The 83,153-nt window shown below is 63.3% G+C and carries 62 protein-coding genes, 1 tRNA gene and 5 pseudogenes; 30 read left to right on the top strand and 38 right to left on the bottom strand.

The features are described from left to right. Positions 1-78, bottom strand: a pseudogene (locus tag AWB67_RS21770) (succinate dehydrogenase, cytochrome b556 subunit); the annotation flags it as partial. 195 nt (positions 79-273) lie between these two features. Here AWB67_RS21770 and AWB67_RS21765 point away from each other — a divergent pair. Then, positions 274-1,170, top strand: a complete 897-nt coding sequence (locus AWB67_RS21765) for a LysR family transcriptional regulator (protein ID WP_087658297.1) — start codon at positions 274-276, stop codon at positions 1,168-1,170. Positions 1,171-1,178: 8 nt separating this feature from the next. On the opposite strand, the gene AWB67_RS21760 is transcribed toward AWB67_RS21765, so the two are convergent. From AWB67_RS21760 to AWB67_RS21725, 8 genes are all read right to left on the bottom strand, one after another. Beyond that, positions 1,179-1,577: a hypothetical protein gene (locus tag AWB67_RS21760; RefSeq protein WP_087658296.1), complete on the bottom strand. Its 399-nt coding sequence runs from the start codon at positions 1,575-1,577 to the stop codon at positions 1,179-1,181. Positions 1,578-1,602: 25 nt separating this feature from the next. Next, positions 1,603-2,553 carry a DUF2950 domain-containing protein gene (locus AWB67_RS21755; RefSeq protein ID WP_087658295.1) on the bottom strand — a complete coding sequence of 317 codons (951 nt, stop codon included), beginning with the start codon at positions 2,551-2,553 and terminating at the stop codon, positions 1,603-1,605. 64 nt (positions 2,554-2,617) lie between these two features. Beyond that, on the bottom strand, positions 2,618-4,162 hold the full coding sequence (locus AWB67_RS21750) for a DUF3300 domain-containing protein (protein ID WP_087658294.1): 1,545 nt from the start codon (positions 4,160-4,162) through the stop codon (positions 2,618-2,620). A gap of 106 nt (positions 4,163-4,268) precedes the next feature. Continuing rightward, on the bottom strand, positions 4,269-6,365 hold the full coding sequence (locus AWB67_RS21745) for an HlyD family efflux transporter periplasmic adaptor subunit (protein WP_087658293.1): 2,097 nt from the start codon (positions 6,363-6,365) through the stop codon (positions 4,269-4,271). Beyond that, complete coding sequence (locus AWB67_RS21740) at positions 6,365-7,705, bottom strand: efflux RND transporter periplasmic adaptor subunit (protein WP_087658292.1); 1,341 nt, start codon at positions 7,703-7,705, stop codon at positions 6,365-6,367. The genes AWB67_RS21745 and AWB67_RS21740 overlap by 1 nt, the downstream gene beginning before the upstream one ends. After that, complete coding sequence (locus tag AWB67_RS21735; protein WP_087658291.1) at positions 7,702-8,478, bottom strand: efflux RND transporter periplasmic adaptor subunit; 777 nt, start codon at positions 8,476-8,478, stop codon at positions 7,702-7,704. The genes AWB67_RS21740 and AWB67_RS21735 overlap by 4 nt, the downstream gene beginning before the upstream one ends. After that, positions 8,459-10,060 (bottom strand): TolC family protein, encoded by a 1,602-nt coding sequence (locus AWB67_RS21730; RefSeq protein WP_087658290.1) that lies wholly within the window; start codon positions 10,058-10,060, stop codon positions 8,459-8,461. The genes AWB67_RS21735 and AWB67_RS21730 overlap by 20 nt, the downstream gene beginning before the upstream one ends. A 20-nt stretch (positions 10,061-10,080) precedes the next feature. Then, positions 10,081-20,349, bottom strand: a complete 10,269-nt coding sequence (locus tag AWB67_RS21725) for a cadherin-like domain-containing protein (RefSeq protein ID WP_235025255.1) — start codon at positions 20,347-20,349, stop codon at positions 10,081-10,083. Positions 20,350-21,041: 692 nt separating this feature from the next. Here AWB67_RS21725 and AWB67_RS41910 point away from each other — a divergent pair. Next, positions 21,042-21,557: a sulfatase-like hydrolase/transferase gene (locus AWB67_RS41910; RefSeq protein ID WP_235025253.1), complete on the top strand. Its 516-nt coding sequence runs from the start codon at positions 21,042-21,044 to the stop codon at positions 21,555-21,557. Positions 21,558-21,595: 38 nt separating this feature from the next. Further along, the gene (locus tag AWB67_RS21720; RefSeq protein ID WP_235025252.1) at positions 21,596-22,717 is read left to right on the top strand and encodes a sulfatase-like hydrolase/transferase; all 1,122 of its coding nucleotides are present in this window, start codon (positions 21,596-21,598) and stop codon (positions 22,715-22,717) included. Positions 22,718-22,746: 29 nt separating this feature from the next. On the opposite strand, the gene catA is transcribed toward AWB67_RS21720, so the two are convergent. The 10 genes from catA to AWB67_RS21670 all read right to left on the bottom strand — a co-directional run bounded on the left by catA (position 22,747) and on the right by AWB67_RS21670 (position 31,635). After that, the gene (gene catA / locus AWB67_RS21715) at positions 22,747-23,655 is read right to left on the bottom strand and encodes a catechol 1,2-dioxygenase (protein ID WP_087658288.1); all 909 of its coding nucleotides are present in this window, start codon (positions 23,653-23,655) and stop codon (positions 22,747-22,749) included. A gap of 216 nt (positions 23,656-23,871) precedes the next feature. Continuing rightward, positions 23,872-25,086 (bottom strand): porin, encoded by a 1,215-nt coding sequence (locus AWB67_RS21710; RefSeq protein ID WP_087658287.1) that lies wholly within the window; start codon positions 25,084-25,086, stop codon positions 23,872-23,874. Positions 25,087-25,096: 10 nt separating this feature from the next. Continuing rightward, positions 25,097-26,605, bottom strand: a complete 1,509-nt coding sequence (locus AWB67_RS21705; RefSeq protein WP_087658286.1) for an aldehyde dehydrogenase family protein — start codon at positions 26,603-26,605, stop codon at positions 25,097-25,099. Between the two features lie 14 nt (positions 26,606-26,619). Further along, on the bottom strand, positions 26,620-27,081 hold the full coding sequence (locus tag AWB67_RS21700; protein ID WP_087658285.1) for a c-type cytochrome: 462 nt from the start codon (positions 27,079-27,081) through the stop codon (positions 26,620-26,622). Further along, positions 27,078-27,557: a c-type cytochrome gene (locus AWB67_RS21695; protein WP_087658284.1), complete on the bottom strand. Its 480-nt coding sequence runs from the start codon at positions 27,555-27,557 to the stop codon at positions 27,078-27,080. Before AWB67_RS21695 ends, AWB67_RS21700 begins: the two co-directional genes overlap by 4 nt. After that, positions 27,554-28,075 carry a methylamine dehydrogenase light chain gene (locus AWB67_RS21690; protein ID WP_087658283.1) on the bottom strand — a complete coding sequence of 174 codons (522 nt, stop codon included), beginning with the start codon at positions 28,073-28,075 and terminating at the stop codon, positions 27,554-27,556. The genes AWB67_RS21695 and AWB67_RS21690 overlap by 4 nt, the downstream gene beginning before the upstream one ends. Before the next feature lie 39 nt (positions 28,076-28,114). Further along, positions 28,115-28,771 (bottom strand): methylamine dehydrogenase accessory protein MauD, encoded by a 657-nt coding sequence (gene mauD / locus AWB67_RS21685; RefSeq protein WP_087658282.1) that lies wholly within the window; start codon positions 28,769-28,771, stop codon positions 28,115-28,117. Further along, on the bottom strand, positions 28,768-29,325 hold the full coding sequence (locus tag AWB67_RS21680; protein WP_087658281.1) for a MauE/DoxX family redox-associated membrane protein: 558 nt from the start codon (positions 29,323-29,325) through the stop codon (positions 28,768-28,770). The genes mauD and AWB67_RS21680 overlap by 4 nt, the downstream gene beginning before the upstream one ends. 9 nt (positions 29,326-29,334) lie before the next feature. Then, on the bottom strand, positions 29,335-30,504 hold the full coding sequence (locus tag AWB67_RS21675) for an amine dehydrogenase large subunit (RefSeq protein WP_087658280.1): 1,170 nt from the start codon (positions 30,502-30,504) through the stop codon (positions 29,335-29,337). 189 nt (positions 30,505-30,693) lie between these two features. After that, a complete protein-coding gene (locus AWB67_RS21670; RefSeq protein WP_087658302.1) occupies positions 30,694-31,635 on the bottom strand; it encodes a helix-turn-helix domain-containing protein in 942 nt (313 codons plus the stop codon). A gap of 349 nt (positions 31,636-31,984) precedes the next feature. Here AWB67_RS21670 and AWB67_RS21665 point away from each other — a divergent pair, with 349 nt between their 5' ends. Next, positions 31,985-33,397, top strand: a complete 1,413-nt coding sequence (locus AWB67_RS21665; RefSeq protein WP_087658279.1) for a spinster family MFS transporter — start codon at positions 31,985-31,987, stop codon at positions 33,395-33,397. Between the two features lie 104 nt (positions 33,398-33,501). After that, on the top strand, positions 33,502-34,470 hold the full coding sequence (locus tag AWB67_RS21660) for a PDR/VanB family oxidoreductase (protein ID WP_087658278.1): 969 nt from the start codon (positions 33,502-33,504) through the stop codon (positions 34,468-34,470). Between the two features lie 14 nt (positions 34,471-34,484). On the opposite strand, the gene AWB67_RS21655 is transcribed toward AWB67_RS21660, so the two are convergent. Next, a complete protein-coding gene (locus tag AWB67_RS21655) occupies positions 34,485-35,405 on the bottom strand; it encodes a LysR family transcriptional regulator (protein ID WP_087658277.1) in 921 nt (306 codons plus the stop codon). A gap of 155 nt (positions 35,406-35,560) precedes the next feature. Between AWB67_RS21655 and AWB67_RS21650 the strand changes: the two genes are divergently transcribed. Both AWB67_RS21650 and AWB67_RS21645 read left to right on the top strand, forming a co-directional pair. Continuing rightward, positions 35,561-36,844, top strand: coding sequence for an aromatic ring-hydroxylating oxygenase subunit alpha (locus AWB67_RS21650; protein ID WP_087658276.1), 1,284 nt, complete (start codon positions 35,561-35,563; stop codon positions 36,842-36,844). After that, on the top strand, positions 36,841-37,341 hold the full coding sequence (locus tag AWB67_RS21645) for an aromatic-ring-hydroxylating dioxygenase subunit beta (RefSeq protein WP_087658275.1): 501 nt from the start codon (positions 36,841-36,843) through the stop codon (positions 37,339-37,341). Before AWB67_RS21650 ends, AWB67_RS21645 begins: the two co-directional genes overlap by 4 nt. Before the next feature lie 13 nt (positions 37,342-37,354). Here the strand turns inward: AWB67_RS21645 and AWB67_RS21640 are convergent, their stop codons facing one another. Further along, a complete protein-coding gene (locus AWB67_RS21640; protein ID WP_087658274.1) occupies positions 37,355-38,830 on the bottom strand; it encodes a PAS domain-containing sensor histidine kinase in 1,476 nt (491 codons plus the stop codon). Positions 38,831-39,033: 203 nt separating this feature from the next. On the opposite strand from AWB67_RS21640, the gene AWB67_RS21635 reads away from it, so the two are divergent. The 5 genes from AWB67_RS21635 to AWB67_RS21615 are packed head-to-tail and all read left to right on the top strand — an operon-like array spanning position 39,034 to position 43,001. After that, positions 39,034-40,203: an acyl-CoA dehydrogenase family protein gene (locus tag AWB67_RS21635; RefSeq protein WP_087658273.1), complete on the top strand. Its 1,170-nt coding sequence runs from the start codon at positions 39,034-39,036 to the stop codon at positions 40,201-40,203. Positions 40,204-40,239: 36 nt separating this feature from the next. Then, positions 40,240-40,611: a hypothetical protein gene (locus AWB67_RS21630; RefSeq protein WP_087658272.1), complete on the top strand. Its 372-nt coding sequence runs from the start codon at positions 40,240-40,242 to the stop codon at positions 40,609-40,611. Beyond that, positions 40,608-41,117: a nuclear transport factor 2 family protein gene (locus tag AWB67_RS21625; protein ID WP_087658271.1), complete on the top strand. Its 510-nt coding sequence runs from the start codon at positions 40,608-40,610 to the stop codon at positions 41,115-41,117. The genes AWB67_RS21630 and AWB67_RS21625 overlap by 4 nt, the downstream gene beginning before the upstream one ends. Continuing rightward, positions 41,114-42,268 carry an amidase gene (locus AWB67_RS21620; RefSeq protein ID WP_087658270.1) on the top strand — a complete coding sequence of 385 codons (1,155 nt, stop codon included), beginning with the start codon at positions 41,114-41,116 and terminating at the stop codon, positions 42,266-42,268. Before AWB67_RS21625 ends, AWB67_RS21620 begins: the two co-directional genes overlap by 4 nt. Further along, positions 42,258-43,001 (top strand): SDR family NAD(P)-dependent oxidoreductase, encoded by a 744-nt coding sequence (locus AWB67_RS21615; protein WP_087658269.1) that lies wholly within the window; start codon positions 42,258-42,260, stop codon positions 42,999-43,001. The genes AWB67_RS21620 and AWB67_RS21615 overlap by 11 nt, the downstream gene beginning before the upstream one ends. A gap of 2 nt (positions 43,002-43,003) precedes the next feature. Here AWB67_RS21615 and AWB67_RS21610 read toward each other — a convergent pair whose 3' ends face one another. Then, a complete protein-coding gene (locus tag AWB67_RS21610) occupies positions 43,004-43,636 on the bottom strand; it encodes a response regulator transcription factor (protein WP_087658268.1) in 633 nt (210 codons plus the stop codon). Between the two features lie 286 nt (positions 43,637-43,922). Here AWB67_RS21610 and hpaC point away from each other — a divergent pair, with 286 nt between their 5' ends. Beyond that, positions 43,923-44,462, top strand: a complete 540-nt coding sequence (hpaC, locus tag AWB67_RS21605) for a 4-hydroxyphenylacetate 3-monooxygenase, reductase component (RefSeq protein WP_087658301.1) — start codon at positions 43,923-43,925, stop codon at positions 44,460-44,462. Here the strand turns inward: hpaC and AWB67_RS21600 are convergent. Beyond that, the gene (locus tag AWB67_RS21600) at positions 44,429-46,285 is read right to left on the bottom strand and encodes an FUSC family protein (protein ID WP_087658267.1); all 1,857 of its coding nucleotides are present in this window, start codon (positions 46,283-46,285) and stop codon (positions 44,429-44,431) included. The genes hpaC and AWB67_RS21600 overlap by 34 nt on opposite strands. A 64-nt stretch (positions 46,286-46,349) precedes the next feature. Then, the gene (locus tag AWB67_RS21595; protein WP_200822275.1) at positions 46,350-46,892 is read right to left on the bottom strand and encodes a hypothetical protein; all 543 of its coding nucleotides are present in this window, start codon (positions 46,890-46,892) and stop codon (positions 46,350-46,352) included. 703 nt (positions 46,893-47,595) lie between these two features. On the opposite strand from AWB67_RS21595, the gene AWB67_RS21590 reads away from it, so the two are divergent. Then, the gene (locus AWB67_RS21590) at positions 47,596-49,356 is read left to right on the top strand and encodes a tannase/feruloyl esterase family alpha/beta hydrolase (protein ID WP_087658266.1); all 1,761 of its coding nucleotides are present in this window, start codon (positions 47,596-47,598) and stop codon (positions 49,354-49,356) included. Positions 49,357-49,500: 144 nt separating this feature from the next. On the opposite strand, the gene AWB67_RS21585 is transcribed toward AWB67_RS21590, so the two are convergent. The 3 genes from AWB67_RS21585 to AWB67_RS21570 form a co-directional block, all read right to left on the bottom strand. Further along, entirely contained in the window at positions 49,501-49,818 is a 318-nt protein-coding gene (locus AWB67_RS21585; protein ID WP_087658265.1) for a hypothetical protein, read from the bottom strand. A 382-nt stretch (positions 49,819-50,200) separates the two neighbouring features. Beyond that, on the bottom strand, positions 50,201-51,406 hold the full coding sequence (locus AWB67_RS21575; protein WP_087658263.1) for a mechanosensitive ion channel family protein: 1,206 nt from the start codon (positions 51,404-51,406) through the stop codon (positions 50,201-50,203). 35 nt (positions 51,407-51,441) lie between these two features. After that, complete coding sequence (locus AWB67_RS21570; protein WP_087658262.1) at positions 51,442-52,350, bottom strand: LysR family transcriptional regulator; 909 nt, start codon at positions 52,348-52,350, stop codon at positions 51,442-51,444. Positions 52,351-52,613: 263 nt separating this feature from the next. On the opposite strand from AWB67_RS21570, the gene AWB67_RS21565 reads away from it, so the two are divergent. From AWB67_RS21565 to AWB67_RS21555, 3 genes are all read left to right on the top strand, one after another. Further along, the gene (locus AWB67_RS21565) at positions 52,614-53,486 is read left to right on the top strand and encodes an NmrA family NAD(P)-binding protein (protein WP_087658261.1); all 873 of its coding nucleotides are present in this window, start codon (positions 52,614-52,616) and stop codon (positions 53,484-53,486) included. Positions 53,487-53,645: 159 nt separating this feature from the next. Further along, entirely contained in the window at positions 53,646-54,392 is a 747-nt protein-coding gene (locus tag AWB67_RS21560; RefSeq protein WP_087658260.1) for an SDR family NAD(P)-dependent oxidoreductase, read from the top strand. Between the two features lie 23 nt (positions 54,393-54,415). Continuing rightward, entirely contained in the window at positions 54,416-54,961 is a 546-nt protein-coding gene (locus AWB67_RS21555) for a carbonic anhydrase (protein ID WP_087658259.1), read from the top strand. Positions 54,962-54,977: 16 nt separating this feature from the next. Here the strand turns inward: AWB67_RS21555 and AWB67_RS21550 are convergent, their stop codons facing one another. Continuing rightward, positions 54,978-55,604: a VOC family protein gene (locus AWB67_RS21550; RefSeq protein WP_087658258.1), complete on the bottom strand. Its 627-nt coding sequence runs from the start codon at positions 55,602-55,604 to the stop codon at positions 54,978-54,980. A 273-nt stretch (positions 55,605-55,877) separates the two neighbouring features. Here AWB67_RS21550 and AWB67_RS21545 point away from each other — a divergent pair, with 273 nt between their 5' ends. Next, positions 55,878-56,555 carry a type 1 glutamine amidotransferase domain-containing protein gene (locus AWB67_RS21545; RefSeq protein WP_087658257.1) on the top strand — a complete coding sequence of 226 codons (678 nt, stop codon included), beginning with the start codon at positions 55,878-55,880 and terminating at the stop codon, positions 56,553-56,555. Positions 56,556-56,665: 110 nt separating this feature from the next. Continuing rightward, positions 56,666-59,011 (top strand): two-partner secretion domain-containing protein, encoded by a 2,346-nt coding sequence (locus AWB67_RS21540; RefSeq protein ID WP_235025251.1) that lies wholly within the window; start codon positions 56,666-56,668, stop codon positions 59,009-59,011. Between the two features lie 7 nt (positions 59,012-59,018). On the opposite strand, the gene AWB67_RS21535 is transcribed toward AWB67_RS21540, so the two are convergent. Continuing rightward, positions 59,019-59,927, bottom strand: coding sequence for a LysR family transcriptional regulator (locus AWB67_RS21535; protein ID WP_087658256.1), 909 nt, complete (start codon positions 59,925-59,927; stop codon positions 59,019-59,021). Between the two features lie 120 nt (positions 59,928-60,047). On the opposite strand from AWB67_RS21535, the gene AWB67_RS21530 reads away from it, so the two are divergent. The 6 genes and pseudogenes from AWB67_RS21530 to AWB67_RS21505 all read left to right on the top strand — a co-directional run bounded on the left by AWB67_RS21530 (position 60,048) and on the right by AWB67_RS21505 (position 67,814). Further along, positions 60,048-60,737, top strand: a complete 690-nt coding sequence (locus AWB67_RS21530) for a glutathione S-transferase family protein (RefSeq protein WP_374729838.1) — start codon at positions 60,048-60,050, stop codon at positions 60,735-60,737. After that, on the top strand, positions 60,734-61,063 hold the full coding sequence (locus AWB67_RS21525; protein ID WP_087658255.1) for a DMT family transporter: 330 nt from the start codon (positions 60,734-60,736) through the stop codon (positions 61,061-61,063). Before AWB67_RS21530 ends, AWB67_RS21525 begins: the two co-directional genes overlap by 4 nt. Positions 61,064-61,148: 85 nt before the next feature. After that, on the top strand, positions 61,149-62,054 hold the full coding sequence (locus AWB67_RS21520) for a LysR family transcriptional regulator (RefSeq protein ID WP_087658254.1): 906 nt from the start codon (positions 61,149-61,151) through the stop codon (positions 62,052-62,054). A gap of 86 nt (positions 62,055-62,140) precedes the next feature. Beyond that, positions 62,141-62,542 carry a nuclear transport factor 2 family protein gene (locus AWB67_RS21515; protein WP_087658253.1) on the top strand — a complete coding sequence of 134 codons (402 nt, stop codon included), beginning with the start codon at positions 62,141-62,143 and terminating at the stop codon, positions 62,540-62,542. A 29-nt stretch (positions 62,543-62,571) separates the two neighbouring features. Then, a pseudogene (locus AWB67_RS21510) lies at positions 62,572-63,327 on the top strand (SDR family oxidoreductase). A 626-nt stretch (positions 63,328-63,953) separates the two neighbouring features. Beyond that, on the top strand, positions 63,954-67,814 hold the full coding sequence (locus AWB67_RS21505; protein ID WP_087658252.1) for a patatin-like phospholipase family protein: 3,861 nt from the start codon (positions 63,954-63,956) through the stop codon (positions 67,812-67,814). Between the two features lie 52 nt (positions 67,815-67,866). On the opposite strand, the pseudogene eutB reads toward AWB67_RS21505, so the two are convergent. Continuing rightward, a pseudogene (gene eutB / locus AWB67_RS21500) lies at positions 67,867-68,322 on the bottom strand (ethanolamine ammonia-lyase subunit EutB); the annotation flags it as partial. On the opposite strand from eutB, the pseudogene AWB67_RS41905 reads away from it, so the two are divergent. Continuing rightward, a pseudogene (locus tag AWB67_RS41905) lies at positions 68,321-68,515 on the top strand (aminotransferase-like domain-containing protein); the annotation flags it as partial. The pseudogenes eutB and AWB67_RS41905 sit on opposite strands and share 2 nt — an antisense overlap. A gap of 637 nt (positions 68,516-69,152) precedes the next feature. On the opposite strand, the pseudogene AWB67_RS43855 reads toward AWB67_RS41905, so the two are convergent. Next, positions 69,153-69,290, bottom strand: a pseudogene (locus AWB67_RS43855) (GntR family transcriptional regulator); the annotation flags it as partial. 215 nt (positions 69,291-69,505) lie between these two features. Here AWB67_RS43855 and AWB67_RS21485 point away from each other — a divergent pair. Beyond that, complete coding sequence (locus tag AWB67_RS21485; RefSeq protein WP_087658250.1) at positions 69,506-70,258, top strand: SDR family oxidoreductase; 753 nt, start codon at positions 69,506-69,508, stop codon at positions 70,256-70,258. Between the two features lie 106 nt (positions 70,259-70,364). Further along, entirely contained in the window at positions 70,365-71,075 is a 711-nt protein-coding gene (locus tag AWB67_RS21480; protein WP_087658249.1) for an SDR family NAD(P)-dependent oxidoreductase, read from the top strand. A 514-nt stretch (positions 71,076-71,589) separates the two neighbouring features. On the opposite strand, the gene AWB67_RS40840 is transcribed toward AWB67_RS21480, so the two are convergent. The 7 genes from AWB67_RS40840 to fdnG all read right to left on the bottom strand — a co-directional run bounded on the left by AWB67_RS40840 (position 71,590) and on the right by fdnG (position 81,012). Continuing rightward, positions 71,590-71,682 (bottom strand) — tRNA-Sec (locus AWB67_RS40840). Positions 71,683-71,715: 33 nt separating this feature from the next. Then, the gene (selB, locus tag AWB67_RS21475; protein ID WP_087658248.1) at positions 71,716-73,626 is read right to left on the bottom strand and encodes a selenocysteine-specific translation elongation factor; all 1,911 of its coding nucleotides are present in this window, start codon (positions 73,624-73,626) and stop codon (positions 71,716-71,718) included. Next, positions 73,623-75,026, bottom strand: a complete 1,404-nt coding sequence (selA, locus tag AWB67_RS21470) for an L-seryl-tRNA(Sec) selenium transferase (protein WP_374729839.1) — start codon at positions 75,024-75,026, stop codon at positions 73,623-73,625. The genes selB and selA overlap by 4 nt, the downstream gene beginning before the upstream one ends. 66 nt (positions 75,027-75,092) lie before the next feature. Beyond that, complete coding sequence (fdhE, locus tag AWB67_RS21465; RefSeq protein ID WP_087658246.1) at positions 75,093-76,076, bottom strand: formate dehydrogenase accessory protein FdhE; 984 nt, start codon at positions 76,074-76,076, stop codon at positions 75,093-75,095. A gap of 272 nt (positions 76,077-76,348) precedes the next feature. After that, positions 76,349-77,008, bottom strand: a complete 660-nt coding sequence (locus AWB67_RS21460; RefSeq protein ID WP_087658245.1) for a formate dehydrogenase subunit gamma — start codon at positions 77,006-77,008, stop codon at positions 76,349-76,351. Next, positions 76,995-77,933 (bottom strand): formate dehydrogenase subunit beta, encoded by a 939-nt coding sequence (fdxH, locus tag AWB67_RS21455; protein WP_087658244.1) that lies wholly within the window; start codon positions 77,931-77,933, stop codon positions 76,995-76,997. The genes AWB67_RS21460 and fdxH overlap by 14 nt, the downstream gene beginning before the upstream one ends. Positions 77,934-77,943: 10 nt before the next feature. After that, the gene (gene fdnG / locus AWB67_RS21450; RefSeq protein WP_143328414.1) at positions 77,944-81,012 is read right to left on the bottom strand and encodes a formate dehydrogenase-N subunit alpha; all 3,069 of its coding nucleotides are present in this window, start codon (positions 81,010-81,012) and stop codon (positions 77,944-77,946) included. A 271-nt stretch (positions 81,013-81,283) separates the two neighbouring features. Between fdnG and AWB67_RS21440 the strand changes: the two genes are divergently transcribed. Together AWB67_RS21440 and AWB67_RS21435 are read left to right on the top strand one after the other, a co-directional pair. Further along, positions 81,284-82,594 (top strand): YihY/virulence factor BrkB family protein, encoded by a 1,311-nt coding sequence (locus AWB67_RS21440; RefSeq protein ID WP_087658241.1) that lies wholly within the window; start codon positions 81,284-81,286, stop codon positions 82,592-82,594. Positions 82,595-82,886: 292 nt separating this feature from the next. Next, the coding region (locus AWB67_RS21435; RefSeq protein ID WP_143328413.1) for a porin at positions 82,887-83,153 on the top strand (267 nt) is incomplete at its 3' end.

The following is an 83,153-nucleotide window of genomic DNA, read 5'->3' as shown; positions in this document are numbered from 1 at the left end:
CGGCAAGCGATACTTCGCGAGTTGACCGATCCCGATGTTACGGAACTCGGGCCTTGGTTTTTTTACGGCTTCAGCCACGGCAGACCCCTTCTCTCTTCGATTGAGACGAACACGGCACCCCGCCGCCCCGCTCGTCGAGCGTGGCGCTACCAATCAATGTATTCGGGGCGTGTTATAGGCGCGCAGTCTGCGCGATAGCGGTATTTTGTCGCGTTGTTGATATACTGTCCAATATCTATCGTGTCTTTCTGAAATAGCTTTTACAGATATCGCATGGAATTGCGCCATATTCGCTATTTTCTGGCTGTCGCGGAGGAGCAGAACGTGACCCGCGCGGCCGAGCGGCTTGGCATCGGGCAGCCGCCGCTCAGCCAGCAGATTCATGCGCTCGAAGACGAGATCGGTGTGCGCCTCTTTCGCCGCACCGGGCATGGCGTCGTGCTGACAGAGGCCGGCGAGGTTTTCGTCGTCGAGGCGAAGCGCATATTGACCGACACGCGGCTCGCCGTCGAGAAGGCGCAGAGCGCGGGTCGCGGCGAGATCGGGCAGCTCAATATCGGCTTTACGGGCTCGGCCGCGTTCAATCCGGTCGTATCGAGGCTGATCCGCACGTATCGGCAGGCTTTTCCTAATGTCACGCTCACGCTCGCCGAAGGCAACACTGCGCAACTGCTCGCGTATCTCGACGACGGGCGCGTCGATGTCGCGTTCGTTCGGCTCGGCAGTCAATCGCCCGCTGGGGTGCAGTTTCATCACATCGCGATCGAGCCGATGAGAGTCGTGCTGCCCGCCACGCATCGGCTGGCCAAGAAGCGCAAGGTCGATCTGTCGGATCTCGCGGACGATCCGTTCGTCATGCTTCCGCGCGAGGCGAGCCCGACGCTGCATGACGTGATCGTCGGCGCGTGCAGCGATGCCGGATTCACGCCGATCGCCGGGCAGCAGGCGCCGCAGTTGTCCTCGGTCGTCAATCTCGTTGCAGCGGAGTTCGGCGTCTCGCTTGTTCCCGCGTCCGTGTGCCAGATTCAGGTAGAAGGCGTCATCTATCACGATGTGGCCGGCAAAGGGATTTCGATCCGGCTCGCGCTGGCATCGCGGATCGAAGCGACGCCAGCGAAGACAGCCAACTTTCTCGAAACGGCGCGTCAGTTCACTTCGTCGATGCAGTGAGCGCGCGTTCACTGCTCCAATCCTTCTCCGGCCGCCGACACCATCGTGTTGAACAGATTCACGCCGCTCTGCTCCAGATTCGTGCAGGGGAGCTGTGGCTCTCCACATTCGAACCGCGCGGAAAGTTCGTAGGAGCCGTCGGTCAATGGCCGCTTGAGGACGACGCCGTGCATCGTCGTTCTTTCGCCCTCGAGGCGAGGCGACGTGACGATCGAATCCGGCAGGACTTGCGCGACCTGCATTCGTCCGACGCGGGGCAACCACTCCTGCGCCGCCGTCCACATCACGTCGCATTGCTTCGCGTTGTGGCATACCGGCGCGGGAATCGAAACGACGGGTTCGGCGGGCGTGGTGAGGCATCCCGTCTGCAGAAAGACGCTGACGATGGCGAGAACGATTGCTTTCATGCCTGCTCTCCCAGGTTGAATTCCGCTACTGATTCGCGATCTGCGAATCCGGCACGCGCTGCCAGCCCGCGTCCGGGTCGTAGCGACGCACCCGCGCTGCCTCGCTCGCCGTCTGCGGCCCGAAGTTGCGTTGATAGACCTTCCCGTCGCTTCCTCCGATGAACGTCATCACGCCGGTCTGTCCGTACTTCGCCGGCCACGCGATCACCGCGTAGCCGCCGCGCATCGCATCGCCTTCGAGGTAACTGCGTGTGCCGCCAGGCGCGTCGGCGCCTTGCGCGGTCAGGATGCGGTATCGGTAGCCGTGATACGCCTCGTCGGGCGGTGCGTTCGGGTCCATCGTCGATGCCAGATCGCCCAGCGGGCTTTCGGGCTCGCCTTCGGCCGCCGGCCAGTACAGGCCGTCCTGCTTGCCGGGATGGCTGATGAAGCGCCGCGCGTAGACCGTCTCGCCTTTGGCCTTGGCGAAGTCGCGCTGCGCGTCGCCGATGGCGAGCACCGTCTGGATCGCCGCCAGTTCATTGCGGCCGATGCGTCGCAATGCCACTTCGTTGTGCGCCTGATGGATGTTGAAATGCCAGCCCGCCGCGGTCTGCTCGATGGGGACGGGCAGCGTCCAGCCTTCGTCGCCCGCTTGCAGATGCGCCGTGCCCTTGCCATCGTCGACGATCTCGTGATGCTTGGCGTACGCGGCGAGGAACGCGTAGACGTCGTCCATGTCGATCGTGCCGATCGGGATGAACTGTTTGTAGTCGGCGCCGAGGACTTTGCGCAGGCCGTCCTTGTCGTAAGTAGCCAGCGCCTGTTGCAGCGCGTCGGCAGCTGCGGCGGGGGTCGGATAGACGGCTTGCGCGCTGGCTTGAGCCGATGTCAGCAAGAGTCCTCCGATCAGGACGAGACTACCGACGACGGTCGATGCACGCGGGCGTGCCGACACCGTGCTTTCCTGCACTGACGATTGCGCGGACGGGTTCATGAGGCGCTCCTTAATGACCTGTAGGACGGGTTACGAACGGAGGACGACGGGGCGGTCGCCCGATTCAGTGGCGACGGTGACCGCCGCCGCCCCCTCCACCGCCGATGTGTCCACCTCCGCCTCCTCCGCCGATGTGTCCTCCTCCGCCTCCGCCGCCGCCACCGATGTGTCCACCGCCACCGCCGCCACCGCCACCGATGTGTCCACCGCCACCGCCACCGCCACCGCCTCCACCGCCGCCAATGTGTCCACCACCGCCGCCACCGCCTCCAGCACCACGCAGGCCGCCACCGCCCGCCCCAGCATTGTTCTGCCGTGCGGCATTCAGCCCGCCACCCTTCGCATGTTCCGCAGCGCGGCTTTGCTGGCCGCGTTCGATGCTCTGCTTGCTGAGCTTGCCATTTCCCGCATCGCGCAGTGCGTTGTCGCGATTGACGTTCTGTGCGCGATTCTTGATCTCGTCGCGATTCCCCGCGCCAACGCCACCGCCGCCGCGCGCACCGTCACGCTTGCCCGCGTCACCGCCCTTGCGAATGTTGCTGGCGCGATCGCTTGCCGATGCGTTCATGTTCTGCCCGGTGCGCTGGCTGAGCGTCTGCCGGGCCTGGTCGCGCTGAGCGTTGTCACGTCCGCGATACGCGCTGCGATCGGCAGCACCACCCGCACCGCCGCCTTTGAGCCTTCCGCTCGCCTGCATTTGATTGCGGTTGTTGATGGCATTGGTGCGGTTCCAGTTCGACGTCGTGCGGTTCGCATCGATCCGGTGATTGACGTTGATGTTGTTGTACCGGTTGACGTTCACGTTGACGTCATGGCCGCCCCAGTCGCACCCGCCCCACAGCGAATTGGTGATCGCGATGCCCGCGCCGAATGCGAGCCCCGTCGCGAGCGCACTGCCGACCGCGTATCCCGGCGGCGGCGGCAGATACGTCGGCGGATAGGTCGGATAGGGCCACGTCCCGTAAAAGGTCGTCGGGTTGTAGGCGGGCACGTAGACGACCTGCGGATTGGCCGGCTGGATGACGATCGTCTGGGTGGTCTGCTGAACCTCGACCTTTTGCTGCGGTGAAGTCTTGAGGTTGCCGGCCGCGTAAGCCTTCTGCCGCAGACGCTGCACCGAATCCATCACGTCGCCGGACTGGGCGAGGAACGCCTGCCCGATCGCCTCGACCCAGTTCGGGTTTTGCGCCATCGTCGCGAGCGCCTGCGGAAAGGCGACCAGGGACTGCACGCTCGGGTCCCACGGCATCGAAGCGACGGCTTTCACGGCATCATCGCCCTTGAGGTCGGGATGCGCCTTCGACCAGGCCGCCGCTGCGACGACGTCGTCGGGGAACGTCGCGGCCATCAGCAACTGCGCGAGCAGAGGGTCCGGATACGCCGCGATCGGCGCGGTCAAGGCATCGAGTTGCTGGGCATCGAGTTTCGGCGCGGCGGGTGCTGCATCTGCAGGAGCGGCCGGGGCGGCGGCCGGAGGCGGTGGAGTTTGCGCAAGCGTCAGCGAACCGGTGCTGGTAATCGCGTTCAGCGCGAGGATCGCGCAGGTCGAGATAGCGGTCGCAACCGCCCTCGAAGCAATCCTGCCGACATACACGGTGGCCCGTATCATGGTCTCATTCCTTTGCATGGATGCCGCCAGAACCAACGGTCGTGGAGGCGCTTGTCACGGGTGATGCAATCAAGTCAATCAACTGGTTTTCGCAAACCGTCACCGCTCAAAACCCGCTCTCGCGGACAAACGCCGCGATCAAATGCGTCCCGCCTTCGATCAGCCAGCTCCGCCGATTGCCATCGATCTGCAACTGCCCGCGCGTTTCCCACAGCCCCGGCGGAGCGCCGTCGAGCTGCACGAGCACATGGAACATCGGCGGGTTAGGCGTAAGCGTGTCGCGCTCCGTGGCCACGGCCACCGGCCCCTTGAAGCGCGACGCCAGCATCGGATGAGCGAGTTCCCGTGCCCGAGTCGTATCGATTGCGATAACGCGGCCGTGGATCGGCACCGCCTGCCCTGTCGGATAGAAACGCGCGCCATCGCCGGGAGCGAGACGCTGGACGTCGTCCTGTTTGACGTACGCATCCACTTGCCAGCGGCCCGGATCGACGAGCACGCCGATCTGATCCTTCGGATTGATCCACTGCCCGGCGCGCCATTGCGGATCGACGTCCATCCACTTGCCCGCGAACGGCGCGCGCAGAATCAGCCGCGCGATCTGACTCTGCGCCGCCCGCGCTTCCTCGTACTGCACTCGCAAACGCTCACGCGTGGCCGCTTGCTGATCGAGTCCGCCTGCATCCGCGATCAGCCCGGAGAGCCGCGCTTCGTAGCCGCGAATGCCCGCCTCGCTGCCGATCATGTGCGATGCGATGTCCGGCTCGTCCATGACCATCAGCGTGTCGTCGGCGCGCACGTCGCCGACTGGATGGATCGTCTGGATGCGTGCGGGAAACGGCACGAAGACACGCAACTGACGCTCGGTCCGCGCGACGCCTTCGGCGTGAATCTGCGTGCGCCACGGCACCGCGACGAGCAGCAGCAACACGCCCGCGACACCGCACAACAGCACCTTTCGATTCGCCCGGATGCGGCTGCGCTGGGTCCACCAGTGCTTCAGTTCGCGCGTGATGGGCATAGCGACGAACCACGTCACCTCGACGAAGAACAGAAACGCGCCAAGCAGCTTGAAGAAGAACAAATACACCGTGACAGCGATACCGAGAAACAGCACCAGCCGATAGATCCACGTCATAAATTCGAACGCGACGAGCATCCGCCGATGCGACGTGCTGAAGGCCTCAGGCCAGTCGTCATCGAGGCCAAGCAGCGTGCGCCGGATGCTCACGCGCGCGAGCGCCGAGGCGCGTTGATGCAGGTTCGGAAAATCGAGCAGGTCGGAAAGAATGAAGTAGCCGTCGAAACGCATGAACGGGCTCGCGTTCAGTGCAAGAGATAGCACCCAGCTCGTCGTCGCAAGATACAGCAGCGCGTTGCGCAATGGGCCGGGATCGCTCAGCGCCCAGCCGAGCGTCGCGAGCCCGGCGAGCGAGAGCTCACAAAGAATCGCCGCCGATGCGATCGCGAGCCGCTGGCGCGAACTGCGCAGCTTCCAGCTTTCGCCGGTATCCGTGTAGAGCATCGGCCACAGCACGACGAACGCGATCCCCATGTGCGCGACCCGCAAGCCGAGCCGCGTCGCGACGAGCGCATGCGCCAGCTCGTGCAGCGTCTTCGCGACCACGAGCGCGAGCGCGAAACTGAGCAGGCCTTCAGTCGAGAACGATTCGACGACGGCGCCCGTGAACGTGTCCCATTGCTGCAGGACGAGCACAATACCCGCGATACTCAGGAGCACGACGACGATCGCCGTGACCGGACTGAAAAGCCAGTCGAGCCGCCGCGCGACAAGCATCAGAAACCGTTGTGGACGCAGCAGCGGAATCCGGAAGAACAGGTAATGATGCAGCCACCAGCGCCACGTCAGCCAGCCGCCGCTTCGGTTGCGCTGCCGCAAGCGCGCGAGTGCATCGGGCGTCGGCCTCAGCAACTCGTGCTGTTCGAGAAAGCGCCGGAAGTCGAGGATCTGCGCGAGGTCCGGGCGCAGCGCGGTCTCCTCGTTGATCTCCTTGCAGATCTGCGCGGGCGGCTTCTCCCAGCGCACGAGGCATTCGAATTCCAGCCAGCCCACGCGATAGAAACGGTTGAGCACGGTGTCCTGGATCATCCACGACGGCTCGCCATCACGGCCGTTCGAAGCCTCGCCGAGACGAAGGTCGTCGCGCAGAGCGGGCGATGGCAGGTTCGGATCGACTGGCATCACAGCCCCGTCCAGGCGCGCAGTGTGGCAAGCGGCCGGCGCAGCAGGTAGTACGCGAGACTCACCTCCTTGCCGTACAGTTTCGCCGTGCCGTGCAGGCCGAGCCGCGCCTGCGAGCGCTCGCCGTCGACGCTCGCGAGCAGCCGGTACGCGACGATGCCGTCCTCGCTCGCCTTCGCCTGATAGCTGGTCTCGATAATCTTCCCGTGCAGCGGCGCGAGCGGGTAAGCGGTGAGATAAAGCGTCACGTCGGCGCCGGGCTCGAGCGCGATGGCATCCGCCACGGCGAGCTGGATCAGCATCGCGGGCTTCGCGGGATCGGCGAGCTGCAGGATGCGCTCGCCCGTCACGACGGGTTTGCCGATCCAGTCGTTCGGGTCGCTGAACACCGCGACGCCGGCCTCGGGCGAGAACACCTGCGTGCGGCCCAGTTGCGCCCTCACCGCCGCGAGTTCCGCGCGGCGCTGCTCGGCCACGCTGCCGAGCACGGTCAGTTCGTTCTTGCTTTGCGGATTGTCGAAGGCGCGCTGGCTCGCTGCCATCAGTTCTGCGTCCGCGACTGCGACCTGCTTGCTCAACACTTCGACGCGGCTTTTGAGCGACGTTTCATTGAGCGTGAACAGCAGCGTACCGACGCTCACCGCCTGATTGGGACGCACCGCCATCCGTTCGATCACGCCATCGATCGGCGAGCTGACGATGCGCGCATCCCGCGAGACGATTTCGGCGGGCGCCAGCACCGTCTGCCGGACCGGGACGAACAACAGCATCGCGACGAGTGCCAGCGCGCCGATCGTCTGACGGCGGGTCGGGCGCCACACGAGGCGCCGACGGCGGCGCTGGAGCGCGTCCCAGCAGTAGGCCCACGTCTCTATGACACCATGCATCATCGGGGGAAGCGTCTCGGCGGGACGTTCGTCGAGCAGGACGAGCAGCAGGCCGAGGCGCTTGCCGCCCGCGTCATGCATCGGCACGCACCAGACGCCCGCGGGCCACCATTCGGCCCAGCCGTCGGCAATATCCGGCGGCGGCTCCACTTCGCTGCGTGCGATCCATCGCGGCTCGTTGCCCGTCAGTTGCGATGCCACCCAACGGCACGCGCGCTGCAGCCACACCAGATAGGGCGAATCCTCCGTCGGCTTCGCGAGGCCGGAAATGCAGAGCAACTCGAAGCGCTTGCCGTGATCGGCGAAGACGAGCGCCTGCCGGAAGTTCAGCAGCGAGTGCGAGTCGTTCGCCATCGAGAACGCGAGCGCATTCAGTGAATCGGCGACGAGCGCCCGGTCTCGCAGTGCGTCGAGAAACAGCAGCAGTTGAGGATGAGGAAGCGGCTGATTCATGGCGACGCCGGAAACCGCGCGATTCCGCTCATGCCCGCGACCAGATCGGGATGCTCGCCATCGATCTGCGCTTCGAGTTCGACCGTTTGAGCGACGGCATCCACCCGCGCGTTGACGGCGCTGACGTGCGCGGGATACGTTTTTCCCGTCTCGTGGATCGTGATGTCGAGATGTGAGCCTTGTTTCAACCGCACCATCAGCGCGGACGGCACGTTCAGCCGCACCTTGAGCGCGCCGTCGCCGACGAGGTCAAGCATTGGCGTACCGGCGCTCACGGTCTGATAGTTCTTCACATACACCTTCGCGATGCGTCCGCTGAACGGCGCGATCACCCGGCAATAACCGAGTTGCGCGCTCGCGAGCGACAGCGCGCCCTGCGCCTTCTCGACTTCGGTGGCGGACATGGCCACTTCGATATCGCCCGCGGCCTTGAGATCGCGCAGGCTCTTCTTGCCGGTCAGGTTCTGCCGCGCCATGTTCAGCTCGGCCTTCGCGACGTTCGCGCGCGCCTGCACTTCCGCGCAGTTCATCTGAGCGAGGACCGCGTTCTTCGCGACCGGCTTGCCGAGCGTGGCGTGCAAGTCGGTGATCGTGCCGTTCATCTGGCTCGACAGTGTCGTTTCAACGTTGGGTGCGAGCAGCACGCGGATCGCGTTGGGGTCGTCGGGGCTATCGCCGGTAGAAGGCGGCTTAGCAGCGTACGCCACCGACGCCGCGACGATCAGCGTCAGCGCAACGCAAGCCGACGCGCGCTCATCGCAGGACCGGCGCATTGCCACCTCCGGGTGCGGCGATCTGCGAGGCGGATGCAGGCTGATCCGGCGTTTGCGACGTAGCAGGCGGCTCTTCGCTATCCAGTTGCCATTGCTTCTTTTGCTGCATCAAAACGGTTTTCTCGATCTCCTGCGCGAGTGTCTTGACGTCATCCTTCTGAATGGTGTCGGGCATCACGTCGAAGCCGATCGAGTTGAAGAGCCGTCCCCACGCGGCCTGCGCATCGGAGTACGCGGCTTCGCGTTCATAGCGCGACAGCAGATAACGCCCTTCCGCGCGGATCACCTCCAGCTCCGATCCGAACGACGTCTTGCGCGCGGCGCGGGCATAGTCAAGAAGGCTCGTATCGACGCGCAGGCTTTCGTCGGCGAATTCGACTTCCTGAAGCGACAGACGGTAACGCAGCACGCCGACGCGCACCTGCGTGAGAATCGCCATCGAAAGCGCGAGCCGCCGCAAGTCGTCGGTTTTCGTCTGCGATTCCTGCTGTGCATTGAGCGCCGGAAGCTGCAGCAGCCTGAACAGATTGACCGACACGCGCACTCCGGCAGCCGCCCAATAGTTGTTGTAGAGAAAATCGTTGGAATCGTAGTTCGTGCTCAAGTCGATACCGATGTTCGGCCAAAGTTGCGCCTTCGCGATCTTCAGGTCGTTCTCGCTCACGCGCTTGCGATACCACTCCTCCATCAATTCGGGGCGGTATTGGAGCGCCATTTGCTCCAGTTGCGGTTCGGGCGTCACGACCGTGGGCAGCGCGCCCTCCTGCGTATCCGCGAGCACGAGCGGCGTGCCGGGCGGCAGCGACATCAGCGCCGAAAGCTCCGACTGCGCGAATTCGAGATCCTGGCGACGGATCGTGAGAAGCGACACCGCATCGAGCAGCGCGCGCTGGTACGCGAGCACTTCCTGCTTCGGCAAAAGCCCTTTGTCCTCGGCTTCACGCGCCGCCTTGATCGCCGCGTTGGTGCGCTTGAGCAGCTCGTCGACCTGCGGCTTGAGGCGCTGCGCGGCAAGCGCGCGCCAGTACGCGTTGCGCACATCCTGCAACACGTTCTGCGCAACCTTGCGACGCCGCTCTTCGGCCATCAGGATCTGGTCGGAGCGCTGCTGCGTGCGAAAGTACGCGACGCCGAAATCGAGCAGGTTCCAGGTAAGCCCGAGGTTCGCGAGCTTGTGATAGCGCTGCTCGGACGTGGACGGCCGCAAGCTGACCTGCCGGTCCTCGATGCCGACCGACGTGCCGCCCGAATCGTTGCTGCGCGCCGTATATCCGGCCGATGCCACGAGCTGCGGCAGCATTTCGTTGGCCGTGACATCGCGCAGGTTGGCGGCGAGCGCGCTCTCCATCAGCTTGAGCCGATAGTCGAGGTTGTACTTGAGCGCGCGGGCTGCCGCCTCGTAGAACGTGATCGGCCCGGTGACGGGTTCCTGTGCGCTGTACATCGAGACCTGATCGTCGACTACGCGCTGGCGGACTTCTTCTCTCGTCGTAGGCTTGGGCTCAAGCGACGAGCATCCGGTGAGCGTGAGCATCGTGCAGGCGACCGCCGCGCTCAGGACCTGCGCCTCGCGTTTCTGCATAACGTGTCCTCGTCCGAAAGCTAGCGTTCGATGGAATCTTCCAGGCGCTCGAGCGCGGGCGGCCGTTTCGATGCAGCCTCGCGCAATTGGGTCGAAAAACCCTGCGCCGTGTTCTGTTCGACGAGGGGCTGCCATCCGTCAGTGAGGTTGTCGGGAAGCGGCGCGAAGACCGACGGGTCCGGGAGCAGCCCGTCCGCGCTCAGGCTCGTGCGCCCCGGCCGCCCGAAGATCCACGCGCGGTCGAAGGCGCTTTCCCGCTGACTCGCGCGCACCGCCCGGCCGACGAACTCGCCGGGCACGAAGCCCAAACCGACACCGACGGGCGCATCGACATGGCCAGGATCGAGCGGCCAGCCTATCTGGCTGCCATCGGCTTCACGGCTCGACGCCAGCGCTTGCGCCGCGTCCTGTTCCACTTCGGGCGTGACGAAGACGGCGGGGTCGAGCGCAGGGTTCAGCGGCCCGGCTTGCAACGGTGCAGTTTCAGTGCCGATGAAATACGCGCCGCCGGGCGGCGGAATATACGGCGTGGCGATGTCGAGCGTGACGACGAGTTGCGCCTGATCGGTCGCGCCCGCGTCGTCGCGCACGGTGTAGGTGAACGGGTCCTGCAGCACTTGGCCGAGCCCGGCCGCCGCCAGCACCTGCGGATTGGACAGGTCGATCTGGTAGGTGTAGCTGCCATCGGCGTTGAGCGTCAGCGTGCCGTAGCGACCGGCGAGCGCCAGTCCGGGCGTACCCGGTGTCCCTGTAGCTGCTTCCTCGCCCGTGCGCACGCCGGCCACGGTCAGATGATCGTTGGCATCGACGTCGGTATCGTTCGAGAGCACGTTGCCTGCGGCCTGCGGCGCAGGTGTCTGGTCGGTCGCGACGTTGCCGTCGTCGCGTGCGACGGGCGTGTCGTCCGCGCCGCGTATCAGGATCGTCAGCGATGCCGTCGCCTCGGCGCCCGCCGCATCGCGCATGCGATACACGAACACGTCGGTGAGCGTCTCGTCGCGCGTGCGCAGCGTCTGCACGGCGGCGTTGGCGTTATCGACCACGTAGTCGTAGGTGCCGTCCGCGTTGAGTGTGAGATGCCCGTAGTTCCCCGCGAGCCCGGCGCCCGCGCCCGCCGGTCCGCCCGCCTCGTTCGATACCTCGACCACCTGCTTCGTCTCGCCGTTCGCAACGCTATCGACATCGGTGTCGTTGGCGAGCACGTTGCCTCGCGCGTCCTGACCCGGTGTGCCGTTGTTCACGCCGCCCGCTTCGATCGCGGTCGCGGCGTCGTTGTTCGCAACGGGCGTGTCGTTCTGCCCTTCGATCGTGATGCGCAGTTCGGCCGTGCCGCGCGCATCGAAGACATCGGCGAGCGTGTACGTGAACACGTCCTGCAGCGTCTGGCCGTTCGTGCGCAGCGCCTGGACGGCCGGCAAAGCGTTGTCGACGACATAGTTCCAAGTACCGTCGGCGTTGAGCGTCAGGTCGCCGTAGGTGCCGCGCAGCACGCTCCCGACCGCGCCGACCGTATCGCCCGGAGCCGCCGCCGGGGCACCTGTGCGGATGGCCGCGACGTGAAGCGCATCGCCTTCGGCGTCGGTATCGTTGGCGAACACGTTTCCGGCCGGGTTCAGACCGGGCGCAGCGTTGTTAACGCCGCCTGTCTCGACGGCCGTCGCCGCGTCGGCGAATCCGGCAGGCGCATCGTTGCGACCGCGCACGACGACGGTGAGCGTCGCCGTGGTGCTCAGGCCGCCCTCGTCGGTCACCTGGTACGTGAACACGTCGTTCACCGTCTGCAAGGGGCCGAGCGCGATGAGCGTCGGGTTGGCCGCGTCAACGCGATAGATATAGCTGCCGTTGGCGCCGATCACGAGGTCACCGAACTGGCCTTGCAAGATCGTGCCATCGACGCTTGTGCTGCCGCGTACGACGGCAAGCAGCGGACCGCCCGCGCCCGCCGGGCCGGTACGGGCGCCGGTTCCATCCGGCAGGTCGCCGGCGTCGACGTCGCTGTCGTTCGCGAGCACGTTGCCGGTGGGGTTGACGCTGCCGCGCACGCCGTTGTTCGCGACCGCGATCGCGAAGTCGTCGCGCGCGACCGGCGTGTCCCACGCGCCCTGGATCTGCACGTTCAACTGCGCAACGTCGGTTGCGCCGGCCGCGTCGTGCATCCGGTAGCTGAACACGTCGACGAGGCTCTCGCCCGGCGTGAGCCGCTGCACGGCGGGCAGCGTGTTGTCGACGGTATAGGTGTAGCTGCCGTCGGGAGAAATCGTGAGCGTGCCGTAGACGCCTGCGATCGACGTCGTCGCGTTGATCGGCGCGAACGTCGTAGCCGTCGCCTCGCCGCCGTTCTGGATGCCGTCGATCGTTTTCGTGTCGCTGGCATCGACGTCGGTGTCGTTCGTCAGCAGGTTCGCGCTCGGGTTGACGCCCGGCGTGCCGTTGTTGACGCCGCCTGCTTCGACCGCCGTCGCCTGATCGTTTTGCGCGACCGGCGCATCGTTGCGGCCCGAAATGACGATGTCGAGCTCGGCCTGATCGGTGGCGCCGTGCGAATCGGCGATCGTGTAGGTGAAGCGTTCGACGAGTTGGTCGGTCGGCAGCCGCAACGCCTGCACGGCGGCGCTCGCGTTGTTCACGGCGTAGCTGTAGCTGCCGTTCGCGTTGAGCGTCAGCGTGCCGAACAGCCCCTGCAACGGCTGGCCGAGCGTGCCCGCCGTGCCGCTGCCTGCTTCGGCGCCCGTGCGGACGGCGTTGACCGTGAGCGCGTCGAGATCGATGTCGGTGTCGTTCGTCAGGACGTTGCCCACGGGATTGACGCCCGCCGTGGCGTTGTTCACGCCGCCCGCCTCGACCGCCAGCGCCGTGTCGTTCTGCGCCAGCGGCGGATCGTTCACGCCGGTGACGGTGATCACGAGTTGCGCGCGGTCCGTCAGGCCGCTGCTGTCGGTGATCTGGTACGTAAAGGTTTCGCTCAGCGTCGCGCCCGGCGCCAATGCGCGCACCGCCGCGTTGTTGCTGTTCACGTCGTAGGTATAGGTGCCGTTCGCGCCGATGTGCAGCGTGCCAAAGCTGCCCGCCAACGTCGTGCCGTTGAGCGAAGTCGTCCCGGCCGCGACCGCTCCGAGCACTCCGCCCGCGCTTTCGAGGCCCGTGCGCACGCCGTTCACCGTCAGCAGCGTATTGGGCTGGCCCGTATGATCGACGTCGGTATCGATCCCGTTGCCGCCCGGCTGCGTCCCCGTGCCGGGACGGCTCGCGTCGGTGATCACGTTGCCGCTCGGGTTGACCGGATTCACCCCGAGCGCCGCCGACCCGGCGACCGCAGCGGCCTGGTCATCGCTCGCGACAGGGTTGTCGTTGCTGCCGTGGATCTGGATCTGCACTTCGGCGAGATCGCTCAGGCCCCCGGCATCGGTAATGCGGTACGTGAAGGTGTCGATGAGCGGCGCATCGGTCGGAACCAGTTGCTGCACCGCCGCGTTGTTGTTGTCGACGACATAGCGGTAAGTACCGTCCGCGCCGATCGTGAGCGTGCCGAACGCACCCGCGACCGACGTGCCCGTGGCGCTCGTCGTGCCCGCCGCGACCTGCGCGAGCGGACTGTTCACGACGCTTTCCGGCTGGTTGATGATCCCCGTGACCTGTTTCGTTTCACCGTTGGCCACGCTGTCCACGTCGGTGTCGTTCGTGAGCACGCCGCCCGTGGCATTGCTGCCCGCCGTGCCATTGAGCACGCCGCCCGCTTCCGTTGCCGAGCCTACGTCGTTCACGCCGACCGGGGAATCGTTCGCGCCGTGGATCGTGAGCGTGAGCGTGCCGGTCGCGGCCGCGTTGGACGTATCGAAGACGCGATACGTGAACTGCTCCGTCAGCGTCTGGCCCGACAGGCGCAACGCCTGCACGGCGGCGTTGCTGTTGTCGACCGTGTACTGATACGCGCCGTTCGCGCCGATGGTGAGCGCGCCGTAGATGCCCGCGATCGTGTTCGAGCCGATGCCCGGCAGGTTGACCGTCGCGCCGTTCTGGTTGGCTGCCGATACGACGCGCAGCGCGTCGCCGTTGGTCGCGATATCGACGTCGGTGTCGTTCGCGAGCACGTTGCCGATCGGGTTCACGCCCGCCTGGCTGTTCGCGGTGCCACCGGCTTCGGTGGCGCTCGCCGCATCGCCGACGGCGACCGGCGGGTCGTTCACCGCGACGACGACGATCGGCAAAGTGCTCTGTACAGCGAGCGCATCGGTCAGTTCGCCGGGGATGCCGTTACCGTCGCGATCGCCGAAGTTGCCGCGGTCGTTCGTGTTGATCGTGAGGGTATCGGTGCCGTTGTAGTTCGCCTGGCCGAGATACAGCAGGTTCGCGAGCGCGGCATTGAGGCCCGTGAGGTTGCCGGTCAGCGTCAGGGCGGCGGTGTTCGCGCCCGACTCGGTGACGCCTGCGGGCAGCGCGGAGAGCGATAGCGTGCCGTGCAGCGCGGAGAGGGTCACCTGCATCGTGCCGCCACCGGCATCGACGTCGTTGATGGTGATGCCCGCAACGCTGAAAGCGGTATCTTCGAGTCCCGTCGGCGACGTGGCCGGCAACTGGTTGACCGGCGCGTCGTTCTGCTCGACGTAGCCAGCGTTCGCCGCCGCCGTGCCGCCATCCGCGAGCGTGATGCCGACCGTGCCGAGCGGCGTCGCCGTGTCGGTATCGATGCGTATCGCGAGCGCGCCAACCGGCTGCGGATAGCTCAACATGCCCGTCGGCGCCTGGATCTGGTACGTGCCGAGCGGCAGCACGCCGAAGTGATACTGGCCGTTTGCGTCCGTCGTCGTGGTGTAGGCGAGGTTGTCGGCGGTCGTGGCGAGGTTGCCATCCACGCCCGCCCATGTCAGCGTGACCGGCTGGCCGGCGAGGCCGGGGCCGTCCGGCACGGCCGACGCGCTCGCCGATGCCGTGTCGTCCCAGAGCGTGCCGGTTATCACGCCGAGACCCGCGCCCGCCTGACGCACGTATGTGTTCGGGCTCGCGCCGCTGCCGGTGCGCTCGCCGTCGGCGGCGCCCGACGCGCCGACGCCCGAGCCGCCCCACGTCGTGAAGTTGTCGGGAAGGCTCGTCCACGTCAGCGTCGCGTTGGTCGCGGCGATCGGCGCGCTGTCCGGCGCGTTGGCCGAATAGAAGACCGATATCTGGCTGCCCGCGTCGATTCTGTCGAACGTCATTTGCAGCCCGTTCGTCATGTTGACGTTCACGCCGATCCCGCCAAGCTGCGCCGCAGTGAACGATACGCCGTTGATCACGAGATGGTCGAACGCGTATCCGGACGCGGTTGGAAAGCTGTCGGTCAGCACGACGTTGTACGCGGGCGACGCCCCGCTCTGCGTGAAGCTGATATCGACATCGGCGGTGCCCAGGCCGGGCGTCCCGCTCGCCGGATCAAAGCTGTAGACCTGCTTCGCCATGCCCGTGAAGGACGGCTCGACCACGTCCTCGCGCACCGTCTCGGCGGTCGAAAGGTTCGTCGTGCCGGAACGGTCGACGACGGTGGCCGAGAGCACGGCTCCCGCCGCGTTCGACGCCTGGTTCAGCACGCGCGCGTTGAATTCCAGCGAGATGCCTTCGCGGTCGGTGTCGCTGTCCTGATTGACGAGGGTTCCCAGGCGGAATGTGACGACCTGATTACCGCCCGCATCGGTCGAAACCGTTATGTCCGCCGGATTGAACACGCCGGTGGGCGCAGCACCGGAGAGGTCGGGCGGGATCGACAGCGCCTCGGCGCTCGTCTGGTTGCCCGCCACGTTCAGCACACCGCCGGTGATGAGGCCGGTGATGTCGGTGGTGAGGCCGTTGTTCGAGATGAACACGATGCGCGTCGTGCCGTCGTTGGTGAACGCGAGGCCGTTCTGCAGTGTCACCTGCAAGCTGTAGTCGCTGGTCGTGCCCTCCGAAAGCAGCGCCACCACGCGATAGCGCACCAGTTCGCCGACCGTCACGTTCTCGTCGAGCCCATTGGTCGGCGACGCGGCCGCCGTATCGGGCAGCCCGCCGACGCGCGACACGAGCACCGCCTGCGCAACCGGCACGGTCAGCGTGGACGTCGCCCGATAGTCGTTCAGCACGCCGCTGTTGAGCGTGCCGTCGATGCCCGTGCGCTCGCCGGCCGGATCGGCGACGCCCGCAGCGGTGCCGTCGAGGCTCGTCCATTGCGCGGTCGCCGTGTTGTTGAACGAGATTTCGCTGGCGGCGGCGGGAAGGACCGTGCCGGAGACGCGCAGCGTGATGCTGCCGCCCTTCGCGATGTCGATATTGGCGCCGCTCGCGGTGCGCAACTGGCCGCCCGCCAGTTCGAAGTCCGCGCCGCCGTTGTTGGTCGCACCGCCCTGATACGTGACGCCGAGGAGCGCGACGTTGCCGAGTTCGGCGGGCAGCGCATCGAGGAAGCTAATGTCGAACGCGTTGAAATCCGTCGCCGCGTTGCCGTTGCTGATCGTGATGTCGTATTCGACCGTATCGCACTGATCGACGCCCAAGCCCGGGTTCGTCGCCGTGGTCTGCGAGACGACGAGCGTGGGTTCGCGGATCGTGACGGTAGGCGCCGCGCCGCTCTGCGCGACCGTGCGATCGACGGCGGCGGCGCCGTTCGGTGTGTCGGCGTCCGGGTCGCTGAAGACGAGCTGACCGCTGTTCGCCAGCGTCACGCCGGCCTGATTGCTCGCGACATCGCTCGCGACCAGTTGCACGCGGATCGCGAACGTGTTGTTCCCCGCGACGTTGTCCGCCGTCGCGCTCGATGCATTGAAAGTCCATCGCCCGCCGACCAGGCTCGCGACCCCGAGCGTGCCGTTGAAATCCGCGCCAAGCGCGGCGCTGCCCGCGGCGGTCGTGATGAGCTGGAAGCCCTGGCCGCCGTTGAAGCTCGTATCGAGTTGCAGGCCCGGCGGGATCAGATCGTCGAGACGCAGGTTCTGCGTGCTGCCTTCGGGCAAGGTCACGACGATGTCGTACTGCATGCTCTCGCCGATGACGAGATCGCTGCCCGTCGTGTGCACCGCGCTGGAGTCGCCGTTGTCAAGCGAACCGCCCGCGTACTGCACGCTGAGCGTCGGCGAGGCGACCTGCTCGTTCGCAGTGTCGGTGAGATCGGTCGGTGTGAAATCGGTGCCGTTATTCACGCTCGCGTAGTTGCTCAGCGTGGCTGCGGTCTGCAGCGTGCTGGCGGCGGGAATCGTCGCGCCGACGATCGTGTCGTACGTGATGACGACAAGGTTCGCGCCGCTCGTATCCGCCGCCGTGCCGGTGCGGCCGGGCAATAGCGTCGCGACGTTGCCGGCGTCGAGGAACGTGACGACATTGCCCGACACGCTGTAATCGATGCCTGCGACCAGTTGCGTGCCATCGCCCCGATAGACGCTCAGGTTCGATGCCGCGAGGCTTCCGCCTGCGAACTGCAGGCCGGCGGGCAGCGTGACGCTGGTTGCAACATCGAACGCGCCGCCGCCGCCCGTATTTTCGATCGCGGTCGCGAGCCGAAGCATATCGCCCCCGTCGATGCCGCTCACGTCGCCGTTCACCGCGCCGATATCCGTCACGGTACCCGCGAACGGCACGCCCGCGCTGCCTGGTGCGCTCCATGTGCCCGATGTGCCACTGATCGTCCCTTCGCTGCTCGCGACGACGCCTTGCCGCAACGCCAGCACCGGCTCGGCGACCGACGCGATCACTGCCACGTCGGACGAGACGAGCGGCTGGTGCGCGATCGTCGTGACCTGGCTCGATTGCGCGAGCACATCGAGCGAGCGCTGATCGGCGTAAGGCTGGTCGCCGACGCGCATCGTGAACTGCACCTGGATCGTGCTGCCGCTCGTTGCGTTGGTCGCGAAGCTGCCGAAGTCGAACACGAGCGAGTTGCCGGCGCCATCGGCGACGCTGACGGGCGCGGCCGGGTTCGTGTTGCCCGCCCCGAACGACCATTGCCCGACGCCGGTTCCCTGCGTCCATGTCGTGCCGGCCGCGTCGAGGAGCGGCAGCGGCAAGTAGGCGGCCAGCGACAACTGCTCGTAGTCGCCCGTCACGAGGTCGTAGCTCATGCTGAACGTGACGATATCGCCCGGATTCAGCTCGCCGCTCGCGGGCGGCGTGGCGCCGTTCACGCTGACGAGCTGGATATCGACGGCATCGGTCGGAATGGTGCTCACCGTCGCCGATTGATCCGAGACTGCGCCGCCCGTCAGGTTGAGCCGGTCGGCAAGCAGGCTGGCGGCGACCGTCGCATCGTTGCCGAGCGAATCGCCCTCGTTGATCTCGCTTTGCGCGTAGACCGTCGTATAACGCTGGGCGATTACCGCGTTGTAGCCGATCGCGGCTGAGGTCGCGCCTTGCAGCACGTCGTCGAACGCGAGGTCGCCGTTCAGGCCGCCGACCTGCTGCCCGCTCGCATTGCGGATCGACGTGCCGACGTCGAACGTGAGTGTCGTCGTACCGTCCGCGTTGGGCGTGCTCGTGCTCAAGAGCGCGATGGTCTGTGTGACGCCTCCTACCGTATAGCTGAAGGTCGGCGTGCCCGTCAGCGTCTGGCCGTCGCTCAGGCGGTCGGTGATCACGAACTGGCCCTGGCCGAGCACGGTCTGCCCGGCGGCGAAGTAATCCGAGATGGCGATGTCGAGCGTGTAGGCAAGCGTGTCGCCGGGGGAGAGACCCGCATGTCCGGTATCCGTTTGATCGACCACCTGCTTTTCCAGCGTGACCGATTTCGCGACGAACGTCGTGCCCGTGCCGTCACCGGTTCCGGAAAACGCGATCGACGTGGCGGGCGGCGTCAGGTCACGTGGATCGAGCGGCACCCAGTTGCCGCTTCCGCTCGCGGTGCCGAAAGCAATCGTGACCGGGCTGCCGGTGACCGGATCGATAACGGGCTGGCCGGTGGCGTCGGTCTCTGGCACGTAGAAACTGACCACCGTGCTTTGCGGCGCAGCGAGCGTGGCGTACGCAATCGAATAGGAGCGGATGAACGCGCTGTCGCTATTGATCGCGAGCGCGATCGCCGCGGGATTCGTGATGACGCTGCCGTCCCACAGCGTGAGCGATGTGAGCGTGCCACCCGCGCCCGGCGTGATCGCGGTGACCTGCACGTTGGCCGGAATGTCCTGCGAAACGACGACATTGGCAAGCGTCTGCCCCGGCGCGGGCGATGCAGTCACCGTTTCGGTGTGAACGAAGTTCGGCCCGCTGACCGTCTCGCCTTCGGTCATGTTGACGGACTGTTGCAGCGTGACCACCGTCGGATGCACGGCGAAACCGTGGAACGACGACTCGACGAGCGTCGGGTCGGTCGTCGGGTTGTCGAGTTCGTCGTTGCCGAACTGGAAGCCGCTGCGCGCCTCTATCGTGAGGTCGGGCGTGCCGTTGGAAAACGCGGTATCGGCGAGATTGCTGAGGCGCGCCGTGACCTGGACCGGGATAGCGGGTTGACCCTGAGACACACTCGCAAACGGCAGTTCCAGCACGACGAGCTGGTCGCCGGCGCGAAGGCCGAAGGTCGTTGCGTTGATGACGAGCGGATTGCCTGTCGCGTCCTTGGCGAGCGGGTGCGTAGCGTTGCCGTTGGCGTCGAAAGTCAGCGTGAAGGATGTCACGGCCTGGCCCAGATACGAGGCGGAGACGAACGACACGCCGTCGTTGCCGTCCTTGCCCGTGGCGGGCACAAGCAGGTCGATGTAAGGCGCATAGCCGACTTGCGACGATGCATTCGTCAGCGAGACGTCGAATGTGAACTGGTCGCCGAGCAGGACGTTGCTGGTCGCCGCCGAGAGGGTCGTCGTCGGGCTCGCGTCGGCGAGAAGGCCGTCGAAATGGGCCAGCGCCGACGCGCTCAGTGCGATGGGCTTGTCGAGTGTGCCGCTCGTCACTTCGAGCGTCCAGTCGCCGCCATGCGATGCGCTGCCGGTATTGTCGTTCGATGCTCCAACGCTCGCGCCCGTCACGCGCGCGAGCGTCTGAACGAGCGCCCTGCCCGCGGTGCCTGCGCCGACGTTGCATCCGTACAGCTCGATATCGGCGTCTTTATTCAGGCCGCTGCGCCAGCCTGCAAGCGTATCGGCCATCTGCGCGATGTTGCCGCTGGTGTAGGTCTGATTGCCGAGCGTGAATTGGCCAGATGCGCCGTGCGAAAAGATTTGAATCGAATCGGCCTTGCCCATTGTTGCAAGTGTCGCGCTAATCGCTGATAGGGCATTCTGATTTGAATCAATAACCAGGACTCGCGTGTTCGCGGGCAATTGCGCGAGCAACGCCTGACTGTTTTCGACACGGCTATCCAGCACGACGAGATTCTGCGCGGGAGCGGGAGGCGCGGGTGCTTTAGGAGGCGGAACGATAACGCGCGATTCGCCGGTAGCGGCATGCTCCGCTGCGTTAGCGACGTGCGCGCCATCGCTGTGATGCTGCTGATCAGCCGCGGTGGCGGCGGCGCCATCGAACAGGATTCGCGGCTCCAGCGCCAAAGCATGGCTTCGCGGCCGTAAGCAGGCAAGCGCATTCGCTAAAGGGTGCGTGGTAGACATTTAGTCGACAAACCCTGTAAAACCCCGATGCGACTTAATGGTTCGCGGTGCTCGCCTGCAGGTGGTGAGTTTCAACGCGCTAAGAGGCAAACCTTCCCAAACCAATCGCGGCAACCTATCCGAGTATAGCGAGCGTTTTCGTGAATCTGGTAGATCAACTTTGCTCGCCTAGTGCATAGAAAGATCAGCTTGCCATCGGTTAGCGAACGCTTTACTGCTCCCGGCTTTTAAGCAAGCGTTTTTGCTTCAGGCAATCGCATAGTCGGATGGGTGCTAAATGCTGCATCGCAATTCCACCTGAAAAGAAATGCGCGAAATATTTTCTCGTTCTTGATTCCAATGCAGCGCGAATTCTGATATCGGTTGTGAAATCACACTCGCTGTACACGAATCGCAACGACTAACAATCTTCACATCAGCCAGTCCTGAAGCATCCTCTTGGGAGCTCGAAGATGGAACACCAATTGCGGTACGGGCGGTCGATCAAATCGATCTCGTTACTGGCGATTTCCACGGCCATCCTCGCGCTTGCAACGCACGGACACGCGCAAACCGATACCCAGCAATCAGGCAAGCCCAACATCGTATTGATCGTCGCCGACGATGTCGGCTGGGGCGATCTCGGCGTCTATGGCGGCGGCGAAGGCCGGGGCATGCCGACGCCGAATCTAGACCGCATGGCGAACGAAGGCATGACCTTCTTTGATTTCTACGCGCAGCCGAGCTGCACACCCGGCCGCGCGGCGATGCAAACGGGCCGCAATCCGAATCGCAGCGGCATGACGACGGTGTCGTTCCAGGGCGAGGGCGGCGGACTTCCTGCGGCTGAATGGACGCTTGCGTCGGTGCTGAAGCTCGCGAACTACAAGACGTACTTCACCGGCAAGTGGCACCTCGGAGAATCCGATTACGCGCTGCCCAACGCGCAGGGCTACGACGACATGAAGTATGTCGGCCTGTATCACTGAACGCGTACACGTATGCCGATCCGAAGTGGTTCCCGGACATGGACCCGCAGCAACGCGAGATGTTCACGCGAGTCACCAAGGGCATGCTGTCGGGTAAAGCGGGTGAAAAGGCGCACGAGGATTTCAAGGTCAACGGGCAATACGAAAACGATCCGGCCAACAGAATCGTCGGCATTCCCTTCGTGGATCGATACATCGAGAAGGGATCGCTCGAGGACATCGACGAGGCGGCGCAAAGCGGCAAGCCGTTCTTTCTCAACGTCAACTTCATGAAGGTGCATCAGCCGAACCTGCCGGACCCGGACTACATCGGCAAGTCGCTTTCGAAGAGCAAATACGCCGACTCGATGGTCGAACTCGACGCTCGCGTCGGCCGCCTCATGGACAAGCTGCGCGAAAAGGGACTCGACAAGAACACGCTCGTCATCTTCACCACCGACAACGGCGCGTGGCAAGACGTCTATCCGGATGCAGGCTACACGCCGTTCCGCGGCACGAAGGGCACCGACCGTGAAGGCGGAACTCGCGCGCCAGCCATTGCGTGGTGGCCTGGAAAGATCGCGCCCAATACGCGGAATTTCGACATCGTGGGCGGACTTGATCTGATGGCGACGTTCGCCAAGGTGGCGGGCGTCGCATTGCCGAAGAACGATCGCGAAGGCAAGCCGATCATTTTCGACAGTTACGACATGACGCCGATCCTGTTCGGCACGGGCAAGTCCGAGCGCACGGCGTGGTTCTATTTCACGGAGAACGAGTTGACGCCGGGGGCCGTGCGTCTCGGACACTACAAGGCGGTTTTCAATCTTCGCGGCGATGGCGGCGCGCTGACCGGCGGCCTGGCGGCCGACACCAACCTGGGCTGGAAGGGCCCGGAAAAATACGTCGCAACGGTCCCGCAGATTTTCGATCTGTATCAGGATCCGCAGGAACGCTACGACCTCTTCATGAACAACTACACGGAACGCACCTGGACGATGCCGGCATTCTTGGGCGCGCTAAAGGATTTGATGAAGACCTACATCAAGTACCCGCCGCGCAAGTTGCAAAGCGCTTCGTACTCAGGTCCGATCACGATCACGCAATATCAGCAGCTCGAATACTTGCGCAAGTCGCTGGAGAAGGAAGGCTTCAACATCCCGATGCCGACGGGGAATTAGTCGCGTTGTGAGGGAAGCGGGGGCGTGAATCACGCTCCTGCCCGAACCCGCTCCACTTCGGTGGATGGCACATCGCCGCATTCGCCCAACAGCGTGAAGTCGAAGTCGATCAGCGCGAAGTTGCCTTGCACGCCATACGGCTGGCCCTCCGCGCCCTCCGCCCTCTTTACCTCCGGCACAAGCCCGTCGCGCGTCGCGAACGCGAAGTCGTCCCACAGATACGGATCGCCGTCGATATTGATCTGCGTCGTGAGCTTGCGATAGCCCGGCGCGGATACGAAGAAATGAATATGCGCCGGACGATGACCGTGACGCCCCAGTTGATCGAGCAACTGCTGCGTTTTGCCGCCGGGCGGAACGCTATAGCCCACCGGCACTACGCTCGTGAACGCATACTCGCCGTCAGCATCGGTGCGGATCGAGCGACGCAGATTGAACGCGGCCTGCGACTTGTCGAAGTGCGAGTAATTGCCGAGATGGTTCGCGTGCCACACTTCGACGAGCGCATTCGCGAGCGGCTTGCCGTTCTCACTCAGAACGCGGCCGCGCATCACGAGCGTTTCACCGGGACTCGTGCCGTCGTCCAGAAGCGCGTGACCCACTGACTCCGGCGCGCCCGCCACATAAAGCGGCCCTTCGATCGTGCGCGGCGTGCCGCCTTCGAGACCGGCCTTCGCTTCCCTCTCGTCGAGGCGTGCATCGAGGAAATGTTCGAAGCCAAGACCTGCCGCGAGCAGGCCGAACTCGCCACTCTGCCCCGTCTCGCCGAGATAATTCAGCGCCGCCCAGAACTCGCCGGGCGTCACGTCGAGGTCTTCGATCGTGTGGAAGAGATCGCACACGATGCGGTTCACGATCGTCTTCGTGCGCGCGTTGCCTTCGCTCGTGGCGCTGTCGTTGATTTTTTGCAGCAGCGCGTCGATGGTTTGCTTGTTCATGCAGGTGTCTCCGTTTCTTTTGCGGGGACGGTTTTAGCTTTAAGCCCTATACGTCCCTGAGTATCGACAAAATTAACGGACGAGTTCTTATCGGTCAAATCAATCATATATGGCGTCGTGCATTCATCGAATTGATCGATGCACGAGCTAAAGCACAAGCGAAAAAACCCTGCAAACGATGATCGTTTGCAGGGTTGCGGCCCTCGGTCCACAAGCTCAGAAGTTGTGCCGGATTCCGAGCGTCACGGACACTTGCCGGTCATTATTGGAATTGGGCAGATTGGGGATCTGCGCATAGTTGGCCGACGCACCCGTCACAGGATCGATGCCCAGTCCTGCGCCAGTCGCTTTCTGCAGGATCGCGACGCCGTACAACGCGGTGCGCTTGGACAACGCGTAGTTCGCGCCGAGGTTCACCTGATGAAAGCGCGTCGACGAACCGCCATCCACCTTGGCGACGTTGTAGATATACGCGAGTCCCAGTTGCAGGAACGGCGTCGCCGCATAGGTGAGGTTCGCTTCGCCGATATCGAACGCGACGTTGCGGCCCTGCGGGTTCGCGCTGTCGGCGAAATACTGACTGTGCTCGAGCTTCGTGTGCGTGTAGGTCAACGCGATCGTCGCGGGCCCGATGACATACGATGCGCCCGCGCCATACGCCTTCAACGCCTCGGCGTTCTGCAACTGGCAATAGAGCGCCGACGGGTTCGAACAGGCGAAGTCGCCGATATAGCCCGCCGAGCCGCCGAGTGCTGCATCGAGCGGGTTGTGCAGGTTCAGGTAACCCGCGCTGACCGAAAACGGCTCGCGCGCGTAGGTCGCCGCGAATGCGTAGCCGCGTCGTTGAGCGAAGTCGCCCGCAACGCCGCCGAGGCTATACGTGCCGCCTACGGAGAAGCCGTTCCAGTCGGGGCTCGTGTACTTGATCGCGTTGTTGAAGTTGAACGCTTCGTTCAGGTTGTCGACGTCGCCCAGGTGCGAGCCATAGAGTGTCGCCCAGTTGTTGCTCGACACATACGGCCCGAGGAAGTCCGAGTACGAATCGTATTGACGGCCCAGCGACAACGTGCCGAAGCCTTCTTGAGCCAGCCCGACCCATGCCTGACGATTGAACAGCGAGCCGCCTTGCACGAAGTTTCCGCTGCCCGTATAGAAGCTGTTCTCGAGCATGAACTTCGCCTGCAGGCCGCCGCCGAGATCTTCAATGCCTAGCAACCCGTATCGCGACGGCACGAGGTTGCCGCCCGAGAACGCGAAGTTGTGCCCCGAGCCGACGCTGCCATCTGCCTGCGTGATCTGCTGGTTGCTCGTGTACGTGATGCCTGCATCGACGGTGCCATAGAGCGTCACCGAGCTTTGCGCCCACGCGCTCGAACACGCGGCGAGCGCACCCGCCGCCGCCAGCGATCGCTTGAATGTCTTCCGGGTCATTCGTGCGCCCTCACGCATGATTGATGAGCACCGACTTCGTCTCGGTATACATGTCGATCACGGCGCGCCCCAGTTCGCGGCCGAAGCCTGATTGCTTGAAACCGCCGAAGGGCATCGCGTTGTCGAGCAGCGAATGGCAATTCACCCATACCGTGCCCGCCTTGATGCGGGGAATGAGGTTGTGGATCGCCGACAAGTCGTTCGACCAAATGCTCGCGCCGAGACCATACGGCGAATCGTTGGCTTGCGTGACCACGGTATCGATATCCCTGAACGGCATCGCGACCAGCACCGGCCCGAAGATTTCCTCGCGAACGACACGCATCGAATGATCGGTGTCGACGAGCACCGTCGGTTTGACGAAGAAGCCCTTGCCATCCTTGCGCGCTCCGCCCGCGATTGCACGCGCACCTTCGTCGCGGCCTGCTTCGATATAGCCGAGCACGCGATCCATCTGGCGCGCCGAGACGAGCGGCCCGATCTGCGTAGCGGCATCGAGGCCGGGGCCCATCGGCAGCGCATCGGCGATTGTCGCGACGCGCTCCATCACGCGGTCGAACACTTTCTCGTGCACGTAGACGCGCGAGCCCGCCGTGCACACCTGCCCCGAGTTGAAGAAGATCGCGTTGGCCACGCCTTCAGCGGCCTTGTCGATATCCACGTCCGGCAGCACGATCACCGGCGACTTGCCGCCCAGTTCGAGCGACATGCGCGTCATGTTGTCGAGCGCCGCGTGGCCGATGGCCTTGCCCGTTTGCGTCGAGCCCGTGAACGCGATCTTGTCGATGCCGGGATGCCGCGCAAGCGCAGCGCCCGCGCTACGGCCGAGCCCCGTCACGACGTTGACTACGCCCTTCGGCAAGCCGGCTTCGTCGAGCAGCATCGCGAGCCTCAACGCGGAGAGCGGCGTGTCCTCGGCGGGTTTTAGCACCACCGTGCAGCCCGTCGCAAGCGCGGGCGCGAGCTTCCACGATGCCATCAGCAGCGGGAAATTCCACGGAATGATCGCGCCCACTACGCCGACCGCTTCCTTGCGCGTGTAGCCGAAAAACGCGTTGGAGGGGCTGTACGGAATCGCGGGATCGAGCGTGCTGCCCTCGATCTTCGTCGCCCAGCCCGCCATGTAGCGGAAACACTGCGCGGCCATCGACACATCGAGCCCTTGAGCGACCGTGACGGGCTTGCCGTTGTCGAGCGATTCGATCTCTGCCAATTCGCGCGCATTCGCTTCGATGAGTTCGGCGGCGCGTAAGAGGATACGCTCGCGATCGGTCGGCTTCATGCGCGACCAGTCGGAATCGTCGAAAGCGCGGCGCGCAGCGCGCACGGCGAGGTCCACGTCGTCCTCGTCCGCGCTCGGCACGCGCGCGAGCAAACTGCCGTCGGCGGGATTGATCACGTCGAGCGTCGCGCCCTTCGCGTTATCGCGCCATTGTCCATCGATGAACATGCGCTTGTCCGCTGCAAGGAACGCGCGCGTCGAATCGAGCATCGCAAGATGCTCGCTGTTATCCGTCATGGTGTCTCCTGGTCCTAGTAGTGTTCGGGAACGGCGTTCACGCCGTTCTCTTGTAATTGCCTGATGAGCTTCGCGCGCACGCGTGCAACGTCGGTCAGCGCGGGCCGCCGGTGCGCGGCGACTTCATCGGCCGTATAGGGTGCGAGCGACGCGGGACGCGACTGCGGGTTCATCGTGCCGAGCACCCAGTTGAGGACGTTCGCGAGTTCCGCGTCGCTCAACGCGGAATTCGATGCGCCCGGCACGCGCATCACGAAGTCGCGCCCGTCTTTCAGCGACACGAAATGACCGAGCGAATCGCGCAAGGGCGGCACCTTGCCCGGAATGCCAGAACCGTCCGCCGTGTGACAACCCATGCAATTGAGCACCCACGCCTGGCGAGCGCGCGCTTCATCGTAGCTTTGCGCATGGCTCCCCGTTGCCGCGCACGAAAGCATCGCGGCGCTCACCGCGAGCCACAACGCACGCCGCTTCATAGCCCGAGACCTTTAATCACGGCATCGCGCTGCTTATGAACCGCGGACGCATCCAGCGTGCTCGCGCGCAATGCCTGGATTTCGTCGGCATCGAATGGCTTGGCCGCGCCGTGCTGCGCGTTCACGTCGAACACGACGTAGTTCAGCACGTCAGCGATTTCCGCATCGGTCAGCGCGGCGAAACCTGGCATCTTGAAGTTGTAGGTTTTGTCCTTGACCTTGATCGGACCGAACATGCCGTAGAGCACGGTGTGTCCCAATTGCGCGCGGCCTTCCTTCGAATCCGCATACTTGCCCGGATATTCGACGAGCGGCGGCGCGAGGCCGTCCATGCCCTTGCCGCCCGCCTGATGGCAGACCGCGCACTTGCCGTCGAAAGTGGCCTTGCCGCCGGGGAATTGGACGGTTTGCGGCAAGGCGAGTTGTGAGGCCGTCGCGAGCGCGACCGCCATCATCAATGGCCGAAGGTTCTTCATTGCGTCGCCGCTCCCAGCAAGACCGACACCGAGCAGTGATAGTTCGAGTTGCCGTTGGCCATGCACCAGTTGATGTCGTTGTCGAGCGAGAGCTTGTAGAGCGGCTTTTCGCGTTCGTTGCGGTTGCAGAAGCACCGGCCGCAACTCGTCTTGCCGCAGCAGTCGTTGTACGACACGATGTAATCCGAGCCATCGTGCGGATTGCGGCACGTACCGATCCACGTGATAGGCGACGGCGTCGTGCCCGGCGGGCAACTGCTCGACGTGCCACCGCAGCAGCTGCAAAGCCAGCCGTCGATCGCGCAGTACTTCCAGTAGTCGCAGCTCATTGGATCGTCGCTCAACGCGCTTGCCGGCTTTTTCGGCTCGGCTGCATTGGCCGTGCGATCGACCGGCAGGAGCGGCAGCATCGCGGAGCCGACCAATGCCTTGCCGAGCTTCGCCATTGCGCCGCGCCGCGAACTGCGTTGCGCGACGCCTCGCGCGGAATGCTCAAAGAATGAATCCAGCCATTTCATGGACGCTCACCTGTTCGATTGAATGATTGTTGTGCCGCTTCAGGCGTGCTGCCCGGCATGCGTTTCGTGGCCTTCGTGATGGTCATGATGTTCGTGATGATCATGCTTGCCGTGCACGAACTCCTGCAACGAGGCGACGCCGCGCTCCTTCGCTTCGAACAGGCTTTCCAGATGCTCACGCGTATTGACGAGACCCTTCGCACGCACTTTGCCTTCGTCGTCGAGCAGGACCGCGTAAGGCAGCTTGCCGATCTGATAGGCGAGACCCAGTTCCTGCGAGAGCACGTACGGATACTTGGAAAGACCCGTTTTACGATAGAACGCTGCGTGTTCGGTGATGTCGCCATCGCTTGCAAGCACGATATCGGTCGCGTTTTCGCGCGCCTGGATCGAAGGAAGCAGCGGCAGCAGCTTCTTGCAGACGGGGCATGTCGGCGAGAGGAAGAACACCAGCGTGTTGCGTTTTTTCGCGGACAGGCCGCCGACTTTCACCGGACGTTCCGCTATGTCCATCAGTTCGAATGTCGGAGCGATCGTGCCGACAGCCGGGCCTTTATCGATCATCAGCGCGCCCGCTGGCATCATGCGTTCATAGAGAATACCGACCTGGCGAACGAGGGCGAGACAGATCGCGCCGAGCGCGAGAAGTGCGGCCCACGAGAGCGCGGCCGAAATCATCAGGGTGGTTTGCATCATGAATTCCTCAGAGAATCGAGCTTGGGAAGATTGACAAGCAACACGTCGAGCGTGAACCACGCAGCAACGGCGAAGAGCGTGCAGGCACCTGCGCTCAGGTAGTCGAACCAGACGAGCGAGCGGCCCGTCGATGGCATCAAGGTGCTCGCCACGAGCAACGCGAGCATCGCCGCGCGGCCCGCGTGCCACCAGCCGATCGACTTGGGCGCAGCCTTGTCAGTCTGAGAGGCGAAGAGGCCCGAGCAACCGCAATCGATATCGGTGTGGCCGCGCCATACGTTGATCGCGAGCGCCGACGCAAAGCCGCTGAAGAGCGCGATCAACATGCAGGCGCTCGGCGTGCGTGTACTTGCGAACAAGAGGCCGATCGCGCCAGCCGCTTCGAGCACCGGCAATACGTAAGACAGCGGCGCGACTGCAAACGAAGGCAGCAGCGCAAACGCCTCCAGCGACTCGCGAAAGCGCGACGGCTCGCGCCATTTCGGCGCCGCGCTCGAAAGCGCGATGATCGCCGCGAGCGCGATGCACACCATGAGAACAACAGGATCGATCATGGCGTCACCTCAAGGATTGACGATGAGCGTGGACGTCGTGCCCAACTGCTTGCTCACGTGACGCAACTTGCCGGTGGCCGCGTCCATCACTACGAGATCGGACGTCGGCGTGAGGCCATAGAGCAAGGGCTTTTCGTCCGCGCTGACTTCGATGGAGAGAAACGGATCGATCTTCTGCTTCGCGAGCTTCCAACGCGCGACGCGCTTCTTGCTCTGGGTATCGAAGACCCAGATCTCGGTGGCGGGGTCCTTGTGCGAACCGTCCGCGCCCTGATGCATCGCTACAAACAGACGATGATTTTTTGCGTGCAGTGCCGTTTGCTGCAAGCCGCCCGGACGCCAGCCCGCCTTGCGATCGGCCGCGCCGACCAACGACCAGGATTCGCCGAAGACCGCCTTGTCGCCGGAGAAATCAGCGCTGCGAACGTTGCCGTTGAACGTGGTGAACACGTAGCCCTGGCCGTCGCGTACTCCGTTGACGAAGGCCGGATCGTGATCGACGTCGATGAAGGCGTCGGACAGTTGGCGGCTTGCTTCCTTGCCCACTGTATCGAGCTTCACGGTCAGCGCCTTGCCACTTTCGCAGAGCGACGTGAACCGGTCGTTGCCGCTCGGGTACGCGAGCACGCAGGCGTCCGTGTCGATTTCACCGAGGACTTCCTTCGTCGCCGTATCGATCACCGTGACCGAGGTCGAAGGCGTGATGTTCGATACGTAGAGGCGGCTGCCATCGGCGGAAAGCGTCGTGTTGTAGGGCGTCGGCACGGCTTGCGCGTGCTTGGGCGGAATCACGATTTCGCCGGTCACGTCGAGCGTCGCGTTGTCGATGATCTCGACCACGTCGGTGCGCTCGCCGTGTCCGCCGCGCGCGAAGTAGGTCGTCGCGACGTAGCTCGTCTTGTGATCCGGCGACACCGCGAAGCCCGGTGCGAAGCCCGCATCGATCTGGCCCATGAAACGCCCGGCGTCCGCATCGAACACATGAACGCGCGCATCGGTCATGCTGCCGAACGAAACGTCCGCCACGAAGACGCGATGCGGGCTGTACGCTGGCAGCTTCGCTATGGTGAGTTCTTCCGGCTTTTCCGCGGCGCTCGCTTGCGATTGGCCCGCGAGCAATCCGTACGTCAAGGCCAATATCGCGGCCGCCGTCGCAGCGGCCCTCCGTCGATGCTTCATGTGTGCTCCTCCTCGTTTATCGTCGAACCGACTCTAAAGAGGTCAATAAAAAAGAGCACTTCGGAACCGGCAACGCGTGCGTGCCGATTTGGAGTAGTCGAAAGCGCGCAGACAGGCGCTTTCAGAAGGCGTGCTAATACAGTCGCCGCGAAGCAGGAAAACGCTTGGTTTAAGGGGATTTAATACGGGTTAACGAGCGCGCAAGGTCTGCGAAGGAAGCTCGCCGAAATGGCTTTTGTAATCGCTCGCGAAGTGGCCGAGGTTCGAAAATCCCCAGCGCATGGCAGCTTCGCGCACCGGCACTTCCTGTTGCGACGTCGCAATGAGGAGCCGCCGAACCTGTGCGAGCCGTACCGCGCGAAGATACGCGACGGGGTTCATCTGCGTGACGGACTGGAAGCTGTTCTGTATCGTGCGCCGGCTCACGCGCAGCGCCACGCACAGATCCATCACGGAGACGGGCTGCTCGGGCCGCGACAGCAAGAGATCATGGCTGCGCTGAACGATCTCGGAGCGACACGCGTGCGTGAGTCGATCCTCGCGATCCGGCACGTGGAACGTCAGCAGTTCCAGAATGCTCTCGGTGACGGTGTTGGCAAAGCGCCGCTCCGCATCGGGACCCCCATGTTCCGCGGGCCTCGCGAGCGCCGCTTCGACGGCCTCCACGATGCGCCTCCCCACCCGCGCGCCCGCTGCGGCCGGAATGCTCAGGACTTGCTGGGCGTGCGCGTCGCGCGGGAAGTCGAAGCCTTGCACGTCAGCCAACGATTCGAGCAAATCCGTATCGACGGCGATGCCGAGCAGCGACATGTCCGGCGGTGTATGAAGCAGGAATTCCTCGGCGCCGTCGCTGAAGATGAGCGCGCTTTGATCGACCTTCACGCCCTGAAACGAGAACGGCGCACCGCCGGAGAGTGCGAGGCCGAACGTGGCGCGGCCCGGCGGCAACTGTCCGCACTGAACGACACGAACGTTCGCGGATTCCTGAAAGACCTGCACTCCGCCTGCCGAAACCTGCTTGACGGTGCTGCGAAAAACGCCCTCGCCAACCTGGTCGTAGCGTTGATCCCAGCCGGACAGCGCATGCGCGTGCCGGTCGGCATCCTCGAAAGTTTCGTAATTGACGTACATGCGTTCTCCAGCAATGCGCGTCGCTTCAGACGGCTTCTTCTTTGGCGCATCGACGCGACGAATCATTGAGTTCTTATATTTCGTAGCGTCAAGCTCGTAAATTTTGCTTTGTATTAGGGTTTGTGCGCAATACCAAGAATGCACGATTGCAAAATGTGCGTGAGCGTGTATAGGCGAGTGAAACGCCTGCTGATGGAGGCAATTCTGCGACCGAGCATTAAAGAAGGCAAATCAACCAATAAGCGAGCGAATATCCACCGCACTGATAACCGCCCTGCTTTTCGGCGAATTTGACGCCGATATCCGACCACTCGACACTGCCTCCCACGCCCCATACCGGAGACAAGGAATGAACCCGTCGAACGCAGTGAAGCCCGTGGGCAAGCGATACGCCTACGAATGGTACGTCGTGTTGATCTGCATGCTGGCTTATGTGTTCTCGTTCATCGACCGGCAGGTCCTCGCGCTGATGATCGAGCCCATCAAGCGCGACCTGAATCTCACCGATACCCAATTCAGCCTGCTTCACGGCTTCGCGTTCTCGCTCTTCTACGCGGTGATGGGCATGCCGCTCGCTTATCTCGCCGACCGCTTCGCGCGTCCGCGCATCATTGCGGGCGGCATCGCGCTGTGGAGCGTCGCGACCGCCGCGTGCGGCACGAGCCAGAGCTTCGCGCAGATGTTCGTCGCACGCATGAGCGTGGGCGTGGGCGAAGCAGCGCTCTCGCCGGGAACGTACTCGATGCTCGCGGACCTCTTTCCGAAATCGAAGCTCGGACGCGCGGTGGGCATCTACTCGCTCGGCTCGTTCATCGGGGGCGGCATTGCGTTTCTCGTCGGTGGTTATGTGATCGCGCTGCTCAAGCATGCGAACGCGTTCACGCTGCCCGTGCTCGGCGAAGTGCGCGCGTGGCAGATTACGTTTTTCATCGTCGGCTTGCCGGGGCTGCTGATTGCGCTCGTCTTCAGGCTGACCGTGCGCGATCCTGCGCGCAAGGGCCTCGCGCAAGATGACGCAGGACATGTGAAGCGCGTATCGATGACCGATTCATTGCGCTTCATCGGCTCGCATCGGAAGACTTTTTTTTGCCATTACCTTGGCTTCTCGTTCTATGCGATGGCGCTCTACTGCCTCATGAGCTGGACGCCCGCGTTCTATATGCGCCGCTTCGGCCTCACGCCGGTCGAAGCGGGCTACACGCTCGGCACGGTGATGCTTGTCGCCAACACGGCGGGCGTGTTCTGCGGCGGCTGGTTGAGCGACTGGATGCTGCGCCGCGGCCACGCCGATGCTCCGATGCGCGCGGCCTGCATCGGCGCTGCCTGCATGTTCGTGCCCGCCATCGCGTTTGCGCAGACCGCGAGCCTTGGTGCGTCGCTTGCATGGCTCGTCGCGGCGATGTTCTTCGCGTCGTTTCCGCTGCCCACATCGGCCACAGCGATGCAGATGCTTGCGCCCAACCAGATCCGCGCACAGGTCTCTGCATTGTTCCTGCTCGTCTCGAACCTGATCGGGCTCGGCCTCGGGACGACCCTGGTCGCGCTCATCACCGACAAGCTATTCGGCTCGCCGCTCGCGGTCGGTCATTCGATGACCGCCGTGAACGCCCTCTCGACGTTGCTCGCCGCGTTACTGCTCTTCTTCGGATGCAGGCATTTCAGTGCGAGTCTCGATCGCGAATCGCTTCACTCGCGCGTGAGTGTCGACAACGTGGAAGAACCGCAAGCCTCTTTACCAAGCGCCCCGCAAACAGCGCAATAAATCGATCGCACTGATATGCCCCACGATTTTTTATCGATTTCCCTTATCCGGACGACGACGCTAACCTCGACGCATCGTCCTTAAGAAACGCACTGGAAGGCATCATGCAAGCTCAAACGCTCAGAGTTCGGGTGGACGCCTTGCGCGAGGAAGCGCACGGCGTCCGGTCATTCAGTATCTCGCGCCTTGACGGCTTGCCGTTCGAGCGGTACGAGCCCGGCGCGCATATCGACGTCGTGAGTCCGTCGGGCATCACGCGTCAATACTCGTTGTGCGGCGACCCCGAGTGCCGCGAGTCGCAAGTCTTCGCGGTCAAGAAGGAAGCAGAGTCGCGCGGCGGATCGCGCTGGCTGCATGACGAGGTGAGCGTCGGCAGCGAACTTTCGATCGGCGCGCCGCGCAATCTGTTCCGGCTGGAAGAAAGTGCGAGCGAGCACATCCTGATCGGTGCGGGAATCGGCATCACGCCGCTGCTGTCGATGGCGTTTCGGCTCGTCGCAAGGAAAGCGCGCTTCACGCTGCACTACTTCGCGCGCGGCGAGAGCCATGCGGCCTTCATGACGCTGCTCAACCAAGCCCCGTTCAACCGGCACGTACAGTTGTATTTCGGCGTGCAGCGCGAAGACCTGCCGGCCGCACTTGATACGTGCCTGCGTGAAGCAAGCGCCGGCACGCACGTCTACACGTGCGGTCCGGCGCCCTTCATGGATCGCGTGGTTGAACGCGCAGAAAAGCGCTTGCCCGCCGATGCCATTCATCTGGAGCGCTTCAAAGCGGAGCCTGTCACCGCCGCCGGTGCCCCGCTCGAAAGCTTTGACGTCAAGCTCGCGAGCAGCGGACAAACCGTTCGCGTCGATGCAAAGACATCAATCGTGGACGCACTCGCCTCCATCGGCATCGAAGTCGATACGTCCTGCGGCGAAGGCGTCTGCGGAACGTGCATGGTCGACGTGGTCAGCGGCGAGCCCGAGCATCGAGACCATTGCCTGAGCAAAGCTGAACGCGCGAGCAACAGCGTGATCTGCTGCTGCATTTCGCGCTCGCGCTCCCCCGTGCTCGTGCTCGACCTCTGAAGGGCCTTAAGGGCTCACATCTTTTCGAAGCTTGCGAGGATGTCGGTCATGAGGCCGCGCATCCATGCGATGCCTTCGTCTTCATGAAAGTGCTCGTGCCAGTGCATCGTCACGGCGGCTTTCAGCAATGCTACCGGCAGCGCATAGATGCGAAACGCGTCGCCGCGATTGAGGATATGCGCGAGCCTTTCCGGCAGCGTGGCAAACAGATCCGTGACGGCCAGCACGCCCGGCACCGCGACGAAATGCGGCAACGCGAGCGAGATGTTGCGGCCGACGCTCTGCGCGCGCAGTGCATCGTCAAGCGCGTGATGGCTGTGTTCGATCGAGCGCACCTGAACATGCGATGCAGCGAGAAACTGATCGAGGCTGAGCGTGTTGCCAGCAGGCAAGCCCTTGCGCTTGCGCGTCATGCACACGTACGCCTCCTCGAACAGCAACGCATGGCGCGTGTGCGGCAACAGCGAAGGCAGATTGCCGATGGCGAAGTCGAGCCGGCTCGAACGCAGCGCCTCTTCGATTTCCTCCACGGGCAACGGCTCGACGAAGAGCTTAACGCGCGGCGCAGCGTCGTGCAGCGCCGCGCATATCGCGGGCAAATACGCCATTTCACCCGCGTCCGATAGCGACAGACGAAACGTGCGCGTGCTCGTCGCTGCGTCGAAACGCTCCGCGTAGCGCAACGCTTCGCGCACGGTATCGAGTGCGCGCCCGACGATCTCCGCAAGTTCCAATGCAACCGGCGTCGGCTGCATCCCCGCGCGCGTGCGGATGAAGAGCGGATCGTCGAACAACGTCCGCAAGCGTCCCAGCGAATAGCTGACTGCGGGCTGCGACAACGCCAGGCGCTCGCCCGCTTTCGTGAGGCTGCGCTCCTCCACGATTGCCTGGAAAACGCGCAGCAGATTGAGATCGACGTGGTCGATGGATGTCATGGCGAACTCTTCGAGATATCGGCCGGGCTTATTGACTACCCGTTTTTTAATCGATTTGACGCATGATCTTCGTAAAGCGAGACTGATGTCAACGAGAGGATGTGCTGAACATGTAGTCCTCGTGTTGCGCCGATTAACCCACCCCCACATCGAAGATGAGTACGCCCACTTACCAAACCATCGATACGAGCGCGCTCGGCAAGCGCGCAGAGGCCGACCGCATCGCGCCCTCGCTCTACTACGACCACGATCTGTTCGAAGCCGAACTCGACCGCATTTTCTACAAGACGTGGATCTGGGTCGCGCATGAAAGCGAGTTGCCGAAGCCCGGCGACTTCGTGACGACGACCATCGGCCGCCAGCCGGTGATCGTCGTGCGCGACAAGACCGGCGCGGTGAACGTGCTGCAAAACCGCTGCCGCCATCGCGGCGCGACTGTCTGCGAAGAGCACAAGGGCAACGTAAAGGGCTTCACGTGTCCCTACCATAGCTGGTCCTACGCGCTCGACGGCACGTTGCGCGCGCTGCCCTACGGCGACGGCTACGAAGGCGTCTGCGAGAAAGGCGACTTGCCGCTCAAGAAACTGCGCGTCGGTGTCTATCAAGGCCTGATCTTCGCGAGCTTCAACGAAACGATCGAACCGCTCGAAGATTTTCTCGGCGGCGCGAAGCCTTGGATCGATCTCTTCATGAAGCAAGGCGCGGGCTATCCGATCAAGGCCAATGGCGAGCACAGGTTCAAGTTCAAGGGCAACTGGAAGATCCAGTTGGAGAACACAACGGACCTGTATCACTTTCCCGTCGTGCACAAGTCGTGGATGAAATCCATCGACGATGAAACCGCCGCCGCCATCACGAGCTTCATGACGAGCGATCAGGCGTTCTGCCGCTCGCTCGGCAACGGCCATAGTCTTGCGGTACTCGTGCCCGAGATCGTCGATCTGGACAAGGACGACGGCGCGCCTCTGCCCGAGCGCTTCAACGAACTCGCGGCGCAACTCGCAGAGAAACACACGCAGGAAGATGTACGCCGCATCGTGCGCTCGCTGATGGGCGTCGGCTTCAACCTGAACCTCTTTCCGAATCTCGCACTCTCGATGGCGTTTTTCCGCGTGCTGCGTCCCATCTCGGCGGAAGAAACGGAGATTCGTCACGTCGCGCTCGCGATGGACGGCGGCCCCGAGGAAGCGAATCGCGTGCGTCTGCGCATTCACGAGCATTTCCAGGGTCCGTTCGGCTTCGGCAGCCCCGACGATGCGGAAGCCTGGGAGCGCGTGCAGCGCGGCTCACACGCGGGCCCCGATGTACCGATCCTCGTGAACCGCGGACTCAATCGCGAAACGACCGCTCCGAACGGAGAGAAGACCGCGCACGCCACCGACGAAACCGGCATGCGCGAAGCCTACAGGCAATGGCGCGCAATGATGGAGCAGGCATGATGGACGATCGCAACGCACTCTTTTCTCACCAGACCTTTACGCGCGCCATCGGATTCATCTGGCGCGAGGCCGAACTGCTCGATCGCCGCGACTATCGCGCGTGGCTCGATCTGTGGGAGCCGTCGGGCTTCTATGTCGTACCGATCGACCCGGACACGACCGATTTCGCGGCTACGCTGAACTACGCTTACGACGATCACGACATGCGCGAAAAGCGCGTGCAGCGCATGACCTCGGGCTATTCGGCGTCCGCGTCGGATGCGGCTCGTACTGTACGAACCGTGTCGCGCTTTACGCTCTCGAGCGATAGCGCGGACCTCGTCGAAGTAAAGTCGTCGCAGATCATCATCGCGTACAAGCGCGGCGTGTCGACCATCTTCGCCGCCGATCTCACGCACAGGATCAGCATGACGAGCGGCGAGCCGCGTCTCGTCGAGAAGGTCATTCGCCTGATCGATTCGACCGAAGCGCTGAGCGCGATCGGCTTCCTGCTTTGATGTTTTGATGCATTTACACGCGCGGCGAAAGAGGCAACGCGAAGCAGCATTCGAGGCCGCCCGTTTCCGCACGCCGCGCCCAGATGCGCCCGTCATGACGCGAGACGATGTTCTTGCACAGCGACAAGCCGATGCCGTTGCCGCCCGCCTTCGAAGACGAGAAGCCGTCGAACAGGCGCTCGAGCGCATCGGCCGGCACGCCTGGCCCGTTGTCGATCACATGCAGTTCCGCTACGTCGCCGTTGATCGACGTAGCGAGTGTGACCGCGCCCGCGCCCGCACTCGCCCCCGTCAATGCTTCCAGCGCGTTGAAGGCCAGGTTCAGTATCACTTGCCCGATCAGCACGCGTTCGCACCGTATCGGCAACGACTCTGCGCATTGCTCGATCGTAACGAGCACCCCTTCGTCGCGCGCACGCAGTTCGATGAAGTACGCGACATCCGCGAGCACGTCGCGCAAGTCCGCTTGCGCTTCGACGGGATCGCGCTTCACGATGAACTCGCGCACGCTCTTGATGATGTGCGCCGCATGCTCCGCCTGCCGATCCGCGGCGCGCAGGCCCCAGATGGCGCTTTCGACCGCGTTCGGCTGCTTCAGGCGCTGGATCGCGCCTTCGATGAAATTACGCACGGCCGCAAGCGGCTGGCTCAACTCGTGCGCGATGGCTGTCGACATCTCACCCATCGCGTTGTAACGGCCCGCGTATTCGAGCATGCGCGCCTCGACGCGGCGCGCTTCCTCCATCGCGTATTCGTCGCTGATATCGCGGAAATGTACGAGCACGCCATTCAGTTCGTCGTCGATCTCGACGCGTCTGCACGTGATGCGCAGCCAGCGCTCGATGCCATCGCGCCGCACGATGCGATAGCGCTCTGCCTGCGTCGCTTGCCTGCTCGTCGCGCTGCGCAACTGGGCAGCGAGGCGGTCGCGATCATCTGGCGTGCCGTAGTCGAGCACCGTGCCGAGCGGCGCGTCCGATGCGAGGCCGAGCACGCGGCGCCCCGACTCGCTGATGTAGCCCACCTTGCCGCGCGGCGTAATGACGGCGACGCCCTCGCCGAGGTCCTGCATGTATTCGCGCAAGCGCGTTTCGTAGCCGCGCAGCTTCTGGCGCATCGCATCTTCCGCACTGATGTCGCGAAACTGCACCATGACGACCGCGCGCTCGCGAAGCGGCACGTACGTAGCTATCGCTTCCGACAGCATGTCGACGCCCGCGCGCGAGCGATAGCACCATTCGTACGACTGCGGCCCTTGCGTGACCGATCGATCCATCGCGCTTACGGCGATCTCGCGGCGGTACTTGAGGTCGTCGCGCGTCATGTCGTGTGCCTTGAGCGGCAGCAGTTCCTCGACCGTAAAGCCCAGCGCGACGCACGCCGCGCGATTGGCCCACACGATAGCCTTCGTTTGCGCATCGTGCAGCAGCACGCAATGCGTCAGCGCATCTAGCAGCAGGCGGAAATCTTTTTGTGCGGGAAATTCCATGATCCGACGGAAAGCAAGCGTGAGTGCGTTGCCTAACCATAGCATCCGCTCGCGCGTCGCGCCCCTAAAGATTTCTTTAGAGGGCCGGGAGGCTTCACTGACTAACGCGCACGCCTTCCCAATTGTCTTGATGTTTTTGCGTTTCTAGACTGGCATCACCATCCACCGATCAAAGCCAATCGAACAAAACAGGAGACACCGCCATGTCCGCTACCGCCCTCGCCCGCAAAGATCAATGCGCCCTTCAAACCGATGCGCTCACGCTCGACGATGTCATCGCTGAAATCGCGCAGCGCCGCGAAGAATTCGAACGCCTGTCCCACGTTCCGCGCGATGTCATCGCCAAACTCAAGCGCGCGGGCATCTATCGCGCGGCCACGCCGAAGCGCTTCGGCGGCGATGCGCGCGCGCCCGGCGAATTCCTCGCGATGATCGAACGCATCGCAACCGCCGACGGTTCCGCCGCGTGGGTTGCGAGCTTCGGGTCGGCGAATCTCTATCTCGCGGCATTGCCGGTCGCGACGCAAGCTGCCATCTACGCCGACGGCCCCGATCAGGTGTTCGCGGGTGGACTCTTTCCCGTGCAGAATGCCGCGCCCGAGACCGGCGGATATCGCGTGAACGGCACTTGGAAGTTCGCGAGCGGCTGCAAGGGTGCGGACTGGCTCGGCGTGGGCATCGGCACCGGCAAGCCCGGTGAAGCGCCGGGCAAGCCGCGTACGGCCGTGTTCAGGCCGAGCCAGGTGGAGATCGTCGAGAACTGGAACGTGGTCGGCATGCAGGGCACGGGCAGTCACGATCTGCGCGTGACGGATCAGTTCGTAGCGGAAGACTGGACGTTCGTGCGCGGCGGCGCATCCACGATCGACGAACCGCTCTACCGCTATCCGACCATCGCTTACGCGGCGCAAGTGCTTGCCGTGGTGAACCTCGGACTCGCGCGCGCCGCGCTCGAAGTCGCGAACCACATGGCGGGCGGACGCAAGACGACGACCGGCGCGCCGCAACTCGCGGACCGCGCGTACTACCGCATCGAACTCGCGAAGGCCGAAGCGCAACTCCGCTCTGCACGCGCGTTCTTCTATGAATCGACCGACAGCGTCTGGCAATCGATTCTCGCGGGCAACGACGCGACTCCGGAGCAAGTGAGCCTGTTGCGACTGTCGGCCACGCAGATCGCGCGTGAAGGCGCGGACGTAGTGAGCCGCGCCTATCGCCTGGGCGGCACGATGGCGATCTATCGCACACACCCGCTGCAACGCCTGATGCGCGACGCGATGGTCGTCACGCAGCATGCCTTCCTCGGCGAAGGCAATTACGACGGAGCGGGCGCCGTGCTCGTCGGCGTGCCGCCGCTTCCCGGTTATCTCTGATCCCACTTTTAACGCTTGAAACAAGGAGTTTTCTTCATGACCGACAATCGATCCCTGCCCTTGCGCGTGCTGTTCTGCTGCGGCGTCACGCAGAACTTCTTCGACTTGCCGCGCGAACAGATCGGCGAAGTGTGGCAAGCGTACGGCAAGATGCTGAACGCCGTCGAAGCGATGGAGAAAGTGCGCGTTCTCGGCGTGATGGACGATGACCGGCTTGTCGTCGGTCAGTCGGACGGCGCGCCGTGGACCTTCTACATCATGGCCGATGTCGCAGATTTCGATACGGCCGTGGCCGTATGCAATCTGTATCGCACGACGCCAGTCGGCGAGTACAACCTGTGGCGCTACGGCAAGATCGAAGCGCGCGTAGGTCGCGCGTTGGCTGTCCCGCCGGCTGCGGCGTCATGAACTCATCGACCATCGAAGCGTTGCAGGCTCGCGTCGACGCGCTCGAAGCACAGAACAAGGTGCGCGCGACCATCGCCCGCTATATGGCGCTGTGCGACGTGCCCGTGCATGCGCTCGCTGGTGAAACGCTTGCGGAGCTCTTCGCTGAAGATGCAGTGTGGGAAGGCATCGGTCCGCAATACGCTTCCAAGTTCGGCCGGTTGAAAGGGCCGACGCAAATCGTCGGGATGTTGCAGCGGTATCTCCCGCCCACGCCGCATTTCGCGACCAATGTGCACTTCCTCACGTCCGAGCATATCGAGATCAAGGGTAGCATCGCGAAAGGCCGCTGGATCATGCTGCAAGCCTCGGGCTATATCGATGAAAAGGCCGAGTTGATCGCGGCGCGCCTGGAAGTGGATTTCGCACATGCATCGAATGACGCCTGGCTGATTCAGCACTTCCGCACCGAGCGCCTTTTCGATGCGCCCTGGCAAGTCAACCCGAGACGAGGAATTACCGCATGAGCGCATACATCAGCGAATTCGTTCTGCGCACGCGAGCAGACCACGATGCGCCGACGATCGCCATCAAGGACAGCATTGACATCGCAGGCTATCCGACGACGGCCGCATGCCGCGCGCTCGCGGACCAGCCCGCCGCTGCCAAGCATGCCGAAGTCGTGCAGCGACTGCTCGATGCAGGCTGGCACATCAACGGCAAGACCAACATGCACGAGCTCGCGTTCGGCATGACCGGCATCAACGACTTCACCGGCACGCCGCAGAATCCGCAGGACGTGTCGCGCATTCCGGGTGGATCGTCCAGCGGTTCTGCATCTGCCGTCGGCTTTGGTCTCGCTGATGCCGCGCTCGGCACCGATACAGGCGGCTCCGTGCGCGGCCCGGCCGCGTGCTGCGGCGTGATTGGATTCAAGCCGACGTTCGGGCGCGTGTCGCGCGCCGGCGTCGCACCGAAAGAGACGACGCTCGATTGCGTCGGCCCGTTTGCGCGCGAGATGCGTGTGTTGATCGACGTGATGGCGGCCATCGATCCGACGTTCGATGCTCTTGCCGCGCGCGCGGATGCGTCGAATGCACGCGTGGGTATCGTCGCGGTGCAAGCCGATGCGGGTATATCGAAGGTGATTGAATCGGCCGTGCATTGTGCGGGATTTGCGTCGCAGTCCGTCGAACTCGATGCGATGAGCGACGCCTTCGTCGCGGGTCTCGCCGTGATCAATGCAGAGACGTGGCGCGCGTTCGGCCATCTCGCCGATACGGGCAGGCTCGGCGCGGATCTCGTTGCGCGATTGCGCGCCGCGTCGAACACGACGGCCGCCGATGTTGACGCCGCAGAACAGGTGAGACGGAGGTTCACGGCGTCAGTGGATCGCGCGCTGGAAGATATGGACGTGCTCATATTGCCCACGCTGCCAACATTTCCCATTACGCTCGAAGCCGCGCGCGCGGGGACGTCGGTTATCGCCATGTCGTCGCTGATTCGTCCGTTCAATCTCAGTGGCCATCCTGCGTTGAGCATACCGGTGCCAGTCGATGGCGCATCGCTCAAGGCAGGCTTGCAGATCGTGGGACGCAAGGGTGCGGACGAAAAAGTCTGCGCTGTCGCCGCCTGCTTAATGAAACTCAACATGCCCAAAGGAAATCATGTCGAATAGAGTCGTGCTCGTCACGGGCGCAGCGCGCGGTTTGGGCGCTGTCGTCGCCCGGCGCTTTCACGAAGCGGGCTACAAGGTCGCTTTGGCCGATATCGCCGTCGAAGCCGCGCAAGCACTGGCACGCGAGTTGAGCAAGGACGAATCGAGCGCATGCGCGATCAAGCTCGACGTTGCATCGAAAGCGGATTTCGAAGCGGCGCGCGATGCGCTGCTCGAACGCTGGGGCGCCATCGATGCGCTCGTCAACAACGCGGGCGCATCGAAAGTCGTGCCGGCGATGGAGATCACCGCCGAGCAATTCGATCAGGTCATCGATATCAACTTGCGCAGCGTCCTGTTCGGCTGCCAGGTGTTCGGTCAGTACTTCGCGAATCGCGGCGCGGGGCGCATCGTGAACATCGCATCGCTCGCGGGACAGAACGGCGGCTCGGCGACCGGCGCGCACTACGCAGCCGCGAAAGGCGGTGCAATCACGCTCACGAAAGTCTTCGCGCGCGATCTCGCGCCGCATGGCGTGACCGTCAACGCGATTTCGCCGGGGCCGCTCGATCTGCCGATCGTCCACGAAAGCGTGCCCGCGGAGAAACTCGAAAAAGTGATTGCGGGCATTCCAGTGGGCAAGCTGGGTTCGGCCGCGTACATTGCGGACGTCGCGGTGCTGTTAGCCTCAGCGGATGCGTACTTTGCCAACGGCGCATGCTGGGACGTGAACGGCGGCCTCTACATGCGTTGAGCTCAGGCACGCTCGTCGCCCAGCGGGCCCCACACTTCGAGCACGTCGCGCACGAGCGCCGCAATCGACGCCGCGCCGAGCTTCTCCTTGATGCTCGCGCGATGCACGTCCACGGTCTTTACGCTGATCGACAGATCGGCGGCGATGCGCTTGCTGCCCTTGCCTTCGATCACACCGCGCAGTACTTCCTTCTCGCGCGCAGTAAGCGACTCGACGCGCTCGCGCAGCTCACGCTTGCGCTGATCCTTCGCATGGCGCTGCGTCGCGAGCTTCATTGCGCGCTGCACGCGCTCGAGCATCTGCTGCGAATTGTAGGGCTTCTCGACGAAGTCGATTGCACCGTGCTGCAACGCACGCACCGACATCGGAATGTCGCCGTGTCCGCTGACGAAGATGGTCGGCAGGGTCGCGCCGCGGCGGTTCAGCTCGGACTGCACGTCGAAGCCGCTGACTTCGGGCATGCGCACGTCGAGCACGAGACATGCGGGCTTGTTCACGTCGAACGCGCGCAGGAATTCCGCTGCGCTCGCGAAGCCTTCCGACTTCACGCCCACCGATTCCAGCAGCCACGCAAGCGAGGTGCGCATGCCGTTGTCGTCGTCGACGATATACACCACGGGAGCGGGAGGATTCATTGCAAGGACTCTTTCGATTGGCATCGGGACCGTGCGCGCCGTTGGGTTCGGCGGTCTCTTCACAAGGTCTTCGTTTTTCTGGAGCTTCATGATACCCAGCCGGAATCCGCTAGCAAAGCGCTTTCCACGGCTTGCTCGCAAGGGGTCGGTAAAACCTTTAGTGCGCTCGGTAGCGATGCCGGGCACATGGGCCAATCATGCGGATTTCCTTCGTGCGCTTCGCCGCGTACGCTTGAATCGCAATCTGATAAATAACATGGATACGAACAAAACCGGAGACGATTACATGTCCGCCCTGCCCCTTCAAGCATCACGCCCCGACATCGAGCCGGCCCGCCAGCAGTTTCGCCAGGCGATGGCGCATCTGGGCGCCGCAGTGAACGTGGTGACCACCAACGGCCCATTCGGGCGCTGCGGCATCACGGCGAGCGCCGTGTGCTCCGTCACCGATGCGCCGCCGACACTGCTCGTGTGCCTGAATCGGTCGAGCTCGATGCACGCAGCGTTCGTGCGCAATCGGCATGTCTGCATCAACGTGCTGCCGGCGCATCGCGAGGAAACGGCGCGTCACTTCGCGGGCCTCACGCAGCTTTCGATGGACGAGCGCTTCTCGTTGCCGCTATGGGACGAGGGTTCGCATGGTGTGCCGGTCCTGCGCGATGCGCTGGCGAGTCTGCAGGGCACCATCGTCGAGGCGAAGGAAGTGGGTTCGCATTCGGTGATCTTCGTGCAGACGAACGAGATCAGCGTGCGCGACGAAGGCGATGGCTTGATCTACTTCGGGCGGAATTTTCATCGCGTTCCGCGTGCGGGTGTGGAGCGGTAGGGAACGAGCGAGTCACTTAGATCACGTATTTCGTCCTTTAGAAAATCGGACAATTCGTGAGGCGTTATCGGGCCGGTGCCGTCATGCACTGCCGTGATGAGTTTGGATAGCGCTGCGTTGACGTTTGCGAGTTCCTCCCGCGCGAGATGCGCAGGAGAAGACGAGCCCACCGATTCGATAGACCAGCAAGCAGCGAGGATCTTGTAGCCTAACCTTTGCGTGGCGACGACCGTTGGCCACATGCGCTCATCGATGGCTGGATCGCGCGCGAAGCCACCGGTATTCGCTTCATAGGACGTCACTAGTCTGAAAATGCCATGCTGAAGTTCGCGCCGCACGTGCAGTGCTTCATCCGACGTCACATCGGCTGCGGCAACGTGATCGAGTGCGGTCTGCGCGGTCACCAACGTCCGGGCGATCTGCTGATGCAACGAGACAGGAGCACCACGCGGTCCGAAGAGCGCATGAACGAGCAGGCCCACGCCACAACCAATGGCGGTATCGATCGCACGTGCCCAGAGCAAAACCGCTGGATCGCGCAATGCGTGGTCGTCGGAGGCGATCACCAAGGCGATACAGGTAACGAACACGACAGCCAATGCGTAGTTGCGCGTGACCAGCATCTCGATAAGAAACTGAAGGCACATCAACGTCGCGACGAGCCACAGGCCCGTGGGATGAACGGCGAGAATCGCACCCGCCAGCACGAGGCCGATCAATGTGCCGACAGTTCGCTCCAATCCTCGCTGCAAGGTTCGCGCCCAATCCAGGCCCATGTGCAACACGAGTACGGCGGCCGCCATCGCCCAGTAAGCGCGCTCCAGGCTCAAAGCCGCGCCGATCGCACCGGCAATCGCCACCGCTATTCCGACCCGCATCGTCACCCCTGAAGCCGGCGAGTAGAGCGTCAGGTTTTCCAGCAGCAAGTGCGACGTTCGAAGACGCCCTAGCGGGACCTGAACGTCGTTCACGCCTTCGCCAAGGGTTCTTGTCTCTGCGCCAATTTCGCGGGCTCGCTTCGCCAATGTCTCCGGTGTCGCGGCAAGCGAATCATCAGCGCTGACGCACGCTGCAAAGATTATGTGCAGCTCGCGATTCAGCGCGCGCAAACGCGTGAGCGCGTTATCTGTGCGTCCGTCCGCAGGCTGAAACGTGACGAGCGCGGCCCAGGCGTCATGGAGCGCCAACGCTGCCTCATGACGGGGACGATCTTTCGCGCCGATGCCCGAAGTCTGCGCGAACCGTGCCACCGCTTGCGCAGCGGCAGCAACTGCCGACGTCTCCGGTCCCCTCGGCGCGATGAGCGCCCCGGACATGTGAACGAGCCATGACACCGTCCCTCCGCCGAGCACGAGCCAACCTACTCGATCGACGGGAACCGGTATCGCCGTGGCAGCGGCACACGCCAGCGTGAACATATAGGCGCCCGGCGGCCCGATCCTGAGCGAGTGGCAGACGAAGGTGGCTGCCATTGCGATCACGACGACGAGCGGCACCGCCATGACCGGCCATTGCTGAGCCCATACGCCGAGCGTGACGATCACGCTGAACGAGAGCGCTATGCCCGCGAGGACCCAAGCGCGATTCGCATACGGCCGGTCCGATGCGTACAAGGACGTGAGCGCGCCGATCGTCGCCATCAGTCCCGCCGATACGTCGCCAACCGCCCAGCCGATGGCGACAGGCAACCCGATACTGAACGCAGCGCGGCATGCGACAGGTAATCGCGGTCCCGACTTGCGGAAGCTGAACAGCGCGCGCAACTCGAACGAAGGCCGAGGCGGCGCTTGCGTCTCCGATGTCGAGCGAAGGGGGTCTTTCATGCGCGGACACCTGCGAGGATGACGTGCCCCGAGTCTACCCGGACTTCGCCTCGCGTTTCTCTTATCAGGCTGTGCCCTTAGCAAGCATTCTCTTGACGATCAGCGCAAGCGGAACCGTAAAGCAAAAGTGCGACATGAACCCTCCGATGATCACGACCGGATCGAGGTAATTCGGATGATTGTCAGAGGCGATGGCGATCGCGACGTGCATCACGATCCACGCAAGGATCGCGTAGAACAAAGCGACGAACGTCGCTTCATATCCGCGGCGGCGAAAGTACGGCCAGATCATGGCGAACAAGATGCCCCAGCCAATCGCAAAGACAAAGTGAATCCCTGTGCCGATCAGATACGCCCACCCGCCGATCGACTCTTGAAACGCCTTGCCGAAGACGAGGCCCGGAGCGTTGCGCGGAATACCTGCGAGGGGCATCAAGTGTTGCGCGCCCACCCAGATCAGAGCCTCGTAAATCCAGATGATGATCGCGCCTGTCAGTCCACCCGCCACGCCGGCACGGACTATCGCATCACGTCGCGGCTTAGCGTCTGCACTCGATGCGAAGCGCTTGTCGAAGTCGTTGCCGCTCGTTCTGATGTTGCCGCCCATATGTGTCTCCCTCTGATTAATGATGTCGCGGGTCCTGCCTTCGTGATGGATGTGGCTTCGATACCTTTCGAAGATAACCAAACGACCTCGGAGCACAAAAGAGCGGGTTAACCAGATGGAATGGCAAGAACCTCAACCATTAAAGATGACCTCTGTCCAGCATGAAGACCAGCAAGCCGTTCCTGCAAAGACGCGGACGTATGCCGACAGGTTATCGAAAGGTTTTTGTCGATGGCTTGAGCGATCGCATTGCGATAAGCAGATCAGATAGGCCGTGAATGAATTCGCAACAGGACGGCCCACAATGCCAGAGTGCAGTGGATCGCAAGCAGCATGCGACTGCGGCGCCTCCTTTTTTCAAACGCTTTCCGCGCCTATCTAATTTGCTTATCGCCGTAGTCGATCGGCAGTGGATAAGAACCGTCGCCTATAGGCATCCCGAAGCCCACGCATGCAAGGTTTATCGGCCGCCACGCCGGAGGACTTGCCGCCAGCCGTGAAGCTAACTCAATGGTTAACCCTCTCTTTTCCGCCCGTTCCATACGGGTACGTTCACATCCGCCAGCAGCGAATCGTCCCTAAGCGGAACAGCGTCTCTCAAAGGCCGACGCTTATCGAAACTCAAACATGAGGTCGTCGCAGATCTAGAAATCGAGTGTCATTCCGTTGCAGCCCATAGAAGAATCACTTCAAGGAAAAAAGTATGAGAGTTCTGGATTCCATCGCGCGCCTTTCGCGCAGACCCGCACGAGTTGGTTCGCTGCTAACACTAGCCGTCACTTGCGTCACGGCTGCCATCGTCACCGCGTGCGGCGGCGGTAGCAGCAGTTCGAGCAATACGCCATTGGCCGTGGTCAAGCCCAGCGTCGATTGTTCCAAGCTTGCCGCGGTGGACATCACCGACATCGGCGGAGCCGGCAGTTCGATTACCTCCGCTACGGTGACGACCGCCACCATCAACGGCGCCTCAGTGTCCTTCTGTGCCGTCAAGGGCACGCTTGCGCCGTCGAACACGTTCGAGGTCGCCCTGCCTGTGAACGGCTGGACTCAGCGCTTCGCGGAACTGGGCTGCGGCGGCCTGTGCGGCAATCTGAGCGACCCGACCAAGCAAACCTCGTTCAGCTTCAGCTACACCTGCCCGCTCGTGCAGCAAGGCGGCTTCGTCACCGCAGCGACGGACATGGGCCACTCCGGTCAGAGTTCAGCGTGGACGACGGACCCGCAAAAGCAGGCTGACTTCGCCTATCGCGGACAGCACATCACGACGCTCGCTGCGAAGAAGCTGATTCAGGCTTACTACGGGCAAGTGCAGAAGTATTCGTACTTCGTCGGTTGCTCGGATGGCGGGCGCGAAGGGCTGATGGCGGCACAGCGTTACCCGTCCGACTACAACGGCATCGTCGTGGGTGCCCCGGCCGCGCACTTCCAGATTCAGAACTCTCTCTATCACGGCTGGAGCGTCGAGTCGAACAGCACGACGGGCACCAGCGCAGGCAAAGCCGTGCTGTATGCCGACAAGGCACTGGTGCTCCACAAGGCAGTGGTGGCCGCATGCGGTGGCCAGGCCGGCGTGCCCGACGGTCTCCTCGCCGATCCGCGCAACTGCCACTTCGACCCCGCATCGATTCAGTGCGGCGCGAGCGCATCCGACACGAGCAGTTGCCTGACCGCCGCGGAAGTCGCCACGGCCACCAAGATCTATAGCGGCCCGACGGATACCAATACCGGCGTAAAGATGCTCGCAGGTTCGCCGCAGTATGGTTCCGAAGCGAACTGGGTCGGCGTTGAAGTGCCGACGACGAACTCGACAGACGCCCCCGTGCCCGTCACGAGCCTCTTCAGCTACACGATCGTCACCGGTGCCTACAACCTGATCATCACGGGTTCGCCGACGATGCCGAACATCGACACGTTCGGCTACCGCGATGCGAGTTTCTACGCGAATTATCTTCAGGCCAATCACCCGCTCAACGATGCGACGAGCCCGGATCTCTCGGCGTTCAAGCAGGCCGGCGGCAAGCTGATCCTCTGGCACGGCTGGGCCGACCAGCACATCTCGCCGCTCTTCACGATCGCTTATTACCAAGCGTTGATGAGCACGATGGGCGAATCGGCTGCAGACGAGTTCGCGCGTCTCTACGTGGTACCGGGCGTCGGACACTGCGGCGGCGGCGAAGGCTTCCCTAACATCGACCTGGTGTCGCAGATCACTGGGTGGGTCGAGCAAGGAAGCGCGCCGAATGCCGTCACGACTTACCAGACGGATGCGTCGAATGTCGTGACGGCCTCGCGTCCCGTGTATCCGTATCCGGCGGTAGCGAAGTACACCGGCACGGGTGATTGGCACAGCAGCGCCAATTACACGCAAGGTGCGCCGTTGTATAACGAGGCTGCGCCCACTTGGGCCGGGGCTAGCTTCTATACGTCGTATAGCCCGAAGACGCAGGGTGTAGCGGCGCCTTAACCTAAGCGGAATTCCGGACTCGACGGGCCCTCTCCTCCAACACTACGGCGGAGAGGGCCTATCGCTTTCAGGCTTGCTGGGAGGCGATTTCGTAGCCAGGACGACGGATCGAAACTACTCCTGCGCCCTACGCGATTGCAGCCGCTATTGGCCCGCGGCCGGTGACACTACGCTCGGGGTCGCGAGCGTGTTATTGCTCTTGGGAGCGCTGTTGCCCGACGTCGAGTTGCTGTTCGTGCTCGGCAGCCCCGAGTTCGGCGCCTTGGCGCCCATGCCGCTGTCCGAGTTGGTGCCGCTCGGTGCGCCGTAGCCGCCCGTTGCACCGTTCATCTGATTCGACGGGCTGGCCGTGCTACCTGCCGAACCCGCGCCGCTCGAGCCTCCCGCTGACTGCGCATAAACGCTGCCTGACAGCGCAACTGTAGCGACGGCTGCGATTAACGTGTTCATTGCCTTGCTCATGATCCGTTCCTCCTTTCAGACTGGAATAAACAGGCAGACAAAGGTCGTCTGCTTGATCACGAGTGGAGCAAACACCGTGCCGCGTGTCCTTATCGGCACCGAAACACGATGTGCCTCGCAGCGAGCGGTTTTCATGATCCGCTCGATAACAAGGACAATGAAAACTTCTCACTTCACTCAGCCCCCGCCCGCGCCAATATCTCCCAACCTTTCGTAATCCACCGGCTTGGTAAGGTGAAAATCGAACCCTGCATCGCGCGTGCTTTCCTTGTCCCGCTCATGAACCCGCCTTTCATAGCAACAATCGAGATACCGGAGCCAGTCGGCCGCATACGTATCAGCCGGGCTAATTCAAATTCATCCATCTGGGGAAGCGATATCGTTACGGCATAACAGACACTACGCGTTCCCGCTGCCAACACCGCAGGCCAAAAAGCGGCAAGACCCCATAAGCGTGATCGAGCATGTCCGACTGTAGGCTCTCGTAGAGCTCCCAGCGTATCTCGTCGATATAGAGGCAGATCTCCAGCGCGACCACCGGCTCCCTCGATTGCACTTGCCGTATCACGAGTGGCATGTCGCGCCGCACTGCCGGGTGATCCCCGAAGTAGGCGCTCAGGTAACGTCGATACAAGCCAAGGTTCGTGCGAAGCTCGCCTTCGGGCAAGACGAGCGGCCGTTGAATGGCTTCGTGCAAACGCGCGAGCAACGCTTCGTCGGGAAAGCGGATCGTATCCGCGTCGAAATGAATGGCATGCCGAAGACGCCTTCCGCCCGACTCGATCATGCCGCGCCAGTTTTTCACGCTGTTCGCCAGAAGCACCTGGCTCGGCAACATCACGATGGTGTTATCGAAGTTGCGCACCTTGATGGTATTCAACGCGATATCGATCACCGTGCCGTCTGCGATGAACCCCGGCACTTCGATCCAGTCGCCCACGCGCAACATGTCGTAGGCCGCGAGCTGGATGCTGGCGACGAAGCCGAGCAGCGAGTCGCGGAAGATAATGATTAGAAGCGCCGTGATCGCGCTTAAGCCCGTGAGAAGATAGACGGGCGAACGCTCCATCAGCAGCGAGACGATAGCGATCAGCGCGACCAGGTAAACGACGATGGTCGCGATCTGAAGGAAGCTCTTGATCGGCCTCTCGCTTGCGGATGGAAAGTGGCTGTAGCGTTCGTCGATACTGTCACGCAACGCAAGCGCCGCGCGCAGCAGCGTGTAGACCATGTAGCACGCCGCGATGATCGCCAATGGCCGTCCGAGCGCTGCGATCAAGGGAAACGTGAGGCCGGAAAGCAGCGGCGCCGACGCATAGATGATCCCCGCTGGCACGAGCGGCGCGAGCCGGTGGAACACGCGATGCCGCTCGGCGGCGCTCAGCCACTTGCGCCCTTTCTTGCGCGCGAGGCGGCTCACGATCAACAACATGACCGAGCGCGTCACGTAATAGCAGATCGCGCTCGCCAGAAAGATCGCGAGCAGCAAGGCGACCACGAGCAACATCGCAACGAACCAACTGTCCGTGTAGACGTAGAAGTGGTGCCAGTCGGGGCCACTTTCGATACGCAAGTACTTGTCGAACATGGACACTCCGGGTTACGGCGAACCGATGTTGGTGACTACGCTGCGGCTACGAAATCGCGAGGTCCGTTCGTGAGCTCTTCCGCGATGAAATCGACGAACGCGCGGGCCGCCATGCGCGTGGCTCGCCCCATCGGGAAATACGCATGCACAGGGAGTTGCGCCATGGTCCATTCGGGCAGCAGGCGCACGAGCGTGCCCTCTTCGATTTGCGATCGACACGCCCACGATGTCGTCGAGACGATGCCGAGACCCGCAGCCGCCGCGGCCAGCGCACCCGCCGTGTCGTTAGTGGAAACGTGCGGTTGCACGTCGATCGATGTCGTCTCGCCCTCGCGTTCGAATTGCCACGACGACACATGCGACCCGGCCGGTCCGCCCACGACACGATGCCTGGCAATGTCCTCCGGCAGCAGCGGCGCGCCATGCCGGTCCAGATAACGACGCGAAGCAACGACCACGCGATGCATCGTTCCGATCAGCTTAGCGGTGCCCGCGGAGTCCGGCAGGCTGCCCACGCGGATGCCGACATCGACCGCTTCGCGGATCATGTCCTGCCATCGGTCGTCGAGCATGATCTCGACCTTGAGCAATGGATGACGCTCAGTGAAGGCCGATAGGCGCGGCATGATCACGCATATGGCCATCGTCGAAGGCATGGCGAGGCGCAGCACGCCGCGCAGTTCCCCCGTCTCGCGGACGCTGTTCTCCGCGTCGTCGATCGCCGCCAGGATCGGCTCCATGCGTGCGAGAAACTCAAGGCCCGCTTCGGTCGGCACGACGGCGCGCGTGGTCCGCGTGAGCAAGCGGGCGCCGAGGCCCGCTTCGAGTTCGGCGATCATCCGCGACACTTGCGATTGCGCCAACCCGCATTCCCGCGCGGCCGCCGAAAAGCTGCCGAGCCGGGCGACGCGGGTGTAAAGCCTGAACGTCAGGACGTCCTTCAAGCTCCCTCCTTCTTCCGACGAAACAGCCGGCGAGCCGGCGAGCCGGCGAGCCACCGCACCGATGCTCGGCCAGCATAAATGTTAGCCGAATTCACCGGCTACCGAAATCGAAGCGCAGACGCCAAATTGTCGGCGTGGTTCGGCATCGATTGCCAAGCCTTGATCGGAGTCACGCAAGGGCCCTGATTCCGATGCCTCGACAGCCCTGCAACCGAAGTCAGCCGCTTTTTTTAAGCCGCGACTTCGTATCCGGAGTAATTGATATGACCACAGTCCTCGTAACCGGCGCGTCTGGTGACACCGGCCGTCCGACCGTCGAACGTCTGCTTGAAAAAGGTTTTTATGTCCGCGCACTGGTGCGCCAAGACGATCACCGCGCGCAACGGCTGCGCGACCTGGGCGCCGAAGTCGTATTCGGCGACATGAAGAGCCTGCGTGATATCCGCCTTGCCATGAATGGCGTCCAGCGCGCGTATTTCGTCTTTCCGCTCGCCGAAGGACTGGTCGAAGCGGCCGTGATTTTCGCGCAAGCCGCGAAAGAGCAGCAACTGGATCTGATCGTCAACATGTCGCACAAGCAGTCTCGGCCTGCTGCACGCAGCAAGGCGACGCAAAACCACTGGCTATCCGAGCAGATTTTCAACTGGTCCGGCGTGCCGTCCGTGCATCTGCGGGTGACGTTCTTTGCCGAATGGCTGCTCTACATCGCGCCGCAAATCCGCTACGGCCGTTACGTGATGCCGTACAACAAGGACAGCCGTTTTGCGCCGATCGCGGGCAGCGACATTGCGCGCATCGTCGCGGGCATCGTCGCCAATCCGGCTCCCCACGTCGGCAAGGCGCTGCCGCTGCACGGCCCCGTCGAATACAGCCATGAGGAACTCGCCGCCGAAGTGAGCCGCGTGCTGGGCAAGAACATGCCGTACGAGCATGTCACCGTCTCGACGTTCCTCGAACTGTTCGGCCTCCAGGACGCCGATGCGATGCGCCGACACTTCGAAGCCGTCACGATCGATCAGCAGGAAGGCTTGCTGGCGGGCACTGACAGCACCGGTACCGAGATCATCGGCCAGCCGCTGACGACGGTCGAGCAATTCATCAAGACGAATCTCTCGAAGTTTGTCATCGAGCGTTAAGCAAACGCAGCCCGGTCGTCGCTCGACGTTATCCATGCTGTTCCAGGATAAGTCATAGCTAGAAAGAGCGGCTACCGGGCGCTTCGGCGATAGACGATAGTTAAGCCCAAGCAAGCGGAACCACCCCTTACCTCTCTTTAACTTCAAAAGGTCATCATCATGAAAATCGCTCAATCCGTCGCTCTTGTTACTGGCGCCAACCGTGGCATCGGACGCGCGTACGTCGCCGAACTGCTGAAGCGTGGCGCTTCGAAGATTTACGTCGCTGCACGCGACACCACGTCGCTCAAGGAACTGCTCAAGGATGGCGACCGTCGCCTCGTGCCGTTGCCGCTCGACGTCACCGATCCCGATCAGGTGGCCGCAGCCGCAGCCATCGCATCGGACGTGACGCTCCTCATCAACAACGCCGGTTACGCCGCGTTCGAAGGCGCGATCTCGGCTCATTCCATCGACGACGCCCGTCGCGAGATGGACGTCAACTACTTTGGCACGCTGGCGCTGACCCGTGCGTTCGCTCCGATCCTCGCGAGCAAAGGCGGCGGCGCGCTGATCAACATGCTGTCTATGCTCTCGCTGGTCAGCCTGCCAGTCGCCGCGACCTACTCGGCTTCGAAGGCGGCGGGCCTGTCTCTCACGCGCAGCGTGCGCGCAGAACTGGGCGCGCAAGGCACGCAAGTGGTCGGCGTGCTCGCCGTTCAGACGGAAACCGAAATGGGCGCGAAGTTGCCCGAGCCGCGGATGACGCCACAGGAAGTCGTCGGTGATGCACTCGACGCAATCGAGGCCGGCACCAACGACGAGATCGTCGCAGGCAATCAGTCGCGCGGCATTCACGCGGCGTTCATCAAGGACCCGAAGGGCTTGCAGGCGATGATGTCCCAACGGCTGCCGCAGCGCGCCTGAAAATTCAACCGATAGAGGCAATCATGGACTTTCTCGAAACGCTCGCGAGCCGCAATGCCGAGTTCGCGCAAACCGGCTTCTCCGCCGACCTGAAAATGCTGCCGTCGCGCCGCACGATGATCGTCGGCTGCGTCGATCCTCGCGTCGATCCGATGGACGTGCTCAAGCTCGCGCCAGGCGAAGCGGCGGTCATTCGCAACGTCGGCGGGCGGGTGAATCCGGCGCTCCTGGAAACGATGGCGATCCTGCGCACCGTATCGCGATCGGCTGGCGAAGATGTGGGCGCTGGCTGGAACCTGGTGGTCCTTCAACATACCGATTGCGGCATCGCCGGCTGCTACCATCACGCGCCGAAGTTGCTGGCGAAGCATATGGGTGTCGCGGAAGACAAACTCGACGACCTCGCGATCACCGATCCGTACAAGGCGGTCGCGCTCGATATCGCCTCGCTCAAGGCGAACCCGAATCTTCCGGCCGCGTTCACGGTGACCGGTCTCGTCTATTATGTAAAGACCGGCCTCGTGGAGACAGTCGTTCCTTCGGCACCGCTGCGCGCCGAAGCGGACTAGCCGCTCATGTGGACGATTACGTGACGGCCTGCTCGCGAACGACGAAATCCGCGTACCAGTCCGGCCAGTTCTCATCGTGCTTGCCGGTCAGCTTCTCGTGCTCACCGTGCGCGGCCGCAGCGCGGCGAAGCGCGCCTGCGAGTTCCGTCGACGATGCGAATGTCGTGTTGGCCGCATCGACTCTTCCGGGGAACCGGGTAGTCACTTCCTGGAAGACCCAGCCGTTTCCATCGGGATCGCTAAACGAGGCGAACGAACCGTAGCTCGCCCGCTCCGGATGCGGGCCGCTCAAGCGTCCCTCTTCGCCGGCATGATGGAACAAGCCGCCGACGTCATGGAACACTTCACTGACGTCGACGCCACGGCCAACGAGCCCTTCGCGCGCTGCAACCACGTCGGACACGATCAGGTGCAGCCCTTGCAACGAGCCGGGCGCTTCTGTCGTGACGCCCTTGCCAAACAGAAGCGAGCACTGCGATCCGGGCGGAGTGAAATGAACGACCCGAAACTGTCCGTCCTTTTCGATATCGACATCGAGTCGCCAGCCCAGGCTCGCATAGAACTGCTTTGCGCGATCCACGTCCGCTACGGGTATGACGACGACCTCGAGTTTCATGTCGATCTGCGTCTGTGTATTGTTCATGTCTGTCTCCTTCTGATTGGCGAATCAGAACGAATGAAATGGCTGGGGAGAGACGCTTCGTGTCCAGGCGAAACGGACGCGAGCGGAAGAAAGACCTTGGAAGCAGTGTTGTAAGCGCATCGATACGTCCTGCACTTGGCCTGTATTCGGCACTGTTCTTTTTATAGCATCAGGTACGCGGCATTCAACCCTAAACTATCGTATTGGCCGCCTATAGTAGTTTCACCACGCGGTTCGCGTGGATGGAACCACTATTTGGACGGAGCGACGACCATGAAAATACTGATGGTGCTTACTTCGCATGACCGGCTCGGTAACACGGGCAAGAAGACCGGTTTCTGGCTGGAAGAATTTGCAGCGCCCTATTTCACGTTCGTGGACGCGGGCGTCGATGTCACGGTCAGCTCACCGAAGGGCGGTCAGCCGCCTTTGGACCCGAAGAGCGACACGCCCGAAGGCCAAACGGCGCTCACCGAACGTTTCAAGGGCGATCCCGCCGCGCAACGTGTACTCGCCACAACTGCCGTGCTCGCCGATATCAAGGCCGACGACTACGACGCCGTGTTCTACCCAGGCGGTCACGGCCCTCTTTGGGATCTCGCCGAGGACCCCCATTCGATCTCGCTCATCGAGCGCTTCTACGACTCCGGAAAAACAGTCGCTTTAGTGTGTCATGCGCCGGGCGTGCTGCGTCACGTCAAGGTGAACGGCGAACCGCTCGTCAAAGGCAAGCGCGTATCCGGCTTCACCAATTCGGAAGAAGAGGCGGTCGGTCTTACCGAGATCGTGCCGTTTCTCGTCGAAGACGAATTGAAGCGTCTCGGTGGCCGCTTCGAGAAGGTGGATGACTGGCAGCCCCTGTCGATCATCGATGGCCGTCTGATCACGGGACAGAACCCAGCATCGTCCGAATCCGTTGCGAAGGATTTACTGAAGGTGTTGCACGGATAGTCAGCGCGTCGCGAACCGAACGGTTGCCGGCGCAGAATCAAACTCCTTCTGCTCCTGTCGAGATTGTTCTAAAACTAAGAGGCCAAGCGATCTCGATCGAGGAGTAATTCATGCAGCGTCCTAATCATCTCGCCCGCACGGAACAGGCGCGTCATGTGCACCATCGTGTAACAACGGCGTTCATCCTCGCTGCGATGAGCGCCAGCGCGCTTGCTGCGGGACCGCTGCCACAGGGCGGCCAGTTCGTCGCCGGCACGGGATCGATTGCAACACGCGGCAACGGTATCGACATCGCGCAGAACACACCGCGCGCCGTGATCGACTGGCGCAGCTTCTCTATCGGCAACGGCAACACCGTCAACGTGTATAACGGCACGGGCGCTACGCTGAGCCGCGTGACAGGCGTCGATCGCTCGGTGATCGACGGCAAGCTCAATGCGACGGGTAGCTTTTACCTCGTCAATCCGCAAGGCGTTGTGATTGGTTCGAATGGCGTCGTCACGACGGGCGGCCGCTTCGTCGCATCGACACTGGACATTGGCAACGACAACTTCATGAACGGCGGATCGCTCGATCTTACCGGGTCGAGCGATGCGGTCGTCGTCAATCTCGGCAAGATCAGCTCGACCGGCGGCGATGTCTTTCTCATCTCCCGCAAGCTCGTCGAGAACGATGGCGGCATCGACGCAGCCAAGGGATCGGTGGAACTCGCGACCGGAAATCGTGTGCTGCTGAAGGACTCGGCGACCGGCCCGCAAGTCTTCGTTCAGGCAGGCACGCGTGGCGACGTGGTGAACAAGGGCACGATCGAAGCCGCGCAAATCGATCTTCGCGCGGCGGACGGCAATGTGTTCGCACTCGCCGGGCATAACGACGATCTGCGCGCGACCGGCACCGCGACGCGCGACGGCAAGGTGTGGCTCGTCGCCGATCAGGGCACGGCGCACATCCATTCGAAGGTCGAAGCATCGAACGCGGACGGCACGGGCGGCGCGGTCTTCACGACCGGCAACGCGCTCCATCTCGACGATGCCGCGATCGATGCGGCGCGATGGGACATCAACGCGCCAGTCCTCAACTCGGGCCCGCTGACTTCGGCGATTCTCGTGCGCAATCTGTCGAGCGGTACGTCGATCACCGTGAACGCGACGGGCGCGAACGGCGGCACCGGTGACATCGATGTGAGCGCGCCCGTGCGCTGGAGCGGCGATGCATCGCTCACGCTGAACGCGCTGCACAGCGTGACGATCGGCCCGCTCGCGACGTTCTCCAATACCGGTGCAGGCAACCTGACGTTGCGCGCCGATTCGCTGGCGCGCGACAACGGCGGCAGCGTATCGCATCTCGGCACTATCGACTGGTCGCAGGGAACGGGCATCGTCTCTGTGTATTACGACATGAACGGTACCTACGCGCGCACGACGGTGCTGCAAAACGGCGCATGGAAGCCGGCGCCCTTCAGCGGCCTTCAGTCGCAGTACACGGTGTACAAGCTCATCAATTCGAACGCGGATCTGGTGAAGATGGGAGAGGATTTCCTCTCGAACTATGCGCTCGGACGCGATCTCGATCTTGCGCGGGACGTCGGCAAGATCAACGTCATCGGCGGGGGCCTCGCGTTTTCCGGCCAGTTCGACGGCATGGGCCACACGATCAGCCATTTCAACGGATATCAGGTCGGGACCGATCCGACCTACATTGGTCTCTTCGGCGCGATCTGGTACTACGCCGTCGTGCGCAATCTGGGCATCATCGACTCGAACGCATCCGGTTCCTACAATGCGCCCGCCGGCATTCTCACCGGCTTCAATCACGGACTCATCTCGAACGTCCATACGACGGGCAGCGCGGGCTCGCCCGAAGAGACGGGACCCGGCGGCGGCGGCCTCGCGGCACGCAACGACGGCACCATCGAGCGCTCGTGGAGCAGCGCAAACGTCGGCGGCCAGGGCGACTACGGCGGTCTAGTTGGCGTCAACGACGGCAAGATCATCCAGTCGTTCGCCACCGGCGTCGTGTACGGCGGATCGCATGCGGAGGGCGCCGGCCTCGTCTCGCAAAACAACGGGTCGATCACGCAGTCGTATGCGACGGGTAGCGCGCAGATGTACTACAACGGCGGTCTCGTACTCGACAACAGAAGAACGGGCACGATCAGCGAGTCGTTCGCGACGACACAAATCGTGCCGCAAGCCGATCCGGCATTAAAAGGCGGCGTGGCGTTTTCCAATGCCGGGACGATTGCGAACAACGTCTACTGGGATGTGTCGATGACGGGGGCGACCAAATCGGTCTACGGCGGCACTCCGCTGCCTGCCGCGAACGGACTGACCACCGTGCAGATGCGCACGGTGTCGAGTTTCGATTCTTCCTGGGACTTCAGCCCGACCGGCACATGGGTCCTGCCCGCGGGCGCGCAGCATCCGGTCCTGCGCTGGGCCCTCGATGCTGAGTGACGTCTGATCACCTTGAGCGCCTGCCCTCGAAGAGATCGCGCTGGCTCGCGAGCCCAACTCCCACGAGGTCGAAGAACGCTCGAACCCTGGCGGTCTTCTTGAGATCGCCATGCGTGACGATCCACAGTTCGCCTTCCAGCTCCGCGACCGGCTCGCCGCTCACGCGAACGACGCCACTATCGCTGTCGCCGAGATAGCACGGCAGCAGCGCAAGGCCGATGCCCGTGCGGGCCGCGATGAGCTGATTCACGAGGCTGTTCGTCCGGTACACGACTGAAGACGACGTCGCCGACCGTGCGAGCCACTCGGCTGCTGCGATAGCCGGCGCTGCCTCGTCCCAGCCGATCAGCGCATGACCGTCGAGTTCGCCGGATCGGGACAAGCCGCTGTTTCCCGCGAGATACGCGGGAGCGGCATACAGCGCCCATGCGACGCCAGCGAGCTTTCGGCCCCAGAGTTCGCCTTCCTTCGGCCGCACCGGGCGCAGGGCGATATCGGCTTCCCGACGCGACAGGCTCAGAACACGATTGTCGATCGACAACTCCACAACGATGCCCGGATGCGCTTGGCGGAAAGCGGCAAGGTGCGAGGTGAGCTGACTGTAGGCCAGCGTCTCGGACGAGGTTACGCACAGCCGCCCGCTCAACCGATGATCGCCGCCCGCGACGTCCCGGTTGAGCGCGAGGAATTCATCTTCCATGCGTTCCGCGCCCGCTGCGATGCGCGCGCCCGCCTCGGTTGCCTGATAGACGCCGTTGGGCAATCGCTCGAAAAGACGCACGCCGAGCCGCGATTCAAGCGCCTTGAGGCGTCGGAAAGCCGTCGAGTGATCGATCCCCATTGCCTCTGACGCGGCCATGAGACCGCCGCCGCGGTGCACGGCGAGTACGAGGCGAAGTTCGTTCCAATCGTCCATGAAATTAGGCTAGTTCATCGCTTGCATCGTTGCAAGCGCAGCTTTCCCTTCGGCAATGGACTTGCTTTGGCGCAATCGCTAACCTGACTTCGTCCAAGCTTTATTCCCGAAGGATCTCTCATGAAAATCGAAGCGCAGTCGCTCACGCTCGTCAGTTATCCGCTTTGCCCTTACGTGCAACGCGCAGGCATCGTCCTCGCAGAAAAAGGCGCGAACTTCGAGCGGCGCTACATCGACCTCGCGGACAAGCCGGCGTGGTTCGAAGCCATCTCGCCGCTCGGCAAGGTTCCGCTGCTCATCGTCCAGCGCGATAAAGCGCTATTCGAGAGCGCCGTGATCTGCGAGTACCTGGACGAGACGCAGCCCGGCCGGCCGATGCACCCCGCCGATCCACTGGAGCGGGCGCGGCATCGCGGATGGGTCGAGTTCGGATCGTCGATTCTGAATGAAATCTGGAAGCTGGAAATCGCCACCGATGCCGCCACTCACCACACGCAAGTCAAGACGCTCAAAGACCGGTTCAGGATCATCGAATCCTCGTTGGCAGAAGGTCCGTGGTTCGCCGGCCGCGACTTCAGCATGGTCGACGCGGTGTTCGCACCGGTCTTCCGCTATTTCGACGTGTTCGACGAGATCGCGGACCTGAACGTCTTCGTCGATACACCGAAGGTCTCGGCGTGGCGCCAGGCACTCGCGCGCCGCGCCAGTGTGATTTCGGCCGTCCCCAACGACTATGCCGAACGCCTGCGCGCCTTTCTGATCGAGCGAAACGCGTATCTCCTTCGCGCAACCGAAGCGACGCAACCGTGAGCCAGAGCGTGGCCTGGCTAGTGCTGATCCTGTCGGGATTGCTTGACGTCGCGTGGGCGGTCTCGATGAAGTTCACTCAGGGCTACACGCGACCCGGATGGACGGCGCTCTCGCTGGTCCTGCTCGGCGCGTTCGTCTTTCTGCTCGGGAAGGTGCTGACCGTGTTGCCGGTGAGCAGCGCGTACGCGGTCTGGACCGGCATCGGCGCGCTGGGAACCATACTCATCGGCGTCATGCTGTTCGGCGAATCGCTGAGCGCGCTTCGCGTGGGCGGGGCGGCGCTGGTCGTCGTTGGCATCGTCGCGCTCAAGCAGGCGCCGCCGTGATGCGACGTTGCGACTCTCCCGCATTTGCAGATTGCGCATCAATCGGCTAGCCTTCCTCGGGTTCACCCGCCGACCGGAAGCGCCCGTGAAGGACATCTTTTCGCTCAAGCTGTACACACGCGTCGCGCGGCTCGGCAGCTTTTCGGCGGCGGCGCGGGAGTGCGGGTTGTCGCAGTCGCAGGTTTCGCGGATCATCGCCGATCTCGAAAACGAGCTGGGCGTACGTCTCTTGTCACGTACCACGCGCGCGGTCGTGCTGACGGAAGCGGGCGCCGAATTCCTCTCGCGCATCGATCCGATCCTGATCGCGCTCGACGAAGCCGAGCACAGCGTGCGCGACACCGGCGAGTTGCGCGGCATGTTGCGCATGAGCATGCCGAGCAGCGTCGCGATTCGCGAAATCATTCCGCGCCTCGCCGGTTTCGTCGAACGGCATCCCGGCCTGCGCCTTCAGTTCCTGCTCGGCGACCGCCCGGAGGATCTCGTGAAAGAAGCCGTCGATGTCGCGATCCGGCTCGGCCGGCTGGCCGATTCCAGCGCCACCGCGACGCTGATGACGCAGATCGAACGCGTCGTCGTCGCGTCGCCGGACTATCTGCTGCGGCACGGCGAACCCGTCACGCCCGAAGCGCTGACGCAGCACCGGATCGTCGGCGGGCCGGCATCGGTCGTGCCGAGCGGGTGGAAATTCCGGCGCGGCGAACTTGAGATAGCCGTCGATCTCGAAGCACATTTCTCGACGAACGAAAACGAAGGCGCGGTCGCTGCAGCGGCGGCTGGCTTCGGCATCACGTCGACGAGCGAATGGGCGTGCCGCCGCGAACTCGTTGACGGTTCGCTCGTGCGCCTCTTGTCCGACTGGAAAACCGCCGACATTCCCGTCCACGCCTATTTCCCGATGGGCCGCGCAACCCGCGCCGCCGGCCGCGCCGTCATCGAACACCTCACTGCCGAGTTTCGACGCCGCGTGATTCATGCATCCGATACATAAGAGATAGCGTAAAGCACCGGCTACCGGCCGGCTCGCGTCGGCTCTATCTTTCGTCTCATGCCTCTCAACCTGCAACCGAGACCGACATGAGCACAACGACCACCGAGCAAAACAAGGCTTTCGTGCTGGAAGCCTTCGACACGCTCTTCAACCAGCGCGACTACGCCGCCGCCGAACGCTTCTGGTCCGACCGCTACATCCAGCACAGCGCCCACATCGCGCCGGGCCGCGATGGCCTGTTCGACCTGATCCGCACACTGCCCGACACGCTTCGCTACGAAAACCAGTTGATCGTCGCCGAGGGCGATTACGTGATCGCGCACGGCCGCTTCTCCGGCAACGGCCGGCCGGCCGCGTGGATCGCCGCCGACGTCATCCGTTTCGAAGACGGCAAGCTTGCCGAGCACTGGGACGTGCTGCAGGACGAAGCGACGCGCGCGCAATCCGTCAGCGGCCTGCCGATGTTCGGCGACCGCTTCCCCGAATGAAATCTCCCCTATTCACCGAAGGCAACATCATGAAACTCACCGGCAACACGATCTTCATCACAGGCGGCGGCTCAGGTATCGGACGCGGACTGGCCGAAGCATTCCATCGACGCGGCAATAAGGTCATCATCGGCGGCCGCCGGCGCGCTCACCTCGACGACGTGATCGCGGCGAATCCCGGCATGGCATCGATCGAACTCGACATCACGAATCCGCAGAGCATCGCGCGCGCGGCGGCGCAACTCATCGCGGACTATCCGGACCTGAACGTGCTGATCAACAACGCGGGCATCATGCAGCCGGATGAAGCGGCCGCCCGCATCGACGACGCGCTGATGGTCTCCACCATCGAGACCAACCTGATGGGTCCAATGCGCATGACGGCCGCGCTGATCGATCACCTGAAGTCGAAGGAGGATGCGGTCGTCGCGTACACGAGTTCGGTGCTCGCGTTCGTGCCGATGGCCGTCACGGCGGTGTATTCATCGACGAAGGCGGCGCTGCATTCGTAGGTGCTGTCGCAGCGCTTCATGCTGCGCGACACTTCGGTGCGCGTATTGGAGATCGCGCCGCCCTGGGTTCGCACCGACCTGATGAACAGCCGCGAAGCCCAACAAGCGATGCCGCTCGATGCTTTCATCGAAGAGACCTTCGACGTACTCGCGACCGATGCCGACGAGATTCTCGTCGACGTGGCGAAGCCCATGCGCGCGAACCCGGGTCCGGGCGAACACACGTTCGTCGACGGCTTCAATGCGCAGGCGCTGGAGTTGTTCGCGGGATGAAGACACGCTCGATCGTTTCGTATCATTAACCGGACGGGGCCGACATTCACTGATCGACCCCGTCAGCGCATATCAGGCAGCCCAAGCCTTCGGCTTTTGTGCGCCATCCCACACTTACAACGGCAATCTCATCGTAGGCGCTTGGTAATCGCCTATGTTGTTCTGAACCGGCGAGAGCAATGAAATACTTCGAAGTCGGGTCGTTCTCCGTACTGATCGCGCGCGGCACGCAGACGATGCTGGTGGAAGGCTCCGCCAATCATCTAAGGGCGCATCGTGAGGCGTTCGTGCGGATGCACCGCATTGGGACAGCCTGTTCGCTCCGCTCAACGCCGATCTGCCGCCGGCAACACGCTTTCGTACCTGCGAGCCAGGCTGAACGCGGACGGCATTCCGCTCAAGATGCTGCAGGGTTTCGAAACGATTCGACCTGAGATCTTGAAGGGCCGCCGCCCGACTTCGCCGCGGATTGCGAAGCACCCGACCCGAAGTCCACCACCGTCGCCGAACCGTGACGGGCGCCTGCGCGTTGGGTGTCTACCGAGCGAATTCGTATTGTGCGCCGTCGAATACGAATCCACGATTGAAGCGTCGAACCATGTGCTCGTGAACCAGGGATACCCGGTATGAACGAAGAGCAATCAAGCCGCTGCACGGACTCGATGATGGTGGAGAAGGCTCATGCTCGTCGGGAACATTTCAGCGATCTCCCGAAGGACACCGACAGTGGACTGTGGGGTATCGCGCTATCCGGCGGCGGAATTCGAAGCGCCACGTTTTGCGCGGGGCTGTTGAAAGCGCTCGCGCAGAACCGCGTGTTTCACCGGTTCGACGTGATGTCCACCGTGTCAGGAGGCGGATATATAGGAGGCACGGTCGGCAAGCTGTTCGATAACGCCCGCGAAACCGGGCAGCATCCCATCGAGATCGAACAGGCACTGGCCGATGCCGACTCCAGGCGATTCGCCGTCTGGCTCCGTGCCAACGGGCGCTATCTCATTCCCAACGGTACGAAAGACATCCTGTACGCGTCCGCGAACTTCATCCGCAGCCTGCTCGGCGTTCACGTGGAACTCGCGATCCTGAGCATCCTGCTGGGCGGCGTGCTGGTAGGTCTCGATCTGGCGATCTGGGCCTGGGCGGACTGCATCACCTCCAACGGCGGCTGCTGGGCGCCGCTCGGGATCGGCAAGGGCGCGCTGGCAGTGCTCTCGCTATGGCCGACCATCTGGATCGTCCTGCCGATACCGGCCTGGTTTGGCTGCATGTTTGCGTTCGCCTACTGGGCCACGCCCGAGAAGGCAGGCCAGCGAATCGACGTGCAGCATATGCTCATCGCGCTGGTCAGCGCAGCGTCCATCGCCGCCATTGCGTACTTCGGCAACTTCGACCGGATAGAAGGCGTGGTCGAGTTCGGCAGGCTTGAGCTGCCGATGCCATGGGTGCTCATCGCGGATGCCATACTCGGCGCTGCGGTGGTGGGAATCGTCCTCGCCAGCATCCTGCGACGTCGCAAGCCGGACGTGCCCGACGCGCTCAGGAACGCCTTGACCACCTGTCTCGCCAACGTCTTGCGGATCGTCCTGGTGATCCTCGCGCTCGGTGTCATCGATGGACTCGCATGGTGGTTCGCCAAGGGCGATACCGCAAACACGGGTATCGTCGGTGGTGCGATCGCGACGACGGTCATCGCGCTACGCGTGCTCCTGCCAAGAATTTCGGACCTGCCGCAGAACCTCGCGCCCCTCTCGCGCCGCAGGTTGCTCGCTCTCGTCAATCTGGCGGGCATCGCGGTACTCGCCCTGATCGTCGTATTCTGGATCAGCCTGCTTCACCGCACGGCCACCGCGGCGCTTTTCAGCCGCCCACCCGCGCCTCTCGACTTCGAACTGGGCGCGCTCTGGCTGGCGTTGATGGTTGCGGCGCCGCTCGTCGTCGTGCTCGTCTCGTTTCACAGCCTCGATTCGCTCAACAGGTCCTCGCTGTATTCGTTCTACCGTGCCCGGCTCGTGAGAAGCTTCCTGGGCGCGGCAAATCCGAAGCGGTTCGATCCGAATTCGAACGATGCCACCGTCGACACGCCGTTCGATTCGAGTCCCGACGGACCGATGTCGCGCATCGACGACGTTCATCCTCTCGACGACGTCAGCATCAGCGACTATTCGCCCCATGAGGCCGGTGGCCCGATCCACCTGTTGAACGTCTGCATCAATCAGACGCACGATCCGCGCGGGGGACTGTTCAATCAGGATCGCAAGGGCATGCTGATGACAGTCGGTCCGAACGGGCTGATCCGTGTGGGCCAGCGCGGCTGGGCGCGGATCGATCCCAAGGGCGCGCCGAGCCTTGGCTCGTGGATGGCGATATCGGGCGCCGCCGTGGCTCCCGGTCTTGGCGGCAACACCCGCCCGGGGATCGCCGCGCTCTCGATGATCGCGGGTCTGCGGCTCGGCTACTGGTGCGACAGCGACGCACTCGTGCAGACGCAGGCTGACAGCGCGCCGGTCTCGAAGCATCGCGGCGGTGCGAGCAAGTATGAGCAGCTTCTGAGTGAACTGGTCGGCCGCTTCAATGGCGACGAAAGCCGGTACTGGTATCTCAGCGACGGCGGGCATATCGAGAATACCGGCGCTTACGCGCTGCTGCGGGAGCGCTGCAGCCTGATCGTGGTGGCCGACTGCGGCGCGGATCCGCGCTATGGCTTCCGTGATCTGGAGAACCTCGTGCGCAAGGCACGCATCGATCTGCAAGCCGAGGTGACGTTCCTGAGGCCGAAGCCGGGCGACGCGCACGCGATCTGTGGCTTCGGCTCGCTCGATGAACTCGCGTCGGAAGAGAGCACGGCTTGTCTCGCCCTCGCGCAAGTGACCTACAAGGGAACGCCAAAAATTGCCCACATGATCGTCGTCAAGCCGAACATGTGCGCGAACATGCCTGTCGATCTCGTCAACTTCAAGGGAGACAATCCGCTGTTTCCACAAGAGCCGACGACGGATCAGTTCTTCAGCGAAGCGCAATGGGAGAGTTACTTCCGGCTCGGACAGACGCTTGGACGCCATCTGACAGCAGGCCTCCTCGACGATCTCCCACAGTTCGTCGACCAGAATTTCGTCAAGGACGAAGCTTCGGCCTCCGGTTCGGCGGACGCAGCAACCGAAGCGAACCGGCTTCCCGTTCAGACCAGACGCATACCCGCGCGCATCGCGGCCGCGAGCGCGGTCACGGCATCGTTCAGCATAGGCGCCATCGCCACACTCGGGTTCAGCACGTGGCAGGCGGTCAAGGCCGAGCTTCAGGCGAGAGACAGCAGCACGCACATCCAGCCAGCGTCGTTCAGGGAACTCACGGACATCTTCGGCAAGATCGCGCCGACGAACACCACGCAGTTGGCGTTGAACGATGCACGCATCGGCGAGATGGCGTCGGCGCTATTGCGAATTGGCGAAGTGGAATGCACGGACCTGAATTCGCAGGCGTTCCGGAATTCGCCATTGATTCTTCTCATGGTGAGCAGCACCAGGGATGCTTGCCGGCGCGCGACGCAGCGCCATCCGGCCTGCGACGCGCTTGCCAGTGACGACAAACTGCCTGCCTGTTTACAGACTGAGCCGCGCGCGGTATGTGAACAGCAATACTGGATTCGAAGCTATGGCGACGGCACGAACGCGAGCAACAACTCCGTCAACTGCCCGAACCACGCGATCTGGAAAACGGCGGCATCGACCACGGCCCCGCCAGTGATCGGTTCCGACGTTCCCGCAGCACCGAATCCGCAGACATCGCCGCCCCCGCCGCAATCCGCCTCGGATCCTTACGCATCCGAGGCACAAGGCGCCTCATCCACCGTCGCCACGGGAGCAACCCAACCCCCGCCACCGGCGACTGCAGCGCAGCCGCTAGCCTGCAAAGGCCGAACGGTCTACCTTCAGATCTACGGACCGGAGTTGCGCGATCGCGTGCGCTCGTTGCGCGAGCCGTGGCGCGCGCTGGGCGCATCGGTCCCGCCTGTCGAGGATGTATGGGATACCGCGCGCCGCAGCGGACGCAAGGCGCCTCAGCCGTACACCGTGCCGACCGTGATCTACCACGATCCCGACTCGAAGCCGTGCGCCGACCAGCTCGCTCCGAAAGACGCAGCGCCCCAGTGGTCGGTCGTTCCGCTTTCCGCTCGCCTCGAAGGCCGGCCCGGCACGATCGAAGTGTGGATACCACCTTTGCAAGCCAACGTCGGGGGTCCGCCGGATTCCGCCTACTGTTATCAGGAAGATGTCCGCAAGGACGGACCGGGGCGCTACGGCGTCCATTGCCATACGACGCGCTCCGCTTGCGAGAGCGCGCGAGGGCCTAACGCGACTCGTCAGCAATCGGCCTGTGTGGCGACGGATTTGTCGGCTGCGGAGGGCATTCGCTATCTTCGCGGATGGGCTGGCTCGTGGTATGCGCTCGCCGCGCAACCGTTCAAATCGCCATTCCCGCCACTCGAATGAAAGACGCTATGTGCTGGTGCGATTGGAACAATCGACTTGTACGAACTGGCGTCGTATCGGTCACATGGGTCAGGACGCAGGTCTGCGTCGGCACGTCGTAGCGTTGACGGAACGGATCCATCATTTCGAGCAACGCGGTAATCGCGTGCGGCAAGTCCGAGGCGGGATTGATCCGATCATCGCGTCGCCGCAGCCGTAAATCAGGCCGTCGATCATCGATGCTGCAATCTCCTTGATGTCGTCGGTTGGATGGTTCGGTTGGAGACGCACCGAAAGGTGCCCGGGCAGCCCGACCGTGTTCCTGAATTTCACGATGACCGGCCGCTTCCTTGCCGCGAGTATCAGATCCTGATTGCGCATCAGCTTGGCCACGGCGGCGACCATTTCCGGCGTAAGGCCCGTCGCGACTCGTGCGAGCGCGGTGCTATCGGTGGAACGCCTCGGCGGAGTGATCGTCGACAATGAGCCGTGGCACCTCGTCCGCTTCGTGTGGGATCAGCGCCTCGTTCGCTGCGAATGCCAAAGCGCGCGGCGTCGTTGTCATGCCGTCGTCTGCGTTTGCGGTGGATCGTTCGGAAATCGAGCACGGCGTGCGAATCAACCTTGCATGCGCGAGCAGCCGCGAGCAGTTGGTGAGCGGATTGCGGGTCTTGGCGAGCACGCGCAAGGACCGCCCGCGGGCGCTATTTGGGCGAATCTGATACGCGTGCCTCGTGGCTCGGCGGCCTTTCATCAATTCGATGTCTGGGGAAGCCGGCGTGCGATGGCCGTTCGCGTGGCCGGGCCGGCGAGCAAATTCTCGGCCTTTCGGAACGCTTCGCATAAGGCCGATGACCTGTCGCCGGTTCATGCATCGTCGAAGTCGGTTCATCGGCCAATGCCGCCGTTCAGGTCTTGGCCTCGGTCAGGGCGGCTGCCCGACACATTCCGGCCATTCACGCCTCTGCAGTTGCGAATGAAAGCGCACTCACGATCCCGAGCCGCCCGCCGGACTCTAGACACAGCAACGACCGCTTCCAGCGCACAACCGCCGCTCGCGCATTCGGGGCGGTCGGCCCGTTGTCGGCCATTACTGTCACTCAACTATCGGCTTTGGTCGGACGGCTCCGGCGCACTTTCCGACATACAGAAGTTCTTTGGGAGCTCAGTTTAAGGCGGCCTTGTTGCGCAGCCAGTGACTCTTTCTCGGGTTAGCTACGGTGCCGAGGCAATACCGAGACAGAGACTCCGTTTTGCGAAAGACCCTGAGCCGCACAAGTAACTCCTATTGGAAAGCCGGCGAACAGACACGACGCATCTCCCGCACACCGTTGCATTCCAACTCGGCCGTGCCGCGTGCGTGTTCAGCCGGGTGAGGAGGCTGCGCAGCACGGGCACGCGATCGCCCGGACGCAAATGCCCCTCGGGCACCGCGGTCCTGAAACGCTCGCAGATCTGCAGAGAGATCGGCAATTGCTGCCGCCAGCCGATTTTGATCGGTCAGTGTGGTAGTCGCACTGTCAAGACGGTCTCACTGGCATAAGGCGCGGAACCGACTTGGACTAGTTGGTTTGACAATTCTTGTCACTTTTCGATAGAACATGATCCTTCCAGAATAGCCTCACACGATGCGACGGCGGCGAACACTTTCACGTAATACGATGCCCGCCGGCGCCCCGCACGTTCAATTATTTTTATCTGGAGAATCTGCCATGAAGATAGTCGTAATTGGTGGTTCCGGCCTGATCGGCTCGCGTGTTGTCACGCTGCTAAGCGAAGCGGGCCATGAGGCGCTCCCTGCGTCGCCGCGTACAGGTGTGAACGCTGTGACAGGCGAGGGCCTGAGCAATGCATTGGTGGGCGCGGACGTCGTAGTGGATGTGACGAACGCGCCGTCATGGGAGCCCCAGGCGGTGCTCGACTTCTTCCGCACCTCGGCGCGCAACCTCGGCAAGGCCGAAGTAGCCGCAGGAGTGCGCCATCACGTCGCGCTATCAATCGTCGGCTGCGACCGCACGCCGGAGAACGCGTATTTCGTTGCCAAGGTTGCGCAAGAAAAAGTGATCGAAGCGGCGGGCGTGCCGTACGCGATCGTGCGCGCGACTCAGTTCATGGAGTTCATCGGCGGTATCGCGGACTTCAGCACGGACGGCGGCGCGGTGCGCATCGGCGACGGGTTGTTTCAGCCGATTTCCGCGGACGACGTCGCGGCGAACCTCGTGCAGGTCGCGCTCGCCGCGCCGCTGAACGGAACGGTCGACATCGCCGGGCCAGACCGCAGGCCCTTCGCGGAGATCGTCACGCGTTATCTGAAATCGGTCGGCGACGCGCGCCCGGTGGTGACGGATCGAGATGCGCGGTACTACGGCGGCCGTGTCGAGGAACAGTCGCTCGTGCCGCTCGGCGACGCGCGGATCGGTCGCGTCAGTCTCGACCAGTGGCTGGCGCAGGCTGAAAAGGGTTGATTGCAGGTTCATACGCAACCTGAGTCAACGCGTCTCTGCATTTGCGTTGGTCGGAGCCACCGGCCCGATCGGCGTTGAAGTCCAACCAAAATTTTCAGGGTAAAACATGAGCAAGTCACAAAAGGTTGTCGTCGTTACCGGCGCATCGCAAGGCATTGGCGCCGAAGTCGTGAAGTCATTTCGAAGACTCGACTATCGCATTGTTGCGACCGCACGGTCGATCAAGCCGTCCGACGACCCGAACATTCTCACGGTAGCGGGTGACATTGGTGATCCGGCAACTGCCCAGCGCGTCATTTCCGAAGGTATCGCACGATTTGGAAGGATCGATACGCTGGTGAACAACGCTGGCATATACATCGGAAAGCCATTCACCCAACATACCGCCGAAGACTACGCCGCGGTGGTGAATGTGAATATCGCGGGTTTCTTTCACATCACGCAACTCGCTATCGCCGAAATGGAAAGGCATTCGAGCGGCCACGTGGTTAGCGTGACATCCAGCACCGTTGACGCCGCAATCAGCGGTGTGTTTTCGGTGCTGGCCGCCCTGACGAAGGGTGGTCTGAACGCCGCCACGAAGTCGCTGGCGATCGAGTGCGCCAGGAAAGGTATTCGCGTGAATGCCGTCGCGCCGGGGATCATCAAGACGCCGATGCACGCGCCGGAAACTTACGAAGCGCTGGGAGCCTTTCATCCGCTTGGGCGCATGGGCGAGATGAGCGATATCGCCGACGCGATTCTGTTCCTTGATTCTGCACCGTTTATCACGGGAGAAATTTTGCACGTCGACGGCGGCCAGAGCGCCGGTCGCTAAAACCCTTTGGCACCTAAAGCAGGTGCCCTTTCGTATCCCAACAGCAAATTACTCATTCGAGAGTTCCTGGGATCACGCGTTGCACGCGTCAATCTTCTTCGTGCGAAATCCATGGCCGGCGCGCAATGCATGATTGTTTTTTCGTCAGTCCACGCCGTGAACGTGGCTGTATGGTGGCCTCGCAAATTCGGACAGTCGGATAAGTGGTTTGGCCGGGGCCTGAGCCAGCGAGAATGCTGGCAAAAGGAACCGAGGAAATAACGAAGAGAATCCAACGGATGCATTCAGTGGCGTTCAAAGCGAAGGTTTTTGCAAGCAGAACGAGCACCGTTCTCGCCGCCGCGATCTCGAGTGTCAACGCGCACGTGCGTGTTGCCCGTCTTGGCATTTCTGGCTGAAATTGTGCGAGTCCGTGCGAGAAGGTGCAAGTAGATTGCTATCCCCAAACCTGCGTCAAATAAGGGACTTCCGGGAATATCGAGAAAGGACGAGAACGTCTGAGAGCCTGGAGCGGCGGAAGGCAGCAGGAGTCGAACCTACCAGGGAGCGGCTGACGCCCCCTACTGAGTTTGAAGCTCAGCCGCACCACCGGATACGGATGCCTTCCTGCAACTAAAACGCGTGTGCGGGCAGCAGAAACTCAACCCAGCTCCTGCCACCGGCTATCACTACGCAATACATGCAAATCGCGGTGGAAGCGAGTATACCCAACGCGATCGAAGAATTCCAAAACCTGAATCGCGCGCTTGCGTCCCAGCCCGCTCGCATCGCGAAACGGCGCCGCGCCGAGCCTGCCGTCACGCTGCTCCGCTTCCGACGCGACCAGCCGCGCTAGCTCGCGAATCGCGTCGCGATGATAGAAGAGATCGCGCACGACCTGGAACACCTCGCCCTGTCGCGCGAGCTTGCGCAACAACTGACGCACCCGCCCCTCGTCGACGCCATGCGCGCCCGCCAGATTGCGCACCCACGGCGGATCGAAGCGTCCCGCTTCGATCGACGCCAGCAGCACGTCGGCCAACGCGCGTTCGGCGGCATCGAGCGTGACAGCGTGCTCCGGCAGATGCAGCCAGCGACCGCTTCGCGCGACTCGCTTTTCCTCGACGGAGGAATCGACGAGCGCGCGCCACAACGCGTCCGGAACCAGCGGGGCCGTGATGCGCCGCAGACGCGCCGTGTCCGGCCCCTGCTCATCCGGTGAGCGCTGATGAAACACGCGCAACGCTTCGATCAGACGCGTCGTCAGATCGACCCAGCGCGCGCCGGCCACGTACAGCACGTCATTCGGCAACGGCACCGTATGCGTGTCGGCGGGCATCGCGAGGGACGCCGCCGGCATTCCGCTCAAGTGTTCGAGCAACGAGCGCCGCAAGCCGTTCGGCGCCCGCGCGAGCAGATCATCGATACGATGCGTATCCAGCATGTCGACGAGCGCATCGAGCCACGCGCGCCGCTCCGGCGTGCGCCGCTTTCGCGCGGGGCCGAACGGATCGAGCACGCGCCCGCCGCCGACCGTACGGCTCGCCTGCGCGTTGCGCACGATAAAGCGATCGCCCGGCAGCGCGCACACGGGTTTATCGAAGACGAGTTGCACGCGGGCCGTCTCGCCCGGCGCGAGCGTATCGCCGTCGAGCAGCGCAACGTGCGCGACCTGATGCGTCGTGCCGAGATGCACGTGCAGCGGCGCCCAGTGCGTGAGCGTCGAGCCTGCGTCCGACAGCAGCGTGAGTTCGGTATCGATACGTTCCGACGTCGCGTTGAGCCGCGCATCGACGATCCAGTCGCCGCGCGCGATCGCGTCCTTGTCGATACCGGCGAGATTCAGCGCGCAGCGTTCGCCCGCGCGACCCGCCTGCGTCGCGCGGTTCTGCGCGTGGATGCCACGCACGCGCACGGGCTCGCCCTTAGGCGCGAGCAGCATCGTGTCGCCGGCATTCACGCGCCCCGCGAACACCGTCCCCGTCACGATCGTGCCCTGCCCGGCGAGCGTGAACACGCGATCGACGGCAAGCCGGAACAGCCCGTCGTCCCGACGCATACGCCAGTGCGCGGCCGCCTCGCGCAGATGCGTATCGAGTGCGGCGACGCCGGGGTCGTGCTCCTGCGTGGCGTTGGTATCGAAGAGTGGTGCGTCTCTCAACGGGCTCGTCGCGAGCCACGCTTTGATCTCCTCGCGCACTTCCTCCAGGCGCTCTCCATCGACGCGATCGATCTTCGTCACCGCCACCGCGCCGCGCGCTACGCCAAGCAATTCGAGGATCGCGAGATGCTCGCGCGTTTGCGGCATCACGCCGTCGTCGGCGGCGATCACGAGCAGCGCGAAGTCGATGCCGCACGCGCCCGCCGCCATCGTGTGCACGAGCTTCTCGTGGCCGGGCACGTCGATCAGGCCGAGCACGTCGCCGTTTTCCAGCGGCACGTACGCGTAGCCCAGTTCGATCGAAATGCCGCGCGCCTTCTCTTCCTTCAGACGATCGGTATCGACGCCCGACAGCGCGCGCACAAGCGTCGTCTTGCCGTGATCGATATGCCCCGCCGTGCCGACGATCATGCGTCGTTCGCCTGCGCGGGTTGTAGCTGAGCGATGAACGCGGCTTCGTCGTGCGCTTCGAGACAGCGCACGTCGAGACGCAGCGCATCGTCGGCGATCCGGCCGATCACCGGGCGCGGCAAGCCACGCAGCATCTTTTCGACGCGATTGATCTGCCGCCCGCCGCGCTTGCCGCTCGCGAGCCGGATCGTGAGGCCATAGCTCGGCAGCACGTCGACGGGCAGCGCGCCGCTGCCGATCTGGCTGAACATCGGCTCGACCTCGATCGCGAAATCCGCGCCGATCGCGTGCTGCAGCGCGGGCGCGACGCGCTCGGCTGCGTGGCGCATGTCGTCGGCGGCGCGCGTGAGGAGGCGCAGCGTGGTGAGCCGCTCGCGCAGAAACTCGGGCGCACGGTAAAGACGCAGCACCGGTTCGAGCGCGGCCAGCGTCAGCTTGCCGACTCGCAGCGCGCGCTTCAGCGGATGCTTCTTGATCTTCGCGATCAGTTCGCGCCGCCCGACGATCAGCCCCGCTTGCGGGCCGCCGAGCAGCTTGTCGCCGCTGAACGTGACGATGTCCGCGCCGCCTTCGACCGTCTCGCGCACCGTGGTTTCGCGCGGCAGGCCCCACTGCGTCAGATCGACGAGCGTGCCGCTGCCGAGATCGACCGCGACCGGGACATTGCGCGACTTCGCGAGCACCGAAAGATCGTTGAGCGCGACTTCCTTCGTGAAGCCGCTGATCGCGTAGTTGCTGCAATGGACCTTCATCAGGAGCGCCGTGCGCGCGCCGATCGCCTCGTCGTAATCCTTGAGATGCGTTCGATTGGTCGTGCCGACCTCGCGCAGCTTCGCGCCGGCGCGGCTCATGATGTCGGGAATGCGGAACGCGCCGCCGATCTCGACCAGTTCCCCACGCGACACGACCACTTCCTTTTTCGACGCCAGCGCCGACAGTACGAGCAGCACCGCCGCCGCGTTGTTGTTGACCACTGTCGCGGCTTCGGCGCCGGTGAGCTCGCAGATGAGTTCGTCGATCAGGTCGTCGCGATCGCCGCGGCTGCCTGTTGCGAGATCGAATTCGAGGTTCGCCGGCCGCGTCATCGCCTCGACGACCGACTGCACCGCTTCGTCCGGCAGCAACGCGCGGCCAAGATTCGTATGCAGGACCGTGCCGGTCAGGTTGAAAACGGCGCGCACCTTGCTGCGCGCGCGTGCTTCGAGCGCCGCGCCGACCGCTTGCGCCAGACGCGCTTCGTCGAGCGCATCGACGGACCCGCGGCCCGCCTGCGCTTCCACGCGCCAGTCGTCCAGGATGCGGCGCAGCGCGGCCAGCGCCTGCGTGCGTCCGTGCTGCGCGACGAGCGGCGCCATGCCCGCCGACGCCATCACGCGCTCCACCGACGGCACCCTCGCCATCAGCGACTTCAATTCGATACTGGTGACTTCGCTCACTCGGCTTTACCCCGTTTTTTATGCGGACCTTTATTCCTGGTCCTGCTTTTCGCCGGCGTGTTCCGGCCATAGCCACGGATTCGGCGATGCCCGCCGATACCCCTCCTCGCCCATCAGCAGATCGAGCGTGAGGCTCGCGAGATCGTCCGCGAAGGGTTCGAAATCGTAGGCCTTGTTCTGATAGCCGATCTTGCGATACGTGCCGCACTCGTCGCACGATTCGGCTTTGAGCGGCGCGTCCTTCGCCTGCGAATCGCGGGCTTCCGCGTCCGCATCGGCCGCGCCGATCGCGTGATACGCAATGCCCTTCGTCGAGTCGCAATTCGAGCACTTCGATCGGACCATGTGCCACTCGGTGGCGCACAGGCCGCATTGCAGATAGCGGTAGTTATCCGACGGCCCGCCGACGCGCACCACGCTCGCGACCGGATGCGAGCCGCAGACCGGGCACAGCCCCGGCGTATCGATGTACGGCACCTGCGATTTGTCGATGCGGCTCACGAGGTCGGTCCACACGACTTGCAGCGCAGCCGCGACGAACGGCGCGCTCGCCGGATCGACCTCGGCGAAGCGCTGCGCGAAGATGGCGTCGGCCTGGGCGTCGAGCGCGGCGGTATCGAGCGCGCGCAGCTTTGCGATCAGTTGTGACAGCGTGGGCGTGAGCGGGCCGGCCGCCGTGATCCTGTCGAGCAATTGCAGCAGAACGTCGCGCCAGGCGGGATCGCGCACGCCCGAGAGCGCGGGGATCAGCGGCATCGAATGCTGTTGGGCGCTTAGCAAGAGTTCGGCGCTGGGCGGCGTGGCTTCGAAGTTCGTCAGCGTTTGGTGCTGCGCATCGGCGAGCACGGCCATCAGGCGCAGATAGCCGGCAATGGGATTCGCGGCATCGGCGAGCTGGCGCAGACGCGCGGCGCGCGCGGGAAACACGGCGTCGCGCTCAGGCATGCGGATGCGCGGAATCGCTGATGGATCGAGCGACTGAATCTGCTCGGGTTCGAGAATGCGTTGGACCACGGAGTACCTCGGAAGACGGAAGGCGCGCGATGATGATTGCATCGCAGGCCATCAAACTGACAGAGCGCGCACAGCGGAAGTTTCGCCAAACACGGCGCAAACCCTTGCTGTCCTGCTGCGAAGCACTCGATTCGCACGGGCCGAAAAATGGTTGAAGGATAGCAGTTTCGGTCGCTTATCGTCGGCAGGAAAGCGGCTTGAAATCAAGAAGGCCACTGCCTTCGACGAAGACAGTGGCCCCGATCGCCAATCAAGGCGAAGCATGCAAATAACTACTTCCCGATAATCTCCTTGAACCACCTCGGATGATGCTTCCTTGCCCATCCATAAGTGACCGTCCCGCGCGTCATCGCCCCGACCGATCCCTTGATCCAGATCGCCGCATAAATATGCACGATGATGCCGATGATCAGCACGAAAGCCGCCACCGCATGCACGAGAGAAGCAAGCCGGATGATCCCGATCGGAAAATAGAACGAGAAATACCGCCGCCAGATCACGATCCCGCTCGCAAGCAGCAGGAACAGGCACGCGACCATCGTAAAGAACAGCAGCTTCTGCCCGGCGTTATACCGCCCGATCTCCGGCAGCTTCTCTTCGCGATTGGCGAGCACGTCGTTCATCTGCTTCATCCACTGCACGTCGCTCTTGTCGAGATAGTTGTGATGCCAGAACCGCAGCATCAGCACGAAAAACGACAGGAACATCACGACGCCCACGAACGGATGCAGGATGCGCGTCCACTGCCCGCCGCCGAGCACGAAGTACGCCCACGACATCGCCGGATGAAACATCGCGAGCCCGGACAGCGCCAGCAGCACGAACGTGATCGCCGTGATCCAGTGGTTGCTGCGCTCGTTCGGCGTATAGCGGACGATCAGACGATTGCCCTCGACGTCTCTGAGTTCATGCTTCAAGTTATCGTGCTTCATCTGAACGCTCCTCTCTACGCTGGGCCAGCGCCTCTTCAGCTTCGCGTTGCGCTTCCCGTTCCTCTTCCGCCGTCACCTCGTTCGGACCGACACGCGTGTAATGGAAGAAGCCCGCCACCGCCGCAACCGCCATGCCGGCGAGCGCGAGCGGCTTCGCCAGCCCCTTCCACAGCGACACCATCGGGCTGATGTGCGGATTCTCGGGCAAGCCGTGATACAGCGTCGGCTTGTCCGCGTGGTGCAGCACGTACATGACGTGCGTGCCGCCGACGCCCGCCGGATCGTACAGCCCGGCGTTCTGGAACCCGCGTTCCTTCAGGTCCTCGATGCGCTCGGACGCCTGCTGCTTCATGTCCTCCTTGGTGCCGAACATGATCGCGCCGGTCGGACAGGTCTTCACGCAGGCCGGTTCCTGCCCGACCGCGACGCGATCGGAGCAGAGCGTGCACTTGTATGCGCGATGATCCTGCTTCGAGATGCGCGGCACGTTGAACGGGCAGCCCGTCACGCAGTAGCCGCAGCCGATGCAGTTCTCTTCATGAAAATCGACGATGCCGTTCGTGTACTGCACGATCGCACCCGGCGACGGACACGCCTTCAGGCAGCCCGGGTCCTCGCAATGCATGCAGCCGTCCTTGCGGATCAGCCACTCGAGGTCGCCCGCCTGGTTCTCGTATTCGGAGAACCGCATGACGGTCCACGAATGCTCGGTCAGGTCGCGCGGGTTGTCGTACACGCCGATCGAATCGCCCACTTCGTCGCGCAGGTCGTTCCATTCCATGCAGGCCGTCTGGCACGCCTTGCAGCCGATGCACTTCGATACGTCGATCAGCTTCGCGACCGTCCCCGTCACCGGTTCGCGAACCTGCGGCGAAGGCGTCGTGGTGGCGGAGACGCGCTTGATATCCAGTGATTGCAGAGCCATCTCTATCCCCTTATGCCTTCTCGACCTTGACCAGGAACGACTTGAATTCCGGTGTCTGCGAATTCCCGTCGCCCACGGAAGGCGTCAGCGTATTGATGAGATAGCCCGGCTGCGTGAGGCCCTTGAATCCCCAGTGCAACGGAAGTCCGACGGTCTGCACCTTCTTCCCCTCGATCATCAGCGGCTTGATCCGCTTGGTCACGACGGCCACCGCGACGATATGCCCGCGATTGCTCGACACCTTCACGCGATCGCCCGCGACCACGCCCACTTCCTTCGCCAGGTCCTCGCCGATCTCCACGAACTGCTGCGGCTGAATGATCGCGTTGAGCTTCGCGTGCTTGGTCCAGTAGTGGAAATGCTCGGTCAGGCGATACGTGGTCGCCGTATGCGGGAAGTCCTTCGCGACGCCGAACGCCGCGCGATCGTCCGGGAACACGCGCGCCGCCGGGTTGCTGACGGCGAGCTTGTTGTCCGGGAACAGCGGGTTGTACCCGAGCGGATTCTCGAACGGCTCGTAGTGCGAGGGGAATGGCCCTTCGTTCATGCCGTCGCGGGCGAAGAAGCGCGCCACGCCTTCCGGATTCATGATGAACGGATTCATGCCGTTCTCCGGCGGCTCGTCGGCCTTGAAGTCCGGGATGTCGGCGCCCGTCCACGACTTGCCGTTCCACGCGATCAGCTTGCGCGTCGGGTCGAACGGCTTGCCGCTCAGGTCGCACGAGGCGCGGTTGTACAGGATGCGCCGGTTCGCCGGCCACGCCCACGCCCAGCCGAGCGTCTGGCCGATGCCGGTCGGGTCGGAGTTGTCGCGCCGGCCCATCTGGTTGCCCGCCTGCGTCCACGATCCGCAGAAGATCCAGCAGCCGGAAGCCGTCGAGCCGTCGTCGCGCAACTGCGCAAAACTCGACAACTGCTCGCCCTTCTTCGCGAGGACCTTGGTTTTATCGACTGCGTCGGTGACGTCGGCGAGCGCTTTCCCATTGAACTCCATCGCGATTTCTTCGGGCGTCGGGCTTTCCGGGTCCGCGTACGGCCAGGTCATCTTGAGGATCGGATCGGGATACTTGCCGCCCTTCTCCTTATAAGCCTGACGGATGCGCAGCCACAGCCCCGACATGATCTCGAGGTCGCTCTTCGCTTCGCCCGGCGGCAGCGCGCCCTGCCAGTGCCACTGCAGCACGCGGCTCGAACTCACGAGCGAGCCGCGCTCTTCCGCGAAACACGAAGTCGGCAGGCGGAAGACTTCGGTCTGGATCTTGGCGGGATCGACGTCGTTGAATTCGCCGTAGTTCTTCCAGAACTCGGACGTTTCGGTCGCGAGCGGGTCCATGATGACGAGCCACTTCAGCTTCGACAGGCCGAGGCCGATCTTCGCCTTGTTCGGCGCCGCGGCGAGCGGATTGAAGCCCTGCGCGATGTAGCCGTTCATCTTGCCCTGCGCCATCAGCTCGAAGACCTGGAGCATGTCGTAGGACTTGTCGAGCTTCGGCAGGAAGTCGAAGCCGAAGTTGTTCTCGGCAGTGGCGTTGTCGCCCCACCACGACTTCATGAAGCTCACATGGAACGCGCGATAGTTCTTCCAGTAGCTGAGCTGATTCGGCCGCAGCGGTTGCGCGGCGCGCTTGGTGATGAACGTCTCGTAGTCCTGCTCGGGTTCGTTCGGCAGGGTCATGTAGCCAGGCAGCAGGTTCGACATCAGACCGAGGTCGGTCAGGCCCTGGATGTTCGAGTGCCCGCGCAGCGCGTTCATGCCGCCGCCCGCGATGCCGATGTTCCCCAGCAGCAACTGCACCATCGCGCCGGTGCGGATGATCTGCGCGCCGACCGAGTGATGCGTCCAGCCGAGCGCGTACAGCACGGTGCCGGCGCGCCCCGGAACCGCCGTCGATGCGAGCATCTCGCACACCTTCAGGAACTTGTCCTTCGGCGTTCCGCACGTCTTCTCTACCTGCTCGGGCGTATAGCGCGAGTAGTGCTGCTTCAGCAGGTTGTAGACGCAGCGCGGATGCTGCAGCGTCGGATCGACCTTGGCGAAGCCGTCGTCGCCGCGTTCGTAGTCCCACGACGATTTGTCGTAGCGGCGCTTGTCGGCGTCGTAGCCGGAGAAGATGCCGTCATTGAACGCGTAGTCCTCGCGCACGATGAACGCAAAGTCCGTGTAGTTCTTCACGTACTCGTGCTGGATCTTGTCGTGCGTGAGCAAATAGTTGATCACGCCGCCAAGGAACACAATGTCCGAGCCGGTTCGAATCGGCGCGTAGAAATCCGCGACCGATGCTGTGCGTGTAAACCGCGGGTCGACGACGATCAGTCGCGCCTTTCGATGCGCCTTCGCCTCGGTCACCCACTTGAAGCCGCACGGGTGCGCTTCTGCGGCATTGCCGCCCATCACGAGAATCACATCCGCGTTCTTGATGTCGACCCAATGGTTCGTCATCGCTCCACGGCCAAACGTCGGGGCAAGACCTGCCACCGTCGGGCCGTGTCAGACACGCGCTTGATTGTCGAATGCGAGCATGCCAAGACTGCGGACAGTCTTGTGCGTCAAATAACCGACTTCATTGCTACCGGCCGATGCCGCGAGCATGCCGGTGGTCAGCCAGCGGTTGACCTTCTTGCCGTCTGGCGTCGTTTCGACGAAATTGGCGTCGCGGTCTTCCTTCATCAGCTTGGCGATGCGGTCGAGCGCGTGTTCCCACGAGATGCGTTTCCACTCGTTCGATCCCGCCGCGCGATACTCGGGATACTTCAGACGGCTCGGGCTGTGAATGAAGTCGATCAGCGACGCGCCCTTCGGGCACAGCGTGCCGCGATTGACCGGATGATCGGGATCGCCTTCGATATGAATGATGCTCGACTTCGCGTTCTTGGCGTTGTCGCCCAAGCCGTACATCAGGATGCCGCAACCGACGGAGCAGTACGGACAGGTATTGCGTGTTTCAGTTGTGCGCGACAGTTTGTACTGGCGGACTTCAGCGAGCGCGGGCGCCGGCGAGAAGCCCATCAGGGCTAGGCTCGATCCGGCGAGCGTGCTCGCGGAAACCTTCAGGAACTGGCGCCGGGACATTTGCAGCATGGTCGCCTCGGGCGTTATGTGTGGGGGTGGCTGAATTATAGGGAAATCGATTACGGTTCGCCGATGCACTGGCACGGGGATTTGCCCGCATGCGCAGTGCCTGAGCGCGCGGCGGCGGGCATTCTACGGCAGACGCCTTGTGCCGCTGAAGCGCTGCCTCTATTAATAGGAAAGATGCATGTCCCACTGGAACGGATCGTGCTCGAAGCAAGCAGACTTATAAGACGAACATCAGACGAACGTACAACCATAGAGAAAACAGAGGTCCGAAATGAGCACGTTGTCCACGCAAAAAATTCAGGCCGTCGTCAAAAAGGATGCTTCCTGGGTCGTCGGCGCGCTCAAGCAGTTCGGCGAGGACCGCTGCGCCGCGATGGCGGCGAGCATCGCCTTCTATTCAGCGTTCTCGCTGGCGCCGACGCTCGTCATGGTGATTGCCGTCGCCGGCTGGGTGTTCGGCGCCGAGGCCGCCCGCGGACAGCTCTTCCATCAGGTGAATGGCCTGATCGGCGACCAGGCGGCGGCGGGCGTGCAGAGCATCGTCGAGAACGCGCACCGCAGCCGCGGGACCGGCATCGCCGCGATCATCTCGTTCGTGCTGCTGGCGGTCGGCGCGTCGGCGACGTTTTCTTCGCTCAATACCGCGCTCAACCTGGTGTGGCCGCAGACCGGTGAACAGAAATCGAGCGTCTTCGCGATGGTGCGCGTGCGCCTCATCTCGTTCGGGCTCGTGCTGGGCGTGGCGTTCCTGCTAATCGTCTCGCTCGTCCTCGATACCGCGATCCAGGCGGTCGGCCTGTGGCTCTGGGGCGATTCGCCGTTCGTGATCATCGGCGACATCGTGCAACTGGTCGCCGGGCTGGCGATCTTGTCGGTGGCGTTCGGCGCGCTGCTCATGTTTTTGCCGGACGCGAAAGTCGAATGGCGCGATGCGCTCGTCGGCGGCGTCATGTCGGCGGTACTGTTTTCGGCGGGCAAGAAGCTGTTCGCCTTCTATTTGACGCACGCGGGCACGGCGAGCGCGTTTGGCGCGGCCGGGTCGCTTGCGGTCCTGCTCATGTGGCTCTATTTCTCGGCGGCTGTTTTGCTGCTGGGCGCCGAGTTCTCCGCCGCCCGCGCGCGCATGCACGATCCGCGCGGTGCGTGGGGCCAGCAAAACGGCAACGTGCCGCCCGGCAGCCGCGCGAAGATCGGCTCGCTGCTGGCGGCATCGACGCGCGCCAACGGCAATACCGTCACGGGCGACGCCGCCGTCGCGCCTGCCGTACCGGACGACGCGCGCCGCTCGATCGGATCGCGCGCCGAGCGCTCGCAGCAACTGACGCAGCAGGCGCGCAAGAAGGTATCCGCGCTGAGCCGTGCGCTGACGCTGTCGCGCAAGGTCGTGAGTGTCGAAACGACGGCCACGCGCGCCACCGCCGAGGCGCTGATCGGCGCAAGCCGCAAGGCGACGCAGGCGAACGCGATGGTGCGCCGGCATCCTTGGCGTGCGGTGCTGCTTGCGGCATCGGCTGGGATGGCGGTGGCGATGCTGTCAGGGCGAGATGCGCGCCGAACGCCTGATAACGAAGCTAACGTCTGATGAAATCGCGCGGAAGCCCTACCGGCGCTTTCCTCTTTGTTACCAAAAGTAACTGCAATCCGCGTAAGCCGTTGGTAAAAGGGGTTGCGCCGAGGCCCCACTCGAACGCTGTCCGGAACTTTTCCGAGACACTTATGTCGCGCAACGATCCGCCTCAAACCCTTTATTGACGGCCTTCTGACCGAGTGTCTGTTTTTCGAGACAGTCTATTTTTTTCATTTCTGGAAATTATGAGACAGCGTTATTCTCAGCGCCGGCAACAACGATTTTAATCATTCGCGTGGAGAATTCGATGAAACGACTCGCACTGACGTCCCTCTCGCTGGCCTTGCTCGGCGCAGCTGGTGCGGCACAAGCACAATCCAGCGTGACGCTGTACGGCGTGATCGACGCAGGTCTCGGTTATGTCAGCCGCGCCAATACGAATGGCGACCATCTGTACGGCATGATCAACGGCAACCTGTCGGGCGACCGTTGGGGTTTGAAGGGTCAGGAAGACCTGGGCGGCGGCCTGAAGGCGATTTTCCAGTTGGAAAGCGGTTTTGACGTGGGCACGGGC

Source organism: Caballeronia terrestris, assembly GCF_001544515.1.
GTDB lineage: Bacteria > Pseudomonadota > Gammaproteobacteria > Burkholderiales > Burkholderiaceae > Caballeronia > Caballeronia terrestris.
This window is presented reverse-complemented; position numbering and strand designations above follow the sequence as displayed.

Excerpts from the sequence above, each read along its gene's own strand:
- AWB67_RS21765 (WP_087658297.1), top strand. The coding sequence starts at position 274 with ATGGAATTGCGCCATATTCGCTATTTTCTGGCTGTCGCGGAGGAGCAG.
- AWB67_RS21760 (WP_087658296.1), bottom strand. The coding sequence starts at position 1,577 with ATGAAAGCAATCGTTCTCGCCATCGTCAGCGTCTTTCTGCAGACGGGA.
- AWB67_RS21755 (WP_087658295.1), bottom strand. The coding sequence starts at position 2,553 with ATGAACCCGTCCGCGCAATCGTCAGTGCAGGAAAGCACGGTGTCGGCA.
- AWB67_RS21750 (WP_087658294.1), bottom strand. The coding sequence starts at position 4,162 with ATGATACGGGCCACCGTGTATGTCGGCAGGATTGCTTCGAGGGCGGTT.
- AWB67_RS21745 (WP_087658293.1), bottom strand. The coding sequence starts at position 6,365 with ATGCCAGTCGATCCGAACCTGCCATCGCCCGCTCTGCGCGACGACCTT.
- AWB67_RS21740 (WP_087658292.1), bottom strand. The coding sequence starts at position 7,705 with ATGAATCAGCCGCTTCCTCATCCTCAACTGCTGCTGTTTCTCGACGCA.
- AWB67_RS21735 (WP_087658291.1), bottom strand. The coding sequence starts at position 8,478 with ATGCGCCGGTCCTGCGATGAGCGCGCGTCGGCTTGCGTTGCGCTGACG.
- AWB67_RS21730 (WP_087658290.1), bottom strand. The coding sequence starts at position 10,060 with ATGCAGAAACGCGAGGCGCAGGTCCTGAGCGCGGCGGTCGCCTGCACG.
- AWB67_RS41910 (WP_235025253.1), top strand. The coding sequence starts at position 21,042 with ATGGAACACCAATTGCGGTACGGGCGGTCGATCAAATCGATCTCGTTA.
- AWB67_RS21720 (WP_235025252.1), top strand. The coding sequence starts at position 21,596 with ATGGACCCGCAGCAACGCGAGATGTTCACGCGAGTCACCAAGGGCATG.
- catA (WP_087658288.1), bottom strand. The coding sequence starts at position 23,655 with ATGAACAAGCAAACCATCGACGCGCTGCTGCAAAAAATCAACGACAGC.
- AWB67_RS21710 (WP_087658287.1), bottom strand. The coding sequence starts at position 25,086 with ATGACCCGGAAGACATTCAAGCGATCGCTGGCGGCGGCGGGTGCGCTC.
- AWB67_RS21705 (WP_087658286.1), bottom strand. The coding sequence starts at position 26,605 with ATGACGGATAACAGCGAGCATCTTGCGATGCTCGATTCGACGCGCGCG.
- AWB67_RS21700 (WP_087658285.1), bottom strand. The coding sequence starts at position 27,081 with ATGAAGCGGCGTGCGTTGTGGCTCGCGGTGAGCGCCGCGATGCTTTCG.
- AWB67_RS21695 (WP_087658284.1), bottom strand. The coding sequence starts at position 27,557 with ATGAAGAACCTTCGGCCATTGATGATGGCGGTCGCGCTCGCGACGGCC.
- AWB67_RS21690 (WP_087658283.1), bottom strand. The coding sequence starts at position 28,075 with ATGAAATGGCTGGATTCATTCTTTGAGCATTCCGCGCGAGGCGTCGCG.
- mauD (WP_087658282.1), bottom strand. The coding sequence starts at position 28,771 with ATGATGCAAACCACCCTGATGATTTCGGCCGCGCTCTCGTGGGCCGCA.
- AWB67_RS21680 (WP_087658281.1), bottom strand. The coding sequence starts at position 29,325 with ATGATCGATCCTGTTGTTCTCATGGTGTGCATCGCGCTCGCGGCGATC.
- AWB67_RS21675 (WP_087658280.1), bottom strand. The coding sequence starts at position 30,504 with ATGAAGCATCGACGGAGGGCCGCTGCGACGGCGGCCGCGATATTGGCC.
- AWB67_RS21670 (WP_087658302.1), bottom strand. The coding sequence starts at position 31,635 with ATGTACGTCAATTACGAAACTTTCGAGGATGCCGACCGGCACGCGCAT.
- AWB67_RS21665 (WP_087658279.1), top strand. The coding sequence starts at position 31,985 with ATGAACCCGTCGAACGCAGTGAAGCCCGTGGGCAAGCGATACGCCTAC.
- AWB67_RS21660 (WP_087658278.1), top strand. The coding sequence starts at position 33,502 with ATGCAAGCTCAAACGCTCAGAGTTCGGGTGGACGCCTTGCGCGAGGAA.
- AWB67_RS21655 (WP_087658277.1), bottom strand. The coding sequence starts at position 35,405 with ATGACATCCATCGACCACGTCGATCTCAATCTGCTGCGCGTTTTCCAG.
- AWB67_RS21650 (WP_087658276.1), top strand. The coding sequence starts at position 35,561 with ATGAGTACGCCCACTTACCAAACCATCGATACGAGCGCGCTCGGCAAG.
- AWB67_RS21645 (WP_087658275.1), top strand. The coding sequence starts at position 36,841 with ATGATGGACGATCGCAACGCACTCTTTTCTCACCAGACCTTTACGCGC.
- AWB67_RS21640 (WP_087658274.1), bottom strand. The coding sequence starts at position 38,830 with ATGGAATTTCCCGCACAAAAAGATTTCCGCCTGCTGCTAGATGCGCTG.
- AWB67_RS21635 (WP_087658273.1), top strand. The coding sequence starts at position 39,034 with ATGTCCGCTACCGCCCTCGCCCGCAAAGATCAATGCGCCCTTCAAACC.
- AWB67_RS21630 (WP_087658272.1), top strand. The coding sequence starts at position 40,240 with ATGACCGACAATCGATCCCTGCCCTTGCGCGTGCTGTTCTGCTGCGGC.
- AWB67_RS21625 (WP_087658271.1), top strand. The coding sequence starts at position 40,608 with ATGAACTCATCGACCATCGAAGCGTTGCAGGCTCGCGTCGACGCGCTC.
- AWB67_RS21620 (WP_087658270.1), top strand. The coding sequence starts at position 41,114 with ATGAGCGCATACATCAGCGAATTCGTTCTGCGCACGCGAGCAGACCAC.
- AWB67_RS21615 (WP_087658269.1), top strand. The coding sequence starts at position 42,258 with ATGTCGAATAGAGTCGTGCTCGTCACGGGCGCAGCGCGCGGTTTGGGC.
- AWB67_RS21610 (WP_087658268.1), bottom strand. The coding sequence starts at position 43,636 with ATGAATCCTCCCGCTCCCGTGGTGTATATCGTCGACGACGACAACGGC.
- hpaC (WP_087658301.1), top strand. The coding sequence starts at position 43,923 with ATGTCCGCCCTGCCCCTTCAAGCATCACGCCCCGACATCGAGCCGGCC.
- AWB67_RS21600 (WP_087658267.1), bottom strand. The coding sequence starts at position 46,285 with ATGAAAGACCCCCTTCGCTCGACATCGGAGACGCAAGCGCCGCCTCGG.
- AWB67_RS21595 (WP_200822275.1), bottom strand. The coding sequence starts at position 46,892 with ATGGGCGGCAACATCAGAACGAGCGGCAACGACTTCGACAAGCGCTTC.
- AWB67_RS21590 (WP_087658266.1), top strand. The coding sequence starts at position 47,596 with ATGAGAGTTCTGGATTCCATCGCGCGCCTTTCGCGCAGACCCGCACGA.
- AWB67_RS21585 (WP_087658265.1), bottom strand. The coding sequence starts at position 49,818 with ATGAGCAAGGCAATGAACACGTTAATCGCAGCCGTCGCTACAGTTGCG.
- AWB67_RS21575 (WP_087658263.1), bottom strand. The coding sequence starts at position 51,406 with ATGTTCGACAAGTACTTGCGTATCGAAAGTGGCCCCGACTGGCACCAC.
- AWB67_RS21565 (WP_087658261.1), top strand. The coding sequence starts at position 52,614 with ATGACCACAGTCCTCGTAACCGGCGCGTCTGGTGACACCGGCCGTCCG.
- AWB67_RS21560 (WP_087658260.1), top strand. The coding sequence starts at position 53,646 with ATGAAAATCGCTCAATCCGTCGCTCTTGTTACTGGCGCCAACCGTGGC.
- AWB67_RS21555 (WP_087658259.1), top strand. The coding sequence starts at position 54,416 with ATGGACTTTCTCGAAACGCTCGCGAGCCGCAATGCCGAGTTCGCGCAA.
- AWB67_RS21550 (WP_087658258.1), bottom strand. The coding sequence starts at position 55,604 with ATGAACAATACACAGACGCAGATCGACATGAAACTCGAGGTCGTCGTC.
- AWB67_RS21545 (WP_087658257.1), top strand. The coding sequence starts at position 55,878 with ATGAAAATACTGATGGTGCTTACTTCGCATGACCGGCTCGGTAACACG.
- AWB67_RS21540 (WP_235025251.1), top strand. The coding sequence starts at position 56,666 with ATGCAGCGTCCTAATCATCTCGCCCGCACGGAACAGGCGCGTCATGTG.
- AWB67_RS21535 (WP_087658256.1), bottom strand. The coding sequence starts at position 59,927 with ATGGACGATTGGAACGAACTTCGCCTCGTACTCGCCGTGCACCGCGGC.
- AWB67_RS21530 (WP_374729838.1), top strand. The coding sequence starts at position 60,048 with ATGAAAATCGAAGCGCAGTCGCTCACGCTCGTCAGTTATCCGCTTTGC.
- AWB67_RS21515 (WP_087658253.1), top strand. The coding sequence starts at position 62,141 with ATGAGCACAACGACCACCGAGCAAAACAAGGCTTTCGTGCTGGAAGCC.
- AWB67_RS21505 (WP_087658252.1), top strand. The coding sequence starts at position 63,954 with ATGAACGAAGAGCAATCAAGCCGCTGCACGGACTCGATGATGGTGGAG.
- AWB67_RS21485 (WP_087658250.1), top strand. The coding sequence starts at position 69,506 with ATGAAGATAGTCGTAATTGGTGGTTCCGGCCTGATCGGCTCGCGTGTT.
- AWB67_RS21480 (WP_087658249.1), top strand. The coding sequence starts at position 70,365 with ATGAGCAAGTCACAAAAGGTTGTCGTCGTTACCGGCGCATCGCAAGGC.
- selB (WP_087658248.1), bottom strand. The coding sequence starts at position 73,626 with ATGATCGTCGGCACGGCGGGGCATATCGATCACGGCAAGACGACGCTT.
- selA (WP_374729839.1), bottom strand. The coding sequence starts at position 75,026 with ATGGCGAGGGTGCCGTCGGTGGAGCGCGTGATGGCGTCGGCGGGCATG.
- AWB67_RS21460 (WP_087658245.1), bottom strand. The coding sequence starts at position 77,008 with ATGAAGCACGATAACTTGAAGCATGAACTCAGAGACGTCGAGGGCAAT.
- fdxH (WP_087658244.1), bottom strand. The coding sequence starts at position 77,933 with ATGGCTCTGCAATCACTGGATATCAAGCGCGTCTCCGCCACCACGACG.
- AWB67_RS21440 (WP_087658241.1), top strand. The coding sequence starts at position 81,284 with ATGAGCACGTTGTCCACGCAAAAAATTCAGGCCGTCGTCAAAAAGGAT.